This is a genomic window from Lutimaribacter saemankumensis, assembly GCF_900100005.1.
Taxonomy (GTDB): Bacteria; Pseudomonadota; Alphaproteobacteria; order Rhodobacterales; family Rhodobacteraceae; genus Lutimaribacter; species Lutimaribacter saemankumensis.
In genome coordinates this window covers 111,972-224,108 of the sequence record NZ_FNEB01000005.1, presented here as the reverse complement: position 1 = coordinate 224,108, position 112,137 = coordinate 111,972, and the positions used below count along the sequence as shown (strand labels likewise).

Annotated in this window: 109 protein-coding genes, 1 tRNA gene and 2 pseudogenes (2 of these 112 running past the window's edge); 67 read left to right on the top strand and 45 right to left on the bottom strand. The window is 60.2% G+C overall.

All coding sequences use genetic code 11. The features are described from left to right. Positions 1 to 1,178, top strand: the 3' portion of a protein-coding gene (gene hslU, locus BLT50_RS11515) for an ATP-dependent protease ATPase subunit HslU (RefSeq protein WP_090028823.1). Its footprint begins 127 nt before the window's first position; the window shows 1,178 of its 1,305 coding nt (coding positions 128–1,305); its start codon lies off the left edge, out of view; the stop codon is at positions 1,176 to 1,178. 7 nt (positions 1,179 to 1,185) lie between these two features. Here the strand turns inward: hslU and BLT50_RS11510 are convergent, their stop codons facing one another. Then, complete coding sequence (locus tag BLT50_RS11510) at positions 1,186 to 2,232, bottom strand: dipeptidase (RefSeq protein WP_090028822.1); 1,047 nt, start codon at positions 2,230 to 2,232, stop codon at positions 1,186 to 1,188. A gap of 134 nt (positions 2,233 to 2,366) precedes the next feature. Between BLT50_RS11510 and BLT50_RS11505 the strand changes: the two genes are divergently transcribed. Together BLT50_RS11505 and BLT50_RS11500 are read left to right on the top strand one after the other, a co-directional pair. Beyond that, entirely contained in the window at positions 2,367 to 3,455 is a 1,089-nt protein-coding gene (locus tag BLT50_RS11505) for an alpha/beta hydrolase (RefSeq protein WP_175491462.1), read from the top strand. Positions 3,456 to 3,522: 67 nt separating this feature from the next. Continuing rightward, entirely contained in the window at positions 3,523 to 4,686 is a 1,164-nt protein-coding gene (locus BLT50_RS11500) for an MFS transporter (RefSeq protein ID WP_090028891.1), read from the top strand. Here BLT50_RS11500 and BLT50_RS11495 read toward each other — a convergent pair. Genes BLT50_RS11495 through BLT50_RS11485 form a run of 3 tightly spaced genes read right to left on the bottom strand, consistent with a single transcriptional unit; the run spans position 4,669 to position 6,943 of the window. Then, a complete protein-coding gene (locus tag BLT50_RS11495; RefSeq protein WP_090028820.1) occupies positions 4,669 to 5,250 on the bottom strand; it encodes a Smr/MutS family protein in 582 nt (193 codons plus the stop codon). The genes BLT50_RS11500 and BLT50_RS11495 overlap by 18 nt on opposite strands. Next, positions 5,247 to 6,281, bottom strand: a complete 1,035-nt coding sequence (mltA, locus tag BLT50_RS11490) for a murein transglycosylase A (RefSeq protein WP_090028819.1) — start codon at positions 6,279 to 6,281, stop codon at positions 5,247 to 5,249. The genes BLT50_RS11495 and mltA overlap by 4 nt, the downstream gene beginning before the upstream one ends. Next, complete coding sequence (locus BLT50_RS11485) at positions 6,281 to 6,943, bottom strand: Tim44/TimA family putative adaptor protein (RefSeq protein ID WP_090028818.1); 663 nt, start codon at positions 6,941 to 6,943, stop codon at positions 6,281 to 6,283. The genes mltA and BLT50_RS11485 overlap by 1 nt, the downstream gene beginning before the upstream one ends. Positions 6,944 to 7,045: 102 nt before the next feature. Between BLT50_RS11485 and BLT50_RS11480 the strand changes: the two genes are divergently transcribed. Continuing rightward, positions 7,046 to 7,567: an FxsA family protein gene (locus BLT50_RS11480; RefSeq protein ID WP_090028817.1), complete on the top strand. Its 522-nt coding sequence runs from the start codon at positions 7,046 to 7,048 to the stop codon at positions 7,565 to 7,567. Between the two features lie 64 nt (positions 7,568 to 7,631). Then, complete coding sequence (secB, locus tag BLT50_RS11475; RefSeq protein ID WP_090028816.1) at positions 7,632 to 8,120, top strand: protein-export chaperone SecB; 489 nt, start codon at positions 7,632 to 7,634, stop codon at positions 8,118 to 8,120. Between the two features lie 4 nt (positions 8,121 to 8,124). Here secB and dnaQ read toward each other — a convergent pair whose 3' ends face one another. Genes dnaQ through BLT50_RS11455 form a run of 4 tightly spaced genes read right to left on the bottom strand, consistent with a single transcriptional unit; the run spans position 8,125 to position 10,865 of the window. Continuing rightward, positions 8,125 to 8,853 carry a DNA polymerase III subunit epsilon gene (gene dnaQ, locus BLT50_RS11470; protein WP_090028815.1) on the bottom strand — a complete coding sequence of 243 codons (729 nt, stop codon included), beginning with the start codon at positions 8,851 to 8,853 and terminating at the stop codon, positions 8,125 to 8,127. Continuing rightward, positions 8,846 to 9,439 carry a dephospho-CoA kinase gene (coaE, locus tag BLT50_RS11465; RefSeq protein WP_090028814.1) on the bottom strand — a complete coding sequence of 198 codons (594 nt, stop codon included), beginning with the start codon at positions 9,437 to 9,439 and terminating at the stop codon, positions 8,846 to 8,848. The genes dnaQ and coaE overlap by 8 nt, the downstream gene beginning before the upstream one ends. Continuing rightward, entirely contained in the window at positions 9,436 to 10,269 is an 834-nt protein-coding gene (locus BLT50_RS11460) for a shikimate dehydrogenase (protein WP_090028813.1), read from the bottom strand. The genes coaE and BLT50_RS11460 overlap by 4 nt, the downstream gene beginning before the upstream one ends. After that, positions 10,266 to 10,865, bottom strand: a complete 600-nt coding sequence (locus BLT50_RS11455) for a Maf family protein (RefSeq protein ID WP_090028812.1) — start codon at positions 10,863 to 10,865, stop codon at positions 10,266 to 10,268. The genes BLT50_RS11460 and BLT50_RS11455 overlap by 4 nt, the downstream gene beginning before the upstream one ends. A gap of 408 nt (positions 10,866 to 11,273) precedes the next feature. On the opposite strand from BLT50_RS11455, the gene hemJ reads away from it, so the two are divergent. From hemJ to BLT50_RS11420, 7 genes are all read left to right on the top strand, one after another. Further along, entirely contained in the window at positions 11,274 to 11,723 is a 450-nt protein-coding gene (gene hemJ, locus BLT50_RS11450; protein ID WP_090028890.1) for a protoporphyrinogen oxidase HemJ, read from the top strand. A 129-nt stretch (positions 11,724 to 11,852) separates the two neighbouring features. Then, positions 11,853 to 13,124: a transcription termination factor Rho gene (gene rho, locus BLT50_RS11445; RefSeq protein ID WP_090028811.1), complete on the top strand. Its 1,272-nt coding sequence runs from the start codon at positions 11,853 to 11,855 to the stop codon at positions 13,122 to 13,124. A gap of 26 nt (positions 13,125 to 13,150) precedes the next feature. Continuing rightward, on the top strand, positions 13,151 to 14,425 hold the full coding sequence (gene mnmE, locus BLT50_RS11440) for a tRNA uridine-5-carboxymethylaminomethyl(34) synthesis GTPase MnmE (protein ID WP_090028810.1): 1,275 nt from the start codon (positions 13,151 to 13,153) through the stop codon (positions 14,423 to 14,425). Between the two features lie 12 nt (positions 14,426 to 14,437). Beyond that, positions 14,438 to 16,306 (top strand): tRNA uridine-5-carboxymethylaminomethyl(34) synthesis enzyme MnmG, encoded by a 1,869-nt coding sequence (mnmG, locus tag BLT50_RS11435; RefSeq protein ID WP_090028889.1) that lies wholly within the window; start codon positions 14,438 to 14,440, stop codon positions 16,304 to 16,306. Beyond that, the gene (rsmG, locus tag BLT50_RS11430; protein ID WP_090028809.1) at positions 16,306 to 16,917 is read left to right on the top strand and encodes a 16S rRNA (guanine(527)-N(7))-methyltransferase RsmG; all 612 of its coding nucleotides are present in this window, start codon (positions 16,306 to 16,308) and stop codon (positions 16,915 to 16,917) included. Before mnmG ends, rsmG begins: the two co-directional genes overlap by 1 nt. Beyond that, positions 16,910 to 17,719, top strand: a complete 810-nt coding sequence (locus tag BLT50_RS11425) for a ParA family protein (protein ID WP_090028808.1) — start codon at positions 16,910 to 16,912, stop codon at positions 17,717 to 17,719. The genes rsmG and BLT50_RS11425 overlap by 8 nt, the downstream gene beginning before the upstream one ends. A gap of 14 nt (positions 17,720 to 17,733) precedes the next feature. After that, complete coding sequence (locus BLT50_RS11420) at positions 17,734 to 18,636, top strand: ParB/RepB/Spo0J family partition protein (protein ID WP_090028807.1); 903 nt, start codon at positions 17,734 to 17,736, stop codon at positions 18,634 to 18,636. On the opposite strand, the gene BLT50_RS11415 is transcribed toward BLT50_RS11420, so the two are convergent. From BLT50_RS11415 to rph, 4 genes are read right to left on the bottom strand one after another with little or no spacing between them, the layout of a single operon-like run. Next, positions 18,626 to 18,979, bottom strand: coding sequence for a YbaN family protein (locus BLT50_RS11415; RefSeq protein ID WP_090028806.1), 354 nt, complete (start codon positions 18,977 to 18,979; stop codon positions 18,626 to 18,628). The two genes, BLT50_RS11420 and BLT50_RS11415, sit on opposite strands and share 11 nt — an antisense overlap. 3 nt (positions 18,980 to 18,982) lie before the next feature. Then, complete coding sequence (gene hemW, locus BLT50_RS11410) at positions 18,983 to 20,170, bottom strand: radical SAM family heme chaperone HemW (RefSeq protein WP_090028805.1); 1,188 nt, start codon at positions 20,168 to 20,170, stop codon at positions 18,983 to 18,985. Then, entirely contained in the window at positions 20,133 to 20,744 is a 612-nt protein-coding gene (gene rdgB / locus BLT50_RS11405; RefSeq protein ID WP_090028804.1) for an RdgB/HAM1 family non-canonical purine NTP pyrophosphatase, read from the bottom strand. Before rdgB ends, hemW begins: the two co-directional genes overlap by 38 nt. Continuing rightward, positions 20,741 to 21,454: a ribonuclease PH gene (gene rph, locus BLT50_RS11400; protein ID WP_090028803.1), complete on the bottom strand. Its 714-nt coding sequence runs from the start codon at positions 21,452 to 21,454 to the stop codon at positions 20,741 to 20,743. Before rph ends, rdgB begins: the two co-directional genes overlap by 4 nt. Positions 21,455 to 21,566: 112 nt before the next feature. On the opposite strand from rph, the gene hrcA reads away from it, so the two are divergent. Then, on the top strand, positions 21,567 to 22,631 hold the full coding sequence (hrcA, locus tag BLT50_RS11395; RefSeq protein WP_090028888.1) for a heat-inducible transcriptional repressor HrcA: 1,065 nt from the start codon (positions 21,567 to 21,569) through the stop codon (positions 22,629 to 22,631). Between the two features lie 9 nt (positions 22,632 to 22,640). Further along, positions 22,641 to 23,204, top strand: a complete 564-nt coding sequence (locus tag BLT50_RS11390) for a nucleotide exchange factor GrpE (RefSeq protein ID WP_090028802.1) — start codon at positions 22,641 to 22,643, stop codon at positions 23,202 to 23,204. A gap of 20 nt (positions 23,205 to 23,224) precedes the next feature. Here BLT50_RS11390 and mutS read toward each other — a convergent pair whose 3' ends face one another. Next, positions 23,225 to 25,843 carry a DNA mismatch repair protein MutS gene (mutS, locus tag BLT50_RS11385; protein ID WP_090028887.1) on the bottom strand — a complete coding sequence of 873 codons (2,619 nt, stop codon included), beginning with the start codon at positions 25,841 to 25,843 and terminating at the stop codon, positions 23,225 to 23,227. Between the two features lie 155 nt (positions 25,844 to 25,998). Here mutS and BLT50_RS11380 point away from each other — a divergent pair, with 155 nt between their 5' ends. Both BLT50_RS11380 and BLT50_RS11375 read left to right on the top strand, forming a co-directional pair. Further along, on the top strand, positions 25,999 to 28,254 hold the full coding sequence (locus BLT50_RS11380; RefSeq protein ID WP_090028801.1) for an NADP-dependent malic enzyme: 2,256 nt from the start codon (positions 25,999 to 26,001) through the stop codon (positions 28,252 to 28,254). 52 nt (positions 28,255 to 28,306) lie between these two features. Continuing rightward, entirely contained in the window at positions 28,307 to 29,179 is an 873-nt protein-coding gene (locus tag BLT50_RS11375) for a ribokinase (protein WP_090028800.1), read from the top strand. Here BLT50_RS11375 and msrA read toward each other — a convergent pair. Then, positions 29,176 to 29,838: a peptide-methionine (S)-S-oxide reductase MsrA gene (gene msrA / locus BLT50_RS11370; RefSeq protein ID WP_090028799.1), complete on the bottom strand. Its 663-nt coding sequence runs from the start codon at positions 29,836 to 29,838 to the stop codon at positions 29,176 to 29,178. The two genes, BLT50_RS11375 and msrA, sit on opposite strands and share 4 nt — an antisense overlap. Positions 29,839 to 29,988: 150 nt before the next feature. Here msrA and BLT50_RS11365 point away from each other — a divergent pair, with 150 nt between their 5' ends. Both BLT50_RS11365 and BLT50_RS11360 read left to right on the top strand, forming a co-directional pair. Continuing rightward, positions 29,989 to 30,900, top strand: a complete 912-nt coding sequence (locus BLT50_RS11365) for a D-amino acid aminotransferase (RefSeq protein ID WP_090028886.1) — start codon at positions 29,989 to 29,991, stop codon at positions 30,898 to 30,900. Continuing rightward, positions 30,897 to 31,619 carry a sulfotransferase-like domain-containing protein gene (locus BLT50_RS11360; RefSeq protein WP_090028798.1) on the top strand — a complete coding sequence of 241 codons (723 nt, stop codon included), beginning with the start codon at positions 30,897 to 30,899 and terminating at the stop codon, positions 31,617 to 31,619. Before BLT50_RS11365 ends, BLT50_RS11360 begins: the two co-directional genes overlap by 4 nt. A gap of 3 nt (positions 31,620 to 31,622) precedes the next feature. Here the strand turns inward: BLT50_RS11360 and BLT50_RS11355 are convergent, their stop codons facing one another. Together BLT50_RS11355 and BLT50_RS11350 are read right to left on the bottom strand one after the other, a co-directional pair. Next, positions 31,623 to 31,904: an SCP2 sterol-binding domain-containing protein gene (locus BLT50_RS11355; RefSeq protein WP_090028797.1), complete on the bottom strand. Its 282-nt coding sequence runs from the start codon at positions 31,902 to 31,904 to the stop codon at positions 31,623 to 31,625. Positions 31,905 to 31,985: 81 nt separating this feature from the next. Continuing rightward, positions 31,986 to 33,212 (bottom strand): argininosuccinate synthase, encoded by a 1,227-nt coding sequence (locus BLT50_RS11350; protein WP_090028796.1) that lies wholly within the window; start codon positions 33,210 to 33,212, stop codon positions 31,986 to 31,988. 132 nt (positions 33,213 to 33,344) lie between these two features. On the opposite strand from BLT50_RS11350, the gene ilvA reads away from it, so the two are divergent. Beyond that, positions 33,345 to 34,583, top strand: coding sequence for a threonine ammonia-lyase IlvA (gene ilvA, locus BLT50_RS11345; protein WP_090028885.1), 1,239 nt, complete (start codon positions 33,345 to 33,347; stop codon positions 34,581 to 34,583). Here ilvA and BLT50_RS11340 read toward each other — a convergent pair. Next, positions 34,580 to 34,912, bottom strand: coding sequence for an Hpt domain-containing protein (locus BLT50_RS11340; RefSeq protein WP_090028795.1), 333 nt, complete (start codon positions 34,910 to 34,912; stop codon positions 34,580 to 34,582). The two genes, ilvA and BLT50_RS11340, sit on opposite strands and share 4 nt — an antisense overlap. Positions 34,913 to 35,113: 201 nt before the next feature. Between BLT50_RS11340 and BLT50_RS11335 the strand changes: the two genes are divergently transcribed. Next, positions 35,114 to 36,328, top strand: a complete 1,215-nt coding sequence (locus BLT50_RS11335; RefSeq protein ID WP_090028794.1) for a PP2C family protein-serine/threonine phosphatase — start codon at positions 35,114 to 35,116, stop codon at positions 36,326 to 36,328. Between the two features lie 3 nt (positions 36,329 to 36,331). Here BLT50_RS11335 and BLT50_RS11330 read toward each other — a convergent pair whose 3' ends face one another. Beyond that, positions 36,332 to 36,769 carry an NUDIX hydrolase gene (locus BLT50_RS11330; RefSeq protein WP_090028884.1) on the bottom strand — a complete coding sequence of 146 codons (438 nt, stop codon included), beginning with the start codon at positions 36,767 to 36,769 and terminating at the stop codon, positions 36,332 to 36,334. 76 nt (positions 36,770 to 36,845) lie between these two features. Between BLT50_RS11330 and hslO the strand changes: the two genes are divergently transcribed. The 7 genes from hslO (at position 36,846) to BLT50_RS11295 (ending at position 44,110) form a co-directional block, all read left to right on the top strand. Beyond that, positions 36,846 to 37,841, top strand: a complete 996-nt coding sequence (gene hslO, locus BLT50_RS11325) for an Hsp33 family molecular chaperone HslO (protein WP_090028793.1) — start codon at positions 36,846 to 36,848, stop codon at positions 37,839 to 37,841. After that, positions 37,828 to 38,430 (top strand): CoA pyrophosphatase, encoded by a 603-nt coding sequence (locus tag BLT50_RS11320; protein WP_090028792.1) that lies wholly within the window; start codon positions 37,828 to 37,830, stop codon positions 38,428 to 38,430. Before hslO ends, BLT50_RS11320 begins: the two co-directional genes overlap by 14 nt. Then, positions 38,430 to 39,578: a CCA tRNA nucleotidyltransferase gene (locus tag BLT50_RS11315; RefSeq protein ID WP_090028791.1), complete on the top strand. Its 1,149-nt coding sequence runs from the start codon at positions 38,430 to 38,432 to the stop codon at positions 39,576 to 39,578. Before BLT50_RS11320 ends, BLT50_RS11315 begins: the two co-directional genes overlap by 1 nt. Positions 39,579 to 39,626: 48 nt before the next feature. After that, positions 39,627 to 41,456: an ABC transporter ATP-binding protein gene (locus BLT50_RS11310; protein ID WP_090028790.1), complete on the top strand. Its 1,830-nt coding sequence runs from the start codon at positions 39,627 to 39,629 to the stop codon at positions 41,454 to 41,456. Between the two features lie 38 nt (positions 41,457 to 41,494). Continuing rightward, complete coding sequence (locus BLT50_RS11305) at positions 41,495 to 42,718, top strand: class I SAM-dependent RNA methyltransferase (protein WP_090028789.1); 1,224 nt, start codon at positions 41,495 to 41,497, stop codon at positions 42,716 to 42,718. Between the two features lie 33 nt (positions 42,719 to 42,751). Next, a complete protein-coding gene (locus tag BLT50_RS11300; RefSeq protein WP_090028788.1) occupies positions 42,752 to 43,519 on the top strand; it encodes an ion transporter in 768 nt (255 codons plus the stop codon). Positions 43,520 to 43,621: 102 nt separating this feature from the next. Next, positions 43,622 to 44,110, top strand: coding sequence for a L,D-transpeptidase family protein (locus BLT50_RS11295; protein WP_090028787.1), 489 nt, complete (start codon positions 43,622 to 43,624; stop codon positions 44,108 to 44,110). Positions 44,111 to 44,119: 9 nt separating this feature from the next. Here BLT50_RS11295 and dalA read toward each other — a convergent pair whose 3' ends face one another. Continuing rightward, positions 44,120 to 44,626: a divisome-associated lipoprotein DalA gene (dalA, locus tag BLT50_RS11290; RefSeq protein WP_090028883.1), complete on the bottom strand. Its 507-nt coding sequence runs from the start codon at positions 44,624 to 44,626 to the stop codon at positions 44,120 to 44,122. 168 nt (positions 44,627 to 44,794) lie between these two features. On the opposite strand from dalA, the gene BLT50_RS11285 reads away from it, so the two are divergent. Beyond that, entirely contained in the window at positions 44,795 to 45,406 is a 612-nt protein-coding gene (locus tag BLT50_RS11285; protein WP_090028882.1) for a L,D-transpeptidase, read from the top strand. Positions 45,407 to 45,551: 145 nt separating this feature from the next. Then, a complete protein-coding gene (locus BLT50_RS11280) occupies positions 45,552 to 45,734 on the top strand; it encodes a hypothetical protein (RefSeq protein ID WP_090028881.1) in 183 nt (60 codons plus the stop codon). 76 nt (positions 45,735 to 45,810) lie between these two features. On the opposite strand, the gene BLT50_RS11275 is transcribed toward BLT50_RS11280, so the two are convergent. Genes BLT50_RS11275 through BLT50_RS11265 form a run of 3 tightly spaced genes read right to left on the bottom strand, consistent with a single transcriptional unit; the run spans position 45,811 to position 50,615 of the window. Beyond that, positions 45,811 to 47,877, bottom strand: coding sequence for a S8/S53 family peptidase (locus BLT50_RS11275; RefSeq protein WP_090028786.1), 2,067 nt, complete (start codon positions 47,875 to 47,877; stop codon positions 45,811 to 45,813). Between the two features lie 3 nt (positions 47,878 to 47,880). Continuing rightward, the gene (locus BLT50_RS19305) at positions 47,881 to 48,954 is read right to left on the bottom strand and encodes a phosphatase PAP2 family protein (RefSeq protein WP_175491461.1); all 1,074 of its coding nucleotides are present in this window, start codon (positions 48,952 to 48,954) and stop codon (positions 47,881 to 47,883) included. 20 nt (positions 48,955 to 48,974) lie between these two features. After that, positions 48,975 to 50,615, bottom strand: a complete 1,641-nt coding sequence (locus tag BLT50_RS11265) for a hypothetical protein (protein ID WP_090028784.1) — start codon at positions 50,613 to 50,615, stop codon at positions 48,975 to 48,977. Positions 50,616 to 50,752: 137 nt separating this feature from the next. Between BLT50_RS11265 and BLT50_RS11260 the strand changes: the two genes are divergently transcribed. Together BLT50_RS11260 and BLT50_RS11255 are read left to right on the top strand one after the other, a co-directional pair. Further along, complete coding sequence (locus tag BLT50_RS11260) at positions 50,753 to 50,944, top strand: hypothetical protein (RefSeq protein WP_090028783.1); 192 nt, start codon at positions 50,753 to 50,755, stop codon at positions 50,942 to 50,944. Between the two features lies 1 nt (position 50,945). Continuing rightward, complete coding sequence (locus BLT50_RS11255) at positions 50,946 to 51,347, top strand: hypothetical protein (protein ID WP_090028782.1); 402 nt, start codon at positions 50,946 to 50,948, stop codon at positions 51,345 to 51,347. A 124-nt stretch (positions 51,348 to 51,471) separates the two neighbouring features. Here BLT50_RS11255 and hemH read toward each other — a convergent pair whose 3' ends face one another. Continuing rightward, positions 51,472 to 52,539 carry a ferrochelatase gene (gene hemH, locus BLT50_RS11250; protein ID WP_090028781.1) on the bottom strand — a complete coding sequence of 356 codons (1,068 nt, stop codon included), beginning with the start codon at positions 52,537 to 52,539 and terminating at the stop codon, positions 51,472 to 51,474. A 78-nt stretch (positions 52,540 to 52,617) separates the two neighbouring features. Then, a complete protein-coding gene (locus tag BLT50_RS11245; RefSeq protein ID WP_090028780.1) occupies positions 52,618 to 53,442 on the bottom strand; it encodes a class I SAM-dependent methyltransferase in 825 nt (274 codons plus the stop codon). A gap of 43 nt (positions 53,443 to 53,485) precedes the next feature. On the opposite strand from BLT50_RS11245, the gene BLT50_RS11240 reads away from it, so the two are divergent. From BLT50_RS11240 to BLT50_RS11225, 4 genes are read left to right on the top strand one after another with little or no spacing between them, the layout of a single operon-like run. After that, positions 53,486 to 54,190, top strand: a complete 705-nt coding sequence (locus BLT50_RS11240) for a double zinc ribbon domain-containing protein (RefSeq protein ID WP_425433954.1) — start codon at positions 53,486 to 53,488, stop codon at positions 54,188 to 54,190. Positions 54,191 to 54,228: 38 nt separating this feature from the next. Beyond that, the gene (gene grxC / locus BLT50_RS11235) at positions 54,229 to 54,486 is read left to right on the top strand and encodes a glutaredoxin 3 (protein WP_090028779.1); all 258 of its coding nucleotides are present in this window, start codon (positions 54,229 to 54,231) and stop codon (positions 54,484 to 54,486) included. Between the two features lie 3 nt (positions 54,487 to 54,489). Continuing rightward, positions 54,490 to 55,326: a carbon-nitrogen hydrolase family protein gene (locus BLT50_RS11230; protein ID WP_090028778.1), complete on the top strand. Its 837-nt coding sequence runs from the start codon at positions 54,490 to 54,492 to the stop codon at positions 55,324 to 55,326. Further along, on the top strand, positions 55,319 to 55,762 hold the full coding sequence (locus BLT50_RS11225) for a MarR family winged helix-turn-helix transcriptional regulator (protein WP_090028879.1): 444 nt from the start codon (positions 55,319 to 55,321) through the stop codon (positions 55,760 to 55,762). The genes BLT50_RS11230 and BLT50_RS11225 overlap by 8 nt, the downstream gene beginning before the upstream one ends. Positions 55,763 to 55,792: 30 nt before the next feature. Here the strand turns inward: BLT50_RS11225 and ubiG are convergent, their stop codons facing one another. Then, entirely contained in the window at positions 55,793 to 56,539 is a 747-nt protein-coding gene (ubiG, locus tag BLT50_RS11220; protein ID WP_090028777.1) for a bifunctional 2-polyprenyl-6-hydroxyphenol methylase/3-demethylubiquinol 3-O-methyltransferase UbiG, read from the bottom strand. A 50-nt stretch (positions 56,540 to 56,589) separates the two neighbouring features. On the opposite strand from ubiG, the gene pip reads away from it, so the two are divergent. The 5 genes from pip (at position 56,590) to infB (ending at position 63,039) form a co-directional block, all read left to right on the top strand. Then, positions 56,590 to 57,567 carry a prolyl aminopeptidase gene (pip, locus tag BLT50_RS11215; protein WP_090028776.1) on the top strand — a complete coding sequence of 326 codons (978 nt, stop codon included), beginning with the start codon at positions 56,590 to 56,592 and terminating at the stop codon, positions 57,565 to 57,567. Positions 57,568 to 57,697: 130 nt separating this feature from the next. Then, positions 57,698 to 58,270 (top strand): ribosome maturation factor RimP, encoded by a 573-nt coding sequence (gene rimP / locus BLT50_RS11210; protein ID WP_090028775.1) that lies wholly within the window; start codon positions 57,698 to 57,700, stop codon positions 58,268 to 58,270. A 4-nt stretch (positions 58,271 to 58,274) separates the two neighbouring features. Then, entirely contained in the window at positions 58,275 to 59,897 is a 1,623-nt protein-coding gene (nusA, locus tag BLT50_RS11205) for a transcription termination factor NusA (protein WP_090028774.1), read from the top strand. Positions 59,898 to 59,920: 23 nt separating this feature from the next. After that, positions 59,921 to 60,553: an RNA-binding protein gene (locus tag BLT50_RS11200; protein WP_090028773.1), complete on the top strand. Its 633-nt coding sequence runs from the start codon at positions 59,921 to 59,923 to the stop codon at positions 60,551 to 60,553. Next, positions 60,550 to 63,039 (top strand): translation initiation factor IF-2, encoded by a 2,490-nt coding sequence (gene infB, locus BLT50_RS11195; protein ID WP_090028772.1) that lies wholly within the window; start codon positions 60,550 to 60,552, stop codon positions 63,037 to 63,039. Before BLT50_RS11200 ends, infB begins: the two co-directional genes overlap by 4 nt. A gap of 79 nt (positions 63,040 to 63,118) precedes the next feature. On the opposite strand, the gene BLT50_RS19300 is transcribed toward infB, so the two are convergent. The 4 genes from BLT50_RS19300 to BLT50_RS11175 all read right to left on the bottom strand — a co-directional run bounded on the left by BLT50_RS19300 (position 63,119) and on the right by BLT50_RS11175 (position 65,828). Beyond that, a complete protein-coding gene (locus tag BLT50_RS19300; RefSeq protein ID WP_090028878.1) occupies positions 63,119 to 63,256 on the bottom strand; it encodes a hypothetical protein in 138 nt (45 codons plus the stop codon). Positions 63,257 to 63,357: 101 nt separating this feature from the next. Next, the gene (mutT, locus tag BLT50_RS11185) at positions 63,358 to 63,756 is read right to left on the bottom strand and encodes an 8-oxo-dGTP diphosphatase MutT (protein ID WP_090028771.1); all 399 of its coding nucleotides are present in this window, start codon (positions 63,754 to 63,756) and stop codon (positions 63,358 to 63,360) included. Continuing rightward, on the bottom strand, positions 63,753 to 64,979 hold the full coding sequence (gene argJ / locus BLT50_RS11180) for a bifunctional glutamate N-acetyltransferase/amino-acid acetyltransferase ArgJ (protein WP_090028770.1): 1,227 nt from the start codon (positions 64,977 to 64,979) through the stop codon (positions 63,753 to 63,755). Before argJ ends, mutT begins: the two co-directional genes overlap by 4 nt. 3 nt (positions 64,980 to 64,982) lie before the next feature. Next, positions 64,983 to 65,828, bottom strand: a complete 846-nt coding sequence (locus tag BLT50_RS11175) for a peptidylprolyl isomerase (RefSeq protein WP_090028769.1) — start codon at positions 65,826 to 65,828, stop codon at positions 64,983 to 64,985. Between the two features lie 175 nt (positions 65,829 to 66,003). On the opposite strand from BLT50_RS11175, the gene secA reads away from it, so the two are divergent. The 3 genes from secA (at position 66,004) to BLT50_RS11160 (ending at position 71,504) form a co-directional block, all read left to right on the top strand. After that, a complete protein-coding gene (gene secA / locus BLT50_RS11170; protein ID WP_090028768.1) occupies positions 66,004 to 68,742 on the top strand; it encodes a preprotein translocase subunit SecA in 2,739 nt (912 codons plus the stop codon). 116 nt (positions 68,743 to 68,858) lie between these two features. Continuing rightward, positions 68,859 to 69,917 (top strand): hypothetical protein, encoded by a 1,059-nt coding sequence (locus tag BLT50_RS11165; RefSeq protein WP_090028767.1) that lies wholly within the window; start codon positions 68,859 to 68,861, stop codon positions 69,915 to 69,917. Positions 69,918 to 69,944: 27 nt separating this feature from the next. Continuing rightward, positions 69,945 to 71,504, top strand: a complete 1,560-nt coding sequence (locus BLT50_RS11160) for a substrate-binding domain-containing protein (RefSeq protein ID WP_090028766.1) — start codon at positions 69,945 to 69,947, stop codon at positions 71,502 to 71,504. Here BLT50_RS11160 and radC read toward each other — a convergent pair. From radC to dnaK, 3 genes are all read right to left on the bottom strand, one after another. Continuing rightward, on the bottom strand, positions 71,501 to 72,268 hold the full coding sequence (radC, locus tag BLT50_RS11155) for a RadC family protein (RefSeq protein WP_090028765.1): 768 nt from the start codon (positions 72,266 to 72,268) through the stop codon (positions 71,501 to 71,503). The two genes, BLT50_RS11160 and radC, sit on opposite strands and share 4 nt — an antisense overlap. A gap of 105 nt (positions 72,269 to 72,373) precedes the next feature. After that, complete coding sequence (gene dnaJ, locus BLT50_RS11150) at positions 72,374 to 73,522, bottom strand: molecular chaperone DnaJ (RefSeq protein ID WP_090028764.1); 1,149 nt, start codon at positions 73,520 to 73,522, stop codon at positions 72,374 to 72,376. Between the two features lie 76 nt (positions 73,523 to 73,598). Beyond that, positions 73,599 to 75,518, bottom strand: a complete 1,920-nt coding sequence (gene dnaK / locus BLT50_RS11145) for a molecular chaperone DnaK (RefSeq protein WP_090028763.1) — start codon at positions 75,516 to 75,518, stop codon at positions 73,599 to 73,601. A 201-nt stretch (positions 75,519 to 75,719) separates the two neighbouring features. Between dnaK and BLT50_RS11140 the strand changes: the two genes are divergently transcribed. The 3 genes and pseudogenes from BLT50_RS11140 to BLT50_RS11130 all read left to right on the top strand — a co-directional run. Next, the gene (locus BLT50_RS11140) at positions 75,720 to 76,310 is read left to right on the top strand and encodes an alpha-ketoglutarate-dependent dioxygenase AlkB family protein (RefSeq protein WP_090028762.1); all 591 of its coding nucleotides are present in this window, start codon (positions 75,720 to 75,722) and stop codon (positions 76,308 to 76,310) included. Between the two features lie 122 nt (positions 76,311 to 76,432). Continuing rightward, positions 76,433 to 77,278: a flagellar motor protein MotB gene (locus BLT50_RS11135; RefSeq protein WP_090028877.1), complete on the top strand. Its 846-nt coding sequence runs from the start codon at positions 76,433 to 76,435 to the stop codon at positions 77,276 to 77,278. Between the two features lie 65 nt (positions 77,279 to 77,343). Then, a pseudogene (locus BLT50_RS11130) lies at positions 77,344 to 78,657 on the top strand (flagellar hook protein FlgE); the annotation flags it as partial. Here BLT50_RS11130 and BLT50_RS19575 read toward each other — a convergent pair. From BLT50_RS19575 to BLT50_RS11120, 3 genes and pseudogenes are all read right to left on the bottom strand, one after another. Then, positions 78,621 to 78,758: pseudogene (locus BLT50_RS19575) on the bottom strand (flagellin N-terminal helical domain-containing protein); the annotation flags it as partial. The pseudogenes BLT50_RS11130 and BLT50_RS19575 sit on opposite strands and share 37 nt — an antisense overlap. A gap of 228 nt (positions 78,759 to 78,986) precedes the next feature. After that, positions 78,987 to 79,328 carry a hypothetical protein gene (locus BLT50_RS11125; RefSeq protein WP_090028760.1) on the bottom strand — a complete coding sequence of 114 codons (342 nt, stop codon included), beginning with the start codon at positions 79,326 to 79,328 and terminating at the stop codon, positions 78,987 to 78,989. Then, on the bottom strand, positions 79,321 to 79,593 hold the full coding sequence (locus BLT50_RS11120) for a rod-binding protein (protein ID WP_090028759.1): 273 nt from the start codon (positions 79,591 to 79,593) through the stop codon (positions 79,321 to 79,323). Before BLT50_RS11120 ends, BLT50_RS11125 begins: the two co-directional genes overlap by 8 nt. A gap of 111 nt (positions 79,594 to 79,704) precedes the next feature. On the opposite strand from BLT50_RS11120, the gene BLT50_RS11115 reads away from it, so the two are divergent. From BLT50_RS11115 to BLT50_RS11105, 3 genes are all read left to right on the top strand, one after another. Next, positions 79,705 to 81,360, top strand: coding sequence for a flagellar hook-length control protein FliK (locus tag BLT50_RS11115; RefSeq protein WP_139170519.1), 1,656 nt, complete (start codon positions 79,705 to 79,707; stop codon positions 81,358 to 81,360). Positions 81,361 to 81,369: 9 nt separating this feature from the next. After that, on the top strand, positions 81,370 to 82,038 hold the full coding sequence (locus BLT50_RS11110; protein ID WP_090028757.1) for a flagellar hook capping FlgD N-terminal domain-containing protein: 669 nt from the start codon (positions 81,370 to 81,372) through the stop codon (positions 82,036 to 82,038). Positions 82,039 to 82,107: 69 nt separating this feature from the next. Next, positions 82,108 to 82,983 carry a phosphotransferase gene (locus BLT50_RS11105; RefSeq protein WP_139170518.1) on the top strand — a complete coding sequence of 292 codons (876 nt, stop codon included), beginning with the start codon at positions 82,108 to 82,110 and terminating at the stop codon, positions 82,981 to 82,983. Here BLT50_RS11105 and ubiB read toward each other — a convergent pair. Together ubiB and ubiE are read right to left on the bottom strand one after the other, a co-directional pair. Beyond that, complete coding sequence (ubiB, locus tag BLT50_RS11100; protein ID WP_090028756.1) at positions 82,980 to 84,515, bottom strand: 2-polyprenylphenol 6-hydroxylase; 1,536 nt, start codon at positions 84,513 to 84,515, stop codon at positions 82,980 to 82,982. The genes BLT50_RS11105 and ubiB overlap by 4 nt on opposite strands. A gap of 1 nt (position 84,516) precedes the next feature. Continuing rightward, positions 84,517 to 85,269: a bifunctional demethylmenaquinone methyltransferase/2-methoxy-6-polyprenyl-1,4-benzoquinol methylase UbiE gene (gene ubiE, locus BLT50_RS11095; protein ID WP_090028755.1), complete on the bottom strand. Its 753-nt coding sequence runs from the start codon at positions 85,267 to 85,269 to the stop codon at positions 84,517 to 84,519. 88 nt (positions 85,270 to 85,357) lie between these two features. Here ubiE and mutM point away from each other — a divergent pair, with 88 nt between their 5' ends. The 9 genes from mutM (at position 85,358) to glpK (ending at position 97,621) form a co-directional block, all read left to right on the top strand. Beyond that, complete coding sequence (gene mutM / locus BLT50_RS11090; RefSeq protein ID WP_090028754.1) at positions 85,358 to 86,209, top strand: bifunctional DNA-formamidopyrimidine glycosylase/DNA-(apurinic or apyrimidinic site) lyase; 852 nt, start codon at positions 85,358 to 85,360, stop codon at positions 86,207 to 86,209. 65 nt (positions 86,210 to 86,274) lie between these two features. Next, a complete protein-coding gene (locus BLT50_RS11085) occupies positions 86,275 to 87,051 on the top strand; it encodes an enoyl-CoA hydratase (protein ID WP_090028753.1) in 777 nt (258 codons plus the stop codon). Between the two features lie 209 nt (positions 87,052 to 87,260). Beyond that, positions 87,261 to 87,524: a 30S ribosomal protein S20 gene (gene rpsT, locus BLT50_RS11080; RefSeq protein WP_090028752.1), complete on the top strand. Its 264-nt coding sequence runs from the start codon at positions 87,261 to 87,263 to the stop codon at positions 87,522 to 87,524. A gap of 526 nt (positions 87,525 to 88,050) precedes the next feature. After that, positions 88,051 to 89,421 (top strand): chromosomal replication initiator protein DnaA, encoded by a 1,371-nt coding sequence (gene dnaA, locus BLT50_RS11075; protein ID WP_090028751.1) that lies wholly within the window; start codon positions 88,051 to 88,053, stop codon positions 89,419 to 89,421. A 157-nt stretch (positions 89,422 to 89,578) separates the two neighbouring features. Next, entirely contained in the window at positions 89,579 to 90,697 is a 1,119-nt protein-coding gene (gene dnaN, locus BLT50_RS11070; RefSeq protein WP_090028750.1) for a DNA polymerase III subunit beta, read from the top strand. Positions 90,698 to 90,744: 47 nt separating this feature from the next. Next, complete coding sequence (gene recF, locus BLT50_RS11065) at positions 90,745 to 91,857, top strand: DNA replication/repair protein RecF (RefSeq protein ID WP_090028749.1); 1,113 nt, start codon at positions 90,745 to 90,747, stop codon at positions 91,855 to 91,857. 98 nt (positions 91,858 to 91,955) lie between these two features. Then, positions 91,956 to 94,373, top strand: coding sequence for a DNA topoisomerase (ATP-hydrolyzing) subunit B (gyrB, locus tag BLT50_RS11060; RefSeq protein WP_090028748.1), 2,418 nt, complete (start codon positions 91,956 to 91,958; stop codon positions 94,371 to 94,373). A gap of 133 nt (positions 94,374 to 94,506) precedes the next feature. Next, a complete protein-coding gene (gene glpD, locus BLT50_RS11055) occupies positions 94,507 to 96,078 on the top strand; it encodes a glycerol-3-phosphate dehydrogenase (protein WP_090028747.1) in 1,572 nt (523 codons plus the stop codon). Positions 96,079 to 96,136: 58 nt separating this feature from the next. Then, a complete protein-coding gene (gene glpK / locus BLT50_RS11050; RefSeq protein WP_090028746.1) occupies positions 96,137 to 97,621 on the top strand; it encodes a glycerol kinase GlpK in 1,485 nt (494 codons plus the stop codon). Here glpK and BLT50_RS11045 read toward each other — a convergent pair whose 3' ends face one another. Continuing rightward, positions 97,622 to 98,446: an ABC transporter permease gene (locus BLT50_RS11045; protein WP_090028745.1), complete on the bottom strand. Its 825-nt coding sequence runs from the start codon at positions 98,444 to 98,446 to the stop codon at positions 97,622 to 97,624. A gap of 127 nt (positions 98,447 to 98,573) precedes the next feature. Here BLT50_RS11045 and cysQ point away from each other — a divergent pair, with 127 nt between their 5' ends. The 8 genes from cysQ (at position 98,574) to BLT50_RS11005 (ending at position 107,900) form a co-directional block, all read left to right on the top strand. Then, the gene (gene cysQ / locus BLT50_RS11040; RefSeq protein WP_090028744.1) at positions 98,574 to 99,371 is read left to right on the top strand and encodes a 3'(2'),5'-bisphosphate nucleotidase CysQ; all 798 of its coding nucleotides are present in this window, start codon (positions 98,574 to 98,576) and stop codon (positions 99,369 to 99,371) included. After that, positions 99,368 to 100,168, top strand: coding sequence for a 3-deoxy-manno-octulosonate cytidylyltransferase (locus BLT50_RS11035; protein WP_090028743.1), 801 nt, complete (start codon positions 99,368 to 99,370; stop codon positions 100,166 to 100,168). Before cysQ ends, BLT50_RS11035 begins: the two co-directional genes overlap by 4 nt. Then, complete coding sequence (locus BLT50_RS11030) at positions 100,165 to 101,391, top strand: glycosyltransferase family 2 protein (RefSeq protein WP_090028742.1); 1,227 nt, start codon at positions 100,165 to 100,167, stop codon at positions 101,389 to 101,391. The genes BLT50_RS11035 and BLT50_RS11030 overlap by 4 nt, the downstream gene beginning before the upstream one ends. 156 nt (positions 101,392 to 101,547) lie before the next feature. After that, positions 101,548 to 102,441, top strand: a complete 894-nt coding sequence (galU, locus tag BLT50_RS11025) for a UTP--glucose-1-phosphate uridylyltransferase GalU (protein WP_090028741.1) — start codon at positions 101,548 to 101,550, stop codon at positions 102,439 to 102,441. 15 nt (positions 102,442 to 102,456) lie between these two features. Beyond that, positions 102,457 to 103,698 (top strand): glycosyltransferase family 4 protein, encoded by a 1,242-nt coding sequence (locus BLT50_RS11020; RefSeq protein ID WP_245723362.1) that lies wholly within the window; start codon positions 102,457 to 102,459, stop codon positions 103,696 to 103,698. A 70-nt stretch (positions 103,699 to 103,768) separates the two neighbouring features. Beyond that, the gene (locus BLT50_RS11015; RefSeq protein ID WP_090028874.1) at positions 103,769 to 104,755 is read left to right on the top strand and encodes a glycosyltransferase family 2 protein; all 987 of its coding nucleotides are present in this window, start codon (positions 103,769 to 103,771) and stop codon (positions 104,753 to 104,755) included. Positions 104,756 to 104,771: 16 nt separating this feature from the next. Beyond that, a complete protein-coding gene (locus tag BLT50_RS11010) occupies positions 104,772 to 106,469 on the top strand; it encodes a DUF5927 domain-containing protein (protein ID WP_090028740.1) in 1,698 nt (565 codons plus the stop codon). 3 nt (positions 106,470 to 106,472) lie between these two features. Continuing rightward, positions 106,473 to 107,900 (top strand): nodulation protein NodH, encoded by a 1,428-nt coding sequence (locus BLT50_RS11005; RefSeq protein ID WP_090028739.1) that lies wholly within the window; start codon positions 106,473 to 106,475, stop codon positions 107,898 to 107,900. On the opposite strand, the gene BLT50_RS11000 is transcribed toward BLT50_RS11005, so the two are convergent. The 7 genes from BLT50_RS11000 to BLT50_RS10970 all read right to left on the bottom strand — a co-directional run bounded on the left by BLT50_RS11000 (position 107,901) and on the right by BLT50_RS10970 (position 111,968). After that, the gene (locus BLT50_RS11000) at positions 107,901 to 108,365 is read right to left on the bottom strand and encodes a PTS sugar transporter subunit IIA (RefSeq protein ID WP_090028738.1); all 465 of its coding nucleotides are present in this window, start codon (positions 108,363 to 108,365) and stop codon (positions 107,901 to 107,903) included. A gap of 48 nt (positions 108,366 to 108,413) precedes the next feature. Next, the gene (hpf, locus tag BLT50_RS10995) at positions 108,414 to 108,980 is read right to left on the bottom strand and encodes a ribosome hibernation-promoting factor, HPF/YfiA family (RefSeq protein WP_090028737.1); all 567 of its coding nucleotides are present in this window, start codon (positions 108,978 to 108,980) and stop codon (positions 108,414 to 108,416) included. A gap of 242 nt (positions 108,981 to 109,222) precedes the next feature. After that, positions 109,223 to 109,981: an LPS export ABC transporter ATP-binding protein gene (lptB, locus tag BLT50_RS10990; RefSeq protein ID WP_090028736.1), complete on the bottom strand. Its 759-nt coding sequence runs from the start codon at positions 109,979 to 109,981 to the stop codon at positions 109,223 to 109,225. Positions 109,982 to 109,985: 4 nt separating this feature from the next. Continuing rightward, a complete protein-coding gene (gene lptA, locus BLT50_RS10985) occupies positions 109,986 to 110,474 on the bottom strand; it encodes a lipopolysaccharide transport periplasmic protein LptA (RefSeq protein ID WP_425433952.1) in 489 nt (162 codons plus the stop codon). A gap of 9 nt (positions 110,475 to 110,483) precedes the next feature. Next, positions 110,484 to 111,059: an LPS export ABC transporter periplasmic protein LptC gene (gene lptC, locus BLT50_RS10980; protein WP_175491459.1), complete on the bottom strand. Its 576-nt coding sequence runs from the start codon at positions 111,057 to 111,059 to the stop codon at positions 110,484 to 110,486. Positions 111,060 to 111,129: 70 nt separating this feature from the next. Beyond that, the gene (locus BLT50_RS10975; RefSeq protein WP_090028872.1) at positions 111,130 to 111,741 is read right to left on the bottom strand and encodes a ribonuclease D; all 612 of its coding nucleotides are present in this window, start codon (positions 111,739 to 111,741) and stop codon (positions 111,130 to 111,132) included. A gap of 140 nt (positions 111,742 to 111,881) precedes the next feature. Continuing rightward, positions 111,882 to 111,968 (bottom strand) — tRNA-Leu (locus tag BLT50_RS10970). A gap of 144 nt (positions 111,969 to 112,112) precedes the next feature. Between BLT50_RS10970 and BLT50_RS10965 the strand changes: the two genes are divergently transcribed. After that, positions 112,113 to 112,137: the start of a complex I NDUFA9 subunit family protein gene (locus BLT50_RS10965; RefSeq protein ID WP_090028734.1), read on the top strand. The gene runs 956 nt beyond the window's last position; the window shows 25 of its 981 coding nt (coding positions 1–25); its start codon is at positions 112,113 to 112,115; its stop codon lies off the right edge, out of view.

Sequence of the window (112,137 nt, the reverse complement as noted above, 5' to 3'; positions counted from 1 at the left end):
ATCTGCGCGACGAGGTGTATCCCAAGAACATCCTGATGATCGGGCCCACCGGCGTCGGCAAGACCGAGATCTCACGCCGCCTGGCCAAGCTGGCGCGTGCGCCCTTTATCAAGGTCGAGGCAACAAAATTCACCGAAGTCGGCTATGTCGGGCGGGATGTGGAACAGATCGTGCGTGACCTTGTGGATGCGTCGATCGCGATGACGCGGGACTACATGCGCGACGAGGTGAAATCGCGCGCGCACAAGGCGGCCGAGGAACGCGTGATCAGCGCCATCGCCGGCGAAGACGCGCGAGAGGCCACGCGCGAGATGTTCCGCAAAAAGCTGGTTGCCGGGGAGCTGGACGACACCGTGATCGAGCTGGATGTCGCGGATACCGCCAACCCCATGGGCATGATGGATATCCCCGGCCAGCCCGGCCAGATGGGCATGATGAACCTGGGCGAGATCTTCGGCAAAGCCTTTGGCCAGCGCACCGTGCGCCGCAAGATGACCGTTGCCGAAAGCTATGAAACGCTGATCGCGGAGGAGGCCGACAAGCTTTTGGATGAAGAGGTCGTGAAGTCCACCGCGCTGGAGGCGGTCGAGGAAAACGGCATCGTGTTCCTGGACGAGATCGACAAGGTCTGCGCCCGGCAGGATGTGCGGGGCGGTGATGTCAGCCGCGAAGGCGTGCAGCGCGACCTGCTGCCGCTGATCGAGGGCACGACCGTTTCGACGAAATACGGCCCGGTCAAGACCGACCATATCCTGTTCATCGCGTCGGGGGCGTTTCACATCGCCAAACCGTCGGACCTGCTGCCGGAATTGCAGGGGCGCCTGCCGATCCGGGTGGAACTGCGCGCGCTGACCGAAGACGATTTCGTGCGCATCCTGACCGAAACCGACAATGCCCTGACGCGGCAGTACACGGCGCTGATGGCAACCGAAGAGGTCGCTGTCGATTTCACCGAGGACGGGATCAAGGCGCTGGCGCGGATTGCGGCAGATGTAAACCAGTCGGTCGAAAACATCGGTGCGCGGCGGCTTTATACCGTGATGGAGCGCGTGTTCGAAGAGCTGTCGTTCACCGCGCCTGACAAGGCGGGGCAGAAGGTGACCGTGGACGCGGATTTCGTCGACCAGAACCTGGGCGAGCTGACCAAGGACGTGGACCTGAGCCGCTACGTTCTGTAGCGCCCGGTCAGGGCAACGTGCGCTCGAGGAACCGCAGCCAGTTTTCGTGGCACAGCTTGACGATCAGCGCATCGCCATAACCAGCATCGAGCATCCGCTTGACCAGCGCCTGCAGGTCGGCGGCACTATTCAGCCCTTCGGGCATCGGCGCGCCATCGAAATCGGACCCCAGGCCCACATGGTCTTCGCCCGCCATTTCGATCATGTGGTCGAGATGCGCGATGACATGGTCCAGAGCGCCCGCCGCGTCGCGGCGCCCGTCCGGCCGCAGGAAGACCGTTCCGAAGTTCAGGCCCGCCATTCCGCCTGTTTCGCCTATGGCGCTTAGCTGGTCGTCTGTCAGGTTGCGTGCGGACGGCGAAACGGCATGAGCGTTCGAATGGGTCGCCACGAGCGGCGCGCCCTCTTCTGCCACGTCGAAAAAGCCTTTCATCGTCATGTGGCTGCAATCCACGACCATGTTGCGCGCGGCGCATTCCCGAACCAACGCGCGTCCGGCATCGGTCAGTCCGGGCCCTGTATCTCCGTTCGAGGGGTAACGGAACGGCACGCCATGCGCAAAAATCGTCGGGCGCGACCAGACCGGCCCGATCGAGCGCAGGCCGAGATTGTAAAGCGTTTCCAGACCCTCGAGGTCGGGACCGATACATTCCGCGCCTTCGAGGTGCAGGATCATTGCCATCGGATCGCCGGCATTCCAGGCGCGGCGCAGTTCGGCCCCGGTCTTGCACAGCCAGACCTGGCCTGCTTTGTCCAGTTCATTGGCGATGTGCGCCTGTCCCTGGATCATGTCCCACGCGGCGGCGCGGTCCAGTTCCGGCGGCAGAGGCGTGTCGTATGGCGGATCATCGAAGATCGCAAAATCGAGCCCGCGCGCCCGATCAAGCGCGAACATAGCAAAGAATCCGCCGCCGAAACCGCCCGCCTTTGCGCGCGGAATGGTGATGTGGCCGGGTTCTGGCGCTGCGAACAAGTCGGTCGCGGGTGCATCCGCCCGCCAAAGCCGGAGCAAGGCATCGTTGTGCCCGTCGAAGATGCGTGTTGTTTCGGTCATGGGCGCTCCTTTGCCGATGCAGGGCGACTCTGTCTGATTCCACGGTGAGTGGCCATGGGGGTGCTGGAATTCATTCGGCTTGGCATCTACCCTGCCGACAACCGTTCGTGGAGTTTTTCGGCATGCGCCGCGTATTGACCATCCTTTTTGTCTTTCTGATCGCGGCTTGCGTCGATCGCGGTGCGACGGTGATCGTGCCCGAGGCGCTGAATATCGGAACGATACGCGACGTTCATGTCGCAACCCTGCGCGCCCCGAACGAGCAGGGGTGGTTTGGATCAGAGCGCGCGAAAGAGCTGTCTTTTTCCACGGTTTCAATCTCTGTTCCGCCTGAACACGAGCCCGGAAAGGTTCGGGCCGGTCTGGCGCGCCCGGATCCGCGGCGCGAATTCACCGTCGCGGCGCGCACCGACCTGAAAGACGATGGCGCATTCATTCAACGCATCCGCGACAGGCTGCTTAAGCTGCCGGCGGGCGAGCGCGAGATTACGGTTTTCGTGCACGGCTATAACAACAGCTATCTCGATGGCGTCTATCGCATGGCGCAGCTTTATCACGACCTCGATTTGCCCGGTGTGCCCGTGCATTATTCCTGGCCCAGCGCAGCAAATCCGCTGGGGTATACGTATGATCGCGACAGCGTTCTGTATGCGCGTGACGGGTTGGAGCGGATGCTGTTCGATCTGCGCAAGGCCGGTGCGCGGCGGATCATTCTTGTCGGCCACTCGCTTGGCACGATGCTGGTGATGGAAACGCTGCGGCAGATCGAAATCCGTGAACCGCGCTGGGCGGAAAATGCTTTGGGCGGCGTGATCCTGATTTCGCCGGATCTGGATGTCGAGGTGTTCGAGATGCAGGCAAGCCGGATCGCGGAACTACCGCAACCCTTCGCGATCTTCGTGAATTCCCGTGACCGAGCCTTGGCGCTGTCCAGCCGGATCAACGGGGCCAGCGCGCGCCTTGGCAACCTGACCGATCCCGACGCGCTGGCCGAACTGCCCGTTACCCTGATCGACGTCACCGCCTTTGCCGAGGGCGGGCTGCGTCATTTCACTTTGGGAAACTCGCCATTGTTGCTTCAGATCCTTGGCCAGAGCACCGAGTTGGATGCAGCGTTTCAGCGGGACCGGTCTGGCAGGTCCGGGCTTTTGCCGGGGACGGTCATAACAGTGCAGAATGCGACCCAGCTGATCCTGTCGCCCCATCTTGTTTTGCAGGAATAGCGCGTTGGCCCGCGGGTTCGAGTTCTTTCGGCTGAACGCCAACTGGCTGTCGGTCGGGGCGCTTTTGATGTTCCTTTCAAGCTTTGGGCAAACCTTTTTCATCTCGCTGTTCGCGGGGGAAATCCGGGACGAATTCGGACTGAGCCACGGGCAATGGGGCGGGATCTATACGCTGGGAACCGCGGTTTCCGCTGCCGTCATGGTGTGGGCCGGAGGGCTGACCGACCGGTTCCGCGTGCGGACACTGGCCCCCGTTGTTCTGGTTCTGCTGGCCGGCGCCTGTACGTGGATGGCCACAGCGCAAAGCGCATGGGTCTTGCCGGGCGTCATACTGGCGCTTCGGTTTTGCGGCCAGGGCATGACAAGCCATGTGGCCGTCGTGGCGATGTCGCGCTGGTTCGTGAAGACACGCGGGCGGGCCTTGTCGGTTGCCCTGCTGGGCTTCGCGGTCGGAGAGGCATTGTTGCCGATCGTTTTCGTTTGGCTGATGGGCCCGGTGGGATGGCGCAGCCTGTGGATGGTTGCGGCCGCGATGGCCCTGCTGGGAATACCCATCCTCATCGCGCTTCTGCGCAATGAGCGTACGCCGCAATCCATGGCCCGTGAAAACCAGGCGCCGGGAATGGGCGGGCGGCACTGGACGCGCGGGCAGGCATTTCGGCACCGGCTTTTCTGGTTCATGGTCCCCGCATTGCTTGGGCCGTCGGCCTTCAACACCGCGTTCTTTTTCCAGCAGGTCCATTTCGCCGAAATCAAGGGTTGGGCGCATCTGGAACTGGTCGCACTTTTCCCGGTCTTCACCGCGATGAGCATCGGCGCGATGGTGATTTCGGGCTGGGCGCTGGACAAGTGGGGAACGGCACGGCTGATGCCGATGTACCAACTGCCGATGGTGGCTGCCTTCATTGCGTTTTCCATGGCAAGCTCGCCCGCGGGCGCGCTGGTCGGCTTGTTTTTCCTTGCCGTGACGACGGGTGCCAATTCGACCCTGATCAACGCGTTCTGGGCTGAGTTCTACGGGACTGGCCATATCGGCGCGATCAAGGCGATGGCCGCTGCGGTCATGGTGCTGGGGTCTGCAATCGGACCGGGGATCACGGGTGTACTGATCGATCTGGGCGTCGGCCTTGAAGTCCAGTACCTCGGTGTCGCGGCCTATTTCCTGCTGGCGACACTCATGATGACAATCGGCGTTCTTGGCGCGCGTCAGGATCTACCTGTGGCGGCGTAGATAGACGTAATAGGCGCCGTCACCACCATGGGATATGTGGGCGGGCGTGACCTGAAGGATTGCCTGCGCCAAGGGCGGCATGGCCATCCATTGCGGGACCTGATGCTTGAGCACCCCGCGACGCACCGGGATCGGGCCGTCGTGGTCGCGATCCTTGCCCTTGCCCGTTATGACCAGGACAAGACGGCGGCCCTTGGCGTGCTGCGTCAGGATGAACCGGGTCAGCGCGGAATGCGCATGGTCCAGCGTCATACCGTGCAGGTCGATCCGCGCCTCGGGGACCAGCTTTCCCTTTTTCATTCGGGTGAATGTCTTGCGATCCATCGCGACCGGCGCCCGGTCCAGGGCGTCGCGTAACGTTGGCGCCAGATCGTGTGTACCGCCGATTGGCTGGGCGGTCTGCCCAAGCGTGAAATCCGGGATGCGAGTCTTGGGCTCTTTTACCGGCTTGGGTTTTGGCCGGGGGCCATCCTTCGGTTTGCGTTCGGGATGCAGGCGTTGCGTGGTATCGGCCACCTTGCGCCAAAGCTCGACCTCGTCCGGCCTTAACCGGCGCCGGGTCACTGCTCACCCTCGGGCAAGAGGGCATAGGCGCGCTGGATGGGCAGCAGAACCATCATGCGTCCCGGATCCCGCAGCCGGCCTGCGGCACGTCCTGCCTGATCGCCGGTGCCAAAGAAAATGTCGGCGCGCTGCGCGCCCTTGATGGCCGACCCTGTGTCCTGCGCGACCATCAGGCGGCGCAGCGGGTTCTGGCCTTCCTTTTCGATCCAGACAGGCGCGCCCAGGGGGACATATCGCGGATCTACGGCGATTGAGCGCATGGTCGTGATGGAGCGGTTCATCGCGCCGAGCGGGCCCAGTTCGGCCGGAACCTCGGATACTTCGCGGAAGAACACGTAAGAGGGATTGTGCCAGAGCAGTTCCTGCCCCTCGAGCGGGTTTCGGTTAACCCAGTTCTTGATCACCTGCGCCGAGACCTGGTGCGGCTTGTACACGCCGCGCCTTACCAGTTCGACCCCGATGGATCTGTAGTCATGCCCGTTCGAGCCCGCATATCCAACCCGGATCGTGCGGCCGTTCTGCAATCTGATCCGGCCCGAGCCCTGGACCTGGAGAAAGAACAGTTCGACCGGATCGTCGACCCAGGCGATTTCAAGCCCGCGCCCCTGCAGCACGGGGCCCTCTTCGATTTCGCGGCGGCTATGCCACCTGGCTGCGCGGCGCGCTTCGGGCGGCATGCTGTAGACCGGATACCGGAAGCGCCCGTCGGGGCGCAGCTTTCCGTCAAGTTCGGGTTCGAAATACCCGGTGAAAAGCGCCTGTTCCCCGTCCTCGATCAGGACCGGGCGAAAAAAGAGCTCGAAGAATGCGCGCGGGCTTTCGATGTTTTCCGCAACCGCGCAGAGGCTTTGCCAGTCCGGGGCCTGCATATCGATGCAGGTCTTGCGAAAAACGCTAAGGGCGGCCGCGTGATCGTCTTGTTCCCAGCCGCCCAGGTCCGAAAAATCAAGAACCTTGTAGGTGGTTTCGGCGCTGGCTGGTGCGGTCATGACCAATCCCGCCAGAATTGCCGCACGCAGCGCCGCACGCATCACTCACCCGTGGCGACCAGCTGCCAGTTGGGGTCGTTGCTCCCCATCACGCGCGCAAAGGTCCAGACATCGCGCTGGCGCTTGATCTCGTTCGGCTTGCCTTCGATGATTTCGCCCGCATTGTCGCGCACGACGGATGTCAGTTCGCCGACAAAGCGCACCGTTACCTCGGCTTCCTTGGTGGTGTCGTCGAAGGTCGCGCTGTCCAGTGCGAGTTCGCGCAGGCCGACAAAGTCCGCCTCGACCGTGAGGCCCTGCTTTTCCCGAGCTTCGACAACTTCGGCGAAAGCCTCGTAGATATCATTGGAAAGGAACGGCTTGATCTCGGCCAGGTCGCCGCGTTCGAACCCCATCAGGATCATTTCATATGCGCCCCGCGCGCCCTGAAGGAAATCACCCACGGCAAAAGAGGGTTCGATCCGCTTCATCGCGGCGAGGGCCTTTGCGGTTTCGCTGCCTTCCTGGGCGTGGTCGATGATGTCGTGATCCGGCCCGCCCTCGATCACCGAAAGGCCAGGGCGGCGCGGCTCGTCACCAGAGCGGTTCACTTGCGATGGCGGGCGTTCGAACCCTTCACGGGAGCCCAGCACGCTTTTTAGCCGCAGGATCAAAAACACAGCAATGCCGGCCAAAACCAGAAGCTGAAGAATGGGGTTGTTCATCGTATCCTCTTAACGGGGCATGGTAACGGGCGCTCACCGAACCTATGTAGGTGACGCACCGGGCCGAGTCCACCGCGAGGCCCGTCAAAAAAGGAGGGTGGCATGTGGTTGCTGCTGGCGTTCATCGCCGTTCCCATCATCGAAATTGCCCTGTTCATCCAGGTTGGAGGCGCAATCGGCACATGGCCGACGCTGGGGATTGTTGTGCTTACCGCTGTGGCCGGCACAATGTTGATGCGGGCGCAGGGGGCGCTTGCGATGCAGGATTTGCAGCGTTCCTTCAATGAATTGCGCGATCCGACAGAACCGTTGGCCCACGGTGCGATGATCCTTGTCGCTGGCGTTCTTCTTTTGACGCCGGGCTTTTTTACGGACGCGTTGGGGCTGTCGTTGCTGTTGCCGCCGGTAAGAAAGGCAGTGCTGGCCTATGTGCGATCCCGTATTCAGGTGCAGAGCGTTCATTTCGGGCCAGATGGCCCCCGCCCGCGTGATCCGTATGACCCGAGGCGACCCGCGCGCGACGATGTGATCGATGGTGAATTTCACGAAGTGGACGAAGACGCCGTTCAGGTAGAGCCGCCCAAGCGTCCAACGCATCGTCCGTCAGGATGGACCAAGCATTGAGGCCCCCAAACCATCCTGCTAAGAAAACGCGCAAGTTTCGAAACGGTTCTGGAGAATAATAGACATGGCCGATACCCAAGGCGCGCAGCAGGCGCCCCAGGTCAAGATGAACATCCTGACACAATTCATTCGCGACCTTTCTTTCGAAAATATCCTTGCGCAGAAAGGCGTGCAGGGCGAGGTGCAGCCGGATGTTCAGGTTCAGGTGAACCTGGATGCGAAAAAGCGCAACGCCGATCACCAGTTCGAGGTGACGATCAAGCTGCAGGTGGAATCGAAAGCAAAAGGTAGCGATGCGCGCCTTTTCCTTCTGGAGCTGGACTATGCAGGCGTCTTCCACATCGAAGGTGTGCCGGATGACCAGATGCATCCATTCCTTCTGATCGAGTGTCCGCGGATGCTGTTCCCGTTCGTGCGCCGGATCGTGTCGGACGTCACCCGTGACGGTGGGTTCCCCCCGCTGAACCTGGAAAACATCGATTTCGTTCAGCTTTATCGCAACGAATTGCTGCGCCGGCAGCAGGAACAGGGCAACGGTCAGGCAAACGCCTGATCCGTCAGCCCATTTTCGACCAGAGTGAGCCGTCGCCCATCGCCTTTACAAAGGCTTCGTGGGCGGCGGCTTCTTCATTGGTGATCCTTGACGGCAGCGGCACTTGGCGAGGGCGGGGCTTCCACGTCGTATCGCTGCTGTCGCCGCTTTCGGTCGACACCGTGGCAAGCGCGAAATCTGGCTGACGTCCACCGATCAGCTCGAGGTACACTTCTGCCAGGATTTCCGAGTCAAGGAGAGCGCCGTGCAACGTACGCGAAGAGTTGTCGATGCCGAAGCGGCGGCAAAGTGCGTCCAGCGAGGCGGGAGAGCCCGGAAATTTCTGACGCGCAATCGCCAGCGTGTCGATGGCGCGTTCCCACTCGAGTTGCGGTAGGCCGATCCAGCGCAGTTCGGCATTCAGGAACTTCATGTCGAAGGCGGCATTGTGAATGACAAGCTTGGCATCGCCCACGAATTCGAAAAAGGCCTGACCGACCTCTTTGAAAACGGGCTTGTCGCGCAAGATCACCTCGCCATCCTTTGGCGGGCGGGGGTTGGTCAGAAGATCCGGTCCGATGCCGTGAATTTCGAACGCGCCGTCGGGCATGTCGCGTTCGGGGTTAATATACTGGTGATAGGTGCGCCCGGTCGGCATATGATTATACAGCTCGATCGCGCCGATTTCGACGATCCGGTCACCCTGGTCCGGTTCAAACCCCGTGGTTTCGGTATCGAGTACGATCTCACGCATTTTTCATCCGTTTCCTTATGTCGGCAATCACATCCTGCACCTGTTGGCGGGCATGGTCCAACGTATCCGTCACGATCACATAGTCCGCGCGCGCCCGTTTTTCCGCGTCGGGCATCTGTTTTGCGCGGATCGCTTCGAATTGTTGTTCGCTCATGGTGCCGCGGGCCAGAACGCGATCGCGCTGGGTGTCGGCATCGACCGAAACCACGGCAACAGCATCCATGCGGGCTTCGCCCCCGGTTTCGTACAGAAGCGGAATGTCGAAAACCAGTATGTCCGACTTTGCGTTTTCAACAAACTCGGCGCGATCATTTCCAAGCAGCGGATGGACGATCTGTTCTATCCGCTTAAGGGCTGTCGGATCCTGTGCGATGATTTCCTTTAGTTTTTCGCGTGAAACCATGCCGTTGTCGATTGCGCCAGGGAACGCCTCTGCCATCGGCGAAACCGCGGCGCCACCTTTGGCATAAAGGCGGTGCACGGCTGCATCCGCGTCCCAAACGGCGCAACCTTCCTGGGCGAACAATTTGGCGGTGGTCGATTTCCCCATACCGATCGACCCTGTCAGGCCAAGACGAAACGTCATCGCAGGGCCGCAGCTCTTGCTGCTGCATCGACTGTCGGGCGCACGCCGAACCAGCGTTCGAATGCAGGCACGGCCTGATGGAGCAACATGCCCAACCCGTCCACGGTTACGCAGCCCATTTCCTCGGCCACACGTAGAAGGCGGGTTTGCAGGGGCGCGTAGACAAGATCGGTGACAACGGCACCCGGTCGCAGACCATCGAGGGGAACGCGCAGCTCGGGCTTGCCGATCATTCCCAGGCTTGTTGTGTTCACGACGGTAACCGCCTCTTCCAGCATGTTGCCGGCTTGCACCCAATCGACGACCTTCAACCGTTTTCCGAAATCCTGCTGAAGCGCGTCGGCCCTGATGCGCGTACGGTTGGAAATCAGGATCTCAGGCACCCCCACATCCAGAAGGGATGCGATAACCGCGCGCGCCGCGCCACCCGCACCCAGAACCGCGGCCGGACCTGCCTTTGGGTTCCAGTTGGGCGCGCCCTGCCGCAGGTTTTCAACGAAACCGTACCCGTCGGTGTTATCCGCATGGATTTTACCATCCTTACGGAAGATCAGGGTGTTCGCCGCGCCGATCAGGATTGCCCTGTCTGTGATGAGATCGGCAATCTCCATCACCTTTTCCTTGTGCGGGACGGTGATGTTCACACCGACAAAACCCGCCTTGGGGAGCGTGGTCACCACCTCGCTCAGGTTTTCCGGGGAAACGTCCATAGGGATATAGTAACCGGGAATTCCATAGGTTTTCAGCCAGTGCCGATGCAGTTGCGGGGATTTCGAGTGGGCGATGGGCGAGCCGATAACCCCGGCCAGCGGAATACGCGGTAACGTCATTGTTGCAGATCCCCCCGCAGCGTCAGGTACGACAGAAGCTCAAGAAGCGGCATACCAAGCACGGTAAAGTAATCGCCTTCGACACGAGAGAACAAGCGCACGCCTTCCTCTTCCAGTTTGTAGCCTCCGACACTGTCGGAAATACCCGGCCAGTTCCGATCGAGATAGCCATCCAGGAATGCATCGGAGAAGTCGCGCACCAAAAGGCGCACGGTGCCCACAAAACGCCAGATCGGCTGACCGTCTTCGCAGATCACCGCTGCTGACAAAAGCTGATGACGCTTGCCACGCAGTTCCCGGAGCTGGCTGGCGGCGTTTTCACGGGTTTTCGGTTTGGTCAGGAGGCGGTTTTCAAAGCTGAGAACCTGATCGCACCCAATCACCAGCGCCCCCAGATTCCGGTCGCTGACTTTCCGGGCCTTCATCTCGGCCAGGGTATCGGCAATGTCGCGCGCCGAGGCGTCTTCTGCCAGAAGGGCATCGCGTATCATGTCTTCGTCGACACGGGCGATCTGAACGTCGAAATCGACACCCGCCCGATTCAGCATTTGCTGGCGGATCGAAGACCCCGATGCGAGTATGATTTTTTTCGCCATGTGGATAATTCCGTGGGAAACCTAAAGGATTTCTTAAGGAAGAAGGCGGGGTAAATCCACCGCTTCGATCCGAGAGAGGATAAGCCGGGAAACCCAGCGCGTTCTTCAACGAGTCGTTCACCTGTGAAAAGGATAAGTCTGCTTCTGTGGAAAGCCTGAGTTCCTTGGATTAATCCAGATAGTTATACACAAGGAATTTTCGATGTTTCGTAATTAAGTATCTGTTTTTAATATGTTTTTTCCGCCTTCTCAACTTGTTCCTTTGGCTTGGATTAAAACATTCACCCTGTGGGAAAGACCGTGATAACCACGTAATCCACGGACGTGACGGCCCCCAACAAAATCATCATCTCTTTCTTTATATATTTAATGATTATAAGGATGGGCCGTTCGATCCGAGGCTTCTGTATGTCCGACCTTCTTGCCACGCTTTATCCTTGGAACAAGGCCATTCATATCATGGCAGTGATCACCTGGATGGCAGGTATTTTCTATCTACCGAGGCTTTTTGTTTACCATGCTGAACAGGCGGAAACCGGTGATCCTCGGGACCAGGTTTTCAGGATCATGGAGTACAAGCTTTTTCGCTATATCATGAATCCGTCGATGGTCGTCGTGTGGGTGTTTGGGCTGGCGTTGGTGTTTACCCCCGGAATCGTGGATTGGGGGATGGTCTGGCCCTGGACAAAGGCTGCATCCGTTCTTGCGATGACGTGGTTTCATTATTGGCTTGGATTGCGGCTCAAGGATTTTGCAGCGGGCAACAATACGTTGAGTGGCCGAAACTATCGCATGATGAACGAAGTCCCGACGATTTTGATGATTGTGATCGTTCTGTCCGTCGTCGTGAAGTTCTGAGTTTGTTTGACTCGGATCGCGTGCAGGCGTAAAAGCCCGGTTAAGCCGCCCGTCCGGGTGGATATCTTCCATTCAAAGAACTGAACTTTGGCCGCGCTAGGCGTGGCTGGGTATGCAAGGTGTAATCCAATGTCCGAGAACCGTCTGAACCTGGCCGAGCTGAAGGCAAAAAGCCCGAAAGATCTGTTGGCCATGGCCGAAGAGCTGGAAATCGAAAACGCGTCGACGATGCGCAAAGGCGAAATGATGTTCCAGATCCTCCGCGAGATGGCGGATGAGGGCTGGGAAATCGGCGGTGACGGCGTTCTTGAGGTTTTGCAGGATGGATTCGGGTTCCTGCGTTCGCCCGAAGCGAACTACTTGCCCGGTCCCGACGATATCTACGTTTCGCCAGACATGATCCGGCAGTATGCGCTGCGTACGGGTGACACCGTCGAGGGTGTCATCAAGGCGCCGGATGACAACGAGCGTTACTTTGCGCTGACCAGCGTCAATTCGATCAACTTCGAAGAGCCGGACAAGGCGCGCCACAAGATCGCGTTCGACAACCTGACGCCGCTTTACCCCGATGAGCGGCTGAAGATGGAGATCGAAGATCCGACGATCAAGGATCGTTCAGCCCGGATCATCGACCTGGTTTCCCCGATCGGGAAAGGGCAGCGTTCCTTGATCGTGGCGCCGCCGCGGACGGGTAAGACCGTTCTGCTTCAGAATATCGCGCATTCGATCGAAACCAATCACCCCGAGGTGTATCTGATCGTTCTGCTGATCGACGAACGCCCCGAAGAAGTGACCGACATGCAGCGCAGCGTGAAGGGTGAGGTGATCTCGTCCACGTTTGACGAACCGGCCACGCGTCACGTTGCCGTGTCGGAAATGGTGATCGAAAAAGCCAAGCGCCTGGTCGAGCATAAACGAGATGTTGTTATTCTTCTCGACTCAATCACAAGACTTGGTAGGGCGTTCAACACAGTTGTGCCGTCTTCCGGCAAGGTTCTGACTGGTGGTGTCGATGCAAACGCGCTTCAGCGGCCCAAGCGTTTCTTCGGTGCGGCGCGTAACGTTGAAGAGGGCGGTTCTCTGACGATCATCGCGACCGCACTCATCGATACCGGCAGCCGAATGGACGAAGTGATCTTTGAAGAATTCAAAGGTACGGGTAACAGCGAAATCGTTCTGGATCGCAAAGTTGCCGACAAACGCGTGTTCCCGGCGATCGACATCCTCAAATCTGGCACCCGGAAAGAGGATCTTCTGGTCGACAAGGCCGATCTGGCCAAGACCTATGTCCTGCGCCGGATTCTGAATCCGATGGGCACTACGGATGCTATCGAGTTCCTGATCTCCAAGCTGAAGCAGACCAAGACGAATTCGGAATTCTTCGATTCCATGAACACCTGACGCGCGCAGGCGCCGAGGTTTGACCGATGGACACGATTTTTGCCCTTGCCACAGCTGCCGGCAAGGCCGGAGTTGCGGTGATCCGTGTTTCCGGCCCGTCGGCATTCGCAGCTTGTGAGCAACTCGCCGGGCCGGTTCCGTCCGTGCGTCGGGCAAGCGTGCGCCGCTTGCGGGATAAGCAGGGCGGCGTTTTGGATGAGGCTCTGGTTTTGTGCTTTGAAGCCGGACATAGCTTTACCGGCGAAGACGTTGTTGAGTTTCAATGCCACGGATCGGTTGCGATCACGTCGGCGGTGTTGCGGTCCCTTGGTGAGGTCGATGGCTTGCGGATGGCCGAGCCCGGAGAGTTCACGCGCCGTGCGCTTGAAAACGGGCGGCTGGACCTGACGCAAGTCGAAGGTTTGGCAGATCTGATCGAATCCGAAACCGAGGCACAGCGCATACAGGCACAACGGCTTCTGGATGGAGCGATTGGCCAAAAAGCCGAAATTTGGCGGCGTGATCTGATACGTGCAGCGGCATTACTGGAAGCAACGATTGATTTTGCGGATGAGGAAGTTCCAGAGGACGTATCCGTTGAGGTGATCGCGTTGACGGAGAAAACCCGTCAGAGCGTTGCCGAGCAATTAAAGGGAATTGATGCGGCAGAGCGGGTGCGATCGGGCTTTGAAGTCGCGATCGTTGGGGCGCCGAATGTTGGTAAATCCACACTGCTAAATGCTCTGGCAGGTCGCGAGGCGGCGATAACGTCGGAATATGCCGGTACGACACGGGACGTAATCGAAGTGCGTATGGACCTGGGAGGATTGCCGGTAACGGTTCTGGATACCGCCGGAATCCGAGAAACTGAAGATCACGTTGAGGGAATTGGAATTGCACGCGCGCGGGAAAGAGCAATGCGTGCGGACTTGCGGGTGTTTCTTGTAGACGGGCAGCCACCCGAGCTGACACCGAAGGAAGGCGACATCGTGATCCAGGCCAAAGCCGACCTGCGTGGGGCTGGCGTTTCGGGTTTGACGGGGCACGGCGTCGGCGAGCTTGTGACAGAGATCACGAACCGATTGAAGGGTCAGGCGGCGCAGGCCGGGCTGGCAACGAGAGAGCGCCACCGTCTTGCATTGGCTCAGGCAATTTCCGGCCTAGAGGCGGCTGTTGATCATGTCAGAATCGGTACCGAACAGTATGATCTGGCCGCAGAGGAATTGAGGAATGTTGTTCGGGCCCTTGAATCCTTGCTTGGTCGCATAGATGTCGAGAACTTGCTGGACGAAATCTTTGCCAGCTTTTGTCTTGGGAAGTAAGGAGTGTTTCACGTGAAACATTTTGACTTCGACGTTCTGGTGGTTGGCGGCGGTCACGCTGGCGCCGATGCTGCTCATGCAGCTGCGCGGATGGGCGCGCGGACTGCGCTTGTGACGCTGACGCGGGATGGAATTGGCGTCATGTCCTGTAATCCGGCCATCGGCGGGCTTGGCAAAGGCCATCTGGTGCGCGAGATCGACGCGCTGGACGGTGTGATGGGGCGCGTTGCGGATAAGGCGGGCATTCAGTTCCGGCTGCTTAACCGCAGAAAAGGTCCGGCAGTGCAGGGGCCCCGCGCCCAGTCCGATCGTAAAATCTATCGGAAAGAGATGCTTGCCGAGATGGAAGGGCAGGAAGGCCTATCCATTATCGAGGGCGAGGCCGTCGATTTCCTGATGAGCGGCGATCGCGTGTCGGGCCTTGTCTTGGGTGACGGTAGCGAGGTTCGGGCAAAGGCAGTCGTTCTTACGACGGGCACCTTCTTGCGCGGCGTCATTCATATCGGGGACGTATCGCGCCCCGGCGGGCGTATGGGCGATAAGCCCTCTGTGAAGCTTGCGGAAAGAATAGACAGCTTCGCGTTGCCGCTCGGCCGGCTAAAGACGGGAACGCCGCCGCGGCTGGATGGGCGCACGATCGCCTGGGACAAGCTGGAAGAGCAGCCCGGCGACGACGATCCGGTCATGTTTTCCTTCCTCTCTCGTGACCCATTCGTTCGCCAGGTTTCGTGTGGGATCACGCACACGAACGAAGAAACGCATGAAATCATTCAGAAGAACCTTTCGCGGTCTGCCATGTACGGCGGACATATCGAGGGCGTGGGCCCGCGCTATTGCCCATCCATCGAAGACAAGATCGTCCGGTTTTCGGACAAGCCGTCGCATCAGATATTTCTTGAGCCTGAGGGGCTGGACGATCACACGGTATACCCCAACGGAATTTCGACATCCCTGCCGGAGGATGTGCAGCACGCCTATGTCCGTTCGATTTTCGGACTAGAGGAGGCGGTTATTCTGCAGCCTGGGTATGCGATTGAGTATGACTATGTCGATCCGCGCGCGCTGGATCTCCGGCTGGCCGTTCGTGATGTGCCGGGCTTGTATCTGGCTGGACAGATCAACGGAACGACAGGATACGAAGAGGCGGCCGCCCAGGGGCTGGTGGCCGGACTGAACGCGGCGGCCGAGGCGCTTGGGAAGGATCCCGTGGTGTTCAGCCGGTCCGACAGCTACATAGGCGTGATGATCGATGATCTAACGACCCGGGGTGTTAGCGAGCCTTATCGCATGTTCACGTCCCGAGCAGAGTTCAGGTTGTCGCTGCGCGCCGACAACGCAGACCAGCGCTTGACGCCGATTGGATTGGCGGCAGGCTGCGTGGGCGAACCTCGAAAGCAGGCGTTCGAAGAGAAAATGCAGCGACTAGAGTCCGGCAGAAATCTTTTGGAGCGTCAGACCTTTACGCCACGCGAAGTGGCTGCGTTGGGTGTTTCGGTAAATCAGGATGGCGCGCGCCGAAGCGGATTCCAGCTTCTGGCCTTTCCCGATGTCGGGTTTGAGGAGGTGGCGCGACTTGATCCTACGCTGCAGGATGTTGACGAAGAAGCGCGCCGTCAGCTTGAAAAGGATGCGCTGTATGCAAATTACATCGAGCGGCAAAAGCGCGATGTGGAGGCGATGAAGCGGGATGAACAGCAGGCTATTCCCGCAAGCTTTGATTTTGCCCTTATTGACGGGCTATCCAACGAACTCAAAACGAAGCTTGAGGCAACGCGCCCTGGAAACCTTGCCCAGGCGGCGCGGATTGACGGGATGACGCCAGCCGCTTTGACGCTCATTCTGGCCCGTCTGCGCCGTGAAAAACGAGAGAAAACAGCGTGATGCGTTTCGCGCCCAAGGTTGATGTTTCACGTGAAACAACAGAGCGGTTGCAAACTTACGTCGCTTTGTTGGAAAAATGGAACCCAAGGATCAACCTTGTAAGTAAATCCACGCTCGCAGACGCGTGGGGGCGCCACATCCGGGATTCATTGCAGATTATCTCGCTGGCCCCGCTGAATTGGAAAAAATGGGTGGATCTGGGCAGTGGCGGCGGTTTTCCCGGGCTTGTCGTTGCGATTGCTGCAAATGAGATCAACCCGCAGGGCCGTGTCGTTCTGGTCGAAAGCGACCAGAGAAAATGCGCGTTCCTTAGAACGGTTATTCGCGAAACCAGCGTGGATGCGGATGTGGTGAGCGGGCGCATTGAGAGCGTCGAGCCCCAGGGGGCAGACGTTATCTCGGCCCGCGCGCTGGCGGACTTGTCGACGCTGCTGGGCTACGCGGAAAGGCATGGGGCCAAGGGGTTTACCGGGCTGTTTCCCAAGGGAGCGACTTGGGAAAAAGAGCTTTTCCACGCAAGGCAGGCGTGGGAATTCTCTTGCGAGCCGTATAGAAGTGAAACAGAAGAAAAATCCGTCATCCTGAGGATCGAAGGAGTCGCCCGTGTCTGACCCAACACGCCCCCCCGGGCCGCGCATCATCGCTGTTGCAAACCAAAAGGGTGGGGTGGGAAAAACCACGACGGCAATAAACCTGGCTGCGGCCATGTCTGCGCAGGGCCAGCGCGTTTTGATTATCGATCTTGACCCCCAGGGAAACGCATCCACAGGGCTTGGTGTCGAGGTGGATGACCGCGAATACACGACCTACGAGCTGCTTCTGGAAGATATTGCCCTAAAAGACGTCATTCAGCAGACCGAAACCGAAAACCTCTTTATCGTTCCGGCGACGATTGACCTGAGCTCGGCGGATATCGAGCTCATTTCGAATGAAAAGCGAAGCTTTCTTTTGCACGACGCTTTGCGTCAACACGCGATGGATGACTTTCGCTTCGATTACATACTGATCGACTGCCCGCCGTCGCTTAATCTTTTAACCGTCAATGCAATGGTGGCAGCGCATTCGGTTCTCGTTCCTCTGCAGTCGGAGTTCTTTGCGCTGGAGGGCTTGTCGCAATTGATGCTGACCATCAGAGAGGTCCGTCAGACAGCCAATCCGAACCTGAGAATCGAAGGTGTTGTGTTGACCATGTACGACAAACGCAACAGGTTGAGTCAGCAGGTTGAGCAGGACGCCAGGGACAATCTCGGAGAGTTGGTGTTTAAAACAGTGATTCCGCGTAATGTCCGTGTGTCCGAGGCCCCATCCTATGCTGTCCCGGTGCTGGACTACGATCCGACGTCCAGGGGCGCGCTGGCATATATGGCTTTGGCACGGGAAATCCTGCAGAATCACGCAAAACTCGCGGCATAGGTTGGAGGCGGAGAATGGACAAGAAAAGCAAATCTCGTGGATTGGGTCGCGGGCTGTCCGCGCTTATGGCCGATGTAAACCCGGAAGAGCAGGGGGCCCAGCCTGCATCGCGCCGACCGGATATGGCGGTGCCGATAGAGCGCATTCACCCGAACCCGGATCAGCCGCGCCGGAGCTTTACCCCCGAACAGCTTGAAGAGCTGTCAGCCTCGATCAAGGAAAAGGGTATTATCCAGCCGCTGATCGTGCGGCCCCGTCCTGGCCACGATAACGAATTTGAGATTGTCGCAGGCGAACGGCGCTGGCGTGCGGCGCAGATGGCGCGGCTTCATGAGATCCCGGTTCTGGTTCGCGACTTCGACGATACCGAAGTTCTGGAAGTTGCGATCATCGAAAACATCCAGCGCGCCGACCTGAACCCGATAGAAGAGGCGGCAGGCTATCGGCAATTGATGGATAAATTCGGGCACACGCAGGAAAAGCTGTCAGAGGTTCTGGGCAAGAGCCGTAGCTATATCGCCAACCTTGTGCGCCTTTTGGGATTGCCGGAAGAGGTTCAGTCCTACCTGCGGGAGGGAAAGCTGTCGGCCGGTCATGCGCGCGCGTTGATCACGTCAGAAGATCCTGTTTCCCTTGCCCGGAAGGTCATAAGAAACGGGCTTTCTGTTCGCGAAACCGAAAAGCTTGCCAAGAAAGCCGTGGGGAACATCTTTTCGGACGACGAAAAACCGACCAAAAAACACACCCCGGACAAGGACGCCGATACCAAAGCGCTGGAGGGCGACCTGTCGGCGAGCCTGGGTATGAAGGTCGAGATAGATCACGACAAAGGGCAGGAATCGGGTCGATTGGTCATTCGCTATGGATCGCTCGACGATCTGGACGATCTGTGCATGCGCCTGTCGGCTATGCGCTAGGGCGCGACCAGATAAACACAAGCACACAGGCAAGCGCCAAGGCTTGAAGTGCCAGGATCTTCCAGCTCAGACCAAGTACGAGCGAGATGCAGAAAACTGCCGCGATCGAAGCGGTAGAAAGGCGTTTTGCGCGCGGATTGATGGCTCCGCGCTCCTGCCAATCAGCGATGGATGGGCCAAATGTTGGATGCGCCAGTATCCAGTTATGTAGCCGCTCCGAGGAACGAGCGAACAAGAACGCCGCAAGGATCATGAACGGGACAGTTGGCAAGAGCGGCAGGAAAATTCCGATAAGCCCCAGGCCGACCGAAACAAGCCCAAGGCTGGCCCAGAGAAATCGCATGCATCAGCCCACCATTAGATGTTGCAAGACGGCATTCAGGACAAGGCGACCCCCGCGCGTGACGCGCAGACTTTCAGGCGTCCAGTCGATCATGCCTATGTCCTGCAGATAGAGCAGTTTTTCGTCTGGCAAAGGGGCGCCGGCAATGCGGGCATATCTACGTGGGTCAACCCCTTCGGTCAGTCGAAGGCCCATCATAAGGAATTCCGCTGCCTGATCGTCGGGTTCAATCGGTTCCTTGACCGAGTCGGCATTGCCCCGCTCCGCTTCGAGGAGCCACTTTCCAGGCGCCCGCCATTGTTCGGTGGCGTGACGGACGCCGTTCAACGTCAGTCTTCCATGCGCGCCGGGCCCGATGCCAATGTAATCGCCATAGCGCCAATAGACCCTGTTGTGGCGGGATTCCGCTCCTGGCCTTGCGTGGTTCGACACTTCGTACGACAGAAAACCGGCCTCGCCGCATATGTCTTGCGTCGCCTCGTACATGTCGGCCGCGGTGTCGTCCTGCGGCAGCCCGCGCAATTTTCCGGCATTGTAACGGTCACCAAATGCGGTGCCCTGCTCGATGGTCAGCTGATAGAGCGACAGGTGGTCAACGGCCATCGATAGCGCCTGGTTGAGTTCCTGCCGCCAGTCGTCCAGAGTCTGATCCTGTCGGGCATAAATCAGGTCGAAACTTACGCGATCAAATCTTTCTCTTGCAATATCAAAGGCTTGCGCTGCCTCTGCCACGGTATGAATACGGCCAAGCCGGGCAAGATCGCGGTCATTCAGCGCCTGTATGCCCATTGAGATGCGGTTGACGCCTGCGTCGGCATAGCCAGCAAAGCGCCCAGCCTCGACCGAGCCGGGGTTTGCCTCCAGCGTCACCTCGGGATCGTTGGCCATCGGCCATTTCGCGCGGATACGATCAAGAATGCCTGCGACGATTTCGGGCTGCATCAAGCTTGGTGTTCCGCCGCCAAAGAACACGGACGTAAGAACACGGCCGGGAACAATCTCAGCCAACCGATCGATCTCGGATAAATACGCCCTTAACCACCGCGATTGATCGATTTCTCGCGCGACATGGCTGTTGAAGTCGCAATACGGGCATTTGGCCTGACAAAAGGGCCAATGAAGGTAAAGGCCAAAGCCTCCTTCTTGCCAGTCTTCAGCCAAAGCAGCCTGCAACAAACTTGCGGAAGGCATCTGCACGATGGCTGATCCGGTTCTTTTCCCACCGATCCATCTCACCGAACGTCACGTCATAACCTTCGGGTACGAAGATCGGGTCATACCCGTGACCCTGGTTCCCACGCATGGGCCAGACAACCTTGCCTGGCATGACACCCGGGAAAACCTCGTCATGGCCATCAGGCCATGCCAGGACCAGGGTGCAGCAAAACCGGGCTGCCCATGGTTGCGGTGCGCCCGACTTCACGAGTTCATCATGTGCCTTCGTCATCGCCATGACAAAGTCACGGCCAGTCTCTGTTTCGGCCCAATCGGCGGTGTAAACACCGGGTGCGCCGTCCAGCGCGTCGATTTCTATGCCGGAATCATCCGACAGGGCCGGAAGGCCCGTTGCCTTGGCGGCGGCGTGTGCCTTGATCCGTGCGTTTTCCACAAAGCTTTTGCCGTCTTCCACCGGTTCGGGCAGGTCCATATCGGCCGCGCCGACAACGCTGACGCCGAAAGGCTCAAGAAGGGCAGAAATCTCTTCCAGCTTTCCCTTATTGTGCGTTGCGACAAGCAGTTGCTTGTCTTCGAACTTACGGGTCATGACACGGCAGCCAACTGCGCAGAGACGAGTTCGTTCACACCTTTTTCGGCAAGATCAAGCAGCTGGTTCATCTGATCGCGGGAATAGGTCGCGCCCTCGGCGCTCATCTGAACCTCGATCAGGCGACCGTCCGCCAGCATGATGAAATTGCCATCGACGCCCGCCTCGGAATCTTCGGGATAGTCGAGGTCGAGAACGGGCTGACCGGCATAAATCCCGCAAGATACGGCCGCAACAGGCGAAATCAGCGGATCGCTGATGACATCCCCCGCCTTGATCAATTTGTTCACCGCCAGCTTCAACGCGACCCATCCGCCGGTGATGGATGCGCATCGCGTGCCGCCGTCAGCCTGGATGACGTCGCAATCCACGGTGATTTGCCTTTCGCCCAAGGCGACGCGATCGACGCCCGCACGCAGGGACCGCCCGATAAGCCGTTGGATTTCCACGGTACGCCCGCCCTGCTTGCCGGCCGAAGCTTCGCGGCGCATCCTCGATGTCGTCGAACGTGGAAGCATGCCGTATTCCGCTGTTACCCAGCCCAGGCCAGAGCCCTTGATAAAGGGCGGAACGCGATCTTCTATCGTCGCCGTGCACAGCACATGCGTATCGCCCATGCGGATCATGCAAGACCCTTCAGCATGTTTCGTAACACCTGTTTCGATTGAAACCGGGCGCATTTCGCTTAAATCTCGTCCAGACGGGCGCATAGCATCTCCTCGCTTTGTTATCTGGGGATACAGGCGTGCGGGGCATATGCGCAACCCCGATTGACCTTTGTGATTCATCCCCTTTAATGGCCTCTTGTTTGAGGTTCCGACGATGCAGGACGACACGAACATTCTGGCAGAGTTGAACGACCGCTCGCGCGAGGTGTTTCGCCGAGTGGTCGAGGGGTATCTCGATAGTGGCGATCCGGTCGGAAGCCGCACCCTGACCCGCACGATGAACGAAAAGGTCAGCGCGGCCACCATCCGCAACGTCATGCAGGATCTGGAGTTTCTTGGCCTTTTGGGCAGCCCCCATGTCAGCGCCGGGCGCGTACCGACGCAATTGGGCCTGCGCTTGTTCGTTGACGGTCTGCTCGAGGTGCGTGATCTCGATGAAACCGACAGGCAAAAGATCGACGAAACCGCAGGCAGCAACAGTCAGGATGTCGGGGGCCTGCTGGACCGGGTCAGCACCGCCCTGTCCGGTGTGACCCAAGGTGCATCGCTTGTTCTTGCACCAAAGCATGAAGCGCCGATCAAGCATGTCGATTTCGTGAGCCTGGGTAACGATAGGGCACTGGTTGTCCTGGTCTTTTCGGACGGTCATGTGGAAAACCGCCTTTTTACACCGCCTGTCGGCCAAACGCCGTCGGCAATGCGCGAGGCAGCGAATTTCCTGAACGCCCTGGCCGAGGGCCGCACGCTTAGCGAACTGCAGGCAGTCATCAGGCAAGAGATTTCACAGCGCAGGCAAGAGATCGACAGCCTTGCCCGCGAGTTGGTCGAAAGCGGCCTTGCCGTTTGGGAAAACGAAGGCGAGCGGGGTGAGCGCCTGATTGTGCGCGGAAGGTCGAATCTTTTGTCGGAAGAGGCATCAGAGGCCGATCTTGAAGTCATCCGGTCTCTGTTTGACGATCTAGAGCGCAAACGAGATATCGCAGAGTTCCTTCAATTGGCCGAACAGGGCGAGGGTGTACGAATTTTTATTGGGTCAGAGAACAAACTTTTCTCACTTTCGGGTTCATCTTTGGTCGTCTCTCCATATATGAACGCTGACCGAAAGATCGTGGGCGCAGTTGGAGTGATCGGCCCAACCCGCCTGAACTATGGACGCATCGTGCCGATTGTGAACTACACGGCGCAGCTGGTCGGAAAACTGATTTCGGACCGCAGTTAGAGGTGAAAGATGGCAGAGCCAAAGGAAGACGATTTCCTCGACGACATTGAACAGGCCGAGGCCGAGGCAAACGCCGCCGAAGAAGAAGAAATCACAGACGAAGCTGCAGAGCTGGACGCCCTGCGCGCGGAACGTGACGAGTATCGCGACAAGTTCATGCGCGCGCTCGCCGATGCGGAAAACTCACGAAAACGCGCCGACAAGGATCGCCGCGAGGCCGAGCAGTATGGCGGATCCAAGCTGGCCCGCGATATGCTGCCGGTGTACGACAACCTCAAGCGTGCGCTCGAGGCCGCGACCGACGAACAGCGCGCCGCGTTCGGACCGCTGCTGGAAGGTGTCGAGCTTACGATGCGCGAGCTGCTGAACGTTTTCGGCAAGCACGGGATCGAGCTGATCAGCCCGGCCGAAGGCGACACGTTCGACCCGCAATTGCACCAGGCGATGTTCGAGGCACCGGTTCCCGGCACGAAGGCCGGACAGATCATCCAGGTCTCGGCCGAAGGGTTCATGCTGTATGATCGCCTTCTGCGTCCGGCGCAGGTCGGGGTTTCGTCCAACACGGCCGGATAATTCGAAAGGACGGCTGATCATCAGCCGTCCTTTTGCAACATTTCCCTTAGTTCATACAGCGCCTGCAGCGCGTCCCGCGGCGTAAGTTCATCGGGGTGAATATCCCGAAGCCGCTCTTCTACTTCCGACGCTTTTGGCGGTGCGTTTGTGGCTGGGGCCGGCGCGGCCGCAAATAGTGGCAGATCGTCGATCAGCGCTTTGGGTTTCGCACTGCCTTCGCGCTCACCCTTTTCCAGCGCATCCAGCACGACCCGCGCCCGCGCCACGACCGAGTCTGGCAAACCAGCAAGCTTTGCGACCTGAACCCCATACGACCTGTCGGCAGCACCTTTGCGCACTTCGTGCAGGAAAATTACGTCGCCCTCGTATTCCCGAACGGCGACTGTGGCATTGTCCACGCGCGGCAGTTTTCCGGCCAGTTGGGTCAGTTCGTGGTAATGGGTCGCGAACAACGCACGGCAGCGATTGACCTCGTGCAGATGTTCGAGCGTTGCCCAGGCGATGGACAGGCCATCATAGGTGGCCGTTCCGCGCCCGATTTCGTCCAGAATCACCAGCGCCCTGTCATCTGCCTGATTCAGAATTGCGGCGGTTTCCACCATCTCGACCATGAAGGTGGATCGTCCGCGGGCAAGATCATCAGATGCGCCGACACGGCTGAACAGTTGGCTTACCATCCCGATATGCGCGCTGTCTGCCGGAACAAAGCTTCCGGCCTGTGCCAACAGGGCAATAAGCGCATTCTGCCGGAGGAATGTCGATTTGCCGGCCATGTTCGGACCCGTCAAAAGCCAGATATCAGACGCTTCGCCAAGCGCGCAATCGTTGGCAATGAACGGCTCACCGCCCTGACGCCTCAATGCCTGCTCCACCACGGGGTGCCTGCCGCCTTCGATCAGAAGCATACGGCTGTCATCGACGCGCGGGCGACACCAATCCTCGCCCCGCGCGAGGTCGGCCAGAGCCGTGGCAAGGTCGATCTCGGCGAGCGCGCGGGCGGTTTGCGCCAGTTCCGCCGCGCGACTCAGAACTTCGCCTTTCAAGCTGTCATAGAGACGTTTTTCAATCTCGATCGCTCGTCCACCGGCATTCAGGATGCGAGTTTCCATCTCGGAAAGTTCGATCGTGGTAAAGCGGACCTGATTGGCCGTTGTCTGACGGTGTTTGAAGCCGTCGCTCAGCGGCTCGGACAGCATTTTCTCGGCATGGGTTGCGGTAACCTCGACGAAATAACCCAGCACGTTGTTGTGCTTGATCTTGAGCGAGGAAATTCCGGTCTGCTCCTGGTATTGCGACTGCATGGCCGCGATCACACCGCGGCCTTCGTCCCGGAGCTGGCGCATTTCGTCCAGCTCGGCATCGAAACCGGGCGCAATGAATCCACCGTCGCGCGCCAAAAGAGGGGGCTCAGCGATTAGCGCCTGATCGAGCAGGTCCAGCAATTCGTCATGACCGAAAAGGCTCTGTTTTGCCTCGATGAGCAAGTCCGGCATGTCGTCCGGCAGGATTTCGGCTATGCCCGCTGCCTGCTCCAGCCCGTTTCGAATGGCCGCAAGGTCGCGGGGCCCCCCGCGATCCAGCCCCAGCCGGGACAGCGCCCGGTCAAGATCGGGGACTTTTCGCAGCGCAGCGCGGAGGTCTGCGGACAGCCGTGTCTGTTCGTGGGCGTATTCGACCGCTTCAAGCCGCGCCTGAACGACCTCGAGCACGCGGGACGGGCTGGACAGCCGCCGCTCCAACAGGCGCGCCCCGCCTGCGGTCAGTGTCCGGTCCACGGCGGCCAGCAATGATCCGGCCCTGCCGCCATTCATCGAATGAGTGATTTCCAGATTTCGGCGCGTCGCTGCGTCTATCTGCATGACCCGCGCTTCGGCCTCGCGAACGGGCGGGCGCAGCAACGGCAGCTTACCCTTTTGCGTGATCTCCAGGTACTCGACGATCGCGCCCATGGCCGAAACCTCGGGGCGGGTGAATTGCCCGAACGCGTCGAGCGACCCGACGGAAAACAGGCTGCAAAGCCTTTTTTCCGCGCCCTGGCTGTCAAAGGCAGCACGCCCCAGCGCCGACAATGCCGCACCGGATTCAGACACTGTTTCGGCTAGATCCGCCTCTTGTGACTCGGATACGATCACCTCCGAAGGGGCAAGGCGCGCCAGTTCGGGACCAAGCCGCACTTGCGTCAACGGCATGACATGAAACTCACCCGTCGAGATATCGACCCAGGCGAGGGCGCTTTTATCCCTGACGGTTGCAAAGGCCGCCAGGAAGTTGTGGCGCCGCGCCTCGAGCAGGGATTCCTCGGTCAGCGTGCCGGGGGTGACCAGACGGACGACATCACGTTTGACCACGGATTTCGATCCGCGCTTTTTCGCCTCTTCGGGGCTTTCCATCTGCTCGCAAACGGCGACGCGAAACCCCTTGCGGATCAGGGTCAGAAGATACCCCTCGGCCGAATGCACAGGCACTCCGCACATTGGGATATCCTGGTCCAGGTGTTTGCCGCGCTTCGTCAGGGCGATATCCAACGCTTCGGCCGCCGCGACCGCATCGTCAAAGAACAGCTCGTAGAAATCGCCCATGCGGTAGAACAAGAGCGCATCGGGGTATTGCGCCTTGATCTCAAGATATTGCGCCATCATCGGCGTGACATTCGACACTGGAAAACCCCCCTTGGTTTCGCGCGACCTTACAAACGGCATGGCGTGCGTCCAAGGGGCAATTGGCGCAAACGGTTGAGGCAAACGCGCGGGCCATGTAAGAGGCACCAGCCCGACCCAATCACAGGCCCCTTGAGATGTCGAAAAACCGTATCACCCGCGAAGAGGCGCTGGCCTTTCACCTGGAACCCACGCCTGGCAAGTGGGAGGTGAATGCGACCGTTCCCATGACAACCCAGCGCGACCTTTCACTGGCCTATTCGCCGGGCGTCGCGGTTCCGTGCGAAGAGATCGCGGAAAACCCAGAGCTGGCTTATGATTACACGAACAAGGGCAACCTTGTTGCGGTGATTTCGAACGGGACGGCGGTGCTGGGGCTGGGAAATCTTGGCGCGCTCGGCTCCAAACCCGTCATGGAAGGCAAATCGGTTCTTTTCAAACGTTTTGCCGACGTGAATTCGATCGACATCGAGCTGGACACCGAAGACCCTGACGAATTCATCAAGGCGGTCAGACTGATGGGGCCGACATTCGGCGGCATCAACCTTGAAGATATCAAGGCGCCCGAGTGTTTCATCATCGAACAGACGCTGAAAGAGCAGCTGGATATCCCGGTTTTCCACGACGATCAGCACGGCACGGCGGTCATTTGTGCGGCGGGTCTGATCAATGCGCTGCACATCTCGGGCAAAAAGATCGAGGATGTGAAGATCGTCCTGAACGGGGCGGGTGCGGCGGGTATCGCCTGTATCGAACTGCTCAAGAGGATGGGCGCACGGCACGAGAACTGTATTGTCTGCGATACCAAGGGGGTCATCTATCAGGGCCGCACCGAGGGCATGAACCAGTGGAAGTCGGCCCACGCCATCAAAACCGAGCTGCGCAGCCTCGAAGAGGCAATGAACGGCGCAGACGTGTTCCTGGGCGTTTCCGTCAAAGGGGCGGTGACGCAGGATATGGTCGCCAGCATGGCTGACAATCCGGTGATCTTTGCGATGGCCAACCCGGACCCCGAGATTACCCCGGAAGAAGCACATGAGGTGCGCCAGGATGCGATCGTTGCCACAGGGCGCAGCGACTATCCGAACCAGGTGAACAACGTCCTGGGCTTTCCCTACCTGTTCCGTGGTGCGCTGGATATTCATGCCCGCGCCATTAACGATGAAATGAAGATCGCCTGCGCCGAAGCTCTGGCCGAGCTTGCCCGCGAGGACGTGCCGGACGAGGTCGCGATGGCCTATGGCCGCAAGCTGACATTCGGGCGCGATTACATCATTCCCACGCCTTTCGACCCGCGCCTGATCCATCGCGTTCCGCCCGCTGTCGCCAAGGCAGGCATGGATACCGGCGCGGCGCGCCGGCCGATCATCGACATGGACGCCTATGAACTGGGCCTGAAAACCCGGATGGATCCGACCGCATCGATCCTGCGCGGCATCAATGCGCGTGCGCGGAATGCGCAGGCGCGCATGATCTTTGCCGAAGGTGACGATGTGCGGGTCTTGCGTGCTGCGGTGATGTATCAGCGGCAGGGCCTTGGAAAGGCGCTGGTCGTGGGCCGTGAAAACGACGTCAAGGAAAAGCTGGAAGCCGCCGGAATGGGCGATGCCGTGCGCGAACTTGAGGTCGTGAATGCCGCCAACACCCGGCACCTCGAAACCTACAAGCAGTTCCTGTACGAGCGTTTGCAGCGCAAGGGCTTTGACCGTCACGACATACACCGGCTCGCGGCGCGTGACCGCCATGTTTTCAGTGCGCTGATGCTGGCGCATGGTCACGGCGACGGGATGATCACGGGCGCAACGCGCAAGTCGGCCCATGTGATGGAGCTGATCAACCACGTCTTCGATGCCGATGCGTCGCACGGTGCGGCTGGTGTGACGGCGATCCTGCACAAGGGGCGTATCGTGCTGATTGCCGACACGCTGGTGCACGAATGGCCCGACGAAGAGGATCTTGCCAACATTGCCGAGCGGTCTGCCGACGTGGCCCGGCATCTTGGCATCGAGCCCAGGGTCGCTTTCGTGTCCTTTTCGACCTTCGGGTACCCGCGCTCGGAGCGGGCCGAGAAAATGCACCTTGCCCCGCGCGTGCTTGAACGGCGCGGAGTCGATTTCGAATTCGAGGGCGAGATGACGGTGGACGTGGCCCTGAACCCGCAGGCGCAGGCGGCCTATCCGTTCCAGCGCCTGTCCGGCCCGGCGAATATCCTTGTGGTGCCCGCGCGTCATTCGGCATCGATCAGCGTCAAGCTGATGCAGGAAATGGCGGGCGCGACGGTGATCGGGCCGATCCTGTCGGGCATCGACGCGTCGATCCAGATCTGTTCTTCGACATCGACGGCAACCGACATCCTGAACATGGCGGTTCTCGCGTCCTGCAAGGTGGGGTAAACGGTTGCGCCTTGCCCCGGCTGCTGTAGCGTCGGGGCAGGGGGATGCACGAATGACCATCTACAACCTTGGTTCGATCAACGCCGATCATTTCTATGCGGTTCCGCATCTGCCGGGACCGGGTGAAACGCTGGCGGCTATGTCGCTGTCGACGGGCCTTGGGGGAAAGGGTGCGAACCAGTCGGTTGCCGCTGCCAAGGCCGGCGCCGATGTTGTTCATGTCGGAGCGGTCGGCCCGGATGGCGCCTGGGCGCTTGACCGTCTTGCACAATACGGTGTCGGGACCAGCCACATCGCGCAGATCGACATCGCCACGGGCCACGCGAACATTTGCATCGATCCCGCGGGGGAGAACCAGATCATTCTCTATACAGGCGCAAACCGGGCCCTGCCCGAGGTTCAGCTTGCCATTCTCGATAGCGCTGGGCCGGGTGACTGGCTGATGCTTCAGAACGAAACCAACCTACAGGTTCAGGCTGCTGAACGTGCCCGCGCAAAGGGGGCGAAAGTGGCCTATTCGGCGGCTCCGTTCGATGTAGAGGCCGTGACGGCGGTCTTGCGGCATACCGATCTGTTGCTGTTGAACGCGGTCGAAGCGCGGCAGCTCGCCCATGCGCTTGGCGTTGCGGTAAGCGATTTGCCGGTTCCGCAGGTCGTCGTGACGAAGGGTGCGGACGGAGCCGAATGGCATGACCTGCAAACGGGCGAAACGATCACGATTCCCGCCCACTCCGTTGCACCCGTCGACACGACCGGTGCCGGGGATACCTTTGCCGGTTACCTGGTCGCCGGGCTTTCGCAGGGGATGGAGCCCGAATCCGCCCTGCGTTTTGCGTCGGCAGCGGCCGCGCTCAAAGTGACGCGCGCGGGGACGGCTGACGCCATTCCCCTTCGGACCGAAGTTGACGCTTTCCTGTCGGATTAGCCGGCGAAAGGCGCGGCCTTGCCCCAAAGCTGACGCACACGCTGATCGCGCCCGCAGGCATCGCGATACCGCTTGTAGGCCTTTGATTGCTTGATCGGGCCGAACCTTGTGAGAACGCGGTTTTCGCCTTTGTAGTAGTCCTGGTGATAGTCTTCGGCCTTGTAAAAGGTTTTCGCGTTCAGGACGGGTGTGACGATGTTTTGCCCCAGTTCGCTTTCGGCGTCCGAAATCGCTGCTTGCGCCAGTTTCTTTTCAGCTGCGTCAGACACGAAAATAGCCGTGCGGTAGCTATCGCCGCGATCGCAGAATTGCCCGCCGGCATCGGTCGGATCGACCGAGCGCAGGAACATCGAAAGGAGTTGTTCGCGGCTCACTTGCGCTGGATCGAAGAATATCTGCACCGCTTCATAATGGCCTGTCCCGCCGCGCGTGACATCCTTGTAAGTCGGATTCTTCAGAGTTCCGCCGGTGTAACCCGAAACGACTTCCTTGACGCCTTTGACCTTTTCGAAATCGGACTCGACGCACCAAAAGCAGCCGCCCGCCACGGTCAGAACCTGCGTGTCGGCGGCGCGGGCTTCGGTGCAATGTGCGATCCAGCCCAAGGCGATGGCAAAGGCCAAGGTGATGCTTTTCAATTGTGCGAGACGTGCAGTCATTGATCGGCCCTCCGATGTTGCCAAACAAGCCTGATCCCAAACCGCCGCTGCGCATAGCCCCTGCAATGCAATGTCACGCAACGGTGACAGCGTGTGAGGGGCTTTCCTATGCCGGTCCTGCGGTCTAGCGTTGCCAAAACGGAGGCCCCGATGACCGAACATGTAACCACCCACCAGGCCGAGGAAGACGCACGTAACGAAAGCATCAATATCTGGCTGAACGGGCGTATCGTGCCAAAGGCGCAGGCGATGGTAAGCGTTTATGACAGCGGCTTCATGCTGGGCGATGGCGTTTGGGAGGGGCTGCGCCTTTACAACAACCGCTGGGCTTTCATTGACGAGCATATGGATCGCCTGTTCGAAGCCGCCAAGGCCATCGACCTGGATATCGGGATGACCCGGGAACAGGTGGTTTCGGCCGTGTTAGAGACACAATCAGCCAATGAAATGACCGATGACGCGCACGCCCGCCTGATGGTCACGCGCGGTGTGAAAACCCGTCCGTTCCAGCACCCGAGTCTCAGCCAGCAGGGTCCGACCGTCGCAATCATCATGGAGCATTCCCGTCCGTCGATCCCGCGGCCAATCCGGCTTGCCACGGTGCCGCACATCCGGGGCCTGCCGATGACGCAGGATCCAAAACTCAATAGCCACTCCAAGCTGAATTGCATCCTGGCTTGCATCGCCGCCGAAAAGGCTGGCGCGGACGAGGGGCTGATGCTGGATGTGAACGGGTTCGTGAACACGACAAACGCCTGCAACTTTTTCATCGTCCGCAAGGGCGAGGTTTGGACCAGCACCGGCGATTACTGCATGAACGGAATCACCCGCGCCAAGGTGATCGATCTTTGCCGGGCGAACGGTATTCCCGTGTTCGAACGGAATTTCAGCCTTGTCGATACGTATGGCGCGGACGAGGCGTTTCTGACCGGCACGTTCGGCGCACAGACGCCGGTGGGCGAAATCGATGGCCGGCAGATCGGTGATGGCGAAATGGGCCCGATGACCCGGCGGATACGCGCGCTTTACAAGGATCTTATCGCCCGGGAATGCGCGCAATGAAGATCGCAATGTGGAGTGGGCCACGGAACCTTTCGACCGCCATGATGTATTCCTTTGCGGCGCGCGGGGATTGTGCGGTCATAGATGAGCCGTTCTATGCCGCCTATCTGCACTTCACCGCGCTGAACCACCCGATGCGAGAACAGATTCTGGCCAGCCAATCCACCAATCCAGGTAAAGTGGCTGCGGTGCTGTCTGGACCCAATCCGGCACAAAAGCCGTATTTCTATCAGAAACACATGTGCCAACATATGATCGACGGTGTCCCGCGCGATTGGATGGCAGATGCCGTGAATGTCTTTCTGATCCGGCATCCCGCGCGCGTGGCGGCCAGTTTCGGCGCGAAATACGAAAGCCCCTCGCTGACCGATATCGGGTTCATCCAACAGGCCGAACTGCACGATTACTGCGTGTCGCTTGGGCAAAATCCCGTGGTGATCGACAGCGCCGATATCCGTCGCGACCCTGCGCAGATGCTCTCAAAGCTGTGCCGGGCAATCGGGATTCCCTGGACGGACAAGATGCTGTCGTGGCCAAAGGGTGGGCACCCTGACGATGGAGCCTGGGCCCCGCACTGGTACGGCGCCGTCCATGACAGCACGGGATTTGCGCCCGCCGAAGGCGATCTGCCCGCGCTGCAAGGCAGGCTGGCTGACCTCGCAGATCTGGCATTGCCATTCTATAACGAACTGGCCGAACGGCGAATTCGGCTGGATTAGGCTCTACTTCAGCAGTGATCCAAGCTTCATCGCCACGGCTGGATTACCGGTCAGCTTGAGCTTGCCCATCATTACACCCGTCATCGGGTTCAGCTTGCCCGCCAGAAGGGCCTTTAGGTTTTCAAGGCTAAGCCGGATCGTGCAGTCGGTTTCCTGATCAATGGTCGTGGCATTGTTGTCAGCCAGAACAAGCACGCCGTCCGGGCCGCAATCGAATTTCAGCGATCCGTCGAATTCCTGCCCGGCCAGGCCCTGGTTTATCCGCTCGGCGATTTCGTTCAGCATTGTGTCAGTGGTCCATAACAAAAATACCCGCCCAATGAGGCGGGTATTTTCGATGATTACGCAAGGCTGACGTAGGTGCCGCTACCCTTTCAGGCGACGGTTCCGCGCGGCAAGCAGCTTCAGGCGCAGCGCGTTCAGCTGGATAAAGCCTTGCGCATCCTTCTGATCGTACGCGCCGGCATCCTCTTCGAAGGTCACATGTGCCTCGGAATACAGCGAATGATCCGACCACCGGCCAACGGTGCGCGCCAAACCCTTGTAAAGCTTAAGCCGGACGGTGCCGCTGACGTGTTCCTGGCTCTTGTCGATCAGGGCCTGCAGCATCTCGCGTTCGGGGCTGAACCAGAAACCGTTGTAGATCAGCTCGGCATAACGCGGCATGATCGAATCCTTCAGGTGGCCCGCGCCGCTGTCCAGCGTGATCTGTTCGATCCCGCGATGCGCCTCGAGAAGGATGGTCCCGCCGGGCGTTTCATAGATGCCGCGCGATTTCATGCCGACAAAACGGTTTTCGACGAAATCGAGCCGGCCGATACCGTGGGTTTTCCCGTATTCGTTCAGCCGTGTCAGGATCGTTGCGGGGCTGAGCGCCTCGCCGTTGATCGCGACGGCATCGCCTTTTTCGAAAGTGATTTCGATGTATTCCGGCGTATCGGGCGCCTCTTCGGGGCTATCGGTGCGCTGATAGACGTATTCGGGCGCATCCTGTGCCGGATCTTCCAGTACTTTCCCTTCGGACGAGGTGTGCAGCAGGTTTGCGTCCACGCTGAACGGCGCTTCGCCGCGCTTGTCCTTGGCGATCGGAATCTGGTTCTTTTCGGCGAAATCGATCAGTTTCGTGCGGCTGGTCAGATCCCACTCGCGCCAGGGCGCGATGACCTTGATCTCAGGGTTCAGGGCATAGGCGGACAGTTCGAACCGGACCTGGTCGTTGCCCTTGCCCGTCGCGCCATGTGCCACGGCATCGGCGCCCGTTTCGGCGGCGATTTCGACCAGACGCTTGGAAATCAGCGGCCGTGCGATCGACGTCCCCAGCAGATACAGGCCCTCGTAGACGGCATTGGCGCGGAACATCGGGAAAACGAAATCCCGCACGAACTCTTCGCGGACGTCTTCGATGTAGATGTTGTCGGGCTTGATCCCCAGCATCTCGGCTTTCTGGCGGGCGGGTTCAAGTTCCTCGCCCTGGCCAAGATCGGCAGTGAATGTCACGACCTCGCAGCCGTATTCGGTTTGCAGCCATTTCAGGATGATCGAGGTATCTAGGCCGCCGGAATAGGCCAGCACGACTTTCTTGGGCGCGGACATGGGACTCTCCAAGGAAATTTGGTTCGCCATCGCCTAGCGCCTTTGGCGGTGGGACGCAACATGGCGCTGTGTGCCGAAGAATACCGCGCAGGCGTCTTGCCAAGCACGGATTTGCCCGCCATCACGGTGCCCATGACCAGTTTTCAGGATATGGCCCGCGTGGCCGAGCGTGCGATGCGCGAGGTTTTCGCCGAGACTCCGCTGCAGTTGAACGCACATTTGTCGGACCGGTTCGATGCCGAGATCTGGCTGAAACGCGAGGATTTGACGCCTGTTCGATCCTACAAGCTGCGTGGGGCCTTCAACGCCATGCGCAAGGTGTTGGAGTCGCAGCCGGACCAAGGGCTGTTCGTGTGTGCAAGTGCAGGCAATCACGCACAGGGCGTTGCCTACATGTGCCGGCATTTCGGTGTGCGCGGCGTGATTTTCATGCCCGTCACCACCCCGCAACAGAAGATTCAGAAGACCCAGATCTTTGGGGGCGATGCGGTCGAGATTCGTCTGACCGGTGACTTTTTCGACGACACCCTGGCCGAGGCAAAGACATTTTGTGCTGCGGAAGGCGCGCATTTTCTAGCGCCATTCGACGATGACGACGTGATCGAAGGGCAGGCCAGCGTCGCGGTAGAGATGGCAGTGCAGATGGGTGGTGCGCCCGATCACATCATCCTGCCTGTCGGCGGTGGCGGGCTCAGCGCCGGTGTGCGCGCGTTTTTCGGCGCGCGGTGCACCTATACGTTTGTCGAACCCGCCGGGGGCCGCAGCCTTTATGCCGCCGTTCGCGCGGGCGAGCCCGTCACGCTGGACCGGGTGGACAGTTTCGTCGATGGCGCCGCAGTCGCGCGGATCGGGGAAAAACCGTTCGCCAAGCTGTCGGACATCAGTGCCGACGATGTGATTTCCGCACCGGAAAACCGCATCTGCGGGACGATGCTGGAAATGCTCAATGTCGAAGGTATCGTTCTGGAACCCGCGGGTGCGCTGGCTGTCGATGCGCTGGTCGATGTGGCCGACCGCATCAAGGGAAAGCGCGTTGTTTGCGTGACGTCGGGCGGCAATTTCGATTTCGAACGGCTGCCCGAGGTCAAGGAACGGTCGATGAACTGGCAAGGATTGAAAAAGTATTTCATCCTCCGGCTGCCGCAGCGGCCGGGCGCACTGCGCGATTTCTTGGACATGCTGGGGCCTGACGACAACATCACCCGGTTCGAATATCTGAAAAAGAACTCGCGCAATTTCGGCTCGGTCCTGATCGGGATCGAAACCAGCTCTGCAGAAAACTTTCCCGGCCTGTTCGATCGCGTGAACAATCGTGGTTTCGCGTTCCGCGACGTGACGCAAGACGAAGTGCTGGCCGATTTCCTGATCTAGGTGGCGTCGGCCGCGTCCGGACCTTCCGAAAAGACAGCGCGTGATGCACCATGGCAGGCAAGGATTCGGGAAATATCGACTTGGTCCGCCTTGCCTTGTGCGCACAATGTTTCTGCCTCCTGACAAAGCCTGGCGAAATCCCGGAATCCGAGATTGAGCGCACAGCCCTTCAGGAAATGCATTTCGGCGCCAAGTGCCTCGGTCGATGGCGCCGACTGAAGCCGTGAAATCCCTTCATCCATTTCCTGCAGGAAAAGCAAAACGATCTCTTGCAGGCTGTCACTGCCGATCTCATCCCGCATCGTTTGCAATCGTTCCCAATCAATCATCGCGATCCTCCATTGGCGCAGAATGAAAGATGGCGGTTAACGAAGTCCGAGGTGAGCCGCGCCGAAACCTTCGGATTTGATCTTTCAGTTTCTGTTAATTGCCCCGGATGCACACACGGATAACGGCAATTTCAACAGGTGGTGTTTGTGCGGGCCTCCCCATTAATCGACGGCATCGACCGGTCTGACACCAAGCCGCCAATGCGTGTGCTTGTGGTCGATGACAGCATGGCACAGCGCCGCATCCTGGCTGCCTCGCTGGCACGGTGGGGATTCGACGTTGTCGAGGCGGAATCCGGGCTTGTTGCGCTGGAACAGTGCATGAAACGTCAGCCGGACCTTGTGCTTAGCGACTGGATGATGCCGGGCATGGACGGGTTGGAGTTCTGTCGGCGGTTTCGCGCGATGCGCCGCGACAGCTATGGCTATTTCATCCTTCTGACCTCGAAGACGGAAAAGGACGCCGTTGCGCGGGGCCTGGATTGTGGCGCGGACGATTTTCTGACCAAGCCGGTGGACACCGTCGAACTGCGCGCGCGCATACGGGCCGGTCAGCGCGTTCTGACGGTCGAGCGCGAGCTGCAGGCGAAATCCGAACGGCTGGCAAGCGCTCTGGATGAAATCCAGGGTCTCTATGATGCGATAGACCGCGATCTGGTTCAGGCACGGAAAATACAGGAATCCCTTGTGCCGGAACGGTTCCGCACCTTCGGGCCAACCGAAGTGTCGATGTTGCTCAAGCCCTGCGGTCATATCGGGGGAGATCTGGTCGGTGTGTTTTCCCCCGGCGAAAACCGCATCGGACTGTATTCGATAGACGTTTCCGGGCACGGCATCACATCGGCGCTGATGACCGCCCGTATTGCCAGCTATCTAAGCGGTCGGTTCCTGGATCAGAACATCGCACTAAGCCGCCGGCCGGAGGGTATTTTCGACATGCGCCCGCCCGGTGAAGTGGCGCAGATACTGAATCACCGCCTCATGTCCGACGCAGGTGTCGAGGAATACTTTACCATGGCGTTTGCCTCCGTCGACCTGCACTCGGGCGTGGCAAGGATCGTTCAGGCAGGCCATCCACATCCTGCCGTGCAGCGCGCCGACGGCCGGGTCGAGTTTCTTGGCATTGGCGGCCTGCCTGTCGGTCTGATTGCAGATGCCAACTACGAATGTTTCGAAACACGCCTTGCACCGGGCGACAGGCTTTTTCTTTATTCCGACGGGTTCACGGAAAGCGAAAACAGAAATGGCGACATGCTGGGAGAGGATGGGCTGACCCGTCTGCTGTCGGACCATGCGGGACGGCATGGCGTCGAAATGCTGGATGACATGTTCTGGGAGCTTCACAAGCGCGAGGGCGGTAAACAGATGGCCGACGATGTTTCGGCCGTGCTGCTCGAATACCTGGGGCCTGCCTAGTGCCTATAAGGCAAACCGCGCGACAAAGCGGCGATCGCCGCTGTTGCCCAGCTCCTTGGCGGCGATCCGGGGTGTGGTCCAGACTGTGCTGTGGTCCGGTTCGGTCGGCAGCCCCAATTGCCGCACCGGGTACGCCATGTAGATCGTACACAGCTTCTCTGCCCAGAGATCGTATTCAGGCATATAGACAAACCGCCTGAACGCACCGAGTCGCCGGGGCGATCCGATTTTCCAGCCTGTTTCCTCAAACACCTCACGATGGAGCGCGGCGAGCGGAGACTCACCCGGATCAATGCCGCCGCCCGGCAATTGCAGCTCGGGGACCGGCCGCTCCTGAAAGGTCAAAAGCAGGTCACCCCGATGCGGCAGGATGGCATACACACCAGGCCGCAAGTGGTATTTTACATCGGGCCGTGGCGAAGGGCCGAAACGCGGGATCATTGCCACCTCCTTGGACACTGCCTTGCGGCACCTATATGGAGGCGGTATGCCAAGACAAGGCGCCAAAGGAAATCCCATGACCATCGGATCGAAACTCGCCTGGGACGATGTGGTACTGCCGTTCCAGCTGGACAACTCGGATATGCGCGGCCGCGTTGCGCGACTGGACGGGGTGCTGGACGGCATTCTGAAACAGCACGACTATCCGCCGCAGGTCGAGGCGCTGGTCGCCGAAATGGCGCTGCTCACCGCGCTGATCGGCCAGACGATCAAACTGCGCTGGAAGCTGTCTCTGCAGGTTCAGTCAAAGGGCGCCGTGCGCATGATCGCCACGGACTATTTCGGCCCGCAGAAAGAAGGTGAGCCAGCCCGAATCCGCGCCTATGCCAGCTATGACGCAGACCGACTGTCTGCTGGTGCACCCTTTGACCAGATCGGTGAGGGATACTTCGCCATCCTCATCGACCAGGGCAAGGGAATGGCGCCTTACCAGGGCATCACGCCGCTTTCTGGCGGCTCGCTTTCTTCGTGCGCCGAGGCCTATTTCGCGCAGTCCGAGCAGCTTCCGACACGGTTTTCGCTGTCCTTCGGAAAATCGACGGAAAGAGGTGGGGCAGAACACTGGCGTGCAGGCGGCATCATGCTGCAGCACATGCCCAAGGCATCGCCGCATGTGTCCGGCGGCGGTTCCGGCGAGGGTGGTCTGCTTAATGCCGCGGATGTGGTTTCGGACAACAATCGTGACGATTGGAACCGGGTGAACATTCTTCTCGATACGGTCGACGATCTGGAGCTGATCGGCCCAAGCGTCACCTCGACGGACCTTCTGGTTCGCCTGTTCCACGAAGAACAGCCTCGCGTTTTCGATGCGCAGGCAGTTCGGTTTGGATGCACCTGTTCGGAAGATCGCGTTCGCCAAAGCCTGTCGATCTATTCGGCCAAGGACATCGAAAAGATGACAACCGAAGAAGGCCGGGTTACCGCCGATTGCCAGTTCTGCGGTGCGCATTACGATCTCGATCCGGCTACGCTGGGGTTTGAGGCAACGAAAGGACCGGATGAGGGTGAGTGACCCGCTAACCCCTATAGTTGATGCATTGGGCAGAAACAGTGCCGCTTCGTCTGATTTTGACCTGAATCCCGGTACTGTATTGCCGGAGGGTCGGATTTTGCGGCCGGCCGGCGTTCTGGTGGGTCTTTTGTTACGGCCGCACGGTGTTCAGGTTGTCCTGACAAAAAGGTCCAGCCACCTGAAACATCATCCCGGGCAGATTGCGTTCCCGGGTGGCAAAGTCGATCCCGGCGACACGGACGAAGTGGCCGCCGCCCTTCGCGAAGCGCACGAGGAGATTGGCCTCGATCCCGCCAACACCGAGGTTCTGGGGACTTTGCCCAGCCATGAAACGGTCACATCGTTTCAGGTCACGCCGGTCATTGCGCGCATTCATGCGCCTTTCGATTTCGTCCCGGAACCGGGAGAGGTCGACGAGGTCTTCGAAGTGCCGCTTGATCATGTGACCGATCCGGCGCGGTTCAGCATCCAGTCGCGCCGTTGGCGCGGCACAATGCGGCACTATTTCACCGTGCCTTGGGGGCCCTACTATATCTGGGGCGCAACAGCGCGTATTCTGCGCGGGTTGGCGGACCGGATGCAGGATTGATGCGCATAACGGATGAATGGCTGAATGAACCGGGCTTGCAGCGGATTTGTTCGCTGCTCGAGGACGCGGGTTTTCATGCGCTTCTGGTCGGTGGCTGTGTGCGGAACGCGCTGCTGGGCGAACCGGTTTCCGACATGGACATCGCGACCGAGGCCCGTCCCGAACGTGTGATCGAACTGGCGGAAAAGGCCGGGATCAAGGCAGTCCCGACCGGTATCGAACATGGGACCGTCACGCTGGTCGAAAACGGTATCCCGCACGAGGTCACGACCTTTCGACGCGATGTCGAAACCGATGGGCGACGGGCGGTGGTGGCCTTTGCCGACGATGTTACCGAGGATGCCCGGCGCCGTGATTTCACGATGAATGCGCTTTACGCGCGGGCGGATGGCACTGTGATCGACCCGTTGGGTGGTTTGCCCGACCTGCAGGCGCGGCGCGTGCGTTTCATCGAAGACCCCGAACAACGCATCCGCGAGGATTACCTGCGCATTCTGCGGTTCTTCCGGTTCCATGCCTGGTACGGCGACCCTGCTGCCGGACTGGATGCCGATGCGCTGTCGGCGATTGCTGCAAATCTCGATGGTTTGCCGATGCTGTCGCGCGAAAGGGTCGGGTCAGAGATCCGCAAGCTTCTGGCAGCGCCCGATCCCGCGCCATCAGTGGCCGCCATGCGATCGGTCGGTGTGTTGGGGGTGGTTCTGCCGGGTGCGGACGATACCGCGCTGTCGCCGCTGGTGCATCTCGAGGGCGAGGCCGGGATTTCCCCGAACGCAATTCGTCGATTGGCAGCTTTGGGCGGCGAAGATGTCGAAGACAGGTTGCGGCTGTCCAAGTCAGATGCGCGCCTGTATTCGACCTATCGTGACGAAACAGGGACTGAATCCAAGGCGTCGGCCCTTGGGTATCGACTGGGATCGCGGGCTGCGAAGGACATCGTGCTTTTGCGGGCAGCATTGCTTTCTGTTCCGTTCGATCCAGCCGAACTGGCTGCGGCGGATCATGGCGCAGGGCAGGTTTTTCCCATCAAGGCAGGTGACCTGATGCCGGATTTGCAGGGCGCTGCGCTGGGCGCAAAGCTGAAAGAGCTCGAAGAGCGCTGGATCGCATCCGACTTTACGCTGACGCGCGAACAACTCTTGCATTGACCCTGCCGAAACAAGCGCCAGTATCCTGCGGATAGCAAGGAAGCGCCTGTGCAACATCTGATCAATCCGTTCGAGCGTGCCGATGGGCCGCCGCCACAAACCCTGTGGCGGTTTTTCGGGTGGGCGTTGCATGGCGCCTGGCCGGTATTGATTTTGGCGACACTTGCATCTGCCGTCGCCGGCGTGATGGAGGCCGGGACGGCCCTGATCCTGGGTTGGGTGATCGACGGGGCCGTCGACGCAGGGCAGGACGTGCTGCTGACGGCCGAGAACATCGCGCTTCTTGTCGGGGCGGTGGTGTTCTTCATGGTGGCCCGCCCTGTTGCGTTCGGTCTGTCGTCCGCTGCGAACTCGATGCTTGTGCAGCCGAACGTGAATCCGCTGGTTCTGTCGCGGTTGCATCGCTGGACGCTTGGCCAGGCTGTCCGGTTCTTCGATGACGATTTCGCAGGCCGGATCGCGCAGAAACAGATGCAAACCGCGCGGGCAATCACGGATGTCGTCGCCGAAGCGATCAATGTCGTGGCGTTTGCCCTTGCATCGCTTGTGGGGTCGGTTGCGCTGTTGGCGGCGATTGACGGAAAGATAGCCTGGGCATTCCTGGGCTGGCTTAGTGTCTATTTCCTGACGATCCGCTGGTTCCTTCCGCGCGTCCGGCAACGGGCAGGGCAGCGCGCGGGGGCGCGTGCGCACGTATCCGGGCAGATCGTGGATACGATCACCAACATCAAGACGGTCAAGCTGTTCGCACATGACGACCACGAAGACCGCGCGGCCCTTGGTGCGATGCAGACGTTCCGCGATACCGCATTGGGGTTTGGCCGCCTGGCCGCCGGGTTTCGCCTGGCGTTGATGACGCTTGCCGGTATTCTGCCGGTCTTGCTGGTCGGGATCACCTTGTGGGATTTCTCGTCCGGTGGCGCCAGCGCGGGCGACATCGTGGCCGCCGGGGCGGTTTCGATACGGATCGCGCAGATGACCGGCTGGGTCAGTTTCACCCTGATGACGATCTATTCCAACGTGGGCGAGGTCGAGGACGGTATGCGCACGCTGACACCGCGGATCCGGCTGGAAGATTCCCAGGGTGCGGCGCCGTTGCAGGTCGATGCAGGCGAGATTCGTTTCGACCATGTCAGCTTTGCCTATGGTCGCGATGTCGGCGGCGTGGCGGATATCGATCTGACTGTCACGCCGGGTGAAAAGCTTGCCATCGTTGGTGCGTCGGGCGCCGGGAAATCTACGCTGGTGTCATTGCTCTTGCGGCTGCATCAGCCGGAACAGGGCCATATTCTGATCGACGGGCAGGATATCGCGCAGGTCACGCAGCAAAGCCTGCGCCGTTCGATCGGGATGGTTACGCAGGAAACAGCGATGTTCAACCGCTCGGCCCGGGACAACATCCTTTATGGCCGGCCCGACGCGTCCGAGGACGAGATGATTTCCGCTGCGCGAAAGGCCGAGGCGCATGACTTCATCCTCGAGATGCAGGACCACAAGGGGCGCAAGGGATACGATGCCCATCTGGGCGAACGCGGGGTCAAGCTGTCGGGAGGGCAAAGGCAACGTATCGCGCTTGCGCGCGCCATCCTGAAGGACGCGCCGATCCTGGTTCTGGACGAAGCGACAAGCGCCCTCGATTCCGAAGTCGAAGCAGCGATTCAGACCGCGCTGGAACGCGTGATGGAGGGAAAAACCGTCCTTGCCATCGCGCACCGACTGTCCACGATTTCGCAGATGGACCGCATTCTTGTGCTGGATCAGGGTCGAATTGTCGAACAAGGCACGCATGACAGCCTGCTGGCCAAGGGCGGGCTGTATGCGCGTTACTGGAACCGGCAGTCGGGCGGCTTCATCGGACTGAACGACGCTGCCGAATAGGGCTTTGCCAGCGCCTGTATGCGCGGTATCCCCCAGCCATGGAACGTTTCGAAATTCAACGCCTGGGCCATCAGGGCGACGGTATCGCTGCCGGTCCCGTTTTTGCGCCACTTACCCTGCCGGGCGAGGTGGTCGAAGGCGTGCGGGACGGGTCGCGCCTGACGGAAATCAGGATCATCACGCCATCGGCCGATCGTGTCGCGCCGCCTTGTCGGCATTTCAAATCCTGCGGTGGTTGCCTGTTGCAGCATGCAAGCGACGATTTCGTCGCTCAATGGAAGATGGGTGTCGTGCGCACCGCACTCGAAGCGCAGGGACTGACCGCCACTTTCCGTCCCGTTCACACATCCCCGGCCCAAAGCCGCCGGCGTGCCGGGCTGTCCGCGCGGCGCACGAAAAAGGGGGCTATTGCCGGATTTCATGGGCGCGCGTCCGGTACGATTGTCGAAATCGCTGATTGCGAGCTTGTTCATCCTGACTTGAAGCCTGCCCTTGCGGTTGCCGAGCGCCTTGCAATCATCGGCGGCAGCCGAAAGGGCGAGCTGGCCGTTTTGGTCACCCGGACGCTGAACGGTCTGGATATTGCCGTTACGGGCGGCAAGCCGCTGGACGGACCGTTGCGCATGGAACTGGCCCAGGTGGCCGAAGCATCCGGTCTTGCCCGCTTGTCCTGGGATGACGAAGTGATCGCGACACGCATGCCGCCGACGCAACGCATGGGTCGCGCCGAGGTGTCCCCGCCACCCGGCGCGTTCCTTCAGGCCACTGAAGACGGAGAAGCCGCGCTGCTGTCCGCGGTGCAGGAAATCATCGGTGACGCAGGACGCGTGATCGACCTGTTTGCCGGCTGCGGCACCTTTGCGTTGCCCTTGGCCGAAAGCGCCGAGGTGCACGCCGTCGAAGGGTCGGCAGCCATGCTTGCGGCACTCGACAAAGGCTGGCGTATGGCGCAGGGGTTGAAGCGCGTCACCACCGAAGCGCGCGATCTGTTCCGCAATCCGGTCATGGCCCAAGACCTGCGCGGCTACGATGCCGCCGTGATCGACCCGCCGCGCGCCGGTGCCGAGGCACAGGTGGCCGATTTGGCCCAAAGCGGTATCCGCGACATCGCCTTTGTTTCCTGCAATCCGGTCACCTTTGCCCGCGATGCGCGTGTCATGGTCGATGCGGGCTGGCACCTGGATTGGGTGCAGGTGGTGGATCAATTCCGCTGGTCCAGCCATGTAGAGCTTGTCGCCCGTCTGACCGCGCCCCATATGTGACCGAAACTCACGGAAGCAGGGGCCCGGTTTTTCATGCGTGAACAGTTGGATAGATGGCTTGATCAGGCGGTCGTGCGCAACACGATCGTGGCTGTCATCATCTTCAACGCGATCATCCTGGGGCTGGAAACCTCGCAAGTGGCGATGGCGCGGTTTGGCGACCTTATCGTCCTGCTGGACAAGCTGTGCCTGGCCGTTTTTGTCATCGAGATCGTGCTCAAGCTGATTGCCAAGGGTCCGCGGTTCTTCAAATCCGGCTGGAACATCTTCGATTTCGTGATCGTCGGTATTTCGCTTGTGCCTGCGGGGCAGGGCCTGTCGGTGCTGCGGGCGTTGCGCATCCTGCGGGTATTGCGCGTGGTTTCCGTTGCACCCCGCCTGCGCCGCGTGGTCGAGGGGCTTTTGAACGCGCTTCCCGGCATGGGAAGTGTTTTCATGCTGATGACGCTGATCTTCTACATCGGGGCAGTGATGGCGACCAAGCTGTTTGGCGCGTCCTTTCCCGACTGGTTCGGCACGCTGGGCCGGTCGGCCTATTCGCTGTTTCAGATCATGACGCTCGAAAGCTGGTCGATGGGGATCGTCCGCCCGGTGATGGAGGTTTATCCCTATGCGTGGGCGTTCTTCCTTCCGTTCATACTGGTGACGACCTTCGCGGTCGTGAACCTGTTGGTGGGCCTGATCGTGAACTCCATGCAGGACGCGCACCACGAAGAAGACAACCAGCGCACCGATGCCTACCGCGACGAGGTGCTTGCGCGGCTCGATTCGATCGAGGCCATGCTGGCCAAGCGCGAATAAGCTGACTGTTTCGATTACATCGGAAAATCTCTGGCTCGCGGTGGTTGCTCTGGTGTATTTGTGGCGTCAGAACAAAGGCAAATCGCAGCAGGCAAAACTATCATGTTTCGTATACTGGCTATCCTGGCCGCCGTGCTTGCGCTTTCTGGCTGCGCCAGCAAGTTCAAGACCTACAACGGCCCCGAGGTCACGCATGTTCTGGTCAACAAGGGTGAGCGCAGGATGTACCTGCTACACCATGACCAGGCGCTAAAGGCATATAACATCGGGCTGGGGTTCGCGCCGGTCGGGCACAAGCAGTTCGAAGGCGACGGCCGGACGCCGGAAGGCACCTACATCATCGACCGCCGCAACCCCAACAGCGAGTTTCATCTGTCGCTCGGCATCAACTATCCGGGTGACGGCGATCGCGAATTTGCCCAGGAAGCCGGAAAAAGCCCCGGCGGGGACATCTTCATTCATGGCCGACCCTGGAAGTACCGCAAGGGCGGGCGCGATTGGACAGCGGGTTGTATCGCCGTTTCCAACAAGGAAATCGAAGATATCTACGCCATGGTGCGTGACGGAACGCCGATCACGATACGACCGTGATCGGTTGGGTCAGGTTCCGGTGATCAGGGTCCACCAGATTTTGCCGTTCGATTCCTGGTACCAGGAAAAACCCAGCTTCCGTGCGTCAGGATCGACGATGACGCGGCGGGTGTCGGGTTGCTCCATCCAGGCGCCCAGCGTTTCAAGCTCGGTTTCGTAGGTTTCCGAGATGTTTTCACCCAAGAGCATGCCGTCATATCCGACGCGGCGCACGCGGTCGATCGGGGACGATCCGTCCGATCCGAAATGCCACGGCCGATTCTGAACCGACATGTCGCGGGAATGGGTCGCGGCAGCGGCTGTCAGCTTGGCATCAAGTTCGACCTCGGGGGCGCCGGCCGCCCGGCGCAACGCGTTGACCGCATCAAGCATGCGATACTGGATACGCGCCTTGTCCCCCATTCCGATCCGGTAAAGACGCGGAAGGGGCTTACCATCGGCGCCCATTTGGGGGGCCGTCGGCGCACACGCGGTCAGGGCAAGGGCAAGAGAAACGAAAAGGGCAGCAATACGCATGGGTCCGTCCGCGGTTGTTTTGAACTGGCTTATCGTGCGTAGCGTTGTGTTTCCAACCCACATCACCGTGAGTCGGCCAAATGACGCGCGTTTGATTTGCGACTGCGGCTTTCGCGCAATATATAAACGAACGACATCATGAACGCTGTGATTTCCGCGGAGAAGACGATGACCAAGAAGACGCCCTTTCAACTGACACGGCGCGGCTTTGTTGCAGCAGGCGCTGCAATGATGGCGGCGCCTGCTTTGGCGCAAAACACGTCGGATGTTAACGGCACCGGCACTGTCGAGGTCGAACGCGATCTCAGCCAGGCGGTGCGCCGCAATATCTCGAGCTTCCGTACGCTGGATTGGCGGCCGTATTTCTCGAACCTGAACAACGGCGCAGTTCTTGTCGATATCGACAGCCGCGCCTTGCACTACTGGTCTGCGGACGAGTCGGTTTACAAGCTTTACCCGTCTTCCGTGCCTCTGTCCGAGGATCTGACGCGCCGTGGACGGACCAGCGTTGTCCGCAAGGTCGAAGGCCCCGACTGGCGTCCCACGCCGTCGATGAAAGAACGGAATCCTGAATGGCCGGATTACGTTCCGCCGGGCCCGGACAACCCGCTTGGCACGCATGCTCTCTATCTCAGCTGGACGTATTACCGCATCCATGGCACCCATGACACGCGCAAGATCGGACGCCGGTCGTCGAACGGCTGCATCGGCCTTTACAACGAGCATATTGCCGAGCTGTTCGCGCTTACGAAGGTCGGTACGCAGGTGTTGCTTATTTGACGACATTTTCGCCACAGCGGCGCGCGAGCGGCAAAACTGGGTTTGCAATTGACAGTTTTTGCTGCTTTACCAATAGTTACGAGGTAAGTCTTGGGTGCTTGTCGTCGCCCATGTGTGTGCGACAGGCGAATATCTGGAGGATAACATGAAGAAACTCGTTCTGGCTGCCGCTTTCGCCGCTGCTGCAACCAATGCTTTTGCCGGCAACATGGCAGAGCCCGTGATCGAAGCACCGGTCATCGTTGAAGAAACCGCAAGCTCGTCGGCTGGTGGCATCGCCATCCCGCTGCTGCTGCTGGCGGTTCTGGCCGTGGCTGCTTCGGACTAAGTTCGAACACACGTTCAAAAAGAGAGGCGGTGGATTTCCACCGCCTTTTCTTTTTGTGAAATCCCTTTCCAACACTTCATAGAAGAAAGCGTTTCGGGGGTGGTGCAATCCGGTCTCCAAGCCGAGAGTTGTGCTGTGCCGTGGCGATGGGGGATACCGGCTCTTTGCGCGAATTGCCCAGATGCGCGGGGCGGTTTTCGAATCCGTGCCAGATATCGCGGCCGGCGACACAATTCAGGGCGAAAAGCCGCGTTACCTGTGGGCAGGCCGCACTGGTCCCTGACAGCATGGCCCGCGACCCACTGAACACACCCGCCGAAGGCATCCCCGGACGCAAGCGGCTGCGGTCGCACGGGGCCGATACATCGACCGCGGGCGGCAAAGCTCCGTTTGCCGATATGCCAGGGCTGCCGGAATACCGGCACGGGTACCCCGTGAACGATTCGTACCCGCCGACACGCGTGACACCGGGTGAGGTGGCGATTGCGCTCAGCCCGCCGTAGCCCCGGACCAGGTCCAGCCGCCCGTCATAAATCGCCAATTCGTCCTTTGTCGGGCGTGATCCAAGATCCACCAGGTAACTTTGCCGCCCACCGGTTCCGATTCGGACCGGGTCGTCGTCCCTTTGGACCCAGATTCGTATCGCTTCGCCTTCCGACAACGGGCTGGCCTGTGCGGTACGACTGACTTCGACTGTCCAGCGGCCGGGTGGGGCGGCGCGCATCTGCCCCGGCATGTGCCACGTCGGAAGAAGAGCGATCAGTACGCGCCAGCGTGTCCCGCGATCCATATCGGCGGACAACTGACCAATGTTGCGTCCCCCCATTTCAATCTCGACAAACCTGCGCGGGTCGCCGTCCGGCAGTGCCGGATCGGGGCTTACCGGCAACTCTCCGCGACCGCTCAGCTGGCCGTGTGGCGGGATCAGGTCCACCTGATATTCCGAAGGGTCCATGCCTTCGGGAAACCAGATTTCCATGTAGCTGCAGGTCATGTCGTCGGGCTGCACCTGCCACCCCAACCGGCACGCCCCGTTCGAAAAGCGCGATTCGTCGATATGGGCGTGCAGATCCGCGTCGAATTCATTTCCCGTAGGCATAAGGATCTGGGTCAGCGGCTGGAATTTTCGCCGCTCGGTCACAAGATGCCCGATCGCGTCGTCCAGAACCGATCCGCCATCATGGCGACCCGCGTTCCACCCATAGCTGAGATTGACGAAAAGCGGCAATTCCGCCGGATCAGAGCCTGTTGCCGCGGCAATCCTGCGGGCGCGGTCAAACACGTAGTGCAACGCGCTGAGGATGTAGGTCTCTTTCCCGAAACCGGATGTTTCCCACGAAATGGCGTTCGGCAATTCGACCGCGATGATCTGCACGTCATCGCCTATGGGTTCGGCCCGGATTCCCGGGCCGTTGCCCGCCGCTGCGGCGAGAACCTGCGCCCCATGCGTCGCCGTGCGGCGCAACAGACCGCTCCGGCCCTCGCGCCCTTCAAGCAGCGTACCGGAACGCCGGTAAGCCTCGGCCTCGTCGTGGCCCGCGCTTGCACGAAGGGTATCGATTTCAGCATTCGCAAGTTCGCGGCCAAACGGTACGGCATCGCGTTCCTGCGCCGGCGCCGATTGCAGCCAACAGTGGCTGATGCGCGTGCGGCCGTCGCTGCCAAGAAACGCGCGGCCCGCGAACGGAATACCGTCATCTATGACCGCGATGATTGCCTTTGGCGGTGTCGCAGGCGCAACCCAGCCCTCCATCCCCGAGCCTGGGTCGTAGCCGTCCACCCAGGCATCTGGCCGGATCGGGAAATTCACCCGAAACCGGGCATCGCCGGCGTCCTTCAGCAACGCGGCAACATCCTGATCCAGCTTGTCGTTCTTGTGATGAGGGATCAGCCGATGAAACGCAAAGGGCAGGATTGTGTGGCCCACATCATCGGGCGCCCATATCGGCGGCAACCTTGCATTGAGCCCCGCCGGAAACGGCAATGTATCGCCCCCTTCCAGCATCGCTGTGAAATAGCCCGCCGAAATGTCGGCATGTGACGGAAAGACGAACGGCTGTCCGAGTTCGGGTGAATACACCCACCGTTCGTAGGGCCCGGTATAGCGGTCGATGCGCAGGTCATCGGGGCGTTGTGAAAACATGGCTCAAGCCCCCGAACCCGGACCCTGCCGTTCTTTCATCGCTTCGTCCCAAATCCAGCTGAAAATAGGGCTCTGCGTTACCGCGTATTCCGGCCCCGTCGTCAGACCGTTTGCCTGGGCATCGTTCAAGAACGCATGATCGGTAAAGTCGCCATGCACTGCCGCATAGGAGTAAGATGGCGTTTCGACCTGCTGACCACAGCGCCGCAACACCGCCCGTCCGACGGCTGTTCCCAGCGTTGCCCCCGCCCAGCTGTCGACCGGGAAGTGTACGCCGGCAACCGTGCGGTTCACGGCAATACGTTCCGCCAGGCCGCGCAAAAGCGCCAAACGCGTGGTCTGATCGGACATGGATGCCCACCCTTCGACCACATGCGAAAGCACGGTCATGGCGGCATAAGCTTCGGTTGCATGCGCGCTGGGGAAACTGCCGTGACCCGGTGTGGCGATCATCGGCAATATCCGGCCATCCACCTGGTCGGGTCGCCGCACGGACAGGGCGTATTTCGCGATCATCGCCGTGTGCGCTGCCGCGACTTGCGTTGCCGCCAGCAGTTCCAGCGTTTTTGCGTGCTGCGCATTGTGCAGGCCAAGGATCATTGAAAAGTATTCCGTCGGGAAACCCAGTTGCGAGGTAATCTCGACCGTCCGGTCCGCCCGAAGATCGGCATAGTCGCGAACGATTGCAGCCTGTTTGGCAAGAATAGTGTCTGCCGGACGTGCCAGCGTCACCATCGCTGCGCCGTCCATCCTGATCTTCACGGTCTCGGCAGCGGCATTCGCGCTCCAGTCCAGCCCTTTGGCGTATTCAGTGAGATAGAGCGAGCCCCGCACCCAACCCGACCAGCGTGAAAGGTTTGCCGGGCTCGCGAAATCCATCGGCTCGGCCGCGGCGGCGGGATCGGTGCCAACCAGGTGGCTCAACCCCTCGGCGGTGGTCTGCAATCCCAACGTTACTGCACCGGAATAAGCGCCCGAGGCCCCCAGGCCACCCAAGCCGCCAAGCCCCCCGAGACCGCCAAGCCCTCCCAGTCCACCAAGGCCGCCGAGGCCGCCCAAACCGCCATATTGTGACATTTGCTTTCTCCCTATTGATGTTAACGAATACCGGCGGCTGTCAGCGCCTCGATCACGCGTTGACCGACCTGATGGTTCGCCGACGGATGGGTGCGGCGATAATAATCGAGACTGAAATCGGGTTGGCGGCGCATCAGTTCCTGCGCGGTGACACGCGCATCATCGGTACGGCCAAGGAAATGCAGGGCCGTCACCCGTGTGCGCAGCGTCGAAAGGTGCCGATCGTTTAATGCCAGCGACCGGTCGGCGAATTCCAGTGCCTTGGGATAGTCCTCGGCCGCGACATAGGCAGTACTTGCGAGGCTGTCATAGAAATAGCCGAACGGATCGATAGGCGACAGGGTGCGCGCCGTTTCGATACCGCGTACGGCGGCCTTGCCATCGTCCTGAAAAGCCATGAGCGTGCCCCGCAGGAGCCATGAAAGGCTTTCGTTCGGGTTCGCCTCAAGCGCCATGTTATAGCGTTCTTCCGCAACGGCCATGTCTTGCAGAAGGTTGTTGTGGGCAAACCCGTCAATCGTCAGGCTGAAGCTCGATTCAGGGTCGATGCCCAGCGCCCTTGCCGTGTGATCCAACGCCTTTTGCGTGTCATCCTTTGCGTCCACGGTCCAACCGTTGAAAACGCTCAGGACATACCATTTTCCCAGCCAGGCATGGATTTCAGCGGCGTCCGGTGTGCGATTCGCCGCCTCGATCAGCAATTCACGGGATTTGAGAAAATCGCGCATCTGGCGTTTGTGCATCAACGACACGCCAGCGATCAGCAGGTTGTGGTCCTCGATCTGCGGCAACGGCCGGTCACGGACATACGAGATGGCCATGTCTGCGATCGTCCTGCCGATCGACTGGATCACATTGATCAACCGCCCCTGCAGCTGATCGGTGAACTCTCCTGCCGGGCAGCTCAGGTGCCTGTTCCAAAGGATGTTGCCGCTGCGGGCATCCATGAAATCGAAATCGACGACGATCTCATCCTTGAAACGGCGCATCGTGCCGGTGATCAGGTAGTCGACATTCAATGTCGCGCGAATATCCGCGATATCGAAGCTTCGCGACGCCATCGCCCGGCTGCTGAGGTGCGAAATCACGGTCAGCAGGTTGGATCGCGACAAGGACCGGCAGGTTTCTTCCGCGACCCAATCCGCCAGAACCCCCAGCTCGGGGTCGGCGCCGACCACCTTCAGGGGCAAAGCGGTGACCCGGGGGCGCGGGCGCCCGAACTGCACCCTTGGCGTCGTTCGGAACAGCGCTGCCACCTGGTCGGGATTGGCACGTATGGTTTGTACCCAATCCTGATAGGCCCGTTCGCGAATGTTCAGATCCTCAAGGAACGCGCCGTCATTGGGCGACCCCTGGAAGGTGACATGTTCCACATCGAGTTCGACATCGCTGTTCGTGACATGCAGAAGGGTGCTGAATTCATCCCCCAGCATACCGCGAAGATCCGACAAGGCGCGGCGCAGATTCTGGTGCCCGGCATCGTAAGAGGTGTCGCCCCACAGCGTTTGCTGAAGGTATGTCCGCGTGCGGCGACCAAGCGGAGCAGTGGCCAGAATCGCGAACAATGCGCGGTGTTTGGCGCCGCGAATTTCCTGCGGCTCATCGCCTGTGATGCGCACGACGCATGTACCGAACAGGGAAATTTCCAGCTTTGTCGCCACCTTGGCCCTCCCTTAATGATTGAAACGTTACTGCGCAAATTCGTGTTAACCAAGAGGTTCACAGTTTATTCACACCCAGCATTCCCATGCGTCAACTACGATGGGCCCCATCACGAAATTTCCGGAAGGCTCATCTGATGATGGTGACGACGAATGACCGCATGATCAAAGACCTGATCGATTTCTACAGGCGCTGGCCTGAGATGCGGTTGCAGGCACAAAGCCTTCAGGCGCGCCCGGATATCGGCGACGCCCAGCGGGAAGTGCTGAAATGGATGATACGTGTGGTGGATCGTGTCGGTCCATCCGACCTGAGCGAGGAGGTCTGAAATGATCACGAACCTGAGACATACCAAATGGATGCCGGTCGAGCCCGTAGGTTGGGTGCGCAGGGCATACGGACGCACGATCAAGTACGAATCCGAGGGTGGGACGCTGCGGACGTCCACGTCGGGGCTCAAGGCGACGGGCGGCCAGATCTACCTGCAGTTCGAGATCACCGGACGGATGCTGGTGCAGCTTTTCTGCAATGACGCGCTGGTTTTCGAAGACCTGGTCGCGCATGGCGAACTGGATACATTCGTCGATCTGCGTTCGGATCCCTTTGCCGATCGCGTCGATGTGGAACTGCACCTTATCCCGGCCACATTCGGCAGCGTCAGGATCGCGCAGAACGTGAATTTTTTCAGCGCACGCCAGGTCGCCGACATGTGCCTCGCAAAGGTATCCTGACCTTATTTGCCAGTACCGCGCGGGGTCCGCGCAAAGTTTTTCCTCTTTCTCCCTGTGACTGCGCGGATGCGTCTTCTGGACACATCCGCGCTTTTTTATCCAGGGGACAGGTGGAAACCGCCGATCAGGTCGAAACCATCCAGCCTTCGAGTTCGGTTTCGATGACGTCGCACAGGGCCTCGATATGTGCAGGCTCGTCGTTGAGGCACGGAATGTAGGTGAATTTTTCGCCACCCGCCTCTTCGAAGCTTTCCTTGATCTCTTCGTTGATCTCTTCCAGCGTCTCGATGCAGTCGGCGGCAAAGGCGGGCGCGATGACTGCGATGTTCTTTTTGCCCTCTTCGGCAAGGTGCGCCACATGTTCGACCGTGTAGGGGCGCAGCCATTCTTCCGATCCGAAAACCGACTGGAAGGTGGTGCAGATCTGGCTGTCATCCCAGCCCAGCCGCTCTTTCAGAAGGCGCGTGTTCTTCTGGCACTGGCAGTGGTAGGGATCACCTTCCAGCAGATACCGCTTTGGCATGCCGTGATAGGAGCACACCAGCATGTCGGGCTTTTCGTCCATCTGCGCATAGGCGCGCTCGACCGATTGTGCCAGCGCCTCGATGTATTTGGGGTGATCGAAATAGGCCGGGATCGTCCGCACTGCCGGTTGCCATTTCTCTTCCATCAATGCGCGGAAAAACTGGTCGTTCGCGGTGGCCGACGTTGCGCCGGCCTGCTGCGGATAGAGCGGCACGAACAGGATGCGGCGGCAACCGGCTTCGACCATCTTGCGCACCTTCGATTTGGTCGACGGATTGCCATAGCGCATGCAGAAATCCACGACGACCTTGTCACCATACTTGTTTTGCATGGCCTTGGAGATCGCGGCAGTCTGGTCCTTGGTGATGGTCATAAGCGGGCTTTCGCCCTGTTCCTCGTTCCAGATCGACTTGTAAGCCGCGCCGCTGGTGAACGGGCGCTTGGTCAGAATGATCAGCTGAAGCAAAGGCTGCCAGAGCCAGGGCGAATAATCGATCACCCGGCGATCGGAGAGAAACTCGTTCAGGTACCGGCGCATCGACCAGTAGTCGTAATTGTCCGGCGTTCCCAGATTGGCCAGCAGGATGCCGATCTTTTCCTTGGGGATCGCAGGGTGATCCGCGGGGGCATGTTCGGGGCGCGTGGCCTGAGATGTCGCATCCAGCATTCCTGGGCCTCGTTTCTTTTTGTTCTATTCGCGAATTTGCATGAATTGCACGGGGACATAAGGGATATTCCGCTCAGGTCAATCGCGAAGCGGCGTTTCCTTTGTGCCAAGCGCCTCGGCCAACCGGGTTTGCGCCGAACCGGGGCGCAGCGGCTGGGGTTGGCTGTCATCCGGGGCCCAGCCCGTCAGGACGACAATTTCGTAGGTTTCGGTGATCCTGCCATCCTCGCCGGCGGCAAGCTCCGCATGGATCGCGGCCGCCTGTGTCAGAACCTGCGGGCGTGTCGGGTGGCGCAGCCGGGCCTGCAGGGCATTCCCTTCGCCCATCGCGCGTAGATCGCGCATCAACGCCAGCGTATCCGGGTATGACACGCGCAGCGGAACCGCGTCGGCCACCGGCAGCGCCAGTCCTGCACGTTGCAGCAATGCCCCCATATCCCGGATTTCCGCCATTGGCGCGATGCGTGGCGACAACCCTCCGGTCACGCGCGATTCAGCCTCGGCAAGTGCCGTCCGCAGATCGGCAAGGGTCTGGCCTCCGAACGCCACCGCCAGAAAAAGACCGTCGGCTTTCAGGGCGCGCCGGCACTGGATCACCTGGCCCACCGGGTCGTTTGCCCAGTGCAGGGACATCGCATGGATCACCAGGTCGTGCGCGGCGGGCTCCAGGTCCAGAACCTCGTCGTCGGGAACGATTTTCGCCTGCGGCCAGTGCGCGGCCCAGAAATCGGGAAATCCCGTGATGATGGCGGGATTGGTGAACGTCCTGTTAACCATCGAAAGGCGATCATCGATCTCGTCACGCGCGACCTCGTGCAGGAACAGGGCCGCGCCCTTGCGGTTCGCGCGGGCGCGGTTGCGCTCCAGGGCGCTGCGGTCGGTCAGGCGGGGCACGTCTGTCATGGCGCGTTGATATAGAGGCAGGTTGGTGGCACTTCAAACGCTGATGCACATGATCTACCCGCCGCGTTGCCTGAATTGCGGTGAAATGGTCGAAAGCGATTTCGGCCTGTGCGGTCCCTGCTGGCGCGACACGCCATTTATCGGCGGTGTCGTTTGCGATCTCTGCGGAACGCCGCTGCCTGGCGGAGAAATCGGCGAAATTGCACATTGCGACGATTGCCTTGCGATTGCGCGACCCTGGACACGCGGCAGGGCGGCACTTGTTTACGATGGCACCGGGCGACGGTTGGTTCTGGCGCTAAAGCACGATGATCGACACGAAATCGTGCAACCGGCCGCCCGCTGGATGGTGCAGGCGGCCCGTCCCATACTCGACCCGGACTCAGTGATCGCTCCGGTGCCGCTTCATTGGACGCGTCTTTTGCAAAGACGTTTCAATCAGTCCGCGTTGCTGGCGCGTGCGATTTCACGGGAAACTGGCCTGCCGCATTGCCCCGACCTGTTGCGCCGCATGAAAAGGACCGAGGTTCTCGACGGCAAGGGACGCGATCAGAGGTTCGCGGCGCTGAGTGCAACGATCAAGGTGCCGTGGACCCGCGCGGAATTGATACGAAACCGCGCGGTTTTGCTGGTGGATGACGTGATGACTTCGGGCGCGACGCTTGCCGCCTGTGCCGACGCCTGTCTTGCCGCCGGGGCAACACAGGTTTGCGTGATCGTTATGGCGCGCGTTGCCAAGCGGCCCTAAATCCCCTTAGAACACACAAATTCCGCAAGGGGACATTTATGCAACCTGTCGAAATCTACACCTCGCCGCTTTGCGGCTTTTGCCACGCAGCCAAGCGCCTGCTGGCACAGAAGGGCGTGACATTTTCCGAAATCGACGTCTGGGCCAACCCCGACCGCAAGCCCGAGATGATCGAGCGTGCGAATGGTGGATACACCGTGCCGCAGATTTTCATCGGCGGTGCCCATGTCGGGGGCTGCGATGATCTTTATGCTCTGGAACGGGCGGGGAAACTCGACCCGCTCCTGGCGGGCTGAATTGTGCGCGCGGCGCTGCTGCAACTGAATTCCGGCGATGTGCCGTCGGATAATCTGCCCATTGCGCTGGGCATGGTGCAGCAGGCCGTCGAGCAGGGCGCCACGTTCATTCTGACGCCCGAAGTCACGAATTGCGTTTCCGCCAGCCGGGCGCACCAGAAAGAGGTCTTGCACCATGAAGACGATGACCCGACGCTGGCCGCAATTCGCGATGCCGCGGTGCAGTCGGGTGTCTGGGTGTTGATCGGCTCTTTGGCGCTGAAGACGGACGATGCGGATGGCCGTTTTGCGAACCGCTCTTTCCTGATTTCGCCAAAGGGAGAGATTGCCGCGAGATATGACAAGATCCACATGTTCGACGTCCAGGTGAGCGAGGCGGAAACCTATCGTGAAAGCGCCGGCTACCGGCCTGGCGACCGTGCTGTCGTCGCGGATGCGGATGGGGGCCGGGTCGGCATGACGATCTGCTATGACGTGCGTTTTCCGCATCTCTATCGCGCTCTGGCGCAGGCCGGGGCGCAAATTCTTACCGTGCCCTCGGCATTCTCGCCGGTCACAGGCGCCGCCCATTGGGAGGCTTTGCTGCGCGCGCGCGCGATTGAAACCGGCTGCTTCGTGTTGGCGCCCGCCCAGACAGGAAGCCACCCGTCGACCACTGGCAAAACGCGCAAGACCTATGGGCACAGCATGGTTGTTTCACCTTGGGGTGAGGTTATGCTGGACGCCGGAAACGATCCGGGCGTTTACCTTGTCGATCTTGACATGGCGGCGGTATCCGATGCGCGGCGGCGCGTTCCATCCCTGACCCATGATCGTGCTTATGGAGGGCCCGATGTCTGATGCGGCCAGCCCACTTGCCATTGCGCTGTTTAGCGAGTTGCTGACCGCCGATCAGTTGGTGCGCAACCGCTTGTCGCGGGTGTTGCCAAAGGGAATGGAGATTTCGCATTTTTCAGTTCTGAACCACCTTGCCCGCGCGGGCGGTGAGCGCAGCCCCGCACAATTGGCGAAGTCCTTTCACGTCACACGCGGTGCGATGACCAATACCTTGGGCAAGCTGGAATGGGCCGGTTATGTGCATATCCGCCCCGATTGGGACGATGCGCGGCGCAAGATGGTGGCGATCAGCCCGGCAGGCCGCCAGGCGCGTGATGCGGCGCTTTCGGCCATTTCGCCAATGATCACGGAAATGGCCGAGGAACTGGGCGAGGAAAAGCTGCGCGCGATCCTGCCCATCCTGCGTGAGATGCGGCTAAAGCTTGAAGACGAGGGCTGACCGGCCTGAAACAGGCTCTGTTCCTGCCGATCAGGCCGGTTTGGTGCTGGCGGTCACGTAGTTCACACTCAGATCACGCGACGACAGCGACCAGTCCCAGGTGACCGGGTTGAACACGAAGCCCTTGCGATCCACGGGTGTCAGGCCCGCATTCTGAATCAGGTCATAAAGCTCATCCGGGGTAATGAATTTCGACCACTCATGCGTGCCCTTGGGCAGCCAGCGCATCACGTATTCGGCCCCGACAATCGCCATGGCAAAGCTTTTGGCGTTGCGGTTGATGGTCGAACAGATCATCAGCCCGCCGGGCTTCAGCAATTGCCGGCAAGCGGTCAGATAGGCGAGTGGATCGGCCACATGTTCGACGACCTCCATGTTCAGAACGACATCGAACTGTTCGCCTGCGTCTGCCATGGCTTCGGCCGTGGTGTGGCGATAGTCGATCTCCAGCCCTGATTGTTCGGCATGTATCTGCGCCACCGGAATGTTGCGTTCGGCCGCATCGGCGCCCACCACGGTTGCGCCAAGCCGCGCCATCGGTTCGCTCAGCAGTCCGCCGCCGCAGCCGATATCCAGGATGCGCAACCCATCGAAGGGCTTTTCGGCCTTCAGGTCGCGTCCGAATTCCCCGGCAATCTGCTGCGTGATATAGTCGAGCCTGCAGGGGTTCAGCATGTGAAGCGGTTTGAACTTGCCCTTGGGATCCCACCATTCGGCGGCCATCGCCTCGAATTTGGCGACTTCGGATGGGTCCACGGTGGTTTGGGCGGTTTGCATTCGGCTCTCCATATGCTCTTGTGGTCCTCGGCAACCTATATAGGGCGCTTATGGATAAATACGCAGGTCAAAACAGCGCGGTCCGGCATCTGTACCCGTCGCGCGATCCGTTCGATCAACGGATGTTGCAGGTGGGCGACGGCCACACGCTGTATGTCGAGCAGTCGGGGAACCCCGACGGCATCCCTGTTGTCGTGCTTCATGGCGGTCCCGGTGGCGGCTGCAGCCCTGTGATGCGGCGGTTTTTCGATCCTGACAAGTACCGCGCGGTTCTGTTCGATCAGCGTGGCTGCGGACGGTCGCGGCCCCATGCCAGCGTCAACGCCAACACGACATGGCACCTGGTCGAGGATATCGAGCGTATCAGAACGACCCTGGGAATCGATCAGTGGATGGTTTTCGGCGGCAGCTGGGGCGCCACATTGGCGCTAATTTACGCGCAGACCCATCCCGAAGCCGTGCGGCACCTGATCCTTCGTGGTGTCTTTCTGGCGACGCAGGCCGAGCTGGACTGGTTCTATGGCGGCGGAGCCGGGCGTTTCTGGCCCGAGGTCTGGGCGCGCTTCGTCGATCCGATCCCCGAAGACGAACGGCACGATCTGATCGCGGCGTATAACAGGCGTCTGTTTTCCGGCGACATGCATACCGAGATGCGGTTCGGCCGCACGTGGTCGGCCTGGGAAAACGCGCTGGCGTCGATGGGGTCGAACGGCCATGCGGGCGAGGCGCCGGGCGATTACGCAAGGGCATTTGCGCGGCTGGAGAATCATTATTTCACGCACAAGGCCTTTTTGGACCGGGACGGTCAGATCCTGCAGGACATGGAAAAGATCGCGGAAATTCCCGGCGATATCGTGCAAGGGCGATACGACATGATCTGCCCGCCGCATTCCGCCTGGGAACTGGCCCAACGCTGGCCCGAAGCCGAGTTGCACATGGTGCGCAATGCGGGTCACGCCCTGAGCGAGCCAGGCATCAGTTCGCAACTGGTGCGGATCATGGACGCGCTTGCGGAGATGGCCGCGTGATTTAACGGCTTGCAGACTCGGGTCCGGTCGCCTATATCGCCTTCAACAGCGGCGCGCTGGGGTCCACACCCGGCGCCCACCGGAAAGTTCGACGGGCCCGCTGGCCCGTTTTTTTGTGTCTGGAGCACGCATGAGCGACCTGATCGCCAAAACCGCCATCGACCGGCGTATCGCCGAGATCATCGGCCCCGTTATCGAGGATATGGGGTTCGAACTGGTGCGCGTGCGGCTGATGGGCGGCAAGACGAATACGCTGCAAATTATGGCCGAACGTCCGACTGGTGGAATCGAGGTCGACGAATGCGGCGAGATTTCCAACGCCGTCAGTGCCGTCCTGGACGTCGAAGACCCGATCACGGATCAGTACATTCTCGAGGTATCCAGCCCCGGCATCGACCGGCCGCTGACGCGACTCAAGGACTTCGAGGCGTTCGAGGGCTACGAAGCCAAGCTGGAAACGGTCGAGAACATCGACGGCCGCCGCAGGTTCAAGGGCGTGCTGGCGGGTGTCGAAGACAATGACGTTCTGATCAACGTCACCGAAGGCACGATCGGGTTGCCGTTCGACTGGCTGGCGGATGCCAAGCTGGTTCTGACCGACGACCTGATCAAGGAAATGCTGAAGGCGCGCAAGGAAGCGGGCGTTCTGAACGAAACCGCGTTTGACGACATAGAAACCGAAGACGGTTCCCAGGAGGACTGAAAACATGGCCATCACTTCTGCAAACCAGCTTGAGCTTTTGCAAACGGCCGAGGCCGTGGCCCGCGAAAAGATGATCGACCCCGGCCTTGTGGTCGAGGCGATGGAAGAGTCGCTCGCGCGTGCCGCCAAGAGCCGCTACGGCAGCGAAATGGACATTCGCGTGTCGATCGACCGCAAGACCGGCCGCGCCACGTTTACCCGCGTGCGCACGGTGGTCGAGGATGACGAGCTGGAAAACTACCAGGCGGAAATGACGGTCGAGCAGGCCAAGCAGTACCTCGAAGATCCCAAGGTCGGCGACCAGTTCATCGAAGAAGTGCCGCCGGTCGAAATGGGCCGGATCGCCGCGCAGTCGGCCAAGCAGGTGATCCTGCAAAAGGTCCGCGAAGCCGAGCGTGACCGCCAGTTCGAAGAGTTCAAGGACCGCGTCGGCACGATCATCAACGGGATCGTCAAGCGCGAGGAATACGGCAACGTCATCGTCGATGTCGGCCGGGGCGAAGCCATCCTGCGCCGCAACGAGAAGATCGGCCGCGAGGCATATCGAAACGGCGACCGCATCCGCTGCTACATCAAGGACGTGCGCCGCGAAGCGCGTGGCCCGCAGATTTTCCTGTCGCGCACGGCACCCGAATTCATGGCCGAGCTGTTCAAGATGGAAGTGCCCGAGATCTACGATGGCATCATCGAGATCAAGGCCGTGGCCCGTGATCCCGGCAGCCGCGCCAAGATCGCCGTCATTTCCTATGACGGGTCGATCGACCCTGTGGGTGCCTGTGTCGGTATGCGCGGCAGCCGTGTGCAGGCCGTCGTGAACGAACTGCAGGGCGAAAAGATCGACATCATCCCGTGGAACGAGGATGTGCCGACTTTCCTTGTGAACGCGTTGCAGCCGGCAGAGGTGTCCAAGGTGGTTCTGGACGAAGACGCCGAGCGCATCGAAGTCGTCGTGCCCGACGACCAGCTTTCGCTGGCCATCGGTCGCCGGGGCCAGAACGTGCGGCTTGCCAGCCAGCTGACGGGCCTCGATATCGACATCATGACCGAGGCCGAGGAATCCGAGCGCCGTCAGAAGGAATTCGAAGAGCGCACCAAGCTGTTCATGGACACATTGGACCTGGATGAGTTCTTTGCCCAGCTGCTGGTTTCCGAAGGTTTCACCAGCCTCGAAGAAGTCGCCTATGTCGAGCTTGACGAACTTCTGGTGATCGACGGGGTTGACGAGGACACCGCCAACGAGCTGCAGGCCCGCGCCCGCGACGTCCTGGAAGAGCAGGCCCGCGCCGCACTGGAACGCGCCCGTGAGCTGGGTGTTCAGGACAGCCTGGTTGAATTCGAGGGCCTGACGCCCCAAATGATCGTGGCGCTGGCCGAAGACGGCATCAAATCGCTTGAAGATTTCGCAACCTGCGCAGACTGGGAACTGGCCGGTGGCTGGACGACCGTCGACGGTGAACGCGTCAAGGACGACGGTCTGCTGGAACCCTTCGAAGTCAGCCTTGAAGAAGCGCAGAACCTTGTCATGTCGGCGCGGCTCCAGCTGGGCTGGGTCGATCTGGCCGATCTTGAAGCGGACGAAGCCGAAAGCGACTCCGACGACGACACCGCAGAGGAGGCCGAGGCCTGATCTCAGGCCTCGGAGGCGCGCGGATGACGCGGGGCGGACAGCCAAAGACAAAGGGCGATGCACCCGAACGCAAGTGCATCGTCACGGGGCAGACCGCGCCGAAGACGGGATTGATCCGCTTTGTGGTCGGCCCCGACGCGTCGGTCGTTCCCGACCTTGCGGAGAAACTGCCGGGGCGCGGCATATGGGTGTCGGCGGACCGTGCGGCGATCGACAAGGCCGGGAAGAAGGGCCTGTTTTCGCGCGCTGCGAAGATGCAGGTCACGGCGCCCGACGATCTGGCCGACAGGGTCGAAGCCATGCTGGCGCGCCGCGTTGTCGATCTGTTGAGCCTGGCCCGAAAGGGCGGGCAGGCCGTAGCCGGGTTCGAAAAGGTCAAGGACTGGCTGTCGAAGGATCAGGCCGACATCCTGATTCAAGCCAGCGACGGCTCGGGCCGGGGGAAATCGAAGCTGTCCACGCCGCAAGGCGGAAGGTTCATCGGATGGCTGACCGCCGATGAGCTGGGATTGGCCTTTGGAAGACAAAACGTGATACACGTTGCGCTTGCCGCTGGTGGTTTGGCGTCGCGTGTTGTAGAGGAGGCCGCAAGACTTAAGGGTCTGCGCCTCTCAGACGGCGGGGACTCTGCCGGAAAGGATAGAAGACGCAAATGAGCGATAACGACGGTAAGAAAACTTTGGGTGTACGTGGCGGGCCCCGTTCGGGGAACGTAAAGCAGAGCTTTAGCCACGGCCGGACCAAGAACGTCGTGGTGGAAACCAAGCGCAAGCGCGTCGTGATGCCCAAGCCGGGTGCGACGTCGAAGCCTGCTGCCTCCACCGGCGCCGGCCAAAAGCAGGGCTCTTCCGATCCGGCAAAGCGGCCCGCGGGCATCACCGATGCGGAAATGGAGCGCCGCCTGAAGGCGTTGCAACTGGCCAAGGAAAAGGAATCCGAGGAGCAGGCGCAGCGCGAGGCCGAGGAAAAAGCCCGCGCCGAAGAGCGTGAGCGCATGCGTGCCGAAAAGGAACAGAAAGAGCGCGAACAGAAAGAGGCCGAAGAGCGTGCCAAGGCCAAGGCCGAGGAAGATGAGCGCCAGCGCCGTGAGGCGGAAGACGCGGCCAAGCGCGCCGCCGCCGCGCCCGCCCCGGAAGAGGCGACACCGGCCGCGCGTGGCAAGCCCAAGGAAAAAGAGGCCCCTCGCAAGGTCGAACGCGAAGAGCAGCGTCCGCGCGGCAAGGGCCGTGATGACGGTGGCCGTCGCGCCGGCAAGCTGACGCTGAACCAGGCCCTTTCCGGTGGCGAAGGTGGCCGCCAGAAATCCATGGCCGCGATGAAGCGCAAGCAGGAACGCATGCGCCAAAAGGCTATGGGCGGTGCGCAAGAGCGTGAAAAGGTTGTGCGCGACGTGCAGCTGCCCGAAACCATCGTTGTCAGCGAACTGGCCAACCGTATGGCGGAACGCTCTGCCGACGTGGTCAAGGAACTGATGAAGATGGGCATGATGGTCACGCAGAACCAGTCCATCGACGCCGACACAGCCGAGCTGATCATCGAAGAATTCGGCCACCGCGTCGTGCGCGTTTCGGACGCGGACGTAGAGGACGTGATCAGCCAGGTCGAGGACAAGGACGAAGACCTGCAGCCGCGTCCCCCCGTGATCACGATCATGGGCCATGTCGACCACGGCAAGACATCGCTTCTGGATGCGATCCGTGACGCCAAGGTGACGGCTGGCGAGGCTGGCGGCATCACCCAGCATATCGGTGCCTACCAGGTGACGACCGATGGCGGTTCGGTTCTGACATTCCTCGATACGCCGGGCCACGCGGCCTTTACGTCGATGCGGTCGCGCGGTGCGCAGGTGACGGATATCGTTGTCCTGGTGGTCGCCGCCGATGACTCGGTCATGCCGCAGACGATCGAAGCGATCAACCACGCCAAGGCGGCGGGTGTTCCGATGATCGTCGCGATCAACAAGTGCGACAAGCCCGACGCCGATCCTGACAAGGTGCGCGCCGAGTTGCTGCAGCACGAAGTCATCGTCGAGGCGATGTCGGGCGAAGTGCAGGATGTCGAAGTGTCGGCCATCACCGGCCAGGGCCTTGACGAACTGCTTGAGGCGATCGCGCTGCAGGCGGAAATCCTGGAACTGAAAGCCAACCCCGATCGTGCCGCCGAAGGCGCAGTGATCGAGGCGCAGTTGGATGTCGGGCGCGGCCCGGTCGCGACGGTGCTGGTGCAGAAAGGCACCCTGCATCAGGGCGATATCTTTGTCGTGGGTGAGCAGTGGGGTAAGGTCCGTGCGCTGATCAACGACCGTGGCGACCGCGTCGAAGAGGCTGGCCCATCCGTTCCCGTAGAGGTGCTCGGCCTGAACGGCACGCCCGAAGCCGGCGACGTTCTGAACGTTGTGGACACCGAGGCACAGGCCCGCGAGATCGCAGAATATCGTGAGCAGGCCGCCAAGGACAAACGTGCCGCAGCAGGTGCCGCGACCACGCTGGACCAGCTTCTGGCCAAGGCCAAGGCGGACGAGAACGTCAAGGAACTGCCCATTCTGGTCAAGGCCGACGTGCAGGGGTCTGCGGAAGCCATCGTTCAGGCGATGGAAAAGATCGGCAACGACGAAGTGCGCGTGCGCGTTCTGCATTCGGGTGTTGGCGCGATCACGGAAACCGATGTCGGCCTGGCCGAAGCATCGGGCGCACCGATCCTGGGCTTTAACGTGCGCGCGAACGCGTCGGCACGGAATACGGCGAACCAGAAGGGCGTCGAGTTGCGTTACTACAGCGTGATCTACGACCTCGTGGATGATGTGAAAGCGGCTGCTTCGGGTCTGTTGTCGGCCGAAATCCGTGAAAACTTCATCGGGTACGCGCAGATCAAGGAAGTGTTCAAGGTGTCGGGCGTCGGCAAGGTTGCCGGCTGTCTTGTGACCGAGGGTGTGGCGCGCCGTTCTGCTGGCGTCCGCCTGCTGCGCGACGATGTGGTGATCCACGAAGGCACGCTGAAAACGCTGAAGCGCTTCAAGGACGAAGTGTCCGAGGTTCAATCGGGCCAGGAATGCGGTATGGCGTTCGAGAACTACGACGATGTGCGCCCAGGCGACGTGATCGAGATCTTCGAGCGCGAGGAAGTGACGCGTACTCTGGACTGATCCTGAGTTTCGAATTCACGAAAAAAAGGGGACGGCGGTTGCTGTCCCCTTTGTCTTTCCCACGGTGATGAAGCGATTTTCAGGCGGCTCTGGGCATTACCGCAAAACCGACGAATTCGCGTTCACCGACGCGGATAACCGTTCTGCCATCCGGCAGGTCGCGGACGTACTGTCCCTGAATCGATACGCAACTCCCGATCGTGATGGTGCGCAGCATGCCAATCATCCCCACAGTTGACGTACCGCACTATAGCGGCCTGCGGGTAAACAATGAATTAAATTTTTGCGGTATTGTTCAGGGATTTGCCCGGTTTCGACTCACAACCAGTCCCTAAGTATGGGAATCAAGGGTATGTCCGCAGGTGGCATAGGGTATTCGCGCAGGTCGCGCGCATGGGCCCATTTGAGGGTCTGACCTTCTTTCGGGTGGGGAATTCCGCTCCACTTGCGGCACGCGAAAAGTGGCATCAGCAGGTGGAAATCATCATATGTATGGCTGGCAAAGGTAAGCGGCGCCAGGCAGCTGTTCCTTGTCTCGATGCCCAGCTCCTCGTGCAATTCGCGCACAAGCGCCGCCTCGGGGGTTTCACCCGGTTCGACCTTGCCACCGGGAAACTCCCATAGGCCCGCCATGGATTTTCCTTCGGGGCGCTGTGCCAGAAGGATGCGCCCATCGGCGTCGATAAGGGCCACGGCTGCGACCAGCACAACCTTCATGAACGGTAGTCCGCGTTGATCGAGATGTATCCATGGGTCAGGTCGCAGGTCCAGACCGTGGCGTTTCCGCTGCCCAGCCCGATGTCGACGGCGATCACAAGTTCGGGCTGTTTCATGTAGGCGGCGCCGTCTTCCTCACGGTAACCGGGCGAAACCCAGCCGTTTTCCGCGACGAGAATATCGCCAAACTTTATCGACAGAAGATCCCTGTCGGCGGCAGCACCGGATTTTCCGATGGCCATCACGATGCGGCCCCAGTTCGGATCTTCGCCTGCGATTGCGGTTTTCACCAGCGGCGAGTTGGCGATCGACATCGCATGCGTACGGGCGTCTGCATCGCTGGCAGCCCCTGTTACCGTCACTTCAACGAATTTTGTCGCGCCCTCGCCGTCGCGCACCACCTGATGCGCGAGGTCCAGCATCACGCCATGCAGAGCGGTTTCGAAGTCCGGGGACGCATCGACGCTGACACCCGATGCCCCGGTCGCTGCCAGCAACAGGGTGTCCGAGGTGGATGTATCGCTATCCACGGTTATGCAGTTGAAGGTTTTGTCCGTCAGATCGGACAACATCGTCTGAAGCCGATCCTGCGCGATTGCGGCATCGGTGAAAATGTAGACCAGCATCGTCGCCATATCGGGCGCGATCATGCCCGAGCCCTTGGCGATACCCGCGATGCGCACGGCCTTGCCGTCGACCGTGATTTCCGCGCTTGCGCCCTTGGGAAAGGTGTCGGTTGTCATGATGGCGCGCGCGGCGTCTTCCAGGCGGGCGGGGGCCAGGTTGGCGGCCATTTCGTCAAGCTTGGCAATGATGCGATCATGCGGCAGCGGTTCACCGATCACGCCGGTGGACGAGGTAAAGACGCGGTCGACCGGGACGCCGGCCGCATTCGCGACAGCGGTGGTTATCGCGTGAACCGATTCAACGCCGCGCCCTCCGGTAAAGGCGTTGGAGTTTCCTGAATTCACCAGTATCGCCGCGCCCTGATCGGGCGATCCGCCGATCTTGGCCTGGCAATCGAGAACCGGCGCCGAGCGTGTCGCCGACCGTGTGAAGACCCCTGCGACCGCCGTTCCGGGAACGAGGCGTGCAAGCATCACATCCGTGCGGTCACGGTACTTCACACCCGCGGCAGCGGTTGCAACTTCGACGCCCGCAATATCGGGCAGCGTTGGAAAGCTGGCCGGTGCCAGCGGGGAAACGGCCAGCGATTTGCCCATCACTTACTTCTCCAGAAGGCCGAGGTTCGACAGTTGAGATTTGTCGAAGCCTTCGTCCTTGCGTTCCACGTTTGCCGCGTCGGTCAGTTCCTGAACCTTAGCATCGACAATCTGCTGCTGCAGTTGCGCTTCGATCTGGTCGCGGACTTCTTCAAGCGGCGGCGCGTCTTTCTGGCGTGTGTCGTTCAACCGGATCACGTGCCAACCGAACTGGGTTTGCACCGGATCGGACACCCCTTCCTTTTCCATGGATTTGACCGCTTCTTCGAAGGGCGGAACCATCATGCCGGCGCTGAACCATCCCAGCTCACCGCCATTCGGGCCGGACGGGCCGGTCGAATTGTCGCGGGCAAGCTGTGCAAAGTCTTCGCCACCGCGGGCACGTTCCGCCAATGCGGCTGCGGCCTCTTCCGTTTCGACCAGGATATGGCTGGCATTCCATTCCTGTTCGGGTTCGGCGTTGGCGAAGTTCTCGTCATAGAACGCCTGAACGGCCTCGTCCGTCATTGCACCGGCAAGCAGATCGTCGATCGCTTCGGCCGCCAGCATCTGGCGTTGTTCGTTTTCCAGCGCGATTTCGACGCGGCGCGGCGTGTTTTCAATTGTTTCGGCCAGAACCGACTGTTGAACAAGCTGGTTCAGAATGCCGTCGAACAGCACCTCGTCGGGAAGCTGGCTGTACTGCTGCGGCAGCGATGCCCGCACCAGGATCAGATGGCCCAGGGTGATGTCCTTGCCGTTGACCGTGGCGACGACGGTTTCGGCTGTGGGCGTCTCTTCGGCGGCGACGGGCATTGCCAGTCCGAGGGCCAGTGCAGTCGCTGCGGCGAGTGTGAGGCGTTTGGGCATGGATACGATCCTTTCATGGGCAGTTTATGCCCCTGACGTTGACACTTTCACAGCCGCCCCTTACGTAGCCTTGTGGCCGGTTTGGCTGTTATTTCCCGCCCGTTTTAGGCGGTGTGGAAAGAGCGGGCAAGCAAATGGCTCGCACGAAATCGTCAACGACCGGAACGGATGGATCATGCTGGGATTCGGAACTCTTGCCCGAAAGGTGTTTGGCACACCGAACGACCGCAAGGTCAAGGCCACGCGCCCGCTGATCGAAAAGATAAACGCGCTGGAGCCTGACTTCGAAAAGCTCAGCGACGCCGGCCTGATCGAAAAGACCGAAGAACTGAAAAAGCGCGTCGCCGAGGGTGAGTCGCTCGATGCGGTCCTGCCCGAGGCGTTTGCCAACTGCCGCGAGGCGGCCAAGCGCGCGCTGGGCCTGCGGGCCTTCGACGTGCAGTTGATGGGCGGCATCTTTTTGCACCAGGGCAACATCGCCGAGATGAAGACCGGCGAAGGCAAGACGCTGGTGGCCACCTTCCCGGCCTATCTGAACGCATTGACCGGCAAGGGCGTCCATATCGTGACGGTGAACGATTACCTGGCCCGCCGGGACGCCGAATGGATGGGCAAGGTCTATGCCGCGCTTGGGCTGGAAACCGGGGTCGTGGTGCCCCAGCAGCCCGACGACGAAAAGCGCGCGGCCTACCAGGCCGATATCACCTATGCCACCAACAACGAGCTTGGGTTCGACTACCTGCGCGACAACATGAAAGCCGAGCTGAAGGACATGGCGCAGCGCGGTCACCACTTTGCCATCGTGGACGAGGTGGACAGCATCCTGATCGACGAGGCGCGGACACCGCTGATCATTTCCGGCCCCGCGCAGGACCGCAGCGAACTGTATGTCGCGATCGACGCCTTCATTCCCGAAATCCAGGACGATCATTTTACGCTCGATGAAAAGCAGCGCAACGTCACCTTCACCGATGAAGGCAACGAATGGCTCGAAGAGCAGTTGCACGAGCGTGGCATCCTGCCGGAAGGGCAGTCGCTTTACGAACCCGAAAGCACGACGGTCGTTCACCACGTCAACCAGGCCCTCCGCGCCCACAAGCTGTTCCAGCGCGACAAGGATTACATCGTCCGTCCGGCGACCAATCCGATGGGTCAGTCGCTGGGGTATGACGAGGTTGTGCTGATCGACGAATTCACCGGCCGCATGATGGCGGGCCGGCGTCTTTCGGACGGCCTGCACCAGGCGATCGAGGCCAAGGAAAGCTGCAAGATTCAGCCTGAAAACGTGACCTTGGCGCAGGTGACGTTCCAGAACTATTTCCGCCTTTACGACAAGCTGGCCGGCATGACCGGCACGGCGTCGACCGAGGCCGAGGAATTCCAGACGATCTACGGGCTGGGCGTGGTCGAAGTGCCGACCAACCGCCCAATTGCGCGGAAAGACGACGACGATGCCGTCTATCGCACGGCGCAGGAAAAGTACGATGCAATCGTCGAAACGATCAAGGAAGCCCATGAAAAGGGTCAGCCGACCCTTGTCGGGACCACCAGCATCGAAAAGTCCGAGTTCCTGTCGCAAATGCTGACGAAGGCCGGGATCACGCACAACGTGCTGAACGCGCGCCAGCACGACAAAGAGGCGCAGATCGTGGCCGACGCCGGCAAGTTGGGCGCCGTGACAATCGCCACGAACATGGCGGGCCGCGGGACCGACATCAAGTTGGGCGGCAACGTCGATTTCAAGATCATGGAAGCCATTGAGGCCAGTCCCGATACCGACCCGGAAGAGATCCGCAAGCGGATCGAGGCGGAACATGCTGCCGACGAAGAGAAGGTGAAAAAGGCCGGTGGCCTGTTCGTCCTGGCCACCGAACGCCACGAAAGCCGCCGCATCGACAACCAGTTGCGTGGCCGGTCGGGCCGCCAGGGTGACCCAGGTCGTTCGGCGTTCTTCCTGAGCCTCGAAGACGACCTGATGCGCATCTTCGGGTCCGAACGGCTGGACAAGGTGCTTTCGACCCTTGGCATGAAAGAGGGCGAGGCGATCGTGCACCCTTGGGTGAACAAGTCTCTGGAACGGGCTCAGGCCAAGGTCGAGGGGCGCAACTTCGACATCCGCAAGCAGTTGCTGAAATTCGACGACGTGATGAACGAGCAGCGCAAGGTGATCTTTGCGCAGCGCCGCGAGATCATGGAGGCGCAGGATCTTTCCGAGATTGTCGCCGACATGCGCCACGAAGTTATCGCTGATCTCGTCGATCAGTACATGCCGCCCAAGACCTATGCGGATCAGTGGGATACCGATGGTCTGCACGATGCCTGCATGGAATACCTGATGGTCGATGTCCCGGTCGCCGATTGGGCCGCCGAGGAAGGTGTCGACGACGAAGAGATCACCGAACGCCTTGAAGACACCAGCGACAAGATGATGGCCGAGAAAGCCGCTGCTTTCGGTGCCGACACCATGCGCCAAATCGAAAAGCAGGTGCTGTTGCAGACGATTGACGGCAAGTGGCGCGAGCATCTTTTGACGCTGGAGCACTTGCGCTCTGTCGTCGGGTTCCGCGGCTATGCGCAGCGCGACCCGCTGAACGAATACAAGACGGAAGCGTTCCAGCTTTTCGAAAGCATGCTCGACTCGCTCCGACTTGAGGTGACGCAGAAGTTGTCGCAGATCCGCCCACTGACGGAAGAAGAGCAGCAGGAGATGATCCAGCAGCTTGCCGCGCAACAGGCGGCACAGCAGGCCGCGCTGGACGAAGCGACCGAAGCCTCCGAGGCGCGCACGATCGCCGAGCTCGAGAACGGATTTGACGAAAACGACCCCGCAACATGGGGAAACCCCGGCCGTAATGAGCCGTGCCCCTGCGGCTCGGGCAAGAAGTTCAAGCACTGCCATGGCAGGCTGACCTGACCGATTTCGCCATATGCGCGAAAACCAAACGTCAGAATAACTCCAAAGCGGCGCCACATCGGCGCCGCTTTTCTCGTTCACCCCATTCTTGAAGCATTGGGTCCGAGGAGAACGGGATGTTCGATCCGAAACGATATATCCTTGCCGGGGGGACGGTCGTCGTCGCGCTGGGCATTGGTTTCGTTATGCAGCAATCGCCAGGGGCGAACGCGCCGTCGACTGGCAAGGTGGCTGCAACGCAGACCGCGTCCCTTGATACCCGCAGCGATGCACCTTCTGTCGTGCAGTCCGGTTTGGCTGCCGATCTTGATGCGCTGGACCTGAGCGGTGTGACGCACACTTCGGCCAATCCCAAGCCTGAACAGGCCGTCGAAAAGTCCCCGGAAACGGACGCGGCCCCAATCGACGAAGAAACCGAAATCGCCGCAGCGACCCCGGTGGACGACGAGACCGCAACCATGTCGGATGCACAGCCTGACCCCGTGCGGAAAAGCGACTCTTGCAGTGTCGAAATGACCGCCACGCCGGCACCTGCCGCGATGGTCGACCTGGGGGTATCGGCGGCTTGCTTGCCGCAGGCGCGGGTGACCATTCACCATAACGGGATGATGCTGTCTTATCTGACCGACGAAGACGGTGACGCCGAAATCCGCGTTCCCGCCCTGTCGAAAGACGCAGTCTTCATCGCGTCCTTTGAAAACGGCACGGGTGCGGTGGCACGCGCAAAGATCTCTGACCTGGCCGATTTCGAAAGGGTTGTTCTGCAATGGCGTGGCGATGCGGGTTTCGAAATCCACGCCCTGGAAAATGGTGCCGATTACGGCGCGCAGGGTCATGTCTGGCGCGATGCGCCCGGCACGATCACCCGCGCGGAAAACGCCGAAGGTGGTTTCATCGCCGTATTGGGTGATCGGTCGATCCAGGACGGTCTGCGCGGCGAGGTTTACACCTACCCCGTTTCGGGTGCGGAAGACGCTTCGGTCGAACTCAGTGCCGAAGCCGTGGTCAGCGAGGCCAACTGTACCCGTGACATCGAGGCGCAGGCGCTGCAGATTTCGCGCTCTGGCGACCTGTCGGTGCAGGATCTGGCGCTTACAATGCCCTCCTGCGACGTGGCGGGCGATATTCTGATGTTGAAAAACCTGCTGCAAGACCTGAAAATCGCGCGTAACTAGAACCGCAACATTCGGGGCTGAGCGTAGATGGTTTTCTTTCGTGCGGCGTTATGCGCCGCACTTTTCCTTGTCTTTGGCAGCATTGGCGCTGTCGCGCAGGATATCACGCTGACGTCCCGCGACGGTTCGGTGGAGATCACCGGCACGCTGCTTGGCTTTGATGGCGAGTTCTATCGCGTAGACACTGTTTACGGCGAACTGACCGTCGACGGGTCCGGCGTGCTGTGCGAGGGGCCAGCGTGCCCGAACCTGACGGCATTCGTGGCCGAGCTGCGTCTTTCCGGCGCCGAAACGATGGGCTCGGTCCTGATGCCGGCCCTTGTCGAGGCGTTTGCCCTGCGCAACGGTTTGTCCGCCACCCGCGAGCAGGACGAGCCCGCGCGGATCACCTATCTCTTGCGGGAAAAGTCCCAAGGTCAGCTTGTCGGACGGTTTCATATCCACGCGACCAACACCGACGAAGGTTTTGCCGATCTTCTGGTCAACGAGGCCGATATCGTCATGTCCCTGCGCGAGGTGCGTGCAGCCGAAGCGGCGCGCGCGCAAGAGGCCGGAATGGGCGATCTGCGCGGCCGTGGACGTGTGCGGGTGCTGGCACTGGATGCGCTTGTGCCGATCGTGGCGCCAGACAATCCGGTCGGTGTCATATCCACGCCAGAGCTTGCCCGCGTCTTTTCCGGCCAGATCGACAACTGGAAGGCGCTGGGCGGACCGGATGCTCCGATAACGCTGCATCTGCGCGACGCCCGGTCGGGGCTGGGGCAGGCGGTGGTGGACCGGTTGCTTGCCCCCATAGGCGCCGGTCTTGGCGCAGGTGCGGTGCGGCATTCTTCGAACGGGGCGCTGGCTGATGCCGTGGCAGGTGATCCATTCGGTCTGGGGCTTGCATCGGCAGCCGCACTGGGGGCCGCGCGGCCACTGGCGCTTTCGGGTGCGTGCGGGTTCTCGCTGCGGGCCGAACGGCGTAACGTCAAAACCGAGGATTATCCGCTGACCGCGCCATTGTTCCTGTATCTTCCGGCGCGTCGTCTGCCATCTCTTGCGCGCGATTTCCTGTCATACCTGCGCGATCCGCAGGCGCAGTTGGTGATCCGGCGCGCGGGTTTCGTTGATCAGACACCGGAAGAGATTGCGATCGAAGCCCAGGGAAACCGCTTTGCCAATGCCATTGCGCGGGCAGGTGACGAGACCAGCCTGGAAGATCTGCAGCGCATGGTGTCGGTCTTGTCCCCATACAAACGCCTGACGACGACATTCCGTTTCGAGCCCGGATCGACAAGGCTGGATGCACAATCACGGTCGAACGTCGAACAGCTTGCGCGCGCATTGGAGGCAGGGGTCTATGACACGCGGGATCTGCTTTTCGTCGGATTTTCCGATGGCGAAGGCTCTGCGCGGATAAACCGCGAGATCGCAGAACGCCGGGCCGAGACCGTGCGCGCGGCCGTGGTTGCGGCTGCGGAAACCGCCAATCTTTCGCGGATCGGTATCGATGTCGATGCATTTGGCGAGGCGATGCCGATGGCCTGCGATGACAGCGCCTGGGGCCGGCTGGTCAACCGGCGTGTCGAGGTCTGGGTGCGTTAGATCAGCCCCTCGGACCGAAAGCTGAGTTCGCGTGATTTTCCGACGATCAGGTGATCGTGCAGCGTGATCGACAACGCCGTCGCCGCGGCCGCGATCTGGTGGGTCATGGCTATGTCCGCTTCGGATGGGGTCGGGTCGCCCGATGGGTGATTGTGAACGAGGATCAGCGCGCTGGCATTCAGTTCCAGCGCCCGTTTGACAACCTCACGCGGATAGACCGGCACATGGTCGACGGTTCCGCGGGCCTGCTCCTCATCGGCAATCAGCACGTTTTTCCGGTCCAGGAACAGGACGCGGAACTGTTCAGTTTCACGGTGGGCCATCGTGGTGTGGCAATAGTCGATCAATGCGTCCCAGGACGACACGACATGACGCTGCATCACCCGCGACCGGGCGAGGCGCTGTGCTGCGGATTCGATCACCTTCAATTCGCATATCACGGCGTCGCCGATGCCCTTGACCTGTTTCAAACGTTCGGGTGGGGCCGCTATGACCCCGTTGAAATCGCCGAAGGTATTCAACAGAAGATGCGCCAGCGGCTTTACGTCCTGCCGGGGGATCGCCCGGAACAAGACCAGTTCCAGCATCTCGTAGTCGGGAAGGGCCTGCGCGCCGCCTTGCAAAAAGCGCGTTCGCAGCCGTTTACGGTGATCCGCGATATACGATGGCATCCTGCCCGCTGGAACGGGCGCGGCATCAACGGCCTCGTCCAGATCGAACAGGGGCAGAGGCATTTCACCGAAGGCATTGGCGCGGTCCGTCATGCGGAAAGACTGCGTGCCACGATGTGAACAACTGGTTAACGCCGACGAAAAAGGGCGCCCCGATACGTCGGCGCGCCCCTTCGATGGTGCCGTGGTTCGCGAAGGTCAGCCCTTCATCGAATCCCAGAAGCTTTTCACAGATGAGAAAAAGCTTTTGCTTTCGGGATTGTTGTCTTCCGACAAAGCCTCGAACTCGCGAAGCAGCTCTTTCTGACGGCTGGTCAGGTTCACCGGCGTTTCGACCGCCAGTTCGATGAACATATCGCCGGCCGACCCTCCGCGAAGGGCGGGCATGCCCTTGCCGCGCAGCCGCATCTGCCGTCCCGACTGCGAACCTGCGGGTATCTTGACCCGGCTGCGCCCGCCGTCGATTGTCGGCACTTCGATATCGCCGCCAAGCGCGGCGGCCGTCATGGACACGGGCACACGGCAGAACAGGTTGGTGCCATCACGTTCAAAGATCTTGTGCGGCGCAACCTCGATGAAGATGTAAAGATCACCCGCCGGCCCGCCGCGCATACCGGCCTCGCCCTCGCCCGCCAGGCGAATGCGCGTTCCGGTTTCAACGCCCGCGGGGATGTTCACGCTCAGTGCGCGGTCCTTTTCGACACGGCCCTGGCCGGCACAGGACTTGCACGGGTTCTTGATCGTCTGGCCAAGGCCCGAACAAGTGGGACAGGTGCGTTCGATCGTAAAGAACCCTTGCTGCGCGCGCACCTTGCCCATGCCCGAACAGGTCGGGCAGGTGGTCGGTTCCGCGCCGCCCTCGGCGCCGGTGCCGTTACAGGCATCGCAAGCCACGGACGTGGGCACGTTGATCGTCTTTTGCAGGCCCTTGTACGCCTCTTCCAGAGTGACACGCAGGTTGTACCGCAGGTCGGCCCCGCGCGCCGCGCGCTGGCGGCCACCGGCCCCGCCACGGCCCCCCATTCCGAACAGGTCGTCAAAGATGTCCGAGAACGCGCTGGCAAAGTCACCCTGACCGTGGAACCCACCGCCGGGATGTCCGCCGCCACCGCCCATGCCCCCTTCAAAGGCGGCATGACCATACCGGTCATACGCGGCCTTCTTTTCGGGGTCTTTCAGAACGTCGTAGGCCTCGTTCACTTCCTTGAACTGCGCCTCTGCATCGGGCTTGTCCGCGTTGCGGTCGGGGTGCAGTTCCTTGGCCTTTTTCCGATAGGCTTTCTTGATCTCGTCGGCATCTGCGCCGTTCGAGATTCCAAGCACTTCGTAATAGTCACGTTTTGCCATTGGGTGTCCCCTTTACCGGAACGTCAAGGGCCGGCCCGGTGCCCGGACCGGCCCTGATTGGTTCCGTAAAGCGCGATTACGAGCGCTTGTCGTCGTCGAGATCTTCGAAGTCGGCATCGACGATGTCGTCGTCATCTGCACGGCCGCCGGCCTCATCCGCTGCGGTCGGGGCGTCTTCGCCTTCTTCGGCCTGCGCCTTGTATATCGCTTCACCCAGCTTCATGGCCGCTTCGGTGACGTTCTGGATGCCGGACTTGATCTTGTCGGCATTGTCGTTTTCCAGTTCGTCCTTCAGTGCGGCAACAGCCAGTTCGATCGCTTCGATCGTCGCCGGATCGACCTTGTCGCCATGCTCTTCGATCGATTTCTCGGTCGAATGGATCAGCGACTCGGCCTGGTTCTTGGCTTCGACCAGCTCGCGGCGCTGCTTGTCGGCCTCGGCGTTTTCTTCGGCTTCCTTGACCATCTTTTCGATGTCGTCATCCGACAGACCACCCGATGCCTGGATCGTGATCTTCTGCTCTTTGCCGGTGCCTTTGTCCTTGGCGCTGACCGACACGATGCCGTTGGCGTCGATGTCGAACGTCACCTCGATCTGGGGCATACCGCGCGGAGCCGGCGGGATGTTTTCAAGGTTGAAGGCCCCCAGCAGCTTGTTGTCGGCGGCCATCTCACGCTCACCCTGGAAGACACGGATCGTCACGGCCGACTGGTTGTCTTCGGCAGTCGAGAAGATCTGCGACTTTTTCGTCGGGATCGTGGTGTTGCGGTCGATCAGGCGGGTGAACACACCACCCAGCGTTTCGATGCCCAGCGACAGCGGAGTGACGTCCAGAAGAACGACGTCCTTCACGTCACCTTGCAGAACGCCGGCCTGGATGGCGGCGCCCATGGCGACCACTTCGTCGGGGTTCACGCCCTTGTGCGGCTCTTTGCCGAAGAACTTGGTCACTTCCTCGACGACCTTGGGCATACGGGTCATACCGCCGACCAGAACCACCTCGTCGATGTCGCTGGCGTTCAGTCCCGCGTCTTTCAGCGCGGCCTTGCACGGATCGAGCGACCGCTTGATCAGGTCGCCGACCAGGCTTTCCAGCTTGGCGCGGGTCAGCTTCATCACCATGTGCAGCGGGGTGCCGCTGTTCGGGTCCATCGCGATGAACGGCTGGTTGATCTCCGTCTGGCTGGAGCTGGACAATTCGATCTTGGCCTTTTCGGCAGCTTCCTTGAGGCGCTGCAGGGCCATCTTGTCCTTGGTCAGGTCGACGTTGTGCTCTTTCTTGAACTCGTCCGCCAGGTAGTTGACGATCCGCATGTCGAAGTCTTCACCACCCAGGAACGTGTCGCCGTTGGTGGATTTCACTTCGAACAGGCCGTCGTCGATTTCCAGGATGGTCACGTCGAACGTGCCGCCGCCAAGGTCATAGACGGCGATCGTGTGGCTTTCGTCCTTGTCGAGACCATAGGCAAGCGCGGCCGCTGTCGGTTCGTTGATGATCCGCAGCACTTCAAGACCGGCAATCTTGCCGGCGTCCTTGGTGGCCTGGCGCTGTGCGTCGTTGAAATAGGCGGGAACGGTGATGACGGCCTGCGTCACTTCCTCACCCAGATAGCTTTCGGCGGTTTCCTTCATCTTGCCCAGGATGAAGGCGGAAATCTGGCTTGGGCTGTATTTCTCGTCCTTCACCTCGACCCACGCATCGCCGTTGCCGCCGTCCACGACAGCAAAGGGCATGTTCTTCTTGTCCTTGGCGAGATCTTCGTCGTCGAACCGGCGACCGATCAGGCGCTTCACGCCGAAGATCGTGTTGGCCGCGTTGGTGACGGCCTGACGTTTCGCAGCCTGGCCGACCAGGCGCTCGTTGTCGGTGAATGCGACGATCGAAGGCGTCGTACGCGCCCCTTCGGAGTTTTCGATTACCTTGGGCTGCGAACCATCCATGATTGCAATGCAGCTGTTGGTCGTCCCAAGGTCGATACCGATGACTTTACCCATGTTTTCGATCCCTTTCTTTTCAAGGCGATGACACGAGGCCCGGACCCGTTACGGCATCCCTGCCCCGAATTGGCTGTGTGCGGCGTCAGGGTGCGACGCCACGCTTCCCGGCGTATATAAGGAGGGGTCTGGCACCCTGCAAGCGCCGCAAATAGACCGAATTCGTGAATCGGAGGTAATTTCTTGAATCAACCGCACCAAATGCTGCGTGGAGTGGCGATTTACCCGGGCTTTCTGGGCGCCGCTGCACAAAGATCTCTGGTTGACGCTTTGCGCGACGTGGTGGCCGCGGCGCCCATGTTTCACCCCGAAACACGTTGGGGCAAGCAGATGAGTGTGCGGATGACATCGGCGGGGCGCTTTGGGTGGGTCAGCGACAGGCGCGGATACCGTTACGAGCCACGTCATCCGTCGGGACCCCCCTGGCCCGACATTCCCCAGCAAGTGCTTGGGATATGGCATGACTTGGTAAGCCGCACGCGCGACCCGGATTGCTGCCTGGTGAACTACTATGGCGAAGGTGCGCGGATGGGATTGCACCAGGATCGCGATGAGGCCGATTTCTCCTGGCCCGTTCTTTCGGTCAGTCTTGGGGATGAAGGCCTGTTTCGGGTCGGGAATATTGAGCGCGGAGGCGCCACTGAAAGCATCTGGCTGAAATCGGGTGACGTGTTGGTCATGGCCGGTGACGCGCGCCTGGTGCATCACGGTGTCGACCGGATCAGGTTTGGATCGTCGACACTCTTGCCGAAGGGTGGGCGTATCAATCTGACATGCAGGGTCGTCACCTGAAATCGCGCGGTTTTCGTCTAAAATCGCGCGGTCTGGGCCCAGCTGCTCTGGTAGCCAATTAACGGACCGGCAAGATTTCCGACGCTATGCCTGTGATTGGGTGAGTTGATAAGGTGGTGAAGATGGGTGCGCATAGCAATGCGGCGCCAGTCATCATCAAACGGAAAAAGATCGTTGCGGGCGATGGTCACCACGGTGGTGCGTGGAAAGTGGCCTATGCCGATTTCGTGACCGCAATGATGGCGTTTTTCCTTTTGATGTGGCTGTTGAACGCAACAACCGAGAAGCAAAGAAAAGGCATCGCCGAGTATTTCAGCCCCACCGTACCCTTGGCGCGCATATCGGGCGGTGGTGAAGGGACGTTGGGCGGCGACAGCATGTTTTCCGAAATGACCATGGCGCGCACCGGTACTGGTGGTACGAACATGCGCCCGACCGAAGCACGGCTGTCCCGTGGCGAAACAGGCCTGTCCGATCGCGGCGCGGATCACGATTCGGAAACTGCGGCTTTCCAGGAGGTCGAAACCGCGCTTCTCGCGCGTGGTGGAGAAAGCATGACTCAACGCAACCTCTTGCGGCACGTCGTGACCCGCGTGACCGACGAGGGGTTGGTGATCGAGCTGTTCGACATCGAAGGTGCAACCCTGTTCGAAGACGAGTCGGATGCACCGACCGAGCTTTTGACCGCGCTTGCGCAGATGCTGACGCGTGTTCTTGGGCTTGTGCGCAATCCTGTCGCCATCGGCGGCCATGTCGCCGCGCAGCCCGTCGTCCGCGCAAACAATACCGTATGGGGTCTTTCTGCGGACCGGGCGGATGCCTTGCGCCGGCTGCTGGAAGCCAAGGGCATGCCCAGCGCCCGGATCGAACGGGTGACCGGCCATGCAGATCGGGAGCCGAGCATCAGAAACCCCATGTCCCCGCGAAACAACAGGCTGGAGATCGTTCTGCTGCGCACGGAAGGTTGATGGAATTTTAGCTATTAGTCCGGTGTTAAGCCGACGCCTTTATCACTGCATCCCGAAACAGGGTGATGCAGCAGAAAGGCGTATCCATGACGATTTCCTCTTCGCTTAACGCGGGTGTGGCGGGGCTGGCGGCCAATGCCAGCCGGTTGGCTTCGATCTCGGACAATATCGCCAACTCTTCGACCTTTGGATACAAGCGGGTCGAAACGGATTTCCACTCGATGGTACTGTCGAGTTCCAGTCACGCCTATACCGCGGGCGGTGTTCGTACGACGAACCAGAGACTGATCGATCAAAGCGGTTCGCTTGTCACCACGTCGAACCCGACTGACCTGAGCGTGCGGGGCCGGGGGTTCGTCCCCGTCGCGCAGGCGACCGAGGTCGGTTTGGGCAACGGCGACACGACGATGTTCCTTACAACCACCGGATCGTTCCGCACGGATGCCGACGGGTATCTGCGCACCGAATCCGGCCTTGTGCTTCTTGGCTGGCCTGCGCTGGCCGATGGCACTATTCCGGCCTATCCCCGAGATACATCCGCGGGTTTGAGCCCTGTGCGCATCAACGTGAACCAGTTTACCGGTGAGCCGACAACCCGCATGTCTCTGGGTGTGAACCTGCCCGCCACCGAGACAGCCTCTGGCGCAGCCGGCGCCACGCAACAACTGTCCGTCGAATATTTCGACAACCTTGGGACTTCTGAAAGCCTGGCGGTCGAATTCACGCCGACCGTTCCAGCCACCGGATCGTCGAACGAGTGGACGATGGTGATCAAGGATTCGGCCCAGGGCGGGGCGGCGATCGGGGAGTACACGCTGACATTCGATGACAGCCGGACATCCGGCGGAACGCTGAACTCTATCGCCACGGTATCGGGCGGGGCCTATGATCCGTCAACTGGCATGCTGACAGTGAACGTGGCTGGCGGGCCAATGGAGATCACCATCGGCAGGCCCGGGGATTCCAGCGGCCTGACCCAGCTATCCGACAGCTTTGCACCAGTGGCGATTTCAAAGGACGGGTCACCGGTCGGCAACATGACTTCGGTCGAGGTGGATGAAAATGGTTTCGTCCACGCGTTCTTTGACACCGGGATCACCCGGCGTGTTTATCAGGTGCCCCTGGTGGATATGCCGAACCCGAACGGCATGGTCGCGCTGGACCGGCAGACATATCTGCCCTCACCGGAAAGCGGTACGTACTTCCTTTGGGATGCCGGTGACGGTCCGACCGGCGATATCGTCGCGTATTCGCGGGAAGAATCGACCACGGATGTGGCGGGCGAACTCACGTCGATGATCCAGACCCAGCGCGCGTATTCGTCGAATGCGAAGGTCATACAGACTGTCGCATTGTCTTTGGCCGATGCCACCGATTTACCCGTCGAAATCTCGTTCTGGGTGGTAGCGAGGTTCTTGTTGATCGAACGCAGCGTCTGCAGCGCAACCATGGCGCTGTTATTCGTCAAAATGCTCGACATCTTGTTTCCTTCAGTCAAGAGGCGGTTTCCGCCCGTTTGGGTTTTCCGTCCCCATCGAAAGCGGGGAAGGATCGACCGTCTTCTGACGTTTGCGAACCGATCTTTGCAGGTCCGCGCCACCTATGAGGTGCGTGATCAGACTGAAGTGAAAAGAACTAAGAGATACCTAATCGCCGTTGGCGATATCCGTGGGATTTTTCCAAACGAAACCAATATTTTGAAATGAAATCACGCCCTTTTTTCCAGTTTGCGGGGAAAGGTACCTTCAATGGTCTGGCGTCGACCGGTCTTGTCATAGGTATTCAGCCGGTCGCGTGTGTCGCGCAATGTGGCCAGCCGATTGGATACCGCGCGAATGCCTTCGATCGCGCTGTTCAATAGCTGCTGGTTGCGCATCGCCTTTGCTTGCAGGGATTCGAGATCGTCTTTCTCGAAAGGCGCAAGGGCGCTGACAAGACGCTCCTTTTCGTCTGCGAGTCGAATGATCGACTCAAGATCGCCTGCCAGAAGAGCGGTTCTTTCTCGTTCAAGCAGGTCTTCCAGGGCGTCTTGGGTGGAACTGTCATTCATGTCCTCGGTCCTTCAAGCTGTTGAAAATCGTTTCGGCCAGTCCGATTCCGCCACGCTCGGCAATGGCGCGGGCCTGCTCTTGCACGAGAAAGGACGAAAACTGATCTTCGCCTGTCCCGCCTCCGAATGCGTCAGGTGTTTTGCCGAGACCGGAGGATTTGAGCATCTCGGCAAGAAAACTTGCCTCAAGCTCAACCGCGACTGCGCGCAGCCTGCGGTTGCTGTCCGCCGTTAGGGGGCCTTCAATCCGGGGCAGTTCGGTCATTTCACGCTTTCTTTCAATTCAACGGATTTTTCCAAGCATGAGCGGCAATCGGTAAAAAACCGGTAACGACCAGAGGCGATACTCGTGCCGAAGAACCAGAACGGGGCTGACATGAGTAACGGTATCGCAGTAGTGGGCAGCGTAGTTGGCCAGCCGCTTGCCAAGTGTGCGCGACAGCCCGGCAGCGCTGGGAACGAGTTGGTTCCGCCCGTGGATTTCGTTCTGGAGTTCAGTGGCGACGCCACAGATATCGCCCCTTCGCCGGACCTGGTGTTGGAGGGGACCGAACCGGCAGGCGACACCGGGCCAACGGGGGATTTCGACCAAAACACTGAGAAGGGTTTCGAAGGGGCCGATGTTCCGCCAAATCTCCCAATAGCCGATGACGTCATTCCTGTTGCACCAGTTTCCAGAAGTTCCGGGAAACCGTCTTCCGTCGTGATGGAAGGAAAAGAAGGACTGCAATCACAGTCCGGTCAGAACACGTTCTACCAGGCAGCCAGTGTTCCGGCCGAAATCGATTCATCATCAACACCGGATGGAATGATCCCGGATCGCATGGTCGTTTTCCCCGGTGACGTCGATAAAGTGAACAAAGCTGTTACACCTGCGGCACACGGGCTTTCCCATGTGCCTGCCCGAAATGCGCCAGAACCCGAGAAAGCGACCTTTGATGCGGCACTTTCTGACCAGTCAGCCTTGAAACCTTCGGCAAGGGGGAAACAGGGACTTATCCCAACTATTCTGGCCGGTAGTGCCGGGGATAGCACGGGCAATCCGGTGCAGAAGATTGTGACAAACAGCGTTGTGGGCGAGCCAATTCCAGCCACGGCAACTCAGTCGAAACCGGGCCTACTTGCGCAACCTGCCGACCAAGACTCCGTGTCAAAGCCACCTTCGTTAGAGCCTGAACGGGAGCGACCCAAGGTCAATGTTGAAGCCGTTTCGGGGCAGCTATCTGTCGACGAACTGGACAGGATACAGAAGCGTTCGACGCAGCCACAGACAGTGGTCGGCCCAACATCACCGACATTGAAGATTTCTGGAAATTCGGGTCTGTTAAACCTTAAAACGGAGTTTAAGCCCGAGTTTTCGGGGCCGAGCGATCCTGCAGTCAAAGTCCAACTCGTGACCACGTCGAAGGAACGCCAAGTTTCGGATGTCGCCTTGCCGGTGCTGACCAATCCGGTCCAGGACAAGCCTGTTTCATCCGCCTTGCCGCTCGAAGCCAAAATCTCTGTCCTCGGACCAGATACAACGATCCAACCGGAGAAAGAAATCGTCCCGGAATTGCGCGGCCATGATGCGTTGCAGGGCGGCTTTGCAAGGGCGTATGTCAGCTACCATGCCGATGCCCAGTGGCGGGCCGGGCTTCCGGTTCAGAATGTGGTGCGTCAGATACTGGACGTCGTTCCACGTCTTGCGGATGGCGGTATCGAAATCACCCTGCGTCCAGAAGAGCTTGGCCGACTGCGCCTTTCGTTGACGCATGTGGATGGCGCATCGGTTCTGAACCTTGTTGCGGACCGGCCCGAGACTTTGGAACTGGTGCGCCGGAACATCACGCTTCTATCCGACGCATTCGCGGCGCAGGGCTTTGCCAAGCTGGAGGTGGCCATTGGTGGGGATCGTGGGCCGTCGGCCAGAGACAATGACCAAAGCGCCATCCATGCCGATCAAAGGCTCGAATGCGAGTCTGAGGCGCACGATGTTTCCCCGCGTGAAGTTGCGCGCTCAAAACCAGATTCGCTCGATATCCGCTTGTGAGAGGAAATAATGACCGATTTTCAGACGATCCAGCCCGCTTACTCCGCTTCGTCGGGCACGAACAACACGACCGGAAAGAAGGAAAGCGCGCTCAGCTCGGACTTTGAAACCTTCCTGAAGATGTTGACCGTGCAAATGCAAAATCAGGATCCGCTCAACCCGGTGGAATCCTCGGAATTTGCCGTGCAGCTCGCAACGTTTTCGGCGGTGGAACAACAGGTTCTAACCAACGATCTGCTGGGGCGGATCTTGGGGCAATCGGGTGCCGGTCTTACGCAGATGGCCGGTTTTGTCGGCATGGAGGTGCGGGCCCCCGGACCGGCCCATTTCGATGGCGCACCGATTGCCGTTTGGGCCGAACCGGCCGCGGGTGCCGATCAGGCCGACCTTGTTGTGCGCGACGGTTTCGGAAACGAGGTGTCGCGCGACCCGATTGTAGGCGACGGTGGCCGGACGGTGTGGCATGGGGCCCTTTCAGGAGGAGGGACGGCCTTGCATGGCACCTACGAATTCGATGTCGAAAGCCGTTCCGCCGACGGATCGGTCATCGACCGGCTTGCCGCGGAACCCTATTCCCGTGTGATCGAGGCACAGCAAACGTCACAGGGTATCGTACTGATGACAGAATTCGGTCAGATCATCCCGGCCAGCTCGGTTTCTGCACTGCGCGGCCAATGATTGTCATCCTTGTTCCCTGTCGTCCAACCACGTAACTGTTGGACCGCCTGCACTGGCAATGGGAATTGAATGAAACAGTCGGATTGCGCGCAAGGTTCTGCGCAAATGGCGTCAGACCCTGTTTTGCGGAAATGGATTCCCGGCGGGGCTGTCTGGGAGCGTCTTACCGGTGGCCGCACCAACCTGCTTTGGCGGGTGAACTTTGGCGATGATGTTCTGGTGGTGAAGCTTTTCGTCGAAAGCGCCGCGACGCCGATGTTTCCCAACGATCCCGACGCCGAGGTGGCCGCTCTTCGATGTCTGGACACAACCGGCCTGGCGCCCAAGCTGATCGGTGATGTCGAAACCCGGCATGGGCGCTGCGTGATCTACCGCCATGTTGAAAGCACGCAGCCCATGGTGACGCCAATCGGCATGGCACATGCTTTGGCATCCCTACATCGGATTTCGCCATTCAAGGGGATGCGCCAGCCGCCTTCGGGTTCTCGGGCCGTGCTTGCGCAAGGGGACAGAATACTTGCCATGTGTCGGGATTCCGGCCGCCTTGCCACTTTCCGCCCGACCGTCGCGGTCGAACCGGTTCAGCAGACCGTCTTCCTACATGGTGATCCGGTCCCCGCAAACGCGGTCCCGACGGACACCGGTGTATGTTTGATTGATTGGCAGTGCCCAGCCCAGGGCGACCCGGCAGAAGACCTTGCGGTTTTTCTTTCGCCGGCAATGCAGCTCCTTTACGGTGCAGGTCCATTGTCGCGGATCGAGGTCGAGTCCTTTCTCGCGGCCTATGGGGATGCGATTGTGACCGACCGCTACAAATCTCTGGCTTCTGCCTTTCATTGGCGCATGGCTGCATATTGCCAGTGGCGGTCCGAGCAATCGGGCAGCGACGGGCGGGATTCGGAAGCTCTGGAACTTGAAATCGCGGCCTTGAAAGACGCGTCCTAGCCAAGCAGATGCACGGCAAGAGCCATGGCAGCGGCACCCCCGAGCGCCCCGACCACGACAGCCAACCAAGTCAGCCAGCCGCTGCGTTGCGGCGCCTGGTCTTGCGGTGACGCTTGGCGAACAAGCGCCGCCTCGACAAGACTGGGCAGGCGCGGGCCGAACCGCGCGAGAACGATGGCCGTCTTGCCCAGATCGCGCGCCAGTGCGGCCGGGCCGATCGACGTGCGGATGTAGTTCTCGACAACCGGCTGCGCGACCTTCCAGATGTTGATATGCGGGTTCAGCGACCGCGCCACGCCCTCGACGACGACCATTGTTCGTTGCAACAGGATCAGTTCGGTGCGCGTTTCCATCCCGAACCGCTCGGTCACTTCGAACAGGTAGTTCAGCAACCGGCCCATCGAAACCTTGGTGGCATCAAGACCGAAGATCGGTTCTCCGACCGCGCGCAAGGCGCGGGCGAATTCATCGACATCGCGATCGGCGGGAACATAGCCTGCCTCGAAATGCACTTCGGCCACGCGCTTGTAATCCTTGCGGATGAAACCGTAGAGGATCTCGGCATAGACGCGCCGGGTGTATTCATCGATATGCCCCATGATCCCGAAATCATAGGCGATGATGTCACCATCCGGCGCGACCTTGAGGTTGCCCTGATGCATGTCGGCATGAAAAAAGCCGTCGCGGAGGGCGTGGTTCAGGAACAGGCGCAGCACGCGTTCACCCAGTTGCGCCCGATCGTGCCCGGCGGCATCCAGAGCATCGTTGTCGCCCAGCGCGACACCTTCGGCCCAACCCAATGTCATCACGCGACGCCCGGAATAGCGCCACTTTACCTCAGGAAGCTGGAAACCTTCGTCATTCGCGGTGTTGGCGGCGAATTCGCTTGCGGAAGATGCTTCCAGGCGCAGGTCGAGTTCACCCATGACCACGCCCTCGAAATGCGTGATCACTTCGTTCGGGCGCAGGCGGCGGGCAAAGGGGGCGAGGAACTCGATTACGTTGGCAGCAAGGTAAAAAGCGTCGATATCCTTTTGAAAGGCGCGTTCGATGCCGGGACGCAGCACTTTGATCGCAACAGCTTCGCCGGTTTCACGCAGCCTCGCCTTGTGCACCTGTGCGATCGACGCAGCCGCCACGGGTTCGCTGATCTCCAGAAACACGTCGTCAACCGGTTCGCCCAGTTCGGTCTCGATGCTTTTTCGTGCTTCGGCCAGGGAAAATGGCGGCAACTTGTCCTGCAACACGCGCAGCTGATTGGCCAGCTCGTCGCCGACGACGTCGGGCCGGGTCGAAAGCACCTGACCGAACTTGATGTAAGCAGGGCCCAGTGCCGTCAGCGCGCGGGTCGCCGGAGGCATCGACGGGTCGCCCTTGTACCCCAGCCATCGGAACGGCCAGACGACAGACCGCAAGACAAGACGCACCGTCCGCGGCGCATTGAAGGCATCCAGCACGACGCTCATCGCGTTTGTGCGTTCCAGCGTCGCGCCTGTCCGTATCAGGCGCCATATGTTGTGAGGGCCGCGCAACTCAGATCTTCCAGCCGGAATGCAGGCAGGCGATGCCCATCGTCAGGTTGCGGTACTTGGCATTCCCGAAACCTGCGGTGCGGACCATTTCAAGGAACGTATCCTGATCGGGGAATTTACGGATCGACTCCACGAGGTATTGATAACTGTCCCGGTCGTTCGCGATGATCTGCCCCATGCGGGGAATGATGTGGAAGGAATAAAGGTCATAAACCTTTTGCATCAGGTCGTTCGGAATCTGGCTGAACTCCAGCACCATCAATCGCCCGCCTGGGCGCAGCACGCGGTAGGCTTCGTTCAGGGCCTCTTGCGGGCGGGTGACGTTCCGTATGCCGAAGGAAATCGTGTAGGTGTCAAAGCTGTTGTCAGGAAAGGGCAGGGCCATTGCATCGCCCACCACCCAGTCCAGGCTGTCGGCCTGCCGCTCGGCCTCGGCCCGCTTGCGGCCTTCGATCAGCATGGGTTCGGTCAGGTCCAGCACGGTGGCATGCGCGTGACCGGCGCGCGCAAGATAGCGGAACGCGATGTCGCCCGTGCCACCCGCCACATCCAGCAACCGGGTGCCCGGGCGCGGGGCCAGCCAATCCATCATTGCATCCTTCCAGACGCGGTGGATGCCCATGCTCATCGCGTCGTTCATGACGTCGTATTTCGACGCCACCGACCCGAACACACCCCGGACGCGGCCCGCCTTTTCGGACTCGGGTATATCCTGAAAGCCGAAATGCGTGGTTTTCTGATACTCGTCGCTCATGGGGCTTGCCGTTCCTTTGCCTCTGCCCTTCTTATAGGGCGCTGAGTGGGCGCTGCAATGCGCCCTTCTGTCAGAGAGGTCTGCAAACATGCCCGAATTGCCCGAGGTCGAAACCGTGCGCCGCGGCCTTGCCCCGGTAATGGAGGGCCACGTCATCGCACACGCAAGTGTTAACCGGCCCGACCTGCGCTGGCCGTTTCCGCCGCGTATGGCCGAAAGGCTGACGGGCCGGCGTGTGCAGGCCCTGCGGCGGCGGTCGAAATACATCCTGGCGGATCTCGATTCGGGCGAGACTTTGTTGATTCACCTTGGGATGTCAGGCCGCATGCTGGTTTCGGGCGATCCGCTGGGCGTTTTCGTGCACGACCATCCCGCACCGGAAAAACACGACCATGTCGTGCTTGAGATGGAGACCGGCGCGCGTATCACGTTCAACGATCCGCGCAGATTCGGCGCGATGGACCTGATGGATACCGCCACCGCGGAAGCGCACAAACTGCTTGCTGCACTCGGCCCGGAACCTCTGGGAAACGATTTCAACGAACCGCACCTTGTCGCGGCGCTTCATGGTCGCAACACGCCGATCAAAGCCGCGCTTTTGGATCAGCATATCGTCGCCGGGTTGGGAAATATCTATGTATGCGAGGCACTTTACCGCGCACGCATCCATCCGGGGCGCAAGGCGGGGCGTATCTCGGCGCGGCGTGTGGCCGCACTTGTGCCGATCATTCGCGAGGTTCTGGCAGACGCGATATCGGCCGGCGGTTCATCCTTGCGGGATTTCCGGCAAGCGGACGGCGAACTTGGATATTTCCAGCACTCTTTCGATGTTTACGGGCGCGAAGGACACCCCTGCCGAACGCCGGGGTGCGAAGCGAAAATCAGGCGCATCGTTCAATCCGGCAGGTCGAGTTTCTACTGCCCGTCGTGCCAAAGATAGCTTGAACCGCGTGGCAACGGTGATAATCGTACCGATCTGAGCGAAACAAGCGAAAGCGAAATTTCATGGCCTATGAGACGATCATCGTCGAAGTAGAAGACCACGTTGCCCTTATCAAACTGAACCGCCCCGATGCGATGAATGCTCTCAACGATCAGTTGCTGAGCGAGCTGTCGGATGCCCTGACGGCGGCACAGGACAACGAAAAGGTGCGTTGCATTGTCATTGCCGGAAGCGAAAAGGCATTCGCCGCCGGTGCAGACATCAAGATGATGAGCGAGAAAAGCTTTGTCGACGTGTTTGCAGGCGATCTGTTCACCAATGAAACGGATGCGATATGCCGCGTTCGCAAGCCGATCATCGCTGCCGTGTCCGGCTATGCGCTGGGCGGCGGCTGCGAACTCGCCATGATGTGCGATTTCATCATCGCGTCGGACACTGCCAAGTTCGGCCAGCCCGAAATCAACCTTGGCGTCATGGCGGGGATCGGTGGAACCCAGCGCCTGACACGTGCGATTGGCAAAGCCAAGGCAATGGACATGAACCTGACCGGGCGCTTCATGGATGCCGAAGAGGCAGAGCGCGCGGGCCTGGTCAGCCGGATCGTTCCCTGCAAGGAATTGATGAAAGAAACCATGGCCGCAGCCGCGAAGATCGCCGAAAAATCCATGATCACCGTGATGGCCGTCAAGGAATCGGTGAACCGGTCTTTCGAAACGCCGCTGCGTGAAGGTCTGTTGTTCGAACGGCGCGTGTTCCACTCGCTTTTCGCGACGGAAGATCAGAAGGAAGGCATGGCCGCCTTCCTGGAAAAGCGCACCGCGCAATTCCGCGACCGTTGAATCCAATGCAAGCCCGGCGGCCACGCCGGGCTCGTATTCCGGGCGGGCGATTTTGCGGTTTGCAAATCCGGCACTTTCCGCTATAGCCCGCCGTCATACATGCGCGTGCAGCCCGCTATGGCTCGAATCGATACCGGCCTTTGGCCTGCCGGGTGGGTTTGCATCGTGGAACAAAACGAACCGAACCCGAACCACAAAGGTCAGATATCATGGCAAATTCGCCCCAGTCCAAGAAGCGCGCCCGCCAGAACGAGCGCCGTCTTGCCGTAAACAAAGCCCGCCGTTCGCGCATCCGCACCTACCTGCGCAAAGTCGAAGAGGCGATCGCCTCCGGTGACAAGGATGCGGCACAGTCCGCACTGCGCGCGGCACAGCCCGAATTGATGCGCGGCGTGACCAAGGGTGTCTTCCACAAGAACACCGCCTCGCGCAAGATTTCGCGTCTGTCGGCCCGCGTTAAGGCGCTTGGCTAAGCTTCTGAGCGACCCAAATTGAATGAAAGGCGTTGCAGTTCTGCAGCGCCTTTTTTCATGACTCCAAGAGATTCAATGCACTGCCGCAAGCGCGAGAGATTCTTTTTCGCAAAAGCCAGAGTCAAGCGCGAAGATCAGTTGCCCGGCGCTTGGCCAAATTGCTAGCTTCCATTCCAGCGAGTCACATCGCCTTGGGGGGACAGGTAAGACCTGCAGACGCCAGACAGGAGCGGAACCAGGTCTATCGAAAGCGACATGTATGCAGCTGCTGCGCATGCCTGCTTTCTACGGGTGTTTTCTTGCCCGGCCAGTCCGACAAGTAACTCGGTGCATGGGGCACCGTGCGGTTATCGGGGAGGGGACGCCCCGCGCACGTACCTATGTCCGAACTTTGCAAATGCGGCCCTCTCAAGGGCAGCGTCCGGCTGAGCAGTGTCAGCGGGTTATAGTGTTGTTTTGATTCACGATTTTATGCGGATCGTGGACATGTGTGCGTGGACGAAGAGCGGCGAGAAACGGGGAAAAGATGACGCAAGAACAGTGGGGACAGCTGCGTAAGAACTTGCTGGGGACAGTGGGCAAGAACAACTACGCAAACTGGATTGAGCCGATCGAATTTTCGGACATCAAGGACGGGGTGGCCGTCTTCACCGTGCCCACGAGTTTTCTTGGCAACTACGTATCACAGAACTTTGGCGAACTGATCCTTCACCAGCTGACCAATGCAGGTGAAAACGTGCGCCGTCTTCAGTTCCAGGTCGCGGCCAATGACACGGTCCGGCCCAGGCCGGCAGCCAAACCGATGGCCGCCGAAGCGCCCCGCGCGCCGTCCCGTCCAGGCATTCAGGATGAGTTGCTGCCCGGTGCGCCGCTCGATGCGCGCTTTACCTTCGACACATTCGTCGTTGGCAAGCCGAACGAACTGGCCCACGCCGCGGCAAGACGTGTCGCCGAAGGTGGCCCCGTGACCTTCAATCCGCTGTTTCTCTATGGCGGTGTCGGTTTGGGCAAAACGCACCTGATGCATGCCATCGCGCATGAATTGCAGTCGCGCCGGCCAGATTTGAATGTCGTCTACCTTTCGGCGGAACAGTTCATGTACCGTTTCGTGCAGGCGCTGCGCGACCGGCGCATGATGGATTTCAAGCAACTGTTCCGTGCGGTCGATGTGCTTATGGTCGATGACGTGCAGTTCATCGCCGGCAAGGACTCTACCCAGGAAGAGTTTTTCCATACCTTCAACGCGCTGGTGGACGGCAACAAGCAGATCATCATCTCGGGCGATCGTGCGCCGGGTGAAATCAAGGATCTCGAGGACCGTATCAAAAGCCGCCTGCAGTGTGGCCTGGTGGTCGACCTGCATCCGACCGACTACGAATTGCGACTTGGTATTCTGCAGTCCAAGGTCGAACAGTTCCGGGATCAGTATCCGGGCCTTGTTCTGACCGATGGCGTTCTGGAGTTCCTGGCCCACCGGATCAGCACCAATGTGCGCGTTCTCGAAGGTGCGCTGACACGGCTGTTCGCGTTCGCCTCGCTTGTCGGGTGCGAGATCACGCTGGACATGACACAGGATTGTCTTGCCGACATCCTGCGCGCCTCGGAACGCAAGATCACGATCGAGGAAATCCAGCGCCAGGTCGCAGAGCATTACAACATCCGCCTGTCCGATCTTGTCGGGCCCAAGCGTGTGCGCACCTTTGCCCGGCCCCGTCAGGTTGCCATGTATCTGTGCAAGCAACTGACCAGCCGCTCGCTGCCGGAAATCGGCCGCCGCTTCGGTGGCCGCGACCACACCACGGTCATGCATGGCGTGAAGCGCATCGAAGAGCTGAAGGTGCAGGACGGGCAGATCGCCGAAGATATCGAGATGCTGCGCCGCACGCTTGAGGCGTAATCGACACGAATACTGGGCGTCAGGCAGTGGCATCCCTTGCCGCCCTTGACGCCTTTTGCTTTTCCTTGGACAACCGAACAAAAGCCTTGAGCAGGCGGGGATTTGCGATACCTTGCCGCTCCCGGCGTGTGTCCGGCACGGGAAAGGAACGAGGATCATGAAGCTCAGCATCGAACGAGGCACCTTGCTCAAGGCGGTCGCCCAGGCACAATCGGTTGTCGAACGTCGCAACACAATTCCGATCCTCGCCAACGTCCTGATCGAGGCCGAAGGAAACACAGTCCAGTTTCGTGCGACGGACCTGGATATCGAGGTGGTCGACAAGGCCCCTGCGCAGGTGGAACGCGCTGGCGCCACAACCGTTTCAGCCGTCACGCTGCATGAAATCGTGCGGAAACTTCCCGATGGTGCGCTTGTCACTCTGACGGATGACGGCGCGAATGGACGCCTGGCTGTGACGGCTGGCCGTTCGCAGTTCAACCTGGCAACGCTGCCGAAAGAAGATTTCCCGGTCATGGCGTCGTCGGAATACACGACGAATTTCTCGGCCGACGCACCGGTGCTGCGCCGTCTGTTCGACAAGTCGAAATTCGCGATCTCGACGGAAGAAACCCGCTACTACCTCAACGGCGTTTACATGCATGTGGCCGATGCCGATGGCGGCAAAGTGCTGCGTTGCGTGGCCACCGATGGCCATCGTCTTGCACGTATTGACGCGGATCTGCCCGAAGGTGCGGCAGACATGCCCGGCGTGATCGTGCCGCGCAAAACCGTGGGCGAGCTGCGCAAGCTGCTGGAAGACGACGACACGAAAATCGCGGTGTCGGTGTCGGAAACCAAGGTCCGCTTCGCAACGCCTGATATCACTCTGACATCGAAGGTGATCGACGGCACCTTCCCCGATTACACGCGCGTCATCCCGCAAGGGAACACCCGCAAGATGGAAGTGGACGCAAGCGAATTCGCCGCTGCCGTGGACCGCGTTGCGACCGTCAGCTCGGAACGTTCGCGCGCGGTCAAGATGCAGCTGGACGAAGACCGCCTGATCCTTTCGGTCAACGCCCCCGACAGCGGCGCCGCCGAAGAAGAGTTGGCCGTGGCCTATGGTGACGAACGGCTCGAAATCGGCTTCAACGCCAAATACCTGCTCGAGATCGCCAGCCAGGTAGATAGGGAAAACGCGGTGTTCCTGTTCAATTCGGCGGGCGATCCGACGCTGATGCGCGAAGGCAATGACACCAGCGCGGTTTACGTCGTCATGCCGATGCGGGTGTGACCGGGCATCTTGGCCCGCGCATCATCTGATCGGTAAAGGGCAGGGACATGGCTGGCCTGTATCTGTCGGAATTGACGCTTTCCCATTTCCGCTCCCATCTGGGCGCGCGGCTTTCTTTTGATCCGCGCCCTGTCGCGATCTTTGGTCCCAACGGGGCCGGCAAGACCAACCTGATCGAAGCGGTTTCGCTGTTTTCGCCGGGCCGTGGCCTCCGGCGGTCGTCGGCCGAGGACATGACCCGCCGCCCCGAAGCCCTGGGTTGGAAGATCACCGGGGTTCTGCATTCTCTGCATCAGGTGCACGAGGTCGAAATCTGGTCGGAAAAGGGCGCCGCGCGGCAGGTGCGTATAGACGGCAAGGCAGCCACTCAGTTGGCCCTGGTTCGGATCGCGCGCGTTCTCTGGCTGGTTCCCAGCATGGACCGGCTCTGGATCGAAGGGTCGGAAGGCCGGCGTCGGTTCCTCGACCGCATGACCATGAGTTTCACCCCCGATCATGCCGAAGCGGTGCTGGCTTACGAAAAGGCGATGCGCGAACGTAACCGCCTGCTGAAGGACCAGGTGCGCGACGGGCATTGGTATGTTGCCCTGGAGCGCCAGATGGCCGAGGCGGGCGCGCAGATCCATGCCAACCGTCAAGCTGCCCTGGCGCAACTGGCCGATGCCCAGACAGAGGCCGAAACAGCGTTCCCCGCCGCAGACCTGGAGCTGGTTCAATCCGAAGGGGCAATGCCGCAAGACGCGCATGATCTGCGTGACGCCTTGTCCGAGGGACGATTTCGCGACCTTGCCGCGGGCCGCACGCTGGTCGGGCCGCACCGCACGGACCTGTACGGTGTCTATGCGGCAAAGGGCGTCCCAGCCCGCGATTGTTCAACGGGCGAGCAAAAGGCCCTTCTGGTGTCGCTTATCCTTGCCAACGCCCGCGCGCTGGCACGCGATTTCGGTGCCCCCCCGCTGCTGTTGCTGGACGAGGTCGCCGCGCATCTCGATGCAGGCCGGCGTGCGGCGCTTTATGATGAGATTTGTGCCCTTGGCGCGCAGGCCTGGATGACGGGCACCGGACCCGAACTTTTTGCCGAACTGGGCGACAGGGCCCAGTATGTCGAGGTGACAGAAGATGCCGGCACGTCGCGGGCCGCGGCAACCGGCAGGGATTGACCGGAACTATTGCGCAAGTGGCGCAAAATCTGGTGTATCTGCGTGACAATCCCCCCCACAACTCGTATAAATCGGCGTAAAGAACAAGGAAGTCATGCATGGCAGAAAACGCGCAGTCCCCGCAAGAATACGGTGCCGATTCAATCAAGGTTCTCAAGGGCCTGGAAGCGGTGCGCAAACGTCCGGGGATGTATATCGGCGACACCGATGACGGCTCGGGCCTGCATCACATGGTCTACGAGGTCGTCGATAACGGCATCGACGAGGCGCTGGCCGGCCATGCCGATTTCGTGCGGGTGAAAATCCACGCCGACAGCAGCGTTTCGGTGCGCGACAACGGCCGTGGAATTCCTGTGGATATCCACGAAGAAGAGGGCGTATCCGCGGCCGAGGTCATCATGACCCAGCTTCATGCTGGCGGTAAGTTCGACCAGAACTCCTACAAGGTGTCCGGCGGCCTTCACGGCGTTGGCGTTTCCGTGGTGAACGCGCTTTCGGATTGGCTGGAACTGCGCATCTGGCGCAACGGCAAGGAACACTTCGCCAAGTTCGAACGCGGCGAAACCTCCGAGCATCTGCGCGTCGTCGGTGAATCCGATGGTGAAACAGGCACCGAGGTGCGGTTCCTTGCTTCGACATCCACGTTTTCGAACCTCGATTATCAGTTCGAGACACTGGAAAAACGCTTGCGCGAGCTGGCTTTCCTGAACTCCGGCGTGCGCATCATCCTGGAGGATGAACGCCCTGCCGAGTCCTTGAAAACCGAGCTTTTCTACGATGGTGGTGTGCGCGAATTCGTAAAGTACCTGGATCGCTCCAAGACCCCGATGATGCCTGAGCCCATCTTCATGGAAGGGGAGCGCGACGGCATTGGCGTCGAGGTCGCAATGTGGTGGAACGATAGCTACCACGAAACGGTTCTGCCCTTTACGAACAACATTCCCCAGCGCGATGGCGGCACGCACCTGGCGGGATTCCGCGGCGCGTTGACCCGCACCCTGACGAAATATGCGCAGGAGTCGGGGATCGCGAAAAAGGAAAAGATCAGCTTTACCGGCGACGATGCCCGTGAGGGGCTGACATGCGTCTTGTCGGTCAAGGTACCGGACCCGAAATTCAGCAGCCAGACCAAGGATAAACTGGTCAGCTCCGAGGTGCGCCCGGCTGTGGAAAACCTTGTGAACGAAAAACTGGGCGAGTGGTTCGAAGAACACCCCAACGAGGCCAAGATCATTGTCTCAAAGATCGTCGAGGCCGCGCTTGCGCGCGAAGCGGCCCGCAAGGCCCGTGAACTGACTCGCCGCAAGACTGCGATGGATGTGAATTTCTTGGCTGGCAAGCTCAAGGATTGCTCGGAAAAAGACGCGTCCAAGACTGAATTGTTCCTGGTCGAGGGTGACAGCGCCGGCGGATCGGCCCAAACGGGCCGCGACCGGCGCACCCAGGCGATCCTTCCCCTGCGCGGCAAGATCCTCAACGTGGAACGCGCGCGGTTCGACAAGATGCTCAGCTCGCAGGAGATCGGCAACCTTGTCATGGCACTGGGTACGGGGATCGGCCGGGATGAGTTCGATATCTCGAAGCTGCGCTACCACAAGATCGTCATCATGACCGACGCCGACGTGGACGGTGCGCATATTCGAACGCTGCTGTTGACGTTCTTCTATCGGCAGATGCCCGAGCTGATCGAAGGCGGGTACCTCTACATTGCGCAGCCGCCACTCTACAAGGTGATGCGCGGAAAGTCCGAAGTGTATCTGAAGGATCAGACCGCACTTGAGGATTACCTGATCGACCAGGGCACCGACGGGGCCGCGTTGCGGCTGAAATCCGGCGAGGAAATCATCGGTAACGATTTGGTTCGGGTCGTCGAAGAGGCGCGTCAGACCAAGCGGATTCTCGATGCCTTCCCAACCCACTATCCGCGCCACATCCTGGAACAGGCTGCCATCGCGGGCGCGTTCGAAACCGGGCGTGCCGATGCAGACCTTCAGGGGATCGCGGATGATGTGGCGCGCCGCCTCGATCAGGTCGCTGTAGAATACGAACGCGGCTGGCAGGGGCGGATTACGCAGGACCATGGTATTCGTTTGACCCGTGTCGTGCGTGGTGTCGAAGAAGTGCGAACTCTGGACGGGCAGGTTCTGCGCTCGGGCGAGGCGCGCAAGCTTGGCTCGATGTCACAAGCTTTGCAGGCGGTTTATGCCAATGTGGCGCATCTGCTGCGCAAGGACCGGATGCAGGAAATTCACGGTCCGCTCGACCTGCTGGATGCGATCCTGAAAGAGGGTGAAAAGGGTCTCACGCTGCAGCGCTACAAGGGTTTGGGTGAAATGAACCCGGACCAGTTGTGGGAAACCACGCTAGACCCCGAAGCGCGTACGCTCTTGCAGGTCGAAGTCGACGACATGGCCGAGGCGGATGATCTGTTCACCAAGCTCATGGGCGACGTGGTGGAACCGCGCCGCGAGTTCATTCAGCAGAACGCATTGAACGTCGAGAACCTCGATTTCTGACCGGATGGCGTCAGATGAACGGATGGGCCGCGATTTCGCGGCCCGTTTTGTTTGTCTGTCATGTCACCGGTTTACGGAGCGGCATGATTGACAAGTCGGCCTGGTTCCCGGCGCAATTCATGGTGTGACACAGATGGCAGATCAGAAATTACCCGAGCCGGTCGATGTGCTGGTGATCGGCGGCGGCGTCAACGGATGCGGCATCGCGCGCGATGCGGCGGGGCGCGGCCTTTCTGTCATGCTTGTGGAACAGGGTGATCTTGCCCAGGCCACATCATCCGCTTCGACCAAGTTGTTCCACGGTGGATTGCGTTACCTCGAGTATTTCGAGTTTCGCCTTGTCCGCGAGGCCCTGCGCGAGCGCGAAGTTTTGCTGCGCAACATGCCGCATATCAGTTGGCCGATGCGGTTTGTCCTTCCCTTGGACCCCGACATGAGGTTCGACAGCGAAACGCCGGCGGGCCGGTTGTTGGCACTGTTCTTGCCTTGGCAAAAGGGCCGGCGTCCGGGGTGGATGATCCGGTTGGGGCTTTTCCTGTACGACCACATGGGCGGACGCAAGGTTCTGCCTCCAACCACCACGCTGGATTTGCGCAAACGGCCGGAAGGTGCGCCGCTGAAATCCTTTTATCAAACGGCTTTCGAGTATTCCGACTGCTGGGTTCAGGATTCCCGTCTTGTGGTGTTGAACGCCCGCGATGCCCGGACACGGGGTGCGCGAATTGCTACGCGTACACGCCTGCTGCGTGCCGATCGCGATACGGACGGGTGGCTTTGCACACTTGAAGATACCAGAACGGGTGAACGCCACGAGGTCGCCGCGCGGTGCCTTGTCAATGCCGCGGGCCCTTGGGTGACACAGGTCATCGGCACCGCGATGGGACAGAATGACGGCACACGCATCCGCCTTGTCCGCGGCAGCCATATCGTGACGAAAAAGCTGTATGAACACGAGAAAAGCTATTTCTTTCAGGGGCCTGACGGCCGCATAATCTTTGCCATTCCCTATGAACAGGACTTTACGCTGATCGGCACGACCGATGTCGAACACCCCGATCCCGATACCCCGCCCTTATGCACAGAAGCAGAGCAGGATTATCTCTGCACCTTCGCGTCGCGATATTTTCAGCGGCCCGTGACGCGCGGGGATGTCGTCTGGACTTATTCGGGCGTTCGGCCGCTCATGGATGATGGACAGCCTTCGGCAAGTGCTGCGACGCGCGACTATACTCTCAGGCTGGACGCCGAAGGCGCGCCGGTGCTGCATGTGTTCGGCGGCAAGATCACGACCTACCGTAAGTTGGCCGAAGCGGCGGTCGACAAACTCCGCGCGGTTTTGCCCGTAAATCGCGCGGTCTGGACAGCGGACGCCCCTTTGCCAGGCGGCTACTTTCCGTTGGAGGAAACTGATAAGCTGGTCGCCCGGCTGCTGGCCGACTATCCGTTCCTGTCGCGGGATCAGGCAGTTCGATTGTTCAGGACGCACGGCGTGGATACCTGGCATGTTCTGGGCGATGCCCGGAACGCCAGCGATCTGGGTCAGGATTTCGGCGCCGGGTTGACCGCCGCCGAAGTTGACTGGTTTGTCGAAAATGAGTTCGCGCAAACGGCCGAAGACATACTCTGGCGGCGGACAAGGTTGGGATTGCGTGTGAGGCCGGACCAGGTCGCTGCGCTTGCCGCGTATCTCGAAGGTTTTTCGTGAAAGGCTTGTCGCGGTCACGCCTGCAAGCCACGATGCACCATGAACGGGAGGTGCGGAGATGAGCCATATTCTTGCGATCGATCAGGGGACGACATCGTCCCGCGCCATGATATTCGACGCATCCCTGCGCCCGCTGGCCAGCGCGTCGCAAGAATTTCCGCAGCATTTTCCGGCGTCCGGTTGGGTCGAACATGATCCAGCCGATTTATGGACAACCGTGGCCGGCAGTTGCCGTGCGGTGATCGAACGGGCGGGACTGCGTACCGGCGACATCGCGGCCATCGGGATCACAAACCAGCGCGAAACGACGCTGATATGGGATCGCAAGACCGGCAAACCCGTTCACAACGCGATCGTCTGGCAGGATCGTCGCACCGCCGAAACCTGCGCGCAGTTGCGCAAGGCGGGTCACGAGGCGACGATATCGCAGACGACCGGGCTTTTGCTCGATCCCTATTTTTCGGCCACCAAGATCCGTTGGATTCTCGACAACGTTGAAGGAACAAGGGCCCGAGCCGAGGCCGGGGAACTTGCCTTTGGCACTGTCGATACATGGCTGATCTGGAACCTGACGGGCGGTGCCGTTCACGCGACGGATGCGACGAACGCTGCCCGCACCATGCTTTTCGATATTCGCAGCGGGGAATGGAGCGACGAAATCTGCACCTTGCTGGACATTCCGCGCGCCTTGTTGCCCGAAGTACGCGATTGCGCGGCTGACTTCGGACGCACGCGGGCCGATCTTTTCGGTGCCGAGATCCCTATACTTGGTGTCGCGGGCGATCAGCAGGCAGCGACGATCGGACAGGCCTGTTTCAAGCCGGGCATGATGAAATCGACCTATGGCACCGGATGCTTTGCCCTGCTCAATACCGGCGCGGAAATGGTGCAGTCCGAAAACCGATTGCTAACGACACTCGCCTATCAACTGAACGGGCAAAGAACCTATGCGCTGGAGGGGTCGATTTTCATCGCCGGTGCGGTGGTGCAATGGCTGCGCGACGGGTTGAAGATCATTCGCGAGGCAAAGGAAACCCAGCCGCTTGCCGAAGCGGCCGACCCTGCGCAGGACGTTGTCATCGTTCCGGCCTTTACCGGGCTGGGCGCGCCGTACTGGCGCCCGGAAACACGCGGGGCGATCTTTGGCCTGACGCGGAACACGGGCCCGGCAGAGTTCGCGCGCGCCGCGTTGGAAAGCGTGGGCTATCAAACCCGCGACTTGTTGGAGGCGATGCGCGCGGATTGGACGGGTGCCGGTGACAGTGTCCTGCGGGTGGATGGGGGGATGTGCGCGTCGGATTGGACGATGCAGTTCCTGGCAGACGTCCTTGGCGCGCCGGTGGATCGGGCCGAAGTTCAGGAAACTACCGCGTTGGGGGCGGCCTGGCTGGCGGGGATGTTTGCCGGTGTATGTCCCGACATGGAGGGTTTTGCAGGAAGCTGGCGCTGCGACAGGCGGTTCGAACCGGTCATGGATGCACAAGAGCGCGAAGCGCGTTATTCCCGATGGCAATCTGCTGTCGCGGCGACCATGCAGGTCTGATCAGCGCCGCGCGCTCCAGCTGAGCGAGGCATGGCGGCGGGTATAGAATTCACCCATGAGCCCGATCATCAACAGGATCAGGCCAACCCACAGCGCGTATTCCCACGATGAATAGCGCGGGAAATAGTTGACGAACACATATCCCCGCGACTGGTCGATGCAGTGGAACAGCGGGTTCCAGTCGAACATGGCGAGCATGTAGGCAGGCAGGGTGTTGGCCACGAACATCTTGCCCGATGCGATCATGTTGGCGCGTTGGTAAATGGTGGTGAAGATGCTGACGAATGTCGGAAACCACGGTTTGATCGACAGCAGCAGAACGCCGAGACCCAGCCCGGTGAACCACGCCAGCATGACCATACCAAAGGCCGAGGCGGGATCTTGTATCTCGAACGGGGTGATTGCCACGTCATAGACGAACAGGATCACGAACAGCGACAGAACCTGAATATAGAGTGTCGAAAGGGCTGCGGCCATGATCGCGATGATCGTGTTCATCGGCGCGTGTTTCATCATGGGTGATGCGGGGCCTTCGGAACCGACCACTGCGCCCAGTGTCTTGGCGTGCGTCATGTAGAGAAAAATCCCCGACATGATGTAGAGCAGGAAATCCCCGCGAAGAGCGGCCTGCCGCAGGCCCAGGACCGAAAACAGCACATAGAACGCAAGAACGAAGATCGCCACCTGCAGCATGTTCATGACGATCGCCATCAGCGCATTGCCGTGTGCCTTGCGCACGTTGCGGACGATACTGTGATAGATCAGCTCGAATATCTGGATGGCCGAACTGATACTGGACTGACGGACAGGTCGTTGCTGAAACATGGGCTGACTGCTCTGCCTGTGGGGTGTGACACGGAATTCTTGCCGTTCCGTTATCGCCGGATCATAAGGGGGCGAGCCTGTTCTGGCAATTCACACCCGCAGGGCGGACGATACAGGAGAAACCGTTTTGGATTACGAAAAGCTGACCCGCGTGATGCGGCGCCTCGCACTTGAGGCGGGGGACACGATCATGGCCATCTATGACGCCGATGATTTCGACGTGAAGGTGAAGTCGGATTCGAGCCCCGTAACCGAAGCCGACGAAGCGGCGGATGCCCTGATCTCGGCGGGGTTGAGCGCGGAATTCCCTGATGTCTTGCTGGTGACCGAAGAACAGGCTGCGTCGCATACGCGCAGGGCCGACACGTTTCTGATCGTCGATCCGCTTGACGGAACAAAAGAATTCATCAACCGCCGTGGCGACTTTACCGTGAATATCGCCTACGTGGAAAACGGCGTGCCGACGCGGGGCGTTGTGTATGCTCCTGCCAAGGGGCGCATGTTCATCACGCTTGCGGATGGCACGGCTGTGGAAGAAGACGGCCCGTTCGAAAAGGCGCAGATGGGTACGGCACGCCCGATCCGCGTGAACGTGGCGGACAATGCGGCCTTGAACGTGGTGGCGTCGAAATCGCACCGGGATCAGGCAACTGACGACTATATCGGCAAGTATTCCGTGGCCGATACGAAATCCGCTGGTTCGTCCTTGAAATTCTGCCTCGTGGCGACCGGAGAAGCCGATCTTTATCCGCGCGTGGGACGCACGATGGAATGGGATACGGCTGCCGGTCATGCGGTTCTGACAGGTGCCGGTGGGCGGGTTGTCCGCTTCGATGACCATAACCCGCTGACGTACGGAAAAGACGGCTATGCCAACCCGTTCTTCATTGCTTATGCCCCAAGTGTCGATCTGAAACCGGCATGAGCGTCCTGATCGTCATACCCGCGCGCTATGCCTCGACCCGGTATCCGGGAAAGCCGCTGGTCGGCCTGACGGGCGCAAGCGGCGAAACCCGCACGCTGATCGAACGCAGCTGGCGGGCCGCGAATGGCGTCAAGGGCGTGGACCGGGTGGTGGTTGCCACCGATGACGACCGGATACGCGACGCCGCCGAAGCATTCGGAGCCGAGGTCGTGATGACTTCGTCGGAGTGCCAGAATGGAACCGAACGTTGTGCCGAAGCGCACGCCGCGCTGGGCGGTGGATACGACATCGTGGTGAACCTGCAAGGCGACGCGCCTTTGACGCCCAGCTGGTTCGTCGAGGATCTGGTAGATGGATTGAGATCCGATCCGGCGGCCGAGGTTGCAACCCCGGTTCTGCGCTGCGATGGGCGTGCGCTGAACGGGTTTCTTGACGACCGAAAGGCGGGCCGGGTGGGCGGAACCACAGCGGTCTTCGGGGCGGCGCGCCATGCGCTCTATTTTTCGAAAGAGGTGATACCCTACACGTCGGATCTCTATGCCGATGACGCCGAAACGCCGGTTTTCCATCACGTCGGTGTCTATGCCTATCGGCCGGACGCGCTGTCGGCGTATCCCGGTTGGGACAGCGGGCCGCTCGAGCAGTTGGAAGGTCTCGAACAATTGCGCTTTCTTGAACGTGGCCGTGCGATCCTGTGCGTCGAGGTCGCCGCGCGCGGACGCCAGTTCTGGGAGTTGAACAACCCCGAGGACGTTCCGCGGATCGAGGCGATGATGGCCGAGATGGGGATGGAATGACGCTGACGCGGGCCAGCGTCGTGATCGTCAGCCGGGGACGGCCAGAAACCCTGGCGCTTTGCCTGGCTGGCGTGGCGAGGTTGCGCAACGCCGAATACGAAGTGATCGTCGTCGCGGATTCGAAAGGGATCGAGGCCGCGCAGGCCCTGCCATTTTCCACGCATCTAAAGCTTGTGAGGTTCGACCGGGCGAACATCTCGGAGGCGCGCAACCTGGGTGTTGCCGAAGCCGCCGGGGATGTCGTGGCCTTCATCGACGACGATGCCGTGCCCGAGCCGCGCTGGCTGGAACACCTGGTGCGCCCGTTCGAAGATGCGCGCGTCGCCGCGACCGGCGGGTTCGTCAGGGGGCGAAACGGGATTTCCTTTCAATGGAAGGCCCGCGTGGTGGATGCCACCGGGCGGGCATATCCCGCGCGTGTCGACGAAGAACGGCCGACGGTCCTGATCCCGCCGCAAGGCCGGGCCGTCAAGACCGAAGGCACGAATATGGCCGTTCGCCGTGACCTGCTGGCTGGAATGGGTGGTTTCGATCCGGCCTACCGTTTCTTTCTGGACGAGACCGATCTGAACATGCGGTTGGCCAATGCCGGCCATGCGACGGCGGTCGTGCCGATGGCCGAGGTGCATCATGCCTATGCGCCAAGTGTCCGCCGTACTGCGGACCGTGCTGTGACAGACCTGCATGAGATCGGCGCGTCGAAGATGGTTTTTCTTCGCAAACACTGTCCCGATCAGGCGCTTTGGCCCGGTCTGATCGACGAGATGCGGCGTGCGGAAAAACGGCGTTTGCTGCAACAGATGGTCGATGGCCGTGCCGAGCCACGCGATGTGCGGATCACCTTGGCGGGTTTTGACGCCGGGGTGGAAGAGGGCAGAACGCGCCCGGTTGTGCCTGCCGTGCCCATTCCCGCGCCGCCCCGCGGATTTCAGCCGTTTCCAAGCCGTGCAACTGGGACGGTGGAAACTCTGGCAGGCCGGATCTGGAGCCGTGGGCGCCTGCAGCGCGAAGCCGCCCGGCGCGCCGAATACGGAACCACTGTGTCCGTCTATGTGTTTTCGCATACTGCGCTTTATCATTCGGTGCGATTCCTGCCGAACGGGGTCTGGTATCAGCGTGGCGGGTTGTGGGGGCGGAGCGAGAGAGAAGATCCTGTCTGGCAATGGTGGCGTTTTTCGAATCGCGTAAAACGAGAATCCGGGCGCAGCGCACATTGCCGATGATGCCCGGAAAGTGGTTTTTTTCCGCATCGGGTCAGAATTTTTGCGATTTTTCCCCTCGCTGCCCGGAAATTAACATGTTTTACCAATTTCTATGTGCGAGAATGCGCAAAACGAGGCCACGCGTCAGAAAGTGGATCACGAGTTAGAGGTCAGGATATGAGAAGAAAACTTACCAAAGCGATCTTTCCGGTAGCCGGTTTGGGAACGCGCTTTTTGCCGGCAACAAAGTCGGTTCCGAAAGAAATCATGACCTTGGTTGACCGACCGCTCATTCAGTATGCGATCGACGAGGCGCGCGCGGCAGGCATCAAGGAATTCATCTTTGTCACGTCGCGCGGCAAAGGCGCGCTTGAGGATTATTTCGACGAAGCACCCCAGCTGGAGCAGGCCTTGCGCAAATCCGGCAAGAACGAATTGCTCGAAATCCTGAAGAACACCAACATGGAAAGCGGGGCGATTGCCTATATTCGCCAGCACAAGGCGCTTGGTTTGGGTCACGCCGTCTGGTGTGCGCGCAGGCTGATTGCCAACGAACCGTTTGCCGTGATGCTGCCGGACGATGTGATTGCGGCAGAAAAGCCGTGCCTTCAGCAAATGGTCGAAGCCTACGAGGAAACGGGCGGCAACATCGTCGCCGCCATGGAAGTGCCCCAGGAAAAGGCCGGTGCTTACGGTATTCTCGACGTGAAAGAGGACATGGGGTCCGTCGTTTCCGTCAAGGGCATGGTCGAAAAACCGGCGAAGGGCGAAGAACCGTCGAACCTTGCCGTGATCGGCCGCTACATCCTGACGCCGAGCGTTCTGCAGAACCTCAACAAGATGAAATCGGGTGCTGGCGGCGAAATTCAGTTGACCGATGCCATCGCTGCCGAGATCGACGCCGGCCGCGATGTTTTCGGATACCGGTTCCGTGGGCAGCGGTTCGATTGCGGATCGAAGGCTGGCTTCCTGCAGGCGACGGTGTCCTTTGGATTGTCCAGACCCGAACTTCGGGATGAGTTGGCGCAGTACCTCCGCGAGGTCGTTTCGCTGGAGAAGGCCGCCGAGTAAGGCGGCCTTTTGGCCGTGTCAGCCGAACCCCGGCCATCGCACCATGCATACTTGCTGGATCTGTCCCGGCTGGTCAGCCGCGCCGGGCGTATGCCGACTGGCGTTGATCGCGTCGAGCGTGCCTATCTGGATAACCTTCTGAAGGGCGATGCGCCGCTTTTCGGACTTGTCCGCACTGCCTATGGGTTTGCCCTGCTCGATCGCACCGGGATGTCGGAGCTGCGTGCCAGGTTCGCCGGAACAACACCGTGGGGCCAAACCGACCGTTTGTCGCGGATGCGCAGGGGATTGTCCGAGCCGCGCAGACGGGCCGAGGCGGATGTGCGGCGTCTGGCAATCGCGCGGTGCCTTCCGCAGAGACTGACGCGGATGTTAAAGCAGCATGTCCCGCGTGGCGGTATTTATTTCAACATAGGTCACAGCAACCTGACCGACAGGGTTCTGACGGCGGTCGTACAGGGTGCAGCAGCACGTGTTGCCGTGTTTGTGCACGACACCATCCCCGTCGATTTCCCGCGATTCCAGAGGGCGGGTGTGGTCGAACGGTTCGGTCCGATGCTACGCCGCGTGCGGGCGCGGGCCGATTGGATTATCTGCAATTCCCATCAAACCGAAGCGGATTTGCAGCGTGTGATGGGCCCATGGGGTGCGATACCGCCGATTATCGTGGCGCATCTGGGCGTGGGCCTGCCTGAACCGGCCGTGTCGTGGCCCAGGCCCGAAGGATTTGATCCCGACCGTCCGTTTTTCGTTACCTTGGGCACAATCGAACCGCGCAAGAACCATGGTTTTCTTCTGGATGTATGGGCCAGCCTTGTGCAGCACGGAAAGGCTCCGATACCTCAACTTTTGATTTGCGGAACGCGGGGCTGGAACAATGAGGCGGTGTTCGACCGCCTGGACACCGACCCGATGATTGGTCGCGATGTGTTCGAACTGCCGGGGCTTACCGATGCCGAAGTGGCCGCGGTACTAGGTGCATCTGCGGGGTTGCTGTTTCCCAGTCATGCCGAGGGGTACGGCCTGCCCGCCATCGAGGCAGCCGCGCTGGGCGTTCCGGTTCTTTGCAACGATCTGCCGGTATATCGGGAAACGCTGGGCGATATTCCCGTTTACGCATCGGTTGACGACATATATCCTTGGCAGCGCATAATAATGGCCATATTGGCCGATAATCGGGCAGGATCCGAAAAACGACTGATCGACGTGCCGGGATGGGACGCGCATTTCAATACCGTCTTAAGCAGACTGGTATAGGTGCACGCCCGGGCAGATCAGTCCGGCGCGGGACAGGGACGACGATTTGGGCGCTTTGCAATCATACCGACTGAGACTGCAGCGAAAGCGGTGGCTCATTCGTGCGTTTCGCAAGCGTCGCGAATTGAAGACTGTGATCGACCGGACATCGCAGATCCGGCCCGGTGATATCCTGCTTTTTTCTACACAGCGGAACGAAAAGATCCGGCTGCCGTATTTCCTGAACTACTACCGCGAGATGGGGATCAACCATTTTCTGATCGTCGACAACGACAGCAACGACGGGTCGGTCGACTATCTTGCGGATCAGCCGGACGTGTCGCTGTGGCACACGAAGGGCAGCTACAAGCGGTCGCGCTTTGGGGTGGACTGGCTGAACTGGTTACAGCGGAAATATGGGCATGGTCATTGGACCTTGGTCGTCGATCCAGACGAATTTTTTGTCTATCCCTTCTGTGACACGCGCCCGATCCGTGCCCTGACCGACTGGCTCGATGCTTCGTCGATCAAGTCGTTTTCGGCTATGCTTCTGGATATGTACCCCAAGGGCCGTATCGACGAACAACCCTATCGCGCCGGCCAGGATCCCGTTGAAATCGCCACTTGGTTCGACTCAGGAAACTACACGATCTCCAAGAACCACCGGTTCGGGAACCTTTGGATTCAAGGCGGGCCGCGCGCGCGTGTTTTCTTTCCCGACATGCCGCAAAAGGCGCCGGCGCTGAACAAGATCCCGCTGGTGAAATGGGACAGGCGGTATGCCTATGTCAGTTCGACCCATATGCTTTTGCCGCGGGGCCTGAACCTGGTCTACGACGAATGGGGGGGCGAAAAGGCAAGCGGCGTGCTGCTTCATACCAAGTTTCTTGACACCTTCACGGTGAAAGCCGCCGAAGAGCTGAGCCGCAAACAACATTATGCGGCAAGCGTCGAATACAAGGCCTACGCTGAAACGCTTAAGGACAATCCCGATCTTTGGTGCAAGTGGTCGGAGAAGTACATAAATTGGCGGCAGTTGGAAATTTTGGGTCTCATGTCCAAGGGCAACTGGGCATGAAGTGGGGTGCGTGCGAATGACCGTCGGGATCGTCATGCTGGTGCATACAGCACTTGGCCGTGCCGAACAGGTCGCGCGCCACTGGCATGCGGCCGGATGCCCGGTTGTGATCCATGCCGACAAAAGCGTTCCGCGAAAAATCTATTCCGCGTTTGTCGATGCCTTGTCGGATTTGCCGAATGTGCGCTTTTCCAGCCGACACCGGTGCGAATGGGGCACCTGGGGCATCGTCGCGGCGTCGCAAAGCGCATCGGAACTCATGCTCGAAGAGTTTCCGCAGGTGCGCCACGTTTATCTTGCGTCAGGCTCCTGTCTGCCGCTTCGTCCCGTGCAGGAGTTGATCGACTATCTTGCCGACCGTCCGCGCACCGATTTCATCGAAAGCGCGACCACCGCCGATGTTCCCTGGACGGTTGGCGGGTTGGATCATGAACGTTTCACCCTGCGGTTTCCGTTCAGCTGGAAACGGAACCGGGCGATGTTCGATGCCTATGTCAAACTTCAGCGAAGGCTGCGCCTGTATCGCAAGATTCCGAAAGGTATCGTGCCGCATATGGGCAGCCAGTGGTGGTGCCTGACCCGGCAGACGCTTTCCGCGATCTTGCAAGACCCGGAACGCGACACGTATGACGCGTATTTTTCAAAGGTCTGGATCCCGGACGAAAGCTATTTCCAGACACTCGCACGGTTTTATTCGACCAATATCGAAAGCCGATCACTGACGCTGTCCAAGTTCGATTTCCAGGGCAAACCGCACATTTTCTATGATGACCATCTCCAGCTCTTGCGGCGCTCGGACTGTTTTGTCGCCCGCAAGATCTGGCCGCATGCCGACCGGCTGTACGAGGCGTTTCTGACCGACCCGGCCGGCGCGATGAAACGGACCGAGCCGAACCCGGGCAAGATCGACCGCATCTTTGCAAAGGCCGTCGAAAAGCGGACGCGTGGGCGATCGGGTCTGTACATGCAGAGCCGTTTTCCGAACGAGGGCTGGGAAAACGGTGTCACCTCGGGGCGGTATTCGGTGTTTTGCGGGTTCTCGGATCTCTTTCAGGATTTCGAAAATTGGCTGACCAAGGCGACCGGCGCGCGCGTTCACGGCCACCTGTTCGGGCCGACGCGGGTCGAATACGCGCAGCGCCAGACGATCATGAACGGCGCGCTTTCCGACAACCCCAAATCCCGCGATTACAATCCGCAGGCTTTTCTGACGAACCTGGTCTGGAACACGCGCGGCGAAAGACAGTGCTTTCAGTTCGGTCCGGGCGACAACCAGGACATCAACTGGTTCATGGCCAAGGACCCCAATGCGCAAATTTCGGTTGTGTCTGGTGCGTGGGCCGTTCCCCTGTTCAAGTCGAACCGGAATTTCGCGGATATCCGAAAAGAAGCGGCGCAGTTGCAGCGCATCGAATCCGAGTTTCTGGATGTCCTGCGCTCGCCCCACGCCAAGGCGCGCATTCGCATCTGGACGATGGCCGAATTCATCGAAGCACCGATGGAACCGCTGCAATCCATCGTCGATGAGATCGGCAACAAATCCCTGCGCCGGCTTGCCGAAGTTCCGAAGATGGAAGACCTTACCGGGTTTGGCCAATTCCTCCAGAACCTCAAGAACCAGGGCATGCATCCCTATCTGATGGGTGATTTCCCGGTCGAGCGTGATCTTGGGCCGCAGCAAACCCGTCCGCGCAAACCCTACCTGGTCAAGTAAACCATGACTTCGCGCTTTGATTACTTTGTCGTTTTCGCAGAGATGCGCACGGGATCGAATTTCCTGGAAACGAACCTGAACGCCTATGATGGCATCACCTGTCATGGCGAGGCGTTCAACCCGCATTTCATCGGTTACCCGAACACGACCGAAATCCTGGGTGTCACGCAGGCGATGCGCGATGCCGATCCGTTGCGCCTTGTGACCACGATACGGGATCAGACAGAAGGCCTGGGTGGTTTCCGGTACTTTCATGACCACGATGCGCGGGTTCTGGATGCCGTGTTGGGCGATCCGCGTTGTGCAAAGATCATCCTGACGCGCAATCCGGCGGAAAGCTATGTGAGCTGGAAAATCGCGCAGGCGACCGGCCAATGGAAACTGACTGACGCGCGCCGGCGCAAGGACAGCCGCATTACATTCGACCGTGACGAATTCGAGTCGCATCTGGGTGCCCTGCAGGCGTTCCAGTTGCAGCTGTTGCACGGTCTGCAGATCACCGGGCAAACGGCCTTTTACGTGGATTACGAAGACCTGCAAAGCGTCGAGGTCATGAACGGCCTTGCCCGATGGCTTGGGGTATCGGGGCAATTGGAAAGCCTGGATCAGAGCCTGAAAAAGCAAAATCCCGAACCGATGGCGGACAAGGTCAGGAATTTCGACGCGATGGGCGATGCCCTGGCGCGCCTTGATCGGTTCAACCTCAGCCGCACACCCAATTTCGAACCCCGCCGCGGCGCGCAGGTGCCCAGCTTTGTTGCGGCGGCAAAGGCGCCGTTGCTTTACATGCCGGTGCGCTCGGGCCCCGAGGCGCAGGTCATGTCGTGGCTGTCTGCCCTCGATGGGGTCGCGCTTGAAGAACTCCAGTCGAAATTCACCCAGAAAACCCTGCGCCAGTGGAAGCGCCAGTCCCCTGGGCACCGCAGTTTCACGGTTCTGCGCCATCCGGTGGCGCGTGCGCATGACGCGTTTTGCCGGCGTATCCTGGCGACGGGGCCGGGCAGCTACGCTGAGATTCGCAAGACCTTGCGGCAAGCTTTCAAGCTTCCGATCCCCGGCCAGGCGCCTGGTGCGGATTATGACCGCGCAGCACATCGAACGGCGTTTCTGGCCTTTCTCGAGTTTCTAAAGAAAAACCTGAACGGGCAGACTGGAATTCGTGTCGATGCCTCATGGGCAAGTCAGGCACAGGTGATTCAGGGATTTGCCAATTTCGCGTTGCCAGACGTGATCCTGCGTGAGTCCGAAATGAGCGAGGCGCTGCCCGATCTCGCCCGTCGGGTCGGCTGTGATACAATTCCGGCACTGGCCCCGGCGCAGGATGATGCACCCGTAGCTTTGGCCGAGATCTATGATGACGAGATCGAGGCACTTGCCGCGCAGGTGTATCAGCGCGACTACGTGACCTTCGGCTTCGATCGCTGGAGCTGATCAGGCGGCCTGAACGGTCTGCGCCTCTGTCAGGATCGTGTAGAGCGTCTGCGCATCCGCATTCGCGCGCAGTTTCTTGCAAATCGACTGCTCGCGCAGCGTACGCGAAACCAGCGCCAAGGCCTTCAGGTGTTCGACACCGGCCGTTTCGGGGGCGAAAAGCCCGAAGATGATGTCGACTGGCTGCCGGTCGACCGCGTCGAAATCGACGGGCTTTTCAAGAAGGATGAACACGCCGACCACGTCTTCGAGATCTTCGATCCGTGCATGGGGGAGGGCCACGCCATGGCCCACCCCGGTCGGTCCCAGCGTTTCGCGCTCCATCAACGCCTCGACTGCGCGCGCTGGATCAATTCCGTGCGCGCTGGCTGCGAGATCGCCAAGATCGTGCAACAGGCGTTTCTTGCTCGATGCCGAAGAAACGACCTTGACGGCCTCCGGCTTGAGGATCGTGGAAAGTTGCATGCTCGTCCTGTCTGTGTGGACGGCCGGCGTGACCGGCCGCCTCTCTTATCAGTTCGGATCGATCCACCCTATGTTGCCGTCTTCGCGGCGGTAGACCACGTTCAATCCGTCCTTGCCCTCATTGCGGAACACCAGCACCGGCGCCCCTGCAAGTTCCATTTGCATAACCGCCTCGCCAACCGACAGCGACGGAATGCGGGTTTCCATTTCCGCGATGATCATCGGCTGGAGCGTTTCGGGCTCTGATTCCGCGTCATCTTTGTCAGAGGCGAGGATATACGAGGACGCGCCCATGAGTTCAACCGGTTCGGACCGTTCACGGTGATGATCCTTCAGCCGGCGCTTGTAGCGGCGCAGTTGCTTGTCCATCTTTTCGTTGCAGCCATCGAAGGCGGCATAGATTTCTGTGGCGTGTGCCTTGGCCTGAGCGGTCAGGCCGGTGGAAAGATGCACAGTTGCCTCGCACACGAATTCATGGCCGGATTTCGAGAAAGTGACGTTCGCGTCCGTGGGGCGTCCGGCATATTTTTCGACCGTGCTGCCCAGTTCGGTCTTCACATGGGTCTGAAGGGCCTCGCCGATGTCGATATGTTTGCCGGTAATCTGATAGAGCATCTTGTCTCCTTTGCGTGACAAATCGGGGTCTTTTCCCGACAGCGGAATGCGGCCGGTTTGTTTATGCCCGAATGCTGAGAAGAGACATTCTTCCGGATTGTTCCCGACCGGGCCTTGGCGAACAGGCCATGCGCGGTTGCGGTGCAAAACCCAAGAATGTCATAGCCCCATTTGAGGCGAGTCGGGCGGGTGCTGTCAATCGAAACCGATGAAACATCACGTTCATGCGTCAGACCGCCGTTTCAGGACATACGGAAATTGTCGCCAAGGTAAACGCGGCGCACATTGTCGTTCTGCACCACATCGTCCGGGGTTCCCGACATCAATACCTTGCCATCGTGCAGGATATAGGCGCGGTCGATGATTTCCAGCGTTTCGCGCACGTTGTGGTCGGTAATCAGAACACCGATCCCGCGTTTCTTCAGGTCGGCGACAAGGTGACGAATATCGCCGACGCTGATCGGGTCGACGCCTGCAAAGGGTTCATCCAGAAGAAGGTACTTGGGGTCAGCCGCCAGGCATCTTGCGATTTCGACCCGCCGCCGCTCGCCGCCTGACAAGGCCAGCGCCGGTGCGCGCCGCAGGTGTTCGATCGAAAACTCGCTCAGCAATTCTTCGAGCCGTTCGCGACGCTTGTGCCTGTCCTTCACGGCGATATCGAGAACGGCGGAAATGTTGTCTTCGACGCTCAGGCCCCGGAAAATCGACATTTCCTGCGGGAGGTATCCGATACCAAGCTGGGCGCGGCGATACATAGGCAAATTGGTCACGTCACGCCCGTCGAGAATGACATTCCCGGCCTCGGCCGTGATCAACCCCGCGATCATGTAAAAGGTCGTGGATTTCCCCGATCCGTTCGGTCCCAGAAGGGCGACAACTTCGCCCCTGTTCAACTCCATGCTGAACTCGCGGATGACCACCCGTTTCTTGTAGCTCTTGCGCAGGTTGACCACGCGCAGGCCGAGATCGCCGTCGGTGACTGTCAGCTCGGGACGTGCCATCGGGTTACTCCTGCGGCTGGAGAATGGTTTTCACACGTCCCTGCATTTCGGCAGACCCGGTTTTCAGGTCGACCGTCATGTAATCCGACGTCATGACGTTGATGCCGCGTGTCACCAGAACGTCGCCTGTCATGACGACCAGCCCCGTGTCGATATCATAATCTGCCCGCGACGCTTCTGCTGCGTCCTCGCCGCTGACCAGCGTTGCACCGCCGGTGGCCTCGAGCCGTTGAATGCTGCTTTGGTCTTCGCTGTAGATGACCTCGACGCGCGGCGCAGCAAGCCGCATCTCACCCTGTACGATCACCACATCGCCGGTGAAAACCGCAACACCGGTTTCCTGGTCGACGGAAAGCTGTTCGGACGTGACTTCGACCGGCAGGCTGGTGTCCTGCTGCATGTTTCCGAAGGCGACACTGGTGGTCTGCGCCTGCGCAACAGATGCCAGAAAAAGCAAGCCGCAGACGGCAAGGACATGACGAATGGCTGACACTGCTACCCCCTAGTTTGCCGGATCATATACCAGCTTGACGCCGTTTGTGAAAAGCAAATGGGCATTGCCTGTGTCCGGATCGCTTTCGATCTGCATTTTTCCCGCGTCAATCCGCCCCGGAGGGCCCGTTCCGGTGACCGGACCGGCAGTTTCGGCCTCGATCCTGTCCATGGCGGTGGTCAGCTTGTCAGTGACGATCCTGTATCCCGCCGAGCTGGTAATGACCGTGTTTCCGATCAACTGCGCCTGCTGCTGACGATCGTTCACGACGCCCTCGTTCGCCGCGAAATCCATATGCGATCCGCTCGGAAAGTCGATATGGGCGGTCAAGTCCTGGGCAAGCAGGCGTTCACCCTGGGTGCGGTCCGGCTTTGCCGTCGCTGCCACAAAGGAAATGAGATCGCCGTTAGCTGTCGCACCAGAGAAGACCGGCCCGGTCACCTGCTGATCGATTACGCGGTTCTCGATCTCGTCGGCGACAAAGGGAATGGTTTTCGACGGGTCGACGCTGCGCGAAAGCAGAAAGAGCGTAGACAGGATACCAAGGGCCAGCAGCGGAAGGACAATCCGCAGCCAGGCCATCATGTGGGGGTAATACCTGTCCCGGCGACTCATGGCGCACAAGCCCCGGGGCGCGATATGTCATCCGCAGCGATCAATGGGCGAAAATGTCGATCTCGGGCCATCCGGCCAGGTCCAGCCTCGCGCGCATCGGCAGGAAATCGAAACAGGCCTGCGCCATGTCGGTACGCCCTTCGCGTTCCAGCATGAGGTCGAGCGCGTCTTTCAGGCGATGCAGGTGCAGGACATCGGATGCGGCATAGTCCAGCTGTGCTTCGGTCAGGGCCGATGCGCCCCAGTCGCTCGATTGCTGTTGCTTCGAGATGTCGACACCCAGCAATTCCTGCAGCAGGAACTTGAGGCCATGGCGATCGGTGTAGGTGCGCACCAGCTTGCTGGCGATCTTGGTGCAGTAAACCGGGGCGGTCACCGCACCGAACGCATTGTAGAGCGCTGCAATATCGAAACGCCCGAAATGAAACAGCTTCAGCACCTCTGGGTTTTCCAGCATCGCACAGAGATTCGGGGCCTCGGTCTGGCCTTTCTCGATCTGAACCAGATGCGCATTGCCGTCACCGCCCGACATCTGCACCACGCACAGCCGGTCGCGGTGGGGATTGAGGCCCATGGTTTCGCAGTCAATGGCCACCACCGGACCAAGGTCCAGGCCATCGGGCAGATCGTTCTTGTATAGATGGTTCGTCATGATCGTCCTTTGCGCCGTTTGCGTGCCTGACGGGGCCTGCATGGTGTCTGCCGGGTTATCCAACCTCACCAGCAGCGGTGCAAGGATATTTGTCCCCGGCAGAATGCCGGAACGGTCTGGATGATCACAAATTCGGGAAATGGTGCCCAGGAGAGGACTCGAACCTCCACGTCCGTACGGACACTAGCACCTGAAGCTAGCGCGTCTACCAATTCCGCCACCTGGGCAGGTGTCGTGAGCAGGGCGTTTAGACCCGACGCGCAGCACTGTCAACGGCGATTCTGGCGTTTTTTCAGATTCCTTTCTACCGCCTTGTTCCGGGCCGCGGTTGGCGGTAGGAACGCACAGGATTTACTTCGCCGGAGGCAGACATGTCGAAACTCGTCACCATCTATG

What these genes read in the sequence shown, in the direction of transcription:
- BLT50_RS11510 (WP_090028822.1), bottom strand. Translation starts at nt 2,232, where the DNA reads ATGACCGAAACAACACGCATCTTCGACGGGCACAACGATGCCTTGCTC.
- BLT50_RS11500 (WP_090028891.1), top strand. Translation starts at nt 3,523, where the DNA reads ATGTTCCTTTCAAGCTTTGGGCAAACCTTTTTCATCTCGCTGTTCGCG.
- mltA (WP_090028819.1), bottom strand. Translation starts at nt 6,281, where the DNA reads ATGCGTGCGGCGCTGCGTGCGGCAATTCTGGCGGGATTGGTCATGACC.
- BLT50_RS11485 (WP_090028818.1), bottom strand. Translation starts at nt 6,943, where the DNA reads ATGAACAACCCCATTCTTCAGCTTCTGGTTTTGGCCGGCATTGCTGTG.
- BLT50_RS11480 (WP_090028817.1), top strand. Translation starts at nt 7,046, where the DNA reads ATGTGGTTGCTGCTGGCGTTCATCGCCGTTCCCATCATCGAAATTGCC.
- secB (WP_090028816.1), top strand. Translation starts at nt 7,632, where the DNA reads ATGGCCGATACCCAAGGCGCGCAGCAGGCGCCCCAGGTCAAGATGAAC.
- dnaQ (WP_090028815.1), bottom strand. Translation starts at nt 8,853, where the DNA reads ATGCGTGAGATCGTACTCGATACCGAAACCACGGGGTTTGAACCGGAC.
- coaE (WP_090028814.1), bottom strand. Translation starts at nt 9,439, where the DNA reads ATGACGTTTCGTCTTGGCCTGACAGGGTCGATCGGTATGGGGAAATCG.
- BLT50_RS11460 (WP_090028813.1), bottom strand. Translation starts at nt 10,269, where the DNA reads ATGACGTTACCGCGTATTCCGCTGGCCGGGGTTATCGGCTCGCCCATC.
- BLT50_RS11455 (WP_090028812.1), bottom strand. Translation starts at nt 10,865, where the DNA reads ATGGCGAAAAAAATCATACTCGCATCGGGGTCTTCGATCCGCCAGCAA.
- hemJ (WP_090028890.1), top strand. Translation starts at nt 11,274, where the DNA reads ATGTCCGACCTTCTTGCCACGCTTTATCCTTGGAACAAGGCCATTCAT.
- rho (WP_090028811.1), top strand. Translation starts at nt 11,853, where the DNA reads ATGTCCGAGAACCGTCTGAACCTGGCCGAGCTGAAGGCAAAAAGCCCG.
- mnmE (WP_090028810.1), top strand. Translation starts at nt 13,151, where the DNA reads ATGGACACGATTTTTGCCCTTGCCACAGCTGCCGGCAAGGCCGGAGTT.
- rsmG (WP_090028809.1), top strand. Translation starts at nt 16,306, where the DNA reads ATGCGTTTCGCGCCCAAGGTTGATGTTTCACGTGAAACAACAGAGCGG.
- BLT50_RS11420 (WP_090028807.1), top strand. Translation starts at nt 17,734, where the DNA reads ATGGACAAGAAAAGCAAATCTCGTGGATTGGGTCGCGGGCTGTCCGCG.
- BLT50_RS11415 (WP_090028806.1), bottom strand. Translation starts at nt 18,979, where the DNA reads ATGCGATTTCTCTGGGCCAGCCTTGGGCTTGTTTCGGTCGGCCTGGGG.
- hemW (WP_090028805.1), bottom strand. Translation starts at nt 20,170, where the DNA reads ATGCCTTCCGCAAGTTTGTTGCAGGCTGCTTTGGCTGAAGACTGGCAA.
- rdgB (WP_090028804.1), bottom strand. Translation starts at nt 20,744, where the DNA reads ATGACCCGTAAGTTCGAAGACAAGCAACTGCTTGTCGCAACGCACAAT.
- rph (WP_090028803.1), bottom strand. Translation starts at nt 21,454, where the DNA reads ATGCGCCCGTCTGGACGAGATTTAAGCGAAATGCGCCCGGTTTCAATC.
- hrcA (WP_090028888.1), top strand. Translation starts at nt 21,567, where the DNA reads ATGCAGGACGACACGAACATTCTGGCAGAGTTGAACGACCGCTCGCGC.
- BLT50_RS11390 (WP_090028802.1), top strand. Translation starts at nt 22,641, where the DNA reads ATGGCAGAGCCAAAGGAAGACGATTTCCTCGACGACATTGAACAGGCC.
- mutS (WP_090028887.1), bottom strand. Translation starts at nt 25,843, where the DNA reads ATGATGGCGCAATATCTTGAGATCAAGGCGCAATACCCCGATGCGCTC.
- BLT50_RS11380 (WP_090028801.1), top strand. Translation starts at nt 25,999, where the DNA reads ATGTCGAAAAACCGTATCACCCGCGAAGAGGCGCTGGCCTTTCACCTG.
- BLT50_RS11375 (WP_090028800.1), top strand. Translation starts at nt 28,307, where the DNA reads ATGACCATCTACAACCTTGGTTCGATCAACGCCGATCATTTCTATGCG.
- msrA (WP_090028799.1), bottom strand. Translation starts at nt 29,838, where the DNA reads ATGACTGCACGTCTCGCACAATTGAAAAGCATCACCTTGGCCTTTGCC.
- BLT50_RS11365 (WP_090028886.1), top strand. Translation starts at nt 29,989, where the DNA reads ATGACCGAACATGTAACCACCCACCAGGCCGAGGAAGACGCACGTAAC.
- BLT50_RS11360 (WP_090028798.1), top strand. Translation starts at nt 30,897, where the DNA reads ATGAAGATCGCAATGTGGAGTGGGCCACGGAACCTTTCGACCGCCATG.
- BLT50_RS11355 (WP_090028797.1), bottom strand. Translation starts at nt 31,904, where the DNA reads ATGCTGAACGAAATCGCCGAGCGGATAAACCAGGGCCTGGCCGGGCAG.
- BLT50_RS11350 (WP_090028796.1), bottom strand. Translation starts at nt 33,212, where the DNA reads ATGTCCGCGCCCAAGAAAGTCGTGCTGGCCTATTCCGGCGGCCTAGAT.
- ilvA (WP_090028885.1), top strand. Translation starts at nt 33,345, where the DNA reads ATGACCAGTTTTCAGGATATGGCCCGCGTGGCCGAGCGTGCGATGCGC.
- BLT50_RS11340 (WP_090028795.1), bottom strand. Translation starts at nt 34,912, where the DNA reads ATGATTGATTGGGAACGATTGCAAACGATGCGGGATGAGATCGGCAGT.
- BLT50_RS11335 (WP_090028794.1), top strand. Translation starts at nt 35,114, where the DNA reads ATGCGTGTGCTTGTGGTCGATGACAGCATGGCACAGCGCCGCATCCTG.
- BLT50_RS11330 (WP_090028884.1), bottom strand. Translation starts at nt 36,769, where the DNA reads ATGATCCCGCGTTTCGGCCCTTCGCCACGGCCCGATGTAAAATACCAC.
- hslO (WP_090028793.1), top strand. Translation starts at nt 36,846, where the DNA reads ATGACCATCGGATCGAAACTCGCCTGGGACGATGTGGTACTGCCGTTC.
- BLT50_RS11320 (WP_090028792.1), top strand. Translation starts at nt 37,828, where the DNA reads ATGAGGGTGAGTGACCCGCTAACCCCTATAGTTGATGCATTGGGCAGA.
- BLT50_RS11315 (WP_090028791.1), top strand. Translation starts at nt 38,430, where the DNA reads ATGCGCATAACGGATGAATGGCTGAATGAACCGGGCTTGCAGCGGATT.
- BLT50_RS11305 (WP_090028789.1), top strand. Translation starts at nt 41,495, where the DNA reads ATGGAACGTTTCGAAATTCAACGCCTGGGCCATCAGGGCGACGGTATC.
- BLT50_RS11300 (WP_090028788.1), top strand. Translation starts at nt 42,752, where the DNA reads ATGCGTGAACAGTTGGATAGATGGCTTGATCAGGCGGTCGTGCGCAAC.
- BLT50_RS11295 (WP_090028787.1), top strand. Translation starts at nt 43,622, where the DNA reads ATGTTTCGTATACTGGCTATCCTGGCCGCCGTGCTTGCGCTTTCTGGC.
- dalA (WP_090028883.1), bottom strand. Translation starts at nt 44,626, where the DNA reads ATGCGTATTGCTGCCCTTTTCGTTTCTCTTGCCCTTGCCCTGACCGCG.
- BLT50_RS11285 (WP_090028882.1), top strand. Translation starts at nt 44,795, where the DNA reads ATGACCAAGAAGACGCCCTTTCAACTGACACGGCGCGGCTTTGTTGCA.
- BLT50_RS11280 (WP_090028881.1), top strand. Translation starts at nt 45,552, where the DNA reads ATGAAGAAACTCGTTCTGGCTGCCGCTTTCGCCGCTGCTGCAACCAAT.
- BLT50_RS11275 (WP_090028786.1), bottom strand. Translation starts at nt 47,877, where the DNA reads ATGTTTTCACAACGCCCCGATGACCTGCGCATCGACCGCTATACCGGG.
- BLT50_RS19305 (WP_175491461.1), bottom strand. Translation starts at nt 48,954, where the DNA reads ATGTCACAATATGGCGGTTTGGGCGGCCTCGGCGGCCTTGGTGGACTG.
- BLT50_RS11260 (WP_090028783.1), top strand. Translation starts at nt 50,753, where the DNA reads ATGATGGTGACGACGAATGACCGCATGATCAAAGACCTGATCGATTTC.
- BLT50_RS11255 (WP_090028782.1), top strand. Translation starts at nt 50,946, where the DNA reads ATGATCACGAACCTGAGACATACCAAATGGATGCCGGTCGAGCCCGTA.
- hemH (WP_090028781.1), bottom strand. Translation starts at nt 52,539, where the DNA reads ATGCTGGATGCGACATCTCAGGCCACGCGCCCCGAACATGCCCCCGCG.
- BLT50_RS11245 (WP_090028780.1), bottom strand. Translation starts at nt 53,442, where the DNA reads ATGACAGACGTGCCCCGCCTGACCGACCGCAGCGCCCTGGAGCGCAAC.
- BLT50_RS11240 (WP_425433954.1), top strand. Translation starts at nt 53,486, where the DNA reads ATGCACATGATCTACCCGCCGCGTTGCCTGAATTGCGGTGAAATGGTC.
- grxC (WP_090028779.1), top strand. Translation starts at nt 54,229, where the DNA reads ATGCAACCTGTCGAAATCTACACCTCGCCGCTTTGCGGCTTTTGCCAC.
- BLT50_RS11225 (WP_090028879.1), top strand. Translation starts at nt 55,319, where the DNA reads ATGTCTGATGCGGCCAGCCCACTTGCCATTGCGCTGTTTAGCGAGTTG.
- ubiG (WP_090028777.1), bottom strand. Translation starts at nt 56,539, where the DNA reads ATGCAAACCGCCCAAACCACCGTGGACCCATCCGAAGTCGCCAAATTC.
- pip (WP_090028776.1), top strand. Translation starts at nt 56,590, where the DNA reads ATGGATAAATACGCAGGTCAAAACAGCGCGGTCCGGCATCTGTACCCG.
- rimP (WP_090028775.1), top strand. Translation starts at nt 57,698, where the DNA reads ATGAGCGACCTGATCGCCAAAACCGCCATCGACCGGCGTATCGCCGAG.
- nusA (WP_090028774.1), top strand. Translation starts at nt 58,275, where the DNA reads ATGGCCATCACTTCTGCAAACCAGCTTGAGCTTTTGCAAACGGCCGAG.
- BLT50_RS11200 (WP_090028773.1), top strand. Translation starts at nt 59,921, where the DNA reads ATGACGCGGGGCGGACAGCCAAAGACAAAGGGCGATGCACCCGAACGC.
- infB (WP_090028772.1), top strand. Translation starts at nt 60,550, where the DNA reads ATGAGCGATAACGACGGTAAGAAAACTTTGGGTGTACGTGGCGGGCCC.
- BLT50_RS19300 (WP_090028878.1), bottom strand. Translation starts at nt 63,256, where the DNA reads ATGCTGCGCACCATCACGATCGGGAGTTGCGTATCGATTCAGGGACAG.
- mutT (WP_090028771.1), bottom strand. Translation starts at nt 63,756, where the DNA reads ATGAAGGTTGTGCTGGTCGCAGCCGTGGCCCTTATCGACGCCGATGGG.
- argJ (WP_090028770.1), bottom strand. Translation starts at nt 64,979, where the DNA reads ATGGGCAAATCGCTGGCCGTTTCCCCGCTGGCACCGGCCAGCTTTCCA.
- BLT50_RS11175 (WP_090028769.1), bottom strand. Translation starts at nt 65,828, where the DNA reads ATGCCCAAACGCCTCACACTCGCCGCAGCGACTGCACTGGCCCTCGGA.
- secA (WP_090028768.1), top strand. Translation starts at nt 66,004, where the DNA reads ATGCTGGGATTCGGAACTCTTGCCCGAAAGGTGTTTGGCACACCGAAC.
- BLT50_RS11165 (WP_090028767.1), top strand. Translation starts at nt 68,859, where the DNA reads ATGTTCGATCCGAAACGATATATCCTTGCCGGGGGGACGGTCGTCGTC.
- BLT50_RS11160 (WP_090028766.1), top strand. Translation starts at nt 69,945, where the DNA reads ATGGTTTTCTTTCGTGCGGCGTTATGCGCCGCACTTTTCCTTGTCTTT.
- radC (WP_090028765.1), bottom strand. Translation starts at nt 72,268, where the DNA reads ATGACGGACCGCGCCAATGCCTTCGGTGAAATGCCTCTGCCCCTGTTC.
- dnaJ (WP_090028764.1), bottom strand. Translation starts at nt 73,522, where the DNA reads ATGGCAAAACGTGACTATTACGAAGTGCTTGGAATCTCGAACGGCGCA.
- dnaK (WP_090028763.1), bottom strand. Translation starts at nt 75,518, where the DNA reads ATGGGTAAAGTCATCGGTATCGACCTTGGGACGACCAACAGCTGCATT.
- BLT50_RS11140 (WP_090028762.1), top strand. Translation starts at nt 75,720, where the DNA reads ATGCTGCGTGGAGTGGCGATTTACCCGGGCTTTCTGGGCGCCGCTGCA.
- BLT50_RS11135 (WP_090028877.1), top strand. Translation starts at nt 76,433, where the DNA reads ATGGGTGCGCATAGCAATGCGGCGCCAGTCATCATCAAACGGAAAAAG.
- BLT50_RS11125 (WP_090028760.1), bottom strand. Translation starts at nt 79,328, where the DNA reads ATGAATGACAGTTCCACCCAAGACGCCCTGGAAGACCTGCTTGAACGA.
- BLT50_RS11120 (WP_090028759.1), bottom strand. Translation starts at nt 79,593, where the DNA reads ATGACCGAACTGCCCCGGATTGAAGGCCCCCTAACGGCGGACAGCAAC.
- BLT50_RS11115 (WP_139170519.1), top strand. Translation starts at nt 79,705, where the DNA reads ATGAGTAACGGTATCGCAGTAGTGGGCAGCGTAGTTGGCCAGCCGCTT.
- BLT50_RS11110 (WP_090028757.1), top strand. Translation starts at nt 81,370, where the DNA reads ATGACCGATTTTCAGACGATCCAGCCCGCTTACTCCGCTTCGTCGGGC.
- BLT50_RS11105 (WP_139170518.1), top strand. Translation starts at nt 82,108, where the DNA reads ATGAAACAGTCGGATTGCGCGCAAGGTTCTGCGCAAATGGCGTCAGAC.
- ubiE (WP_090028755.1), bottom strand. Translation starts at nt 85,269, where the DNA reads ATGAGCGACGAGTATCAGAAAACCACGCATTTCGGCTTTCAGGATATA.
- mutM (WP_090028754.1), top strand. Translation starts at nt 85,358, where the DNA reads ATGCCCGAATTGCCCGAGGTCGAAACCGTGCGCCGCGGCCTTGCCCCG.
- BLT50_RS11085 (WP_090028753.1), top strand. Translation starts at nt 86,275, where the DNA reads ATGGCCTATGAGACGATCATCGTCGAAGTAGAAGACCACGTTGCCCTT.
- rpsT (WP_090028752.1), top strand. Translation starts at nt 87,261, where the DNA reads ATGGCAAATTCGCCCCAGTCCAAGAAGCGCGCCCGCCAGAACGAGCGC.
- dnaA (WP_090028751.1), top strand. Translation starts at nt 88,051, where the DNA reads ATGACGCAAGAACAGTGGGGACAGCTGCGTAAGAACTTGCTGGGGACA.
- dnaN (WP_090028750.1), top strand. Translation starts at nt 89,579, where the DNA reads ATGAAGCTCAGCATCGAACGAGGCACCTTGCTCAAGGCGGTCGCCCAG.
- recF (WP_090028749.1), top strand. Translation starts at nt 90,745, where the DNA reads ATGGCTGGCCTGTATCTGTCGGAATTGACGCTTTCCCATTTCCGCTCC.
- gyrB (WP_090028748.1), top strand. Translation starts at nt 91,956, where the DNA reads ATGGCAGAAAACGCGCAGTCCCCGCAAGAATACGGTGCCGATTCAATC.
- glpD (WP_090028747.1), top strand. Translation starts at nt 94,507, where the DNA reads ATGGCAGATCAGAAATTACCCGAGCCGGTCGATGTGCTGGTGATCGGC.
- glpK (WP_090028746.1), top strand. Translation starts at nt 96,137, where the DNA reads ATGAGCCATATTCTTGCGATCGATCAGGGGACGACATCGTCCCGCGCC.
- BLT50_RS11045 (WP_090028745.1), bottom strand. Translation starts at nt 98,446, where the DNA reads ATGTTTCAGCAACGACCTGTCCGTCAGTCCAGTATCAGTTCGGCCATC.
- BLT50_RS11035 (WP_090028743.1), top strand. Translation starts at nt 99,368, where the DNA reads ATGAGCGTCCTGATCGTCATACCCGCGCGCTATGCCTCGACCCGGTAT.
- BLT50_RS11030 (WP_090028742.1), top strand. Translation starts at nt 100,165, where the DNA reads ATGACGCTGACGCGGGCCAGCGTCGTGATCGTCAGCCGGGGACGGCCA.
- galU (WP_090028741.1), top strand. Translation starts at nt 101,548, where the DNA reads ATGAGAAGAAAACTTACCAAAGCGATCTTTCCGGTAGCCGGTTTGGGA.
- BLT50_RS11010 (WP_090028740.1), top strand. Translation starts at nt 104,772, where the DNA reads ATGACCGTCGGGATCGTCATGCTGGTGCATACAGCACTTGGCCGTGCC.
- BLT50_RS11005 (WP_090028739.1), top strand. Translation starts at nt 106,473, where the DNA reads ATGACTTCGCGCTTTGATTACTTTGTCGTTTTCGCAGAGATGCGCACG.
- BLT50_RS11000 (WP_090028738.1), bottom strand. Translation starts at nt 108,365, where the DNA reads ATGCAACTTTCCACGATCCTCAAGCCGGAGGCCGTCAAGGTCGTTTCT.
- hpf (WP_090028737.1), bottom strand. Translation starts at nt 108,980, where the DNA reads ATGCTCTATCAGATTACCGGCAAACATATCGACATCGGCGAGGCCCTT.
- lptB (WP_090028736.1), bottom strand. Translation starts at nt 109,981, where the DNA reads ATGGCACGTCCCGAGCTGACAGTCACCGACGGCGATCTCGGCCTGCGC.
- lptC (WP_175491459.1), bottom strand. Translation starts at nt 111,059, where the DNA reads ATGATGGCCTGGCTGCGGATTGTCCTTCCGCTGCTGGCCCTTGGTATC.
- BLT50_RS10975 (WP_090028872.1), bottom strand. Translation starts at nt 111,741, where the DNA reads ATGACGAACCATCTATACAAGAACGATCTGCCCGATGGCCTGGACCTT.